Genomic DNA, 114,754 nt, shown 5'->3' on the forward strand with positions numbered 1-114,754 from the left:
ATAGATGTAGTCGAAAACCTTCACCTCATCGGGGCGGGCCGCACCGGTCGCGCGGCGGAAATCATCGCTGCCATCGGGTGCAGGGGAAGGGCCGGACAAGCCAGCCGCCTCCTGGATTTTCGCGTAGAGCGCCGGGTTGAAGTTGACACGAATGGTCTGGTCTAACGTGCCTTCTTCTGGATGAATGTAAAGGGGGAAATTCGTAGTTATATCAAAGCCGCTAAATGCTTTGTGCCCCGCAATTGTCGCGCTAGCCAAAGCGCCTAGACCGTCTTTTGTCTGCTTTGGCAACATCATGGATAGGTTCCGCAATCCAGCCAGATGCCGCATTACATCATTGCGCGGGTAGCAGTGAAAGCCACGGGACTTTCCCGTGTAAAAAGTCCAACGCGTGTCAAAAGGTCTGTAAGCGATGGGCGCAAGGCGTGTTGGTGTAAGATCGGCTATCAAATCCGCCTTGGCCCATGCAACTCTCCAATCGCGCGCATCTTCTCCCAGATTATACCGCGTCCGCAAAGTTTCGACATCAGTCTTGGTAAAGTCCTGGACGCGGTTCCAAAGCGCCTCCCGGTCCATGTCTATCGTCAATTCATCGCGTGCGGTGACAATGCCGACAGAATTGACCGGCATAAGCTCGGCAATGGAAAAGCCCTTCGAGTATACGTCTTCCACGCCATAATTGCGGGCGACAAACGGATATTGTGGCGCTTTGGGCGGCAAGGGCGTTGCGGCAAGCGCAGACATGTTGCTGTCCCATAGCTTGATGTTCTTGAAACCGCGGCTGCCCCACAAGTCACCGTGCCACACTTTTGCCAAAGGCTTGGCCGCCTTGTCTGTATGGCGCCGCTTTACCGCCACGATGATCGCCACGCCCTGCATGATGTCGAACACGTTCTTGTCGGGCGAACCGTCGGGGCAAACTTCCTTTTTCTTGGAATTGCCGTGCAGGTCCAGAACGTAAATCTGGTCAAAACTCTCCATCAGTTGCCAGCGCATCCCGCGAAAGGTGGGGTTGTCCAGATAACCGTGGTTGGTGATGAAGCCCAAAACGCCCTCGCCATTCTTGGCAATCATATGTTCGGCAAGGCGGATGAATTTCACATAGTCATCATTGATCCACTTGGGATTGCGCTCTTGCAGCTTCTGGATGCCGCCCGGCTCCTTTTTGTAAGCCTCCATCAAGCCTGAAATCCACGCGCCTTTGTTGGCGCTTTCACCCGAATAGGGCGGATTGCCGATGACGCACATGATCGGGGTCTGGCGCTTGAGGTTGTTGGCCAGCTTTGATTCTTCGGCGATGGCGCGTTGCAGGCCCATGAAGGGCAGCGATTGTTCCACCCTTTCGCCGTCATCCAGGCTGTTTGTCAGATAGACACCCAGACGCGGCGAACTGGCCGAAGGAATATAGCCAAGCTCGCCAAGGATCATGTCCAGCTTCATGTGACACATGGCATAACTGGCCATGAGCAATTCAAAGCCGTGCAAGCGCGGGATCAGGTCATTTTCAACATAGGCCGACCATTGGCCCGGTGCGACGTTCTTTACCCTGTTGGCCACCAGCTTTATCGCTTCGGCAAGGAATGTGCCGGTGCCGGTTGCAGGGTCAAGCACCTGCACACGGTGAACGTCTTTGCGGATGGTTGCCGGATTGCCGGTCTTCGGGTCGTTCTGCCCGGTATCCCAGTCGATCGTGACCTTGCTGGTATCGGCCAGCCCGTCGGCAAGGCCGAACTCTTTCACAAGCACTTCGTCCACGGCGCGCACAATGAAGTTCACAACCGGTTCCGGCGTGTACCAAACACCGCGCGCCTTGCGTTTGGCCGGGTTATATTCAGACAGGAAGGTTTCGTAGAAATGCAGAAACGGGTCATTGCGCCCGGTGAATTTGCCGAAGTCTTTCAGGATATCGTGCAAGTCCGTGGCGCGGAACACGTCGCACAACTCGTCAATCACCCAGCGCAGACGGTCGTCCAGTTCGATCCCGGCAATGTACCCGAACAGGCTGCGCAAAAACGGGTTCGATTTTGGCAGCAGGTCCAGCGCCTCCTGCCTGCTGAATGTTTCCACCGAGCTATCATGCAGACGCGCCGCAAACAGGCCATAGGCGATGGTTTCGGCATAGATATCGGCAAATTCGGCAACCGTTATGTCATGCAGCAGGCTTGCCTTGAACGCCTCATGCTGCCCTACCAGTTCACTGTTGATGCCCGCCTGTGTATCGGCAATCAGCGCACGTGCCATGATGTCTTTGATAATGGCCGCTTTGCCCGCCATCATCTCGGCCAGATGGCGCGCGCTGTTTATGCTGATGGGTGACTGGTTCACGAAATCGCGCAGCAGCGCTTCGAGCGCCGCAAACTCCTGCGGGCGGGCAGGCAGTGTGGGGATAAGGTCCGCTACGGTAACAAACGCGATACTCTCGCCTTTGCGGATGAACTCGAAATCGAAACCGTTGGTGTAAATCAGGTTCGGCAAGCCCTTGGTGTAGCGGACCTTTTGCTCTTTGCTGTAATCGTTGGCTGCAAATCTGCGCACATCTTTGCCAAGGTCCTTTGCTTCGCACCAACCCGCAGCCACATCCTTGCGCATGAAAACAAAGTCCGGTGCGCCTACATCGGTTTTGCGCTTCGGCTCGTTGATGACCGTGATGGCAGGGTTGATAGAACTGAACAGTTCAGCCAGCGCGGGTCTGAAGCTGTGCTCTGTCGTCTGCCCGCCTTGATATAACTTCCTGACTTTGTTGACGTAACCGGCAATATCCAAACCACGGAAACTGTCTGCCTCGGTATGCACGCTCATTGCGTAATCGCTCCGTGAAGCCGTTCGGCCCCGCCTTCGTTCGTGCGCCAGCGTTCGATGAATTGTTCGAAATTCAATGACGGCCCTTTGCGTAATTCCTTTCTATTCGGGCAGGACCGCCCGCGTGTCGGTGCGTAAAGTCACATCCGTACCCAAAGCCCATATTGCACCGGGACGGCACGCTCCCCACATGCGCGCAGGGGCTTTGGCAGGCACTTGCCAATCATGAACAAATATGGAACACCGCCGCGCATGTCACTCAATACAATTTCCGTCCGCGGCGCTCGTGAACACAATCTCAAGGGGATCGATATCGATCTTCCGCGTGATAGCCTGATCGTCATCACCGGCCTTTCCGGTTCCGGCAAATCCAGCCTCGCGTTCGATACGATCTATGCCGAAGGGCAGCGCCGCTACGTCGAATCGCTCTCGGCCTATGCGCGCCAGTTCCTCGAAATGATGCAGAAGCCCGATGTTGAACACATCGACGGGTTGTCGCCTGCCATTTCGATCGAACAGAAAACCACCAGCCGCAACCCGCGCTCAACCGTAGCCACGGTCACGGAAATCTACGATTACATGCGCCTGCTGTGGGCGCGCATCGGGGTGCCTTACAGCCCCGCCACCGGACTGCCGATTGCCGCGCAAACCGTCAGCCAGATGGTTGATCGTGTCATGGCCCTGCCAGAAGGCACCCGCGCCTATCTGCTCGCGCCCGCCGTGCGTGGCCGCAAGGGGGAATACCGCAAGGAACTGCTCGAATGGCAGAAAGCGGGCTACACCCGCGTCCGCATCGACGGTGAAATGATGGCCATCGAAGACGCGCCCGCGCTCGACAAAAAGCTGAAGCACGACATCGAAGTGGTGGTTGACCGTATCGCCGTGAAAGACGGCATCCAGACGCGGTTGGCCGACAGCTTTGAACAGGCACTGAAGCTGGCCGACGGGCTGGCGTTCATTGATCTGGCGGACACGACGGTTGAGGCCATCACCCAAACTCCGTTCGCTTCGAGCGAAGTCGAGAAGCCGGGCGCAGGTGTCTCGACTTCGCTCGACATGAACGGGGCAGGGGGCAAAACAAAGGGGGGCATGAAGAACACCGGCCTGCCCGCCAACCGCATCGTCTTTTCCGAAAAATTTGCCTGTCCCGTCAGTGGCTTCACCATCGACGCGCTGGAACCGCGCCTGTTCTCGTTCAACGCTCCGCAGGGTGCGTGCCCTGCATGCGACGGGCTTGGCGAAAAGCTGCTGTTTGATCCGCAACTGGTGGTGCCCAACGAAAACCTGTCGTTGAAACAGGGTGCGGTGGTGCCTTGGGCGAAAAGCAACCCGCCATCACCCTATTACATGCAGGTCCTTGCCAGCCTTGCGGGCCATTTCGGGTTCAAGCTGGAAACGCCGTGGTCAGACCTTCCGGGCGAGGTGCAACTCATCATCCTGTATGGCACCGGCGGCAAGGCCGTGCCCCTGACGTTCATCGACGGCAAGAAATCCTACACCGTGCAAAAGGCGTTCGAGGGCGTGATCGGCAACCTCAACCGCCGCCTTTTGCAAACGGAAAGCGCGTGGATGCGCGAGGAACTGTCCAAGTTCCAGACCGCGCAGCCGTGCGAAACCTGCCACGGCAAACGCCTCAAACCCGAAGCCTTGAGCGTCAAGGTCGCGGGCACGGACATCTCCACCGTCACCCACTTCTCGGTTGCCGCCGCCGTGGAATGGTACGGTAATCTTGATGCGCAGCTCACCAGCCAGCAAAGCCAGATCGCCAAGGCCATCCTCAAGGAAATCAACGAACGCCTGGGCTTCCTCAACAACGTCGGGCTTGATTACCTGAACCTTGATCGCACCAGCGGCACATTGTCGGGCGGCGAAAGCCAGCGCATCCGCCTGGCCTCGCAGATCGGCAGCGGCCTGTCGGGCGTGCTTTACGTGCTCGATGAGCCATCCATCGGCCTGCACCAGCGCGATAACGACCGCCTGCTGATTACGCTCAAGCGCCTGCGCGATTTGGGCAATACCGTGATCGTGGTGGAGCATGACGAAGACGCCATCCGTACTGCCGATCATGTGGTCGATCTTGGCCCCGGTGCGGGCGTCCACGGCGGGCAGATCGTCGCGCAGGGCAAATTGCAGGACATCCTCGACAATCCTGACAGCCTGACGGGCCAATACCTGACGGGCGCGCGCCGCATCGAAGTCCCGAAAAAGCGCCGCAAGGGGAATGGCTTGTTCATCAGCGTTGAGGGCGCGCGCGCCAACAATCTGCAAAACGTCAGCGCCAAGATTCCGTTGGGCACCTTCACTTGCGTCACCGGCGTCTCCGGCTCGGGCAAGTCCAGCTTCACCATCGACACGCTCCACGCAGGAGCCGCGCGCCAGTTGAACGGCGCGCGCGTGATTGCGGGCGCACACGATGCCATCAAAGGCCTCGAACACTGCGACAAGGTGATCGAGATTGACCAATCCCCCATCGGCCGCACCCCGCGTTCGAACCCCGCCACTTACACCGGCAGCTTCACCCTGATCCGCGATTGGTTTGCGGGCCTGCCTGAATCCGCGGCTCGCGGTTACAAACCGGGCCGCTTCAGCTTCAACGTGAAGGGCGGACGCTGCGAAAAGTGTCAGGGCGATGGCCTGATCAAGATCGAAATGCACTTCCTGCCAGACGTTTACGTGACGTGTGAGGAATGCGAAGGCCGCCGCTACAACCGCGAAACGCTCGAAGTGAAGTTCAAGGGCCACTCCATCGCCGACATCCTCGACATGACGATCGAGGACGCCGAGGAGTTTTTCAAAGCCGTGCCCCCGATCCGTGACCGCATGCACATGCTCAACGAAGTGGGCCTGGGTTACGTGAAGGTTGGCCAGCAGGCCACGACGCTGTCAGGGGGTGAGGCGCAGCGCGTCAAGCTCGCCAAGGAACTCGCGCGCCGCTCCACCGGCCAGACGCTTTACATTCTGGATGAACCGACGACGGGCCTGCATTTCGAGGATGTGCGCAAGTTGCTGGAGGTGCTGCACCGGCTGGTGGAGCAGGGCAACAGCGTCGTCGTGATCGAACACAACCTCGACGTGATCAAAACCGCCGACTGGATCATCGACCTCGGCCCCGAAGGCGGCGTGCGTGGCGGTGAAATCGTGGCCGAGGGTACGCCCGAAGTGGTGGCCAAGAACGCGCGCAGCTTCACCGGGCACTATCTGGCGCCGTTGTTGGTGCGATAATCGCACCAAACGCCCCTCCCGTTCAGCGACGGGAGGGGTTTTTAACGCGTTCAGCGCCCTTGCTGGGCCAGCAAACGCAGGCGTAGCGCGTTCAACTTGATAAAGCCGGCAGCGTCTTTCTGGTCATACGCGCCGGCATCATCCTCAAACGTCACGTGGCGTTCGGAATAAAGGCTGTCGGGCGATTGGCGGCCGACAACCGATGCATTGCCCTTGTACAGCTTCAGCCGGACGGTGCCGTTAACGCGTGCCTGACTGTGATCAATCGCCGCCTGCAGCATCTCGCGCTCAGGCGCGAACCAAAAACCGTTGTAAATCAACTCGGCATATTTGGGCATCAGTTCGTCTTTAAGGTGCGCTGCACCCCGGTCCAGCGTGATGCTTTCAATGCCGCGATGTGCACGGGCATAGATTTCGCCGCCCGGCGTTTCGTACATGCCCCGGCTCTTCATGCCGACGAAGCGGTTTTCGACAAGGTCCAACCGGCCAATGCCATGCTTGCGGCCCAGATCGTTCAGCGCGGCCAGCAAAGTGGCAGGGCTCATCGCCTCGCCATTCAGGCCAACGCCATCACCGCGCTGGAATTCAATAGTGATGTATTCGGGCACATCGGGCGCGTCTTCGGGATTGACGGTGCGCGAATAGACATAATCAGGCACTTCGGCCCACGGATCTTCCAGCACTTTGCCTTCGGACGATGTGTGCAAAAGGTTGGCGTCGGTGCTGAACGGGCTTTCGCCGCGCTTGTCCTTGGGCACAGGGATCTGGTGCTTTTCGGCCCATGCGATCAGCGCGGTGCGGCTGGTCAGGTCCCACTCGCGCCACGGTGCAATCACCTTGATGCCGGGCTCCAGCGCATAGGCGGACAGTTCAAAACGTACTTGATCGTTGCCCTTGCCGGTCGCGCCATGCGCCACGGCATCTGCGCCGGTTTCACGGGCGATTTCGATCAGACGCTTTGAAATCAATGGGCGGGCGATGGAAGTGCCTAGCAAATAGTCGCCTTCGTACCGGGCATTGGCGCGCATCATCGGGAACACGAAATCGCGCACGAATTCCTCGCGCAGGTCGTCGATATAGATATTGTGATCGGGCACGCCCATCAGCTTCGCCTTGGCGCGTGCCGGCTCCAGTTCCTCACCCTGACCAAGATCTGCGGTGAAGGTTACCACCTCGCAATTGTAGGTGACTTGCAGCCACTTTAGGATGACGGAGGTGTCGAGGCCGCCGGAATAAGCGAGAACGACCTTCTTGATATCGGACATGGGTCAAAGACTCCCGAGGAAACAGCGCGCCGCGCGCCTAACAGGCGGGGGTCAAGATCGCAACCTTTGGCTGGCAGCTATTGCGCGGCCTGTTGTTCAAGATGCCAGTTTGGCGCTTCGTCCAGTGCCGAAAGCCGCGCAGCTTCATGCTGGATATAATCGCGCGTCATCGGCAGCGCGCTGCGGCGCTTCACGCTTTGTATGTGGAAATTCACCATGCCGCCGTGGCGAAAGCTCTGTTCGGCTCCGGCAAGATAGAACTGCCACATGCGGAATAATCGCTCGTCATAAAGCGCCACGATTTCCTGCTGGTGCTGGCACGCGCGGCGGTACCATTCGGCAAGAGTATAGGCATAATGATAGCGCAAGACTTCGATATCGCCCACTTCCCAGCCCGTCTTCTCCAGCGCGGACACAAGTTCGCTCATTGCCGGGATATAGCCGCCGGGAAATATATACTTGCGCGTCCACTTGTCCGTTGTGCCAGGCGGCCCGCTGCGGCCGATGGTATGCGTCAGCATCACACCATCAGGATCAAGCAGGTCATTGGTCTTGGCAAAGTATTCGGCAAAGTGCGGTGCGCCGACATGTTCGATCATGCCCACGCTGGTGATGCGATCGAACTGGCCGGTGACATCGCGGTAATCGATCAACTGGAACTTGACCTTGTCAGCCACACCGGCAGCGGTTGCGCGTTCCTGCGCAAACTTCACCTGATCGGGTGCAAGGCTGACGCCAAGTACCTCGCAGCCGAAATGCCGGTTCAGATAAAGGCCGAGCCCGCCCCAGCCGCATCCGATGTCAAGAATGCGCATACCTTCGGCGCGGCCTGGTTCAAGCCGAAGTTTGGCGGCAATCAGCGCCTTCTTGTCAACCTGCGCTCGCTCCAGCGTGTTCGCTGGATCGCGGAAATAGGCCATCGTATATTGACGGTCCTCGTCCAAGAACAGTTCGTAGAACTGGCGTGTCAGGTCATAATGATGGACGACGTTCTTAGATGCTTTGGCGCGCTGGTTGAACTGGTCAGCGCGGGCGAGGACGTTGCCAATAAGTTTGCGCACTGGCCCCTTGCGGTCAATCCCGCCAGTGGATTTGGCATTGGCCATTACCAGCAGGATGAAATCACGGATGTCGTGTGGTGGCTCCACCACCAACCGTCCATCCATATAAGCCTCGCCCGCCCCGACGCGGGGGTCGCGGGCGATGTGCATGGCCGCGCCTTTGTCTGTCAGGCGGATGGTGACGGGCGCTGTGCCGGTGCCATAGGAATATTCGCGTCCATCGTGATCAATCACGACAAGCGGGCCAGTGCGGACAACCCGCTTCAACATTTGATTGAGGAGCCACATAGGCACAAGATATTCGCTACGGATCAAGTCGCAAGACTATTCGTCACCCATATGGAGCAGATCGGCCAATTGCCAAAAAGGGTGGGGCCTTGCGGTCCCACCCTTTGGATTACCGCCCTTAACCGATTAACGGCAGCGCGCGCCGCTCCGTTCGATTTCGCGCCCAAGCAGTGCACCGCCAACAGCGCCAAGGATGGTGCCAGTGGCACGTTCGCCGCGGGTATCGATGGCCCTGCCTGCCAATGCGCCGCCTGCTGCGCCGATGATCAGGCCGGTCGTGCCGTTGTTGCGCTTGCAATAGTAGCGCCCGTCATCGCCGCGCCAAACGCGATCGTTGCTGCTGACCCGGCGCGGTTCGACATAGCGGCCACGGCTGTCGTACAACGAATTGCGCTCTTTGGCGCGATGGCCGTGGGCCGGTGCCCAACGCGGCGGATCGGCAAAGGCCGGCGCGGCGGGGATGACAATTGCTGCCATCATGGCGGCCAGGATCGACTTTTTCATAATTTGCTCCCTCGAAGACGTGATCGCCACTCAAGGGCGACATTGCAGTTACAACGAAGCGTTTCGCGAAATGATCCACAACCCCAGATGAACGCGCATTTCTGTTTGTTGCTCAATCACTTCGCGCAAGCTGCACCGTTCGTCTGATGCGACGAACGGTGCAGGAGCGGGTCAGGCCGGGCCTAATCAATAGTTCCATTGCACTTGGGCGCGCAGCACTTCGCCCTTGGCGCGGCCAGTGCGGCGGTCATCGGCTTCGATGCGATTGATGTTCGCATAGGATACGACAACCTCGAATTCCTTCATCGGCTGCCATTCCACGCCGAATTCATACTCTTCGCCGTCGAGCCGCGGGGCGTTTGTTGCAGCCTTCCACCCGCCGCGATAACGCTGCCAGCGGGCAAAGGGGATGAACTGGCCGATGTCGGTTTTCGGGGCGCGGTACATCGTCATGATATAGCCGCCTGTGGAATCACCTTCCTCAATTGCGCCGGTCACCGGGTTCCACTGCGGGCCGGTGCCCCACTTCCATTCGGCTTGAATACCCAAAGGACGCGGATAGATCATCGCGTGGAGACCGACGTGATTGTCGGTAAAGTTGGTGGCCGAAACGCCGCCGCTGCGCACTTCGGGACGGAACTTGTTGAGAATGCCCGATGCGCCGATTTCTGCAACCTGGCCTTCAAAGATCCCACCAAGACCATCAAGGCGGATTGGGATCGTGGCAAGGCCGACCATCATGTATGTGCCGTTGCGTTCAGTGCGGTTGACGGTCTGGCCGTTGTAAACACCAAAGCCGAGCGCGCCATAATTGCCGAACAGTTTCTGCCCGTCCTTGGCCAGTTCATCCCATATCGCCTGAATTTTGGGCGGGGTGTAATAGGCCACGACCCCCAGATCGCGTTCACCTGGAACCGGTTGGTTGATAGCGTCGGTACGATCAAGCGGGACGCGGTTTTGCGAGCTTTGCAGGTTCTCCCAACCAAACGGCACTTTGGATTGGCCAAAGCGCACACGCAGGGTCTTTGCGTCATCAAGGAACACATCAGCATAAGCATCGCGCATCTGGAAGTAGTGCAGACGCGATTCGCCGCTGGATTGCGCTGCAACGGATGTGGCCAGATCGCCTTGCATATAAAGCGAGACGCGGTTCGATATTTCACCTTGAACCACAAGACGGGCGCGGCGGATTGAAAGGTTGCCGTTCTCGTTTATCCCCGAATCCTGCACCGAACGCAGGCGCGAAACACCGGTTGCCGCGGTTTTGGGACCCGACAGGATTTCGTTCATGCGCAACTGGGTATAGCCGCGGATTTGCAGCTTGTCGTACCAGCCCTTCTTCTTTTCGGGGGATGCCGAAGGGGCAGGGGCAGGGGCAGGGGCAGTGACAGGGGCCGCAGTGGCAAGCTGAATCGGCTGCACAGGTGTGGCTGGTGAAGCAACAGCAGCAGGCGCGGCGGTGATTTGCGCTGTCTGCATTGCCCGCACAATGGCCTTTAACTCATCCACCTGGCGCTGAAGATCAGCGATTTTCGCGTCGCTATCCTGCGGCGCAGCCTGAGCTTGTGCGACGCCAGCGGCGCTAAGGAACACGCTTGCCACCAGCGCTGCGCGGAATGCCTTGCCCGTCATGATCACTGAAATCTCCAAAACACGTCGTTGAGGGGCCGCTAGCCCCATTAAATGACGGATATGTGACAGTCTATTGACTTACCTGACGACTTGGTTGGCGCAATTTAGGGCATTAAACATATGTATTATATCGATAATACTGTCTGTTACAAATTGGATACCATCGTCAAAAATATGTCTTCCAAATGAAAAATATTACAAGCCGTGGCACTTGGCGCCCAGCCATTTGCCCATCGTGACTTAATCGCGCACACCTGCTAACGGCCCTCGGGTGCGCACCGCACCGCTTCCTTTCAAAGACCGACATGACCGACCTTTCGCTGATCCGTAACTTTTCCATCATCGCCCATATCGACCACGGCAAGTCGACGCTGGCTGACCGTCTTATCCAGTTCACAGGCGGCCTGTCCGCGCGTGAGATGAGCGAGCAAGTGCTCGACAACATGGATATCGAGCGCGAGCGCGGCATCACGATCAAGGCGCAAACCGTGCGGCTGGATTATACCGGCAAGGACGGGCGCACATATCAGCTCAACCTGATGGATACGCCGGGCCACGTTGACTTTGCTTATGAAGTCAGCCGCAGCCTTGCCGCCTGCGAAGGCGCGCTGCTGGTGGTTGATGCGGCACAAGGCGTTGAAGCGCAGACGCTGGCCAACGTGTATCAATCCATCGAACACGATCACGAAATCGTGCCGGTGATCAACAAGATCGATCTGCCCGCCGCCGAGCCTGAAAAGGTCAAGGCCGAGATCGAGGACGTGATCGGCATTGATGCCAGCAACGCGGTGATGACCAGCGCGAAATCGGGCATCGGCATTGAAGAAGTACTCGACGCCATCGTCGCGCGCATCCCGCCTCCGGGTGGTGATCGCGATGCGCCGCTTACCGCGATGCTGGTCGATTCGTGGTACGATCAATACCTCGGTGTGGTCATCCTCGTGCGCGTCATCAACGGCGTGATCCGCAAGGGGCTACAGGTCAAATTCATGGCCGGCGGCACTGAACATTTGATCGACCGCGTCGGTTGCATGCGGCCGAAGATCGAAACGCTCGATGAACTCGGCCCCGGCGAAATCGGCTTCATCACCGCGCAGATCAAGGAAGTGGCGCAGGCCCGCGTTGGTGACACGATCACCACGGTAAAGAACGGCGCAACCAAAGCACTGCCGGGTTTCAAGGAAGTGCAGCCGGTGGTGTTCTGCGGCATCTTCCCGGTTGATGCGGCCGAGTTTGAAAAGCTGCGCGAAAGCATCAGCCGCCTGCGACTTAACGATGCCAGCTTCAGCTTTGAAATGGAATCAAGTGCGGCGCTGGGCTTCGGGTTCCGCTGCGGTTTCTTGGGGCTGCTGCATCTTGAGATCATTCAGGAACGCCTCAGCCGCGAATATGATCTTGATCTGATCACCACCGCTCCGTCGGTGGTCTATCGCATCCAGCTCAACAAAAGCCGCACCGATGATGCGCGCGAAATCATGCTGCACAATCCGGCGGATTATCCCGATCCAAGCCGTATTGCGCAGATTGACGAGCCTTGGATCAAGGGCACGATCTATACGCCGGATGAATACCTCGGCTCCATCCTCAAGCTATGCCAGGACCGGCGCGGCGTGCAGACCGGGCTGACTTATGTCGGCGGCCGCGCACAAGTGACGTATGAATTGCCGCTCAACGAAGTCGTCTTCGATTTCTATGATCGCCTCAAATCGATCAGCCGTGGCTATGCAAGCTTTGACTATGAACAGATCGGCCTGCGTGAAGGCGATCTGGTGAAGATGAGCATTCTTGTGAACAACGAGCCGGTCGATGCGCTCTCGATGATCGTTCACCGCAGCGCCGCCGAAGCGCGCGGCCGCCACATGTGCGAGCGCCTCAAAGACCTGATCCCGCGCCACTTGTTCAAAATTCCGGTGCAGGCCGCCATCGGCGGCAAGGTCGTCGCCCGCGAAACCATCGCCGCCATGCGAAAGGACGTGACCGCCAAATGCTATGGCGGCGACATCAGCCGAAAGAAGAAGCTTCTGGAAAAGCAGAAGAAGGGCAAGGCCCGCATGCGCGAATACGGCAACGTCTCCATCCCGCAGGAAGCCTTCATCGCCGCGCTTCGGATGGGTGAGGAGTGACCTTTTAAGCCTCGCCGGGACTAAGCGCTTGTGCTGACCTGATGCATGCCCCACTTGAGGGAGATGCTTTCACCCCATGTTATCGCAGCCGTGCTTTGGGCGGTTATTCTCGGCTTTGCGGGCGGGATCCTTACCGAAATCGGTCCGTCGTATCGCGGCTTGAAAAAGCCTTCGTGGCAGCCGCCTGACTGGTTGTTCGGTCCGGCGTGGACGGTGATCCTCGGGCTGGCCGCTTGGGCCGCAGTGCTTGCGTGGAATGGCGCGGGTGATGAAGCCAGACGGATGACTGTCATTGCATTGTTTGCGGCCAACTTCGTGTTCCACTTCCTGTGGTCGCCGCTGTTCTTCACCCGCAAGCGACCGGATTGGGCGCTTGTCGAAGTGCCGTTCTTGTGGGCATCGGTGCTGGCGCTGGCCATTGGTTTGCGTGAATATTCCGTGCTCGCCAGTTGGCTGGTCGTCCCGTACCTTGCATGGGTCAGCTTTGCCGCTATCCTCAATCTGGTGATCGTAAAGCTTAACAGACCATTCGGGCAGTAAGGCGGACGGGGTTTTGCGCTGTCGTGCAAATAGACGATTGCGGCGTAGCGGGCCGGGGTTTGGCACTTTGTCTTGACTTTTGGACGTTCTGCCGCCAAGTGCGCGTTGCTATCGTCGCCTGCGACGGAATTTGTAGCCGCCGGGCTGTTGTTTCCTTTCACGCGCATCCAGCCCCGACGCGCATTTCTGCGGCGGGTTTTAACTGTTTTCGCGAAAGGAAAACATCCATGCCATTTGGCACAACCAACTTCCGGACAGCCTGACACATGGCGAAGGAAGACCTGCTTACCCTAGATGGGGAAATCGACGAGATTCTTCCCGATGGCCGCTTTGGCGTGATGCTGGAAAATGGCCATCGAATCATTGCCTACACGGCGGGCAAGATGCGCAAATTCCGCATCCGCTCGATTGTAGGTGACCGTGTGAAGGTTGAAATGACCCCATACGATCTGACCAAAGGCCGCATCGTCTTCCGTGAGAAGATTGCTGGCGGCGGGGGTCCTGGTGGCGTCAAACGGCGCCGCTAATACTTTAGAAAATACAGGAATTGAATGCTTACAAGTTACGTAAATTCGAACAACGCGCACAAATCGCCGCATTACGCGGCCCGGGTTCAAGCCGGACCCCAGCGCACTTCTTCCGTTCTTTCACAACAGGAATTGCGGGAAATCGTTCTCCAGATGGTCGGCTAAAAGCCCCGTCGGAACAAGACAGCGGCGGCAAGTCCAAATGGACCTGCCGCCATTTTCTTGATCAAAAAACGCAGGGCCGCGATGCGGTTCAGGCATTGCTATCCGTGATAGCCGTCCTAAAGACATTTTCATGACGCTGACGAATGCCCTTGAAAGCCGTCTCGGCTACCAGTTGCGCCGCGCTTCTGCGGTGATGATGGCCGATTTGTCGCGCGAGCTTGCCGATCTTGATCTGCGCCCTGCCGAAGTGACGACATTGCTCGTCATCGCCGAAAACCCTGAATGTTCACAAACCGAAGTGGGGCAAGCGTTGGCGATCAAGCGCGCCAACATGGTGCCAATCATTTCGCGTCTGATGGAGCGCGACCTCGTAGCGCGCCGCCGGATTGATGGCCGCAGCCACGCGCTGACGCTGACCGATTATGGGCGCGAAATCGCGACGGATGCGCAAGACCGGATTGATCGGCATGAAGCCCGCTTTGCGCAATTGCTGGGCGCGACAGACATGCAAACGCTGTTCCGCTGCCTGCCTGTTATCCGTACAGTTCGCGATGCCGAGGCCGAGGCGTAACCATCAGGCCCAGACCTTTTCGCGATACCATTTGGTCACCACATACTTCAGGCCCTTGCGCACTTTCATGGCGTGGTGGAGGGTGGCTGGATTGACGCTGCCATCAAGGCGCCGGTTGTTCCAGCACACCAGCTTGCCGCGTTCGGGCTGGATCAGCTTGTCGATAACCTTGAACCGCGTTGCACCACCTGCCTCAACCGCGTTCAGGTAGACCATGAAGGTCCACGTGCGCTGGCCAGCGACACTGCAAAACGTCTGATAATCTGAGCCTTGCGGGTCAAAGTAATCGGTGTGCGCCTTGAATTCCTGGCCAGGAGCATACCGTTGCCCCTGGATCGGTTCGCCAAAGCTGCAATCGATACCCGATAATGCGCACAGCTTTTCGTCCAGCGCGATCACATCAGGCTCCATCATCGGCAGGTCACACGTCTCGCTGGTGCGAAAGTAATGATCGCCGTTGGCATCGGCGATGGTAGAAGGGCGGCGGTCACGCTCGATCCGCGCAACCAGCTTGTCGCATTCATCGGTTGAAAGGAAGTCACGCAGCACAAACATTTCGATCCGCGGGCTGGGCACTTTCAGGATGCCCGGTACGGTTTGGAGACGTTCTGAACAGCGGGGAAGGGCAATATCGCTCATAGTGCTTGCCATAACGCAGCGTTATCGCTCTGGGCAACTTGAACCCTCTGGCGTGTTGGTCGTAAAACCGTCACGTTGCTGCCGCATGCGAGATTTCGTGATCAACCAGTTCGCCCGACGTCCCAAACGCAATGGCTTCTCGCTGGTCGAGATGATGGTCGTGCTTATGGTGATGGGCCTGCTTGCCGGCGTTGCGGTGCTGACGCTGCCGGGAGACGAGCGCAAGTTGCGCGGCGAGGCAGAGCGATTTGCCGCACGAACGCTGGCGGCGCGGGACGAGGCCATCATCGGTGCGCGACCGATCTCGGTGGTCGTCAGCGAGCAAGGATACTATTTCGAGCGGCGTAGCGACGGCCGGTGGCAGGCGCTTCCGGGACGTGGCTTCGATCTGATGCCGTGGGATAACGCAACCACGGTCAGCGCAGGGCGTCAGCGCATTGTGTTTGATTCTCTTGGTCTTGCCAGCAGCGATGCAGCGGTGCGGTTGGGGCGGGGCGATCAGGCACTGGTCGTACAGATCAGACGCGATGGCAAGGTTACGCTCGATGCGGGATAGCCTGCGGCCAAACGGCTTTACTTTGCTGGAATTGCTGGTGGCACTAGCAGTGTTTGCCATTGCCGCACTGGCGTTGTTGCAGATGGAAGGGGCCAGCATTGCGCGCACCGCCGACCTTGACCAACGCCTGCTGCGCGAGATCGTGGCGCAGAACATGGCGGCTGAAATCCTGACCGATCCTGCACCGCCTGCGGTCGGATCGGCCAGCGGTACAATCGAAAATGCGGGCCGCCGCTTTCAATGGACGCGCACGGTTGCACCGCTCGCCGATTATGGCGTGCTGGGGATCACCTTGAGCGTGCAGGAAACAAGTGTGGGGGCCGGAAGCCAGGCCTTCACGCTGGACTTTACCCGGCTGCCAGCATCATGAACGAAGCGCCCACCCGCAACGGTTTTACGCTGGTCGAGATGCTGATCGCGCTCATGTTGTTCGCGGTGATTGCTGTCGGTGCGATAGGGCTGCTGCGCTTTTCGGTGGATGCCGAACTTGCCAGCCGCAACAAGACCGATTCCATTGCGGCACAGCGGCGGTTTCTGTCGGTGTGGACGGCAGACCTTGCTCAGGCCGTGCCGCGTCCGGCGCGCGATCAGGCAGGCACAGCGCACCCGGCGTTTGAGGCCAATGTCGATGGCGTGGTGATCCGGTTGACGCGTAGCGGATGGGACAATGTTGATGGAGCCGCGCGGCCCAGCCTGCAAAAGGTGGAGTACAGAGTTACGCCCACGGCACTGGTCCGTGCGGGATATCCTTTTCCCGATGGATCTGCGGCGGAAGTGGCAGCAGAAATGCTGCCATTGACCGGTGCACCATCGCTCCGCTTCCGAAGCAAGGACGGCAATTGGCGCGAGCGTTGGGAGCCGCAATTGACCACGGAACTTCCCGTGGCGGTTGAACTGCTCTTGCCCCAAGTGGGGCGCCCGCCATTGCGCATCGTCTCGCTGGTGGGGGTCAATTACCAGTGACACCCGGCAACCCCAAGGAACGCGGCGCAGCACTCCTGTCTGTGCTGTTGTTGGTTGCCGTGATGGCAGTGATCGCTGCGATTATGCTTGACCGGTTGCACCTTGCCACACGGCTTGCCGGAAACGGGCAAGCGATGACGCAGGCCCGGCTCTACGCCACCAGCGCCGAAACGCTGGCGATGGCGCGGATCAAGGCGATGGTTGATACTTCGCAAGAGCGTACGGTGGACCGGGGTGGATTGTTGGGCCGTGAATTTCCGCTGCCACTAGCCCGCGGAACTGTGCTGGCGCGGGTGGATGATGCGGGTAATTGTTTCAATCTCAATTCGCTGGTCGAAGCGGATGCGCAAGGTGTCTTGAAACTGCGGGTAGCCGGTTTGAACCAGTTGCGCGCACTGATGGCGGGCCTTGGCATTTCGCCTGCGGAAAGTGCGATTGCCAGCGATGCCATTGCCGATTGGATCGATAGTGATAATGCGCCTTCGCCGAACGGTGCCGAGGACGAGACCTATCAGGGCGGCACCGTGCCCTATCGTACCGCAGGCCGCTTGATCGGTGATGTGAGCGAGATTCGCGCAGTGCGGGGCATGACGCCGCAATTTTATGAACGCATGCGGCCTTGGCTGTGTGCATTGCCCGCAGCTGAACTTTCACCGATAAATGTCAACACGTTGCGTCCGGATCAGGCCTTGCTGCTGTCGATGCTGGCACCAACCGTCATCCCGGTTGAGCGCGCACGGTCGCTGCTGGCGGCACGTCCGGCGCTGGGCTGGGCAAACGGGGCAGATGCTTTGCGCGGGATCGCAGGCGGTGAAGACGGCGGTGTGCCGCTTGGCCAATTGCAAGTGCGCAGCCGCTGGTTCTTGCTTACCCAGACCGTCACTGTCGATTCGGCGGTGATTGAAGAGCAAGCCCTGATCGACGTTGGCAACAATCCGCCCCGTGTGGCTTTCCGCAGTTGGGGCGATCGTTTTAGCCGTTGATTGGCTGGCCAAGTCGTCGCGAATTTGCGCCCTCTGCAAGATTTTGCTTCCCTTTCCTGCGCCTTTCTGCAAATGGGCCAGCCCGCGCAGTACAGATGTTGCGCCGGATGTGTGGCGACCGTAGCTCAGCTGGTTAGAGCGCCGGTTTGTGGTACCGGAGGTCGGGGGTTCGAACCCCCTCGGTCGCCCCATTCTCTCCTTCGAACGGGCAGCTTTGAGCATTGCCTTTTAGGGCGTCGGGCAAGCAATGCGCTTGCTCCGGCTGGCGCCAAGTGGCAGAGCAATCAAAACCGGCGGCGGGGGTCGCCGGGAGAAGGATTCGATAGCCCCGCACCGATGCATGCATTTGCAAATCCCGCACGTTTCTTGCGCCTTGCGCGTTGGCTGATGCCGCTTTTGCTGGTGTCTGGCCTTGTCCTGTCCATGGGCGCAGTGCTTTACGGACTGCTTGTGGTGCCGCCTGATCGCCTGATGGGCGAAACGGTACGCATCCTGTTCATTCACGTGCCAGCAGCCTGGTTAGGTATGGCCGGATGGTCAACCATCGCGATTGCCAGCCTGGTTGAACTTGTATGGCGTCATCCCCTTGCGGCCATTGCTGCGCGCGCAGCTGCTGTACCGGGCGCTGCGTTCACCGCTATCTGCCTTGCCACCGGCTCAATCTGGGCACGGCCCACATGGGGGACTTGGTGGGTGTGGGATGGGCGTTTGACCAGCTTCCTGATCCTGTTGTTCCTTTATTTCGGGTACATCGCTCTATCGGGAGCGGCGCAGCGCGATATGGCTTCTGGCGGCGGCGGTAATCGCATAACGGCGATCTTTGGTCTGGTGGGCGCGATCAATATTCCGATCATCAATCGTTCAGTTGTGTGGTGGAATAGCCTGCATCAGCCGCCTTCGATCACAGCGGGAAAATCATCGATTGATGGCACATTTTTGTGGCCGTTGTTGATTGCCGCGGTCGGGTTCAGTCTGATTTTTGGCGGCGTCGTGCTGGCGCGTATGCGCACGCTTCTTGCCGAAATACAGACCGAGGCGCGGTTGCGCCGCAAGGCGCTCGGGTAAGCGCCGGGACAAAAGGGACAGGATGCGCGAAGGTTTAAATCAGTGGGATTATGTAATGGCGGCGCTGGCAATTGGCGTGATTGGCACGCTGTTGCTGGTCGGGTTGTCGCTGGTTGCGATGGTCCGGTCTGAACGCCGGCGTGACAAGGTGCGGGCGAAGTGAGCGAAACCAGAACTGGCGGTATCAAGCCTAAGCATCAGCGGCTTGTTTTGCTGGTGATCGCGCTGGTCGCTTTGATCGGTGCCGGCCTGCTGGCGGCTTATGCCCTGTCCAATCAGGCGAGCTATTTTTACGTTCCGGCCGATTTGATGAAAGACCCGCCTGAACAAGGCCGCGCCATCCGCTTGGGCGGCATGGTTGAAAAGGGTTCGCTCAAGACGCGGACCGACGGCGTTACCATCGATTTTCTGGTGGGCGATGGCAAGGCGCGGGTGCCGGTGCGATTTACCGGGATCACGCCGGATTTATTCGTCGAAGGGTCGGGCGTTGTGGCCGAGGGCCGGATGGAGGGGCAGACATTTGTCGCCGACAACCTGCTGGCCAAACATGATGAAAATTACGTGCCCCGTCAGATGGGCGATATGACCGAGGCGCAAGCCAAAGCCGTGGTGGCAGAGACAAAATGATCGCTGAACTTGGCCTTGCCGTCCTTTGGATGGCCGCCGCGCTTGCCGTATTGCAGCTTTTTGCAGGCGTGGTTGCGCTGCGCCCCGGCGGCGCGGCGATGATCGGCCTTGTCCGTCCGCTGGCTATTATGCAGGGCGTTTTGGTTGCCATATCCTTCATGGCGCTGATTGATCTGTTTTTGGAAACTGATCTGACGGTGAAGTTGGTGGCGGAAAACAGCCATTCGATGAAGCCGTTTATCTTCAAGCTGGCAGGCACTTGGGGCAATCACGAAGGTTCGATGCTGCTGTGGGTGACGATCATGGCCATGTCGGGCGGGATCGTTGCGCTGGTTGAAAAGCGTCTGCGCGAAGATACTCTGATTGCGACATTGGCCGGACAAGCCTTTGTCAGCATTGGTTTCTATGCGTTCCTGCTGCTGTCATCGAACCCGTTTGAGCGACTGCCCAAGGCTGTGCCGGAAGGGGCAGGGCTGAACCCGCTGCTGCAAGACGTCGGTCTCGCGTTCCATCCGCCGACGCTTTACGTCGGCTATGTCGGTCTGTCAGTCGCCTTCAGCTTTGCTATTGGTGCGCTGGTAACGCGGGATGTAGGGCCAGCTTTTGCCCGTGCCATGCGGCCATGGGTTCTGGGCGCGTGGATTTTTCTGACGATCGGGATCACGGCAGGGTCTTACTGGGCCTATTATACGCTCGGCTGGGGCGGCTGGTGGTTCTGGGACCCGGTTGAGAATGCTTCGCTGATGCCGTGGCTGGCGGCGACCGCTTTGCTTCATTCCGCCTCGGTGCTGGCAAGCCGCAACGCTTTGCGTGCGTGGACGGTGATGCTGGGCGTGATCGCGTTTTCCATGTCAATGGTCGGCACATTCCTCGTGCGTTCGGGCATCCTGACATCGGTCCACGCCTTTGCTGTCGATCCGGAGCGCGGCTCATTCATACTCGCACTTTTGGCAATTTACATCGGCGGTGCATTGGCCTTGTTCGGCTTCCGCGCCTCGACCGTGACGGAGGGCGAACGGTTCAGCCTGTTCAGCCGCGAGGGCAGCCTTGTGTTCAATAATGTGATGTTGTGCGGCACGCTGGCCATTGTGCTGCTTGGCACGCTCTATCCATTGATGACCGAGGCATTCGACGCAAAGGTTTCGGTTGGGCCGCCATACTTCAACCCGGTATCGGCCATTTTCGTCATTCCGATGATGCTGATGATGAGCGTGGGCCCGCTACTGCGCTGGCGCAGGGATAAGCCGGGACGGATCACCGCGCTGGTTGCCATCCCTGCATTGATAACCGCGCTCGGCTTGCTGGCGGTCGTGGTATTTGCGCCAAGCATCCGCATCTTGCCAATCCTTGGCATTGCCGTTGGTGCAGGGCTGGCTGTGGGCAGCTGGTTGCCACTGAAAGGCCGCAATCTGCGCCGCACGCCGCTGTCGGTTTATGGCATGGTCGTGGCGCACTTTGGCATTGGCGTGGCGCTGCTTGGCGCTGCGAGTGAAAGCGCATTTTCGACCGAGCGTTTGGCTGCAATGGCTGTGGGCGATACGCAGCAAGTTGGCCCGATCACGGTGAAATTGCTCGCAATTGCGCCCGTCGCGGGTCCAAACTGGACCGCGCTCGACGCGACGGTGACAGCATCTTACAAAGACAGCGCGCCGGTGACGTTGCATCCCCAAGCGCGCACGTTCTCGTCTCCGCCGGGTGAACGCACAGAATCTGCGCTGCATACGCGTTGGAATGGCCAGCTTTATGCAGTGCTTGGCAATGAGGGCGACGACGGGCGCTGGCAGATGCGGTTCTGGTGGAAGCCGTTTGTGCCGCTGTTGTGGCTGGGCGGTTTGCTGGTTGCTTTGGGCGGCATTCTATCGCTGCTGGGCCGTGTGGCGCATGATGTGCGGCGCTTGCGGGCCGAAGACAAGATTGCCTATCGCAAAGCGCGGCTGGAGCAGGTCAAGTGAGCGAAGCCACCGCGAAACGCTCTTCCTTGGCGATCTGGCTTCCGCTGGCGCTGTTTGGCGCGTTCTTTGTTCTGGTCATCTGGGGGCTGGTCCGTCCGGCGGACCGCGAAGTGGCCAGCGCCTTTATCGGCAAACCGCTGCCACAGTTTGCGCTGGAAGCAGCTGCGCAAGACCGTCCGGGCCTTTCAACCGCAGACTTCAAGACCGGCAAACCCAAGTTGCTGAACGTGTTCGCCAGTTGGTGCGTGCCCTGCGCAATTGAAGCGCCGCAAATGGATGCCTTGGCCAAGCGCGGCGTTGAAATTCATGGCGTCGCGATTCGAGACCGCAGCGAGGATGTCGCGCGTTTTCTGGCCACCAATGGTAATCCGTTCACGCGTATCGGCAAAGATGACGTGTCTGAAGTGCAAGTTGGCATTGGTTCATCGGGCGTACCGGAAACCTTTGTGATCGATGGCAAGGGCGTGATCCGCTATCAACATATTGGTGAAATCCGGCCAGAGGACGTTGACCTGATCCTGCGCAAGCTGGCGGAGGCGGGGCAGTGACGCGTTTTGTGAAGCAGTTTGCCGGTGCATTGCTGCTGGTTTTGCTGGCTTTGGCACACCCCGCCACGGCGCAAGACCTGCTGCCGCCTGCTCCTTATGCCTACAAGCAACTGGAAGATCCGGCGCTTGAGGCCAAGGCGCAAGCGCTCATGGAAACGCTGCGTTGCCTGAAGTGCCAGAGTCAGGCGATTTCCGATTCCGATGCGCCTATGGCCGGCGATATGCGTCATCAGGTGCGTACTCGCATTGCCGCTGGCGAAGAGCCTGAGGCCATCCGCACCTGGCTGGTTGAGCGTTATGGGGATTACGTCAGCTACGCGCCGCAGAATAAGCCGATCATGTGGCCGCTGTTTGCTGCGCCGCTGTTCATTTTGGTGATGGCGGCATTGTTGCTGCGCGGGCGGTTTCGGCGTGACCCTAAGGATACCGGCAAATGACGTGGGTTGTGATCCTGTTGGTGGCGGCATCTGTGTTCGGCATGATGGCGTTCGTGCTGAAAATGCCACGAGCAGGCTGGGAGCTTGCCGGTGCAGCGCTGCTGGTGGGCATTGCAGGCTACGCCTTTCAAGGTCATCCAGCCATGCCGGGCGCCCCCAAAGCACCGGTTGAAAACAAGCGCGCGGCTGATGAGGCGATGATCAAGCAGCGCCAGCAGATGGGCGATGCTTTCGCCCAAGGGCAAAGCTGGTTGGTCCTTGCCGATGGCCTTGCCCGCCAAGGACAGTTTGGCGCGGCTGCTGAAGTGTTGCGCAAGGGATCGGAGCAGTTCCCCAAAGATGCCGACATATGGGTTTCGATGGGCAATGCGCTGGTTGGACACAGCGATGGCCTGATCACGCCATCTGCGCAGTTTGCTTTCCAGAAAGCAGCCACGATCGCTCCTGATCATCCCGGCCCACCGTTCTTCATGGGGCTGGCACTGGCGCAATCGGGGCGTCTGGCAGAAGCGCGGACGATTTGGGCTGCGTTGCTCGAGCGCTCGCCGGCCGATGCGCCTTATCGTGCCGATTTGTCCGAACGGGTGCAGCGCATCGATTCGATGTTGGCGATGGCGGCTGGAAGCACGACAGCTGGCGGCCCTGTGCCGACCGCTGGACCTGATGCAGCAGCATCGGCTGGAGTGGCCGAGTAGCCATAGAAACAGGCGTTTAGGAACGCCGGTTCGGGCAATTTGTGGCTGTACATATACAGCGCATTTCCGCCCATTGCGGGGGCACAAGGGCGGTGCTAAAGCGCCGCACCTGCTGTTCCGGCAGGCGCGTACTAGGCTTTAGGCCGGGGGCAGTGTTGCCATGAGTGATGCCGTGAATGAGGCTATTGCGCCGCCTGCGCATTCCGCAGGGCATGGCCATGCCGGACATACGCAAGGCTCGCTGGCCAAGCTGGCGGTGGGCGCGATTGGTGTGGTGTTTGGCGACATCGGCACCAGCCCGCTTTACGCCTTGCGCGATACATTTGCGGGCCATCACCCGCTACCGCTTGATATGATGCATGTGTTTGGCATCATCAGCCTGATGTTCTGGTCGATGATGATCATCGTGACGTTCAAATACGTTTCTGTAATCATGCGGGCCGATAACAAAGGTGAGGGCGGCAGTTTGGCGCTACTGGCGCTGATCAATCAGCACACCGATGGTAAGCGTTGGGGCAAGGGCATCATCCTGCTCGGCGTATTCGCCACGGCTCTGTTCTATGGCGATTCGATGATCACGCCTGCGGTGTCGGTCATGGGCGCGATTGAGGGTGTGGCGGTTTACCGGCCTAGCATGCAGGGATTGATTGTGCCCATCGTGGTGACAATCCTGATCGGCCTGTTCTTCATCCAAAGCCGTGGCACGGAAAAAGTTGCCGCGTTCTTCGGCCCGATCATGCTGCTGTATTTCGCGACGATCTCGGTACTCGGCGTGATAAGCATTCTGGAATATCCCGGCGTTGTTGCGGCGTTGAGCCCGCATTACGCGGTCAGCATGTTTGTGGCCGATCCGTTCCGGGGCTTTCTGGCGATGGGCGCTGCGGTTCTGGCGGTTACCGGAGCAGAGGCGCTTTATGCCGACATGGGGCACTTCGGCCGCAATCCGATCCGCATATCGTGGTTGGTGTTTGTGCTGCCTGCGCTGGTGCTGAACTATCTTGGGCAGGCTTCGCTGTTGATCCGTGTCGGTACGCCAGCGCTGGAAAGTCCGTTCTATTTCCTTGCTCCTGAATGGTTCCAGTGGCCGCTGCTGTTCATTGCGTCGGCGGCTGCGGTGATTGCTTCGCAGGCAGTTATCTCCGGCGCGTTCTCGGTGACGCAACAGGCTATTCAACTGGGCTTTATCCCGCGCATGACGATCAAGCATACGTCCACGGCGGCCGGGCAAATCTACATCCCGGTGATCAATTGGGCACTGATGATCGCGGTGATTGTGCTGGTGTTGGTGTTCCAGCGTTCATCAAACCTGACCGCAGCGTATGGCATTGCGGTAACCGGTGCGATGCTGATCGATAACTTCCTGCTGGCCGTCGTGCTGTTCAAGTTGTGGCAGTGGAAAGCGCCGGCGGCGATTGCGATGCTTTCGGTCTTCTTTGCCATCGATGCGGCCTATCTTGGCGCCAACCTGACCAAGATCCCCGATGGCGGTTATGTACCGCTGGTCATGGGCGTCGCCATCTTTACGCTGCTGACCACGTGGTCACGCGGGCGGGCGTTGATGCGCGAGAACATGGCCGAGGGTACGATCCCGCTTGAGGTGTTCACCAAGTCTGCTCATTCCAGCGCCGCGCGCGTTCCCGGCACGGCGATCTTTATGGCGTCGACCGCTGCGGGCGTCCCTTCCGCATTGCTTCATAATATCAAGCATAACAAAGTGCTGCACGAGCGGGTGGTCATCCTGACCGTTTCGATTGAGGACGTACCTTATGTCGATCCGGTGGAGCGGTATTCGGTCAAGGATTACAGCAATGGCTTTTACCGGCTGACGCTGCGGTTCGGCTTTCTCGAAGAAACAGACGTGCCGGCTGCGCTGACCGGCGTGAACATGTGCGGCGAACCGTTCAACATGATGAAGACAAGCTTCTTCCTTTCGCGTCAGACGCTTATCGCATCGGACAAACCGGGCATGGCGCTGTGGCGGGAAAAGCTGTTTGCGTGGATGCTGCGCAACGCTGCCAGCGCAATGGAGTTTTTCCGCTTGCCTACCAACCGCGTTGTCGAACTGGGCAGCCAGCTTAAAATTTGAACGAGGCAGGTTGCGATTTCAGGCGGCAGGACTTGGCATTCTGATCAAATGGGCTAGCTTTGGTTGCACAGATCAGGATTTTCTATGGTGTCGGATGTCGCGCTGCTTCGCGAAATACTTGATGCACAACTGGAAATGGTGTGCCGCTATCGCGCGGATGGCACGATCCTGTTCGTAAATCGCGCTTATGCAAAGTCGCTGAATCTCGAACCAGCCGATTTGACCGGGCAAAACCTGTGGCAATTTGTAACTGGTGCCGATCAAGATCGTGTCCGGGAAATGCTTCACGGGTTGTCGCCGGAACAGCCTGAATTGACCATCGAGAACCGGTTCGAAACCGCAGGCGGGACGCGGTGGATGCTCTGGCGCAATCATGGCCTTGAATTTGACAGTGAAGGCCGCTGGTCGGTTGCGCAATCCACCGCGATCGACATTACCGAGCGGCGGCAACTGGAAGAGCAACTGGAACTGTTGGTTGGCGAATTGAACCACCGTGTGAAGAACACGCTGATGGTGGTGCAGGCGATGGCATATCAAACGTTTCGCGGACTTGATGTGCCTGCCGTTCCGGTTGAAAAGTTCAATGGCCGACTGGCCGCACTTTCGGGCGCGCATGACACGCTAAGTCGCGAAAATTGGAGCGGTGCCTCGCTCGCAGAGATTGTCCGCCAAGGTTTGTTGATCTGCGGCGATGGTAGCGGGCGGGTGAAAGCCGGCGGCCCGGACGTGACGCTGCGCGCCAACGCTACGGTTTCACTGGTTATGGTCCTGCACGAATTGGCCACCAATGCCATGAAATATGGCGCGCTGTCGGGCGACGGTGGCACAGTTGACGTGCGTTGGGATCTGAACGAGGAGGACGGTTGGGCGATCATTCATTGGAAAGAGCATGGCGGTCCGCCTGTTACACCGCCCACCCGCAAAGGCTTCGGATCACGCCTGTTAACCGATGCAGTACCTCGGCAATTGAATGGCAAGGTGGAATTGGTATATAATGAAACCGGATTGCAATGCCGTATTGCGATTCCGCTGGCAGGGGGCGGGCAATGATCGCAGGCAAACGTATTCTGGTGGTCGAAGACGAATTCATCGTCGCGGCCATGCTATGCGATGTGCTTGAGGATGCAGGTGCCCAATCATTGGGCCCGGTTGGCCGGGTGGAAGACGCCTTGGAAATCATTGCCAACCAGGCGATTGATGCCGCGGTGCTTGATTGGAACCTGCATGGTCAATCCGGCATGCCATTGGCTGAGGCTTTACGGGTAAGGGACATCCCGTTTGTCATTGCAACTGGTTACGGCACGGTGGAGGATGCTTTTGCCAATCAGCCGATTTTGAGCAAGCCTTACGTGCCTGAACTTTTGATCGAACATCTCGCGCGCTTGCTCGCGCGGTAAATGACGGGGCGGCACTGCTGCCACCCCGTACTAATGATTAGTCTGCTTTGGCTTCGGACACTGATTCATTGTGAAGGCTGGCTTCTACTTCAGCGGTTTCCTGCTTTGCTGAAGCTGCTGCCTTTTTGGCTTCGGCTGCTGCCTTATCGCCCATTTCGTCTGTCTTGGCAGCGGCATCATCAACCGCGGCGGCAGCTTTCGCGCCCAGTTCGTCGGTGGCGGCTGCGGCCTTGTCCGCGGCGGTGGCAACATCGTTGCCAGCAGATTCAGCGGCCGTGCCAGCGGCGTCCTGGGTCTTTTCCGAACACGCCGAAAGCATGAGGGCGGTTGCCGCGGTGGCGGCGAAAATGGTGAACTTGCGCATGTGGTGGATCACTCCCCTTGGATGGTTCCAGCCATACGGAGACGTCCCCGCAATGGCTGGCTGAAGTGACAACGCATCAACCGCCTATAATATCCCGCGCAGCAAAAAGGGCGCGACATCCAATGATGCCGCACCCTTTTTTAACCCTTCGCTTCAGTGAGGCGAGGCTTATGCACCCAAGTTGGCGCTAACCATCGCATAGAGCATTGGCAGCGACAGCAGCAGGTTGGTGCGGCTGGCAGCCAGCGCGCGCGGTGCAGCAGCCGCCTTTTCCTCCGCCGATGCTTCGACGATGCCAAGGATCTTCTTCTGGGCAGGCCAGATGATGAACCACACGTTGAACGCCATGATCAGCGCCAACCACATGCCAAGGCCGATCAGATTGACCGCGCCTTCGCCGGAGAAGGTCATTGCTTGATGGGCGTAGCCCGAAACAACGGCGATCACGAGGCCGGTGACAACGGTCAGCAGCGCGGCCCAACGGAAGAAGAAGAACACTTTGGGTGCGATGTGGCCAGTGATTGCGCCCTTCTGTTCAGCAGGGATCTTCGGCATGGTAGGCACCTGCACGAAGTTCAGGTAATAAAGCAGCCCGATCCACAGGATGCCGAAGAACACGTGAAGCCAGCGGAACACGGCACCAATGGTAGCCGGTACGGATTCGCCGTAGCCGATCATCATGGCGATTGCGGCAACGAGGCCGATGACCAGAACTAGATGAAGATTGCCGAAAAATTTGGCCATCTGATTTTTCCCCCTATTGGAATGCTTGAAGCTGGCGGACGCGCGCAAACGCTCCCGCGCTTACTGTTTATACTAATGGCTGTGGTGAAAATGTCATACGAAAACCGGCTTTGCAGACCTGTTCAATCGTGTGGGGGGTTTTGTTCAACCTCGGGTTCGGCCCCGGCGGCAAGACCGTGGCGCATCAGCATCGGGATTTGCGCAAAGGTGAACAGGAAGGAGAGAGTGGTTACGCCCCACAACTTGGCTTGAAGCCAAACTTCGAAATTGCCATTGGCCACGTTGAAGAAGTAGCGCAGCACTTCATTCAGCGCGGCAAGAAACAGGAAAAAGAACGCCCAATTGCGCGAAAGCTTGATCCAGCCCGCATCGTCGAGGCCTTCGAATGCGGCTTCGAGCAGGGTGCGCAACATTGCTTTGCCGCGAGCAAGGCCAGCGAACAGGACGCCTGCAAACAGCAGATAAATCGCGGTTGGCTTAACCTGAATCCAGAACGGATCGCCCAGCAGAACGGTCAGCGTGCCAAAGCCAAGGATCAGCACCGTCGACAGCCAGAGCATGGGCGAGACTTTGCCCAAGCGCCACTTCGAGATGATCAAAGCGGCGATGGTTGCCACCATGAACGTGGCGGTGCCCTTGGTGACGGCGACAACTTCGGCAAGGCCAGCCTCGGTTCCTTCAGGCTTGAAATGGCGATAGGCGAGGAAGAACACCAGCAGCGGGCCGTAATCGACCAGCAGGTTGACCCATGAGGATTTGGGCTTGGTCTGAGGTGTGCTCAACGGACTACTCCTGCGATGACGCGGGCGACCAGATCGGGATCAAACGGGCGCAAATCGTCAATCTTTTCGCCAACGCCGATGGCATGGATGGGCAAGCCATATTGTTCAGCAGCCGCCACCAGCACCCCGCCGCGCGCGGTGCCATCCAACTTGGTCATGATCAGGCCGGTCACCCCCGCGACTTCCTTGAAGATTTCGATCTGTTGTAACGCATTCTGCCCGTTCGTCGCATCCAGAACCAGCACGACATCATGCGGGGCTTCGGGATTGAGGCGGCCCAAAACGCGGCGGACTTTGGCCAGTTCGTCCATCAGTTCGCGCTTGTTGTGCAGGCGTCCGGCCGTGTCGACGATCAGCGTATCGATGCCGGTGTCGGTTGCCGCCTTTACCGCATCAAACACGATCGAGGCCGGATCGCCGCCTTCGGGGCCGGTGATGACCGGAATGCTCAGCCGATCAGCCCATACTTTCAACTGGCCAATGGCGGCAGCACGGAAGGTATCGCCTGCTGCCAGCATCACGCCATAGTCCTGTTCCTGGAACAAGTGCGCCAGCTTGGCGATGGTCGTGGTTTTGCCAGAGCCATTGACGCCGATCACCAGGATAACTTGCGGGCGCGGGAAGGCGACGATTTCGAGCGGTTTGGCCACCGGGCGCAGAATGGCGGCGATTTCTTCGGCCATCGCTTCCTTGACAGCCTGTTCGTCAACGCCGTTTTCAAAGCGCGCAACCTTCAGCTTTTCGCGGATGCGGGCTGCGGCGCGTGGCCCAAGGTCCGAAAGGATCAGCGCATCTTCAAGATCGTCAAGCTGCGCATCGGTCAGCTTTGACGCGCCCACAATGCTGCCGAGGTTTTCGGCAAGGCGCTCCGAGGTCTTGCGAAAGCCGCCGAGCAGGCGGTCCGACCAGCTGTCGCCACTCATTCCAGTATTCCTTCGATAATCTTCGTCGGTGTGCAAGTCACCAGACTGCCGGGCACGGTGCCGGGGGCTGTGCGATAGCTGGCGAAGTGTCCCGCATGGCCGGTTCCGTCGCGTTCAGCAAGCACGGTAGCGGGCTGGCCTAGCAGCGTTTGCAGCCACTGGTCGCGTTGATCGGCCACAGCCGCCCGCAACTGGCTTGCGCGTTCCTTGATCAGTTGCGGCGCAACCTGCGGCATTTTGGCAGCAGGTGTGCCGGGGCGGGGCGAATAAGGGAAAATGTGTCCGTGCACCACATCACACTCGCGCACGATGGACAGGTTGTTGGCGTGCATGTCAGCCGTTTCGGTGGGGAAACCTGCGATCAGGTCTGCGCCGATGGCAACGTCCGGGCGGCGGGCCTTGATCTGTTGAACAAGCGCGATGGCTTGCGCGCGGGTATGACGGCGCTTCATCCGTTTCAGGATCATGTCATCGCCCGATTGCAGCGACAGGTGGATATGCGGCATCAACCGCGCTTCGCCGCATATCAAGTCAAGCAGCAGCGGATCGATCTCAACCCCGTCCAGCGAGGACAGACGCAGGCGTGGCAGGGACGGGAAGGTGGCAAGGATCGCGGCGACCAGATCACCTAGTTTCGGAGAGCTGGGAAGGTCTGCCCCCCATGAGGTCACGTCGACCCCGGTCAGCACCACTTCGGCCACACCAAGGTTCAAATGCGGTTCGATTGCGCGCAGCACGTCAACCACCGGAAGCGACATGCTGGGGCCGCGCCCTTGCGGGATGATGCAGAAAGTGCAGGCATGATCGCAGCCGTTCTGTACGGGCACGAAAGCACGGGTGTGGCGTTCCGAAATACCTGCGGGCTTGGCATTGCCCTGCGTCCAATGACGCGCGAGCAGTTTTTCCATATTCGGCACGACCGCATCAACTTCGGGCATCTGCGCAAAGCTGTCTTGTTCGATGGTTGCGGCGCAGCCGGTAACGACAAGGCGCGCTTCGGGGTGTTCGCGGCGCAACCGGCGGACGGCGCGGCGCGATTGGCGCACGGCTTCGGCCGTGACCGCGCACGAATTGACCACGACCGTTGTGGGCGCATCTTGGAGCATCGCCCGGATCGTTTCGCTTTCCGCGATGTTCAGGCGGCAGCCGAGAGAGACGACCTGCGTGGTCATACCGGGTATTCTGTGTCCTCGAACGTGCCTTCGAAACTGAACGATGCAGGGCCTGTCATTTCGATGTTGCCGCCTTCAGGCCAAGCGATGGTCAGCGGGCCGCCGGAAAGATCGACCCGGACGGTGCGGCCAGTCAACTTGCGACGGATTGCCGCAACTGCGGTGGCGCAAGCCCCGGTGCCGCATGCGCGGGTAAGGCCGACGCCGCGCTCCCACACGCGCAGGACAAGGTGATCAGGCCCGACGCGGCTGGCGATGTTCACGTTGATGCGTTCAGGAAACAGCGGATCATTCTCGATCATCGGGCCGAGCCGTTCAAGATCAACGGCATCGATATCGGCCACGAAGAAAATCACGTGGGGATTACCGACATTGACGCCAACCGGATTTTCCAGTTCTTCCCAGCCGACCGGCATTTCCAGCGTGTCCATCGCATAGGCCACGGGAATTTCGTCCCACCTCAAACGCGGCGCGCCCATGTCGACCGATACACCTTGCCGACTGGCGTCAGAGCGGATCAACCCGCCAAGTGTTTCAATGGTTTGTGTGCCGCCAAGCAGCAGACCAACCGCGCGGCTGGCGTTACCGCAAGCTTCCACTTCGCTGCCATCACTATTGAAAATCCGCATGCGCACATTGGCGCGCGAAGACGGTTCGATCACGATCAACTGGTCACAGCCGATGCCGGTGCGGCGGTCTGCCAGTGCGGCGGCGCGCCGCGCAGACATCGGCACAGGGGCCTCGCGGGCATCAATCACCACGAAGTCGTTGCCAAGACCATGCATTTTGCGAAAAGGAATGCGCATGCCGCGCGACATAAGCACTTAGCCCATGAAGGGCAATGCGCAGGCGGATAGTTTAGGCTGCCGCGGCTTGTGGGAACGGGTAAGCTGACGTGGCAGGGTCGATAGACGGTTCGCGCAGCAGGTCTTGATTGGCAAGCATGGCGTGAACGCTTTGGGCATCGCTGGGTTGGCCGTAAAGGTAGCCCTGGCCCTTGAAAGAACCGTACTTGCGCAGTTCAGCGAGCACTTCGGACGTTTCAATGCCCTCGGCTGTAATCGGCAGGCCGAGGCCTTTGCCAAGGGACGAGATCGCCTCGATGATCGTCGCGCTGTCTTTGTTGCTATCAAGGTTCGAGACGAAATAGCGGTCGATCTTGATCTGGTCGAACGGCAGTGTGCGCAATTGGGCAAAGCTGGAATAGCCGGTGCCGAAATCGTCAAGGCTGATGCGGATGCCCTGATTGCGCAGGCTGGTGATCAATGTGCGCACAACGCCAATGTTTTCGTGCAGGCAGCTTTCGGTGATTTCGATATCAAGCCGGTGCGGCGGAAAGTTTGCTTCGTGCAAAAGTTTCAGCAGCCGTTGCGCAAACCACGGGTCGCGCAACTGGATGGGCGAGATGTTGACCGACAGCGTAAGGCGTGGGTCCCATGCAGCCGCATCAATCAGCGCTTGGCGGATGAGCGATTCCGAAAGGTCTGAAATCAGGCCGATTTCTTCAGCGATAGGAATGAAAATGTCGGGCGAAATCAAGCCTCGACGCGGGTTTCTCCAGCGAGCGAGCATTTCGAAGCCGATCAATGCGCCGCTGTCCAGATCGATCTGCTTTTCATAAAATGGCACAAATTCGCCGGCAGGAATGCCTTTACGGATGCCGCATTCCAGTTCATGGCGGTAACGCAGTTCGGCCTCCAGGCTGGCATCAAACCAGCGGTAGCCATTGCGACCAGCTTTTTTCGCCTGATACATCGCAAGGTCTGCATGGTGCAGCAGCGTGGTGGCGAGGTTTACAGATGCGTTTTTGTCAAGACAGTTCGTGGTAGCAAGACCGACCGAAGCGGTTACCGCGATGGCAAGGGAATCGATGATGATCGGGCGCGCAACCTGCTCGTTGATGCGCAGAACAAGCCGGTCAATCGCCTCTACATGATCGGGATCATACATTGCTGCGCAGGCAAATTCATCGCCGCCCAGCCGTGCAATGATCGAACGATCAGGCAAAACGGAACGGATGCGACGGGTTGCCTCCAACAGGACCGCATCACCCGTCTGATGGCCATAGACGTCGTTTGATCGCTTGAAATGGTCAAGGTCGATCATCATCGCCACGACTTCGTGACCCGTGCTTTGCGCAGCGGTGATCATGCTTTGTAAGGCATTGTCAATCGTCCGGCGGTTGAGGCAGCCGGTGAGGGGGTCTGTCTGGGCAATTGTTCGGGCAGCTTCTTCAGCGTGTCGGCGCTGCGCGACTTCGTTGACGAGGTCCATGTACCGGCGCCAACCAAACAACAGCAACGCCACATTAAGCAGCAGCGCGGCGCTTAGCACTTTGTCTCGCGGATTATCGTCGCTGATGAGCGAGGAGACGAAATCTGCGATGACAGATGATCCGTTGGCAATGATCACAATGATCATGGCGACGACAATGCCGAGACCAATCAGGTCTTTGTCGGCCTTTGCCATCGTTCCACGATTGTCAGATGTGCCTCGTCCGTCATGCTGGTCTTGCGGCAAACTTGCCATAACCCTTGCTTTCGTATTGCCCGCAACCGTCTTGCCGACGAATTGCCCCTTCGGATTAACTAAGGCATAGCTGCTGAAATTTTGGTTAATAAAAGCTTTCACAGCGCTAAAAGACCGCGTTTTGACAGCATTGCTTGCCAACGGCCGCAATCGCGCATAAAGGCCGCGCAGCAGATGGGCTTTGCACGTCTGCGGATTCGACAACGGCCCCTGTTCAGGATGCCACACGCTGGTCGGCGAGGTTTCGCCCACCGGCGTTTTTCGCGTTATGCGAAAATGGCGGGCAGGCAAGGGCTTGATGATGGGAATTGTGCGTGTTCGATAGTCTGTCAGACCGGCTTGGAGGCGTCTTCGACCGCCTGCGTGGTCGCGGCGCGCTGAACGAAGAAGACGTGCGCGCAGCCATGCGCGAAGTGCGCATCGCGCTGCTTGAAGCAGACGTAGCGCTGCCTGTTGTCCGCCGCTTTGTCGATAACGTTACCGAACTTGCCGTTGGCCAATCGGTGCTGCGTTCGGTCACGCCGGGACAGCAGGTCGTCAAGATCGTCAATGATGCGCTGGTCGAAATGCTCGGCGGCGGCACGGCAGAGCTTGATCTGGTGGCAGCGCCGCCGGTCGTGATCATGATGGTCGGTTTGCAGGGTTCGGGTAAAACCACCAGCACCGCCAAAATCGCCAAGTTGCTGAAAGAAAAGCACGGCAAGAAAGTCCTGATGGCCTCGCTGGACGTCAATCGTCCGGCGGCGCAGGAACAGCTCAAGGTTCTGGGTGAGCAGGCGGGCGTTGCAACGCTGCCGATCATCGTGGGCCAGGCTCCGGTTGATATCGCCACCCGCGCGGTGAACGCGGCCAAGCTGCAGGCGGTTGACGTGCTTATGCTCGACACCGCGGGCCGCCTGCATGTCGATCAGGCCTTGATGGACGAGATGAAGGCAGTTTCAGCTGTCTCGGTCCCCAAGGAAACACTGCTGGTCGTTGATTCACTGACGGGCCAGGACGCGGTCAACGTCGCGCAATCGTTCGCGGGCGAAGTCAATCTGACCGGCATCGTGCTGACCCGTATGGACGGCGATGCCCGCGGTGGTGCGGCGCTTTCGATGCGTGCGGTCACCGGCAAGCCGATCAAATTTGCGGGTACCGGCGAAAAGCTTGAGGCGATTGAGCCGTTCCACCCTGAACGTGTTGCTGGCCGCATCCTTGGCATGGGTGACATCGTCTCCATCGTCGAAAAGGCAGCGGCGACGATTCAGGTCGAGGACGCCGAGAAGCTTGCCGCGCGCATGTCCAAGGGTCAGTTCGATATGAACGACCTGCGCACGCAATTGCGGCAGATGCAGAATATGGGCGGGCTGGGCGCGTTGGCGGGCATGATGCCCGGCATGAAGAAGGCCAAGGCGGCAATGGCGCAATCCGGGATGGATGACCGCGTGCTTCTGCGCATGGACGCGATCATCGGTTCGATGACGCCGAAAGAGCGTGAAAAGCCCGAACTGCTCAACGCCAAGCGCAAGATCCGCGTGGCAAAGGGGTCTGGTACGCAAGTGCAGGACGTCAACAAGCTTCTGAAAATGCATCAGGAAATGGCCAAGGCCATGAAGCAGATCAAGAAGATGGGTGGCCTCAAGGGGCTTGGTGCATTGTTCGGCAAGGGTGGCCTTGGTGCCGCTATGCCGGGTCTGGACCAGCAAATGGGTCCGGGTGGGCTTGGTGGCGGAATGGGCGGCGGCAGTTTGCCGGGGCTGGGGTCGGGTGGCCTGCCATCCAACCTGAACGACCTGCTCAAGAAGCGCTGAATTTTTGAAGTTTCGTAAAGTTTGAATTTCGCTGAAAGGTTGATCTAATGTCTGTTTCTCTTCGTCTTTCGCGTGGTGGCTCAAAGAAGCGCCCGTATTACAAAGTTGTCGTCTCCAACAGCCGCGCCCCGCGCGATGGCAAGTATCTGGAGCAGGTTGGCACCTACAACCCGCTGCTCGCCAAGGACGATGAAAACCGCGTCCGTCTGGTTGAAGACCGCGTGCGTTACTGGCTGGGCGTTGGCGCACAGCCAACCGACCGTGTTGCCCGTATGCTCGACAAGGCTGGCATCAAGGAACGCAAGGTTACGCTGAACCCGAACGCCGGCGAACCCGGCAAGAAGGCCAAGGACCGCGCTGAAGACAAGGCCAAGAAGGCTGCTGAAGCCGCTGAAGCAGCAGCGGCCGCCGCTGCTGCACCGGTTGCTGAAGAAGCACCGGTTGAAGTCGCTGCTGAAGAGCAGACGGAAGCCTGATCTTGTCGGACAAACCCGTCACGCTCGCTGCCATAACCGGCGCACACGGGGTGACGGGGGAAGTCCGCCTCAAGCTGTTCGGAGAAGGCGTGGCCGCGCTTAAGCGTTACCGCGCCTTCTGCGATTCAAAGCTGACGGTGACGTCGTTGCGCGATGACAGCAAAGGTGGCGCGATTGCCCGCTTTGCGGAAATCACGGATCGCACGGCTGCCGAAAAACTCCGCGGAACGGCGCTGACCGTGCCCCGCTCAACCCTGCCGCCACTGGCTGAGGGTGAATATTACCACGCCGACCTGCTCGGCCTGCCCGCCGTCTCAACCACGGGTGAAGCGCTGGGCGAATGCATCGCCATCGAAAACTTTGGCGCAGGCGACGTGATCGAAATCCGCAAACCTGATGGCAAACGCTTCATGGTGCCGATGAAAGTCGACGCCGTGCCTGAATGGGATGAGGCGCGGATTGTGATTGAAGCGGCTTACGTGGAGTAGTATATACATCACGTATATACGGAGGCCGCGATGGGCAAAGAATACACAGCCAAAAGCTTCAAGTCAGGAAACTCGGTTGCCATCCGCGTTCCTGCCGGATTGGGAATTGAGCCTGATCGTGAGTGGGGCGTCGAGTGGGTTGATGGCGATCTGGTATTTCGCGCAAAGCCTGCGGGCAAGCGCAAGATCGATGTCAGCAAGTTTTGGGGCAAGGCAAAGGGCTTGAAGGTTCCTGAGCGGCGTGATTTTGACGAGCGCCCCAGTACCATTGCGGCCCGCGAGGCGGACGTGAATAGATGATCGCATATCTGCTCGATACCGATTGCTCGATCTACGCCATGCTTGGAACCCGCCCGGCTCTCCGGGATCGCCTATGCGATTGTGAGCCTGGTGAGGTGGGCATTTCGGCCGTAAGCTTTGCCGAGATTGTGATGGGCGAAAACCTCGGGCATCCTCCTGACTGGGAGGTGATCGAAGATTTCGTATCGGTTGTTCCGATCCTGCCGTTCGACGAGGTCGCTGCGCGGGAATACGCCAAGCTGCCGTTCAAGCGGGCGCGGTTCGATCGGTTGCTGGCGGCCCATGCCCTGAGCATCGGGGCAACGGTTGTGACCAACAATGAGGCCGACTTTGCCGACGTGCCGGGGTTGGTGGTTGAGAACTGGACGGTTTGACCGCGATGGCTTTTGCAATGCTTTTGGTGCTCTTGGTCATTATCGGCGCCATTCAATGGGCAATCGTCCAGGTGTTGGCGCGCAAAAGGCCGGTTTGGAGCCGTATGAAGCTCATCATTGCAGGTATCCTTGTTGTGCCAGTTTTGGCTCCAGTGGTTCTGGGGTTAATGAGCTTGGCCTTTGACTTCAGCGACACTCATGGCGACGCATCGCAGCGTGGGCTGTTCATGTTGGCGATGGCTTGGTTGGTGCTTTCATTGGTAAGCATTCCAACAGGAGTGATCGCCGGTTTTGTTGCGGCCAAGCAGAAAAAATTACGCCGCAATGCGGCTTTGGACACCTTCAAATGACCTTTGCTGCCACCGTCCTCACGCTCTATCCCGAGATGTTCCCCGGCCCTTTGGGTGTCAGCCTTGCGGGGCGGGCGCTGGGTGAGGAGAAGTGGTCAATGGATGCGGTGCAGATCCGCGATTTTGCGGCGGACAAGCACCGGACAGTGGATGATACGCCTGCCGGTGGCGGGGCGGGGATGGTCTTGCGTGTGGATGTGCTGGCCAAGGCGGTGGATCATGCGCGGGACAGTGGTGTCTCGACTGCGCTCGACACGAATGGCGAAAAGGCGCGGCCAGTGATTGCGCTTACCCCTCGCGGCAAGCCGTTGACGCAGCAGCGGGTGCGTGAACTGGCGGCGGGCCCCGGCGTGATCCTGCTGTGCGGGCGGTTTGAGGGGTTTGACGAGCGGATATTCGAGGGGCGCAACGTCGAGGAAGTGTCGGTTGGCGATATCGTCCTGTCCGGCGGCGAATGTGCTGCGCTGATGCTGCTTGATGCTTGCATTCGGCTGCTTCCCGGCGTAATGGGCGCGGCCTTGAGTGGACATGAGGAGTCGTTTGAAAACGGTCTTCTTGAGTACCCTCATTACACCCGGCCCGCTGAGTGGGAAGGGCGAGTGATCCCTGAAGTGTTGCGATCAGGGGATCACGCGAAAATCGCAGAGTGGCGGCAACGCCGTTCGGAAGACGATACACGGCTACGCAGGCCGGACCTTTGGGAGCGTCACATCGGCGCTCGGGTCTAGTCTGCCTCTGGTGCGCAACGTGAAGTGCAGGATTTAAAAAAATGAACCTGATTCAGCAGCTTGAAGCTGAAGCTATCGCCGAATACAAGGCGAAGAAGGAAATTCCATCGTTCCGCGCGGGTGATACCGTGCGTATCGGCGTGCGCGTTGTTGAAGGCGAGCGCACCCGCGTCCAGAACTACGAAGGCGTGTGCATCGCACGTTCGAACCGTGGCCTTGGCTCGAACTTCACCGTTCGCAAGATCTCGTTCGGCGAAGGCGTGGAACGCGTATTCCCGCTGTATTCACCAAACATCGATTCGATTACCGTGGTCCGCCGTGGTGTCGTTCGTCGTGCGAAGCTTTACTATCTTCGCGGCCGGACCGGCAAATCGGCACGTATTGCCGAGCGCAAGGTCACCAAGGTCAGCGCAGACTGAGCAGGGCGGGCGAATAGCCCAACGCCACGACACGAAAGTGTTTGAAAAGGCGTCCTGGCTCACCGCCAGGGCGCCTTTTTATGCTTTCAAACGCAACCATTTCGGGCCACCAAGGCGCATCACAAACTTGCCCTGCGTTCAAGCGGGGTCAGAGGATACCGAACCCTATGCGTCATTTTCGTCTGCTTGCCGCTTGCGCGCTGTCTGCCATTGCATTCGCGCCGCTTGCCCATGCACAACAAGGTCAAACGATGACCACGTCCGCCCCCGCCGCCGCCCAGGATCTGACCTTTGAACGCGTGTTTGCCAGCCCTAGCCTTAACGGGCCGGCCCCGCGTGCAGTCAAGCTTTCGCCCGATGGCCGCTACTTGACGCTTCTGCGCAACCGCGCCGATGACCGCGAACGCTATGATTTGTGGGGCTTTGACCGCCAGACGTCTGAATGGACGATGCTGGTCGATTCGCTCAAGCTGTCGTCCGGCCGCACGCTGTCTGAAGCCGAAAAGATGCAGCGGGAGCGCCAGCGGATCGGCGATCTGAAGGGCATCGTGACGTACGAATGGGCCGCTGACGGTAAGTCGGTACTTGTTCCGGTGGACGGTGATCTGCTGCTGGCGGGTCTTGATGGCTCGGTGCGCAAGATCGAGGGCACGAAGGGCGGCGAACTGAACCCCAAGTTGGGACCAAAGGGCGAGCATATCGCCTTTGTGCGCGACCGCCGTTTGTGGACAAGCAAGGTCGCTGGCGGTGAGCCGGTCGCGATCACGCCCGAAGAAGCCAACGCAAACGTCCATTGGGGCGAGGCTGAGTTCGTTGCACAAGAAGAAATGGCGCGCTTCAACGGCTTCTGGTGGTCGCCTGATGAAAGCCGCATCGCGGTTGAGCGCTTTGACGAGAGCATGGTTGGCGTAGTTACCCGCGCGGCCATCGGCGCAGAAGGCACCAAGACTTACGATCAGCGCTATCCCGCTGCGGGCACGCCCAACGCTGAAGTCTCGCTATGGGTTATGTCGCCTGATGGTTCGGGCAAAGTGCAGGTCGATCTGGGTGCGGACAAGGACATCTATCTGGCGCGCGTCGATTGGGCGCCGGGTGGCAAGGAACTTTACGTGCAGCGGATGAACCGCGAGCAAACCGTCCTCGACATGCTCAAGGTTGATCCTGCGACCGGCAAGTCGACCGTGCTGTTCAGCGAGAAGGCAGCCGCGAGGCACTGGATCGACCTGTCCGACAGTTACCGCTTCCTCAAGGACGGTAGCCTTGTGTGGTGGTCGCAGCGCGATGGCTTTGGCCACCTGTATCACTACAAGGGCGGCAAGTGGTCGCAATTGACCAAAGGCGACTGGACCGTCACCGGTGTGGTCGGCGTGGATGAGGCGGGCGGCAAAATCTATTTCACCGGCACCAAGGACGATGTGCTGGCGCAGCAGGTCTATGCGATGGACCTCAAGGCTCCGGCAAAGCTGAAGCGACTGACCGAGCTTGGCTGGGTCAATGGTGCGTCGATGGACAAGAGCGGGCAGACGTTGATGATTTCGCGATCATCCGATGCGCAGCCCGCCCAATCGTTCATCGCCGATACCAGCGGCAAGCGTCTTGCATGGATTGAGGAGAACAAGGTGTCGGGCGCGCATCCTTATGCGCCCTATCTTGGCAGCCATCGTCCGGCGCAGTTCGGCACGATCCCGGCATCGGATGGCACGCCGCTGCATTACATGATGATCACGCCGCTACTGGAGGCCGGCAAGACCTATCCGGTGTTCACGTACCACTACGGCGGCCCATCAGCGCAAGTCGTCTCCAAGGGCTTTCAGGGCGCTCTGGCGCAGGCGATTGTCGACAAGGGCTATATCTACTTTGCCATAGACAATCGCGGGTCGGAAAATCGGGGCGTCAAATTCGCCTCGGCACTGCATCATGCAATGGGGTCGGTCGAAGTCGAGGACCAGTTGGCAGGCGCGAATTGGCTGAAGAAGCAGCCGTTTGTTAATGCGGACAAGATCAGCACATTCGGCTGGTCCTACGGCGGTTACATGACGATCAAGATGTTGCAGGCCAATCCCGGCGCTTATGCCGCTGGCATTGCCGTGGCGCCGGTGACCAAGTGGCAGATGTACGATACGACATATACCGAGCGCTATCTGGGTGATCCGGTGAAGTTGCCGCAAGTGTATGAAAAGTCAAACGCGCTGGCCGAGACTGGCAAGATCAGCGATCCCTTGCTGATCATTCACGGCATGGCCGATGATAACGTGGTGTTTGAAAACGCCAGCGCCATTATCGCCAAGATGCAGGGTGAATCCGTGCCGTTCGAAATGATGCTCTATCCCGGCTATACGCATCGCATCAGCGGGCCGAAGGTGAGCAAGCATTTGTACGAGACGATTTTCCGCTTTCTTGACCGTAATGGCGCGGGCAGCGGGAAGTAGAGACGAAGTTTCCTTACACCGTCACCCTGAACTTGTTTCAGGGTCCATTTCTCAACCGAGAGCATCGGTCTGACTTGCAAGATGGATCCTGAAACGAGTTCAGGATGACGGAAGTGGGTGAAAGTGACGAGGCGCATTCGGGCAAGTCTGGTTGCGCACCACAAAAGTGTTTTTAACTTGGCTGGTCGGCACCAGCCGCTAGGGAACGGACCGACTGCTTGATCGGCGGGCCGCTTGAAGGGAATGGACATGGGTTACCGGGTTGTAGTTGTTGGCGCGACGGGGAACGTGGGCCGCGAAATGCTCAACATCCTCGCCGAGCGCGAGTTTCCGTTGGACGAAATCGCCGCAGTGGCATCGCCGCGCTCGCAAGGCACCGAGATTGATTTTGGCGAGACCGGCCGCCGGTTGAAGGTGAAGAATATCGAAAACTTCGATTTCACCGGATGGGACATTGCGCTGTTTGCCGCAGGTTCCGGACCGACCGAAATCCATGCCCCGCGCGCTGCTGCTGCTGGTTGCGTGGTGATCGACAATTCGTCGCTCTATCGCATGGACCCCGATGTGCCGCTGATCGTGCCAGAGGTGAACCCTGACGCCATCGACGGCTATACCAAGAAGAACATCATCGCCAACCCCAACTGCTCGACCGCGCAGATGGTCGTGGCGCTGAAGCCTTTGCACGACGCCGCCAAGATCAAGCGCGTTGTTGTGGCGACGTACCAATCGGTTTCAGGTGCTGGCAAGGAAGGCATGGACGAACTGTTTGAACAGACGCGCGCCATTTATATGCCGCAAGGTGAACTGGGCGACCCCAAGAAGTTCACCAAGCAGATTGCGTTCAACGTGATCCCGCACATCGACCTGTTCCTGGACGATGGATCGACCAAGGAAGAGTGGAAGATGATCGCTGAAACCAAAAAGATCCTCGATCCCAAGATCAAGATCAGCGCCACCTGCGTGCGCGTGCCGGTTTTTGTAGGCCATTCCGAAGCGATCAACATTGAATTCGAAAACGAAATCAGCGCCGAAGAAGCCCAGAACATCCTGCGTGAAGCGCCGGGCGTCATGCTGATCGATAAGCGTGAAAACGGCGGCTACATCACGCCGATCGAATGCGTCGGCGATGATGCGACTTATGTCAGCCGCGTGCGCGAAGACCCGACCGTGGACAGCGGCTTGTCGCTGTGGTGCGTTTCGGACAACTTGCGCAAGGGCGCTGCTTTGAACGCAGTGCAGATCGCAGAACTGCTTGGCCGTCGCCACCTGAAGAAGGGCTGATCCGGCCATGACAGACGTTACCACCGAGTTCTTTTCCGGCTTTGGCGATGCGCGGCTTGCGTTGCATCGCATGGGTGCGGGGAGGCCGGTGGTACTTCTGCACGGGTTGTTTTCATCAGCGGAGGTCAACTGGATCAAGTTCGGCACTGCCGCGCAATTGGCGGCCTTGGGCTTTGAATGCCTGATGCCCGATTTGCGGGTACACGGGCAAAGCGAAGCTCCGCTTGATCCGCGCGCCTATCCGCAAGACGTGCTTGTGCGCGATGCCGAAGCGTTGGTGGCACATTTGCGGCTCACCGATTTTGACCTCGCCGGATTCTCGCTCGGCTCACGCACCGCGACGCGCGCCGTGCTGGGCGGGATGAAGCCTCGTCGTCTGGTGTTAAGCGGCATGGGGCTGGAAGGGCTTGCCGGATGGACGCGGCGGCAGGACTTCTTCCTCGACGTAATTGACCGCTTCGGCACGATCCCACGCGATGATCCGGCCTATTTCTCGCAGCAGTTCCTCAAGACCATGGGCGTAAACCGGGATGCCGCGCGCCTCTTGCTGGGCACGATGGCCGATAGTGACCCCGCCAGCCTCAGCGCTATTACCATGCCGACGCTGGTATTGTGCGGCGATCAGGATAACGACAATGGTTCAGCGGAAAAGCTGGCCGACACTTTGCCCGATGCGCAACTGGCGTTAATCCCCGGAACCCACATGAGTTGCGTGACTACGCCAGCGCTGGGGCGTGAAATCGGGACGTTTCTGTCTCAATAAAAGGTGGACGCACCCCCTTGCGGCGGGGGCAAGTTCATGTCAGCTTCCAGTCAACAAACGCAAAGGCCGATAAGAGCCTTGTGATGGGATCTGGATGACATGAAACTTCGCTGGCTCTTGGCTGCGCTCACCGCAACAGCATTGGCCCCCACAGTTGCTGGGGCCACCACGTCTGGCGCTGCAACGGTATCTGCCATAAAGCCGGATGGCGTTGCGGTTGCCTTGCAGAATCTTGGCTACAAGGCTGAATTGGCAAAGGATGCCAATGGCGATCCGCTGATCAACACCGATATTGGCGGCTGGCAAGCAGCGCTGCTGTTTTACGAATGCAACGAAAAGACGCACGATGGCTGCCAGTCATTGCAGTTTGTTGCCAATTTTACGCCCGAGAAAAAGTTTACCGCCGATGATGCCGTCCGGTTCAACCGCAATACGCGTTTTGCCTCGGTTTCGCTCGACAAAGACCAGTCAGTAATGATGACCTGGGATGTCGTGACCGGAAAAGGCATTGATCTTGAAGTGTTTTCCAACGCGGTCGACATGTTCCGTAGCGCGATGGACACACTGGGCACCGAAGTGTTCAAATAAACTTTCGAGCCAAGCCCGCGCAAGCGGGCGGGACGCAAACTGAGCAATCCCGAGCGGGGCTAGCCGCGACGGATTGCTTTTTTGTTTGTGGGCCTTTTGTCGGGCTACCTGAAAGGCGGCTCGTTAAAGGCGCGCAGCTTGCGGCTGTGGAGGCGGGTGCCTTCCTGGCGGAGCAACTCGCAGGCGGTGGTGCCGATGGCGAGGTGGGCGGCAATGGCCTCTTCGTAAAAGCGGTTGGCTTGGCCCGGAAGCTTGATTTCACCGTGCAAAGGCTTGTCCGAAACGCATAGCAAAGTGCCATAGGGCACGCGGAAGCGATAACCTTGAGCGGCAATCGTAGCGCTCTCCATGTCGATGCCGACAGCGCGCGATAGCGACAGGCGACGGGCCGAGTGCGTGTATCGCAACTCCCAGTTACGATCATCGGTGGTGACGATGGTGCCGGTCCGCATGCGCTTTTTAAGGTCGATCCCGCCAGCTCCGCTGACCATTTCAGCCGCAGTCTGCAATGCGACTTGCACTTCGGCGATGGCCGGAATGGGAATTTCGGGCGGCAACACCGGATCGAGCACATGGTCATCGCGCAGATAAGCGTGGGCAAGCACGTAATCGCCGATCTTTTGGGTGGGGCGCAAGCCGCCGCAATGGCCGATCATCAGCCACGCTTCGGGACGCAGCACGGCAAGGTGATCGCAAATGGTCTTGGCATTGGACGGGCCAACGCCAATATTGACCAGCGTGATGCCCGATTTATCCGGTGCGACAAGGTGATAAGCAGGCATCTGGTGCCGCCGCCAAGCCGTGTCAGACAGGCGTGCGCGTGCGTTTTCAACGGGTGCGTCAAGGCTCAGCCCGCCAGCACCGGTTAGCGCTACATACCGTTCGCCATCAATCTGCTGGGCGGCCCAATCGACGAATTCATCGACATAGCGGTGATAGTTTGTGAACAGGATATACCGCTGAAAATCTTCGGAGCGGGTGCCGGTGTAATGCGCAAGTCGGGCAAGGCTGAAATCGGTGCGCAGGCCATCGAACAAGGATAGCGGGAAGGGGCCATCGCCGACGTTGAATTCGCCATCGGCAATTTCGTCGCCGATGTGGGCAAGGTCGGTTGCGGGGAAATGCTTTGCGAGTTCCTGTGGGCTTACCAAAGCGATTTGTGCGCCGTAGGCCCCGTCAAGAACATAGGGAAAAGGGATTTCCTGCCGTGATCGGATAACTTCGATGTGCACGTTATAGGATGAGCGGATCAGTTCGATCTGCTCGGTCAGGTAATCTGCAAACAGCGCAGGCCGGGTGATTGTGCAGGCATAATTGCCGCGTTGCGTCAGTCGGCCAAATGCACGGCCAATCGATTCCGTGCGGGGATCATCATCAAGCCGGATTCGCAATTCGGGATAGCTGTAGGAGCCATCGCTGCGTCTGCTGAGTGGCGGGGGTGTGCCGGTATTTGCATAAATCGCGATATCGTCACGGAGCTTGGCAACGGCGTTATCGTAAAGGTCGATGAGTTCCGCGATAATAGTTTCAGTTGTAGCCATCATCATGCATGTAGCGCGCCTTCATGGCACTGCAAAGAAGCATGAAACGAAAAAGGGCGCCCCGAAGGACGCCCCTGATCTTGCTGCCGAAAGAGTAGGAAGCCTTAAGCTTCCGTTTCCTCTTCGCCTTCGTCAAGAAGGTCAGCCGGGATTTCACCGGGTTCAGCATTAGGGTTGTAAGCTTCGGTAAAGCCACCAACTTCGGTATCGAACATAGCATCGATAACGTTGATGCCTGCAGTTTGCAGAGCAGCTTCGTCAGCCGAACGTGCGACGTTGACCTTGACGTTAACCGATACTTCAGGGTGCAAAGCGACCTTGACGTTATAAACGCCGATGGTCTTGATCGGGCGTTCCAGCACGATCATGCCCTTGTTTACCTTGGCGCCCTGTTCAACCAGTGCGTCGGAAATGTCACGGACCGAAACCGAGCCGTAAAGCTGGCCAGCGTTCGAAGAAGCGCGGATAAGCACGACTTCCTTGCCTTCAACGTTGCTCGACTCAGTCGTAGCTTCGTCACGGCGGGCAGCGTTGTCGGCTTCGATGCGGGCGCGGTTTGATTCGAAAATCTTGCGGTTGGCATCGTTGGCGCGGAGCGCTTTTTTGTTAGGCAGCAGGAAGTTGCGGGCATAGCCGTCCTTGACGGTTACTTCGTCGCCGATGGCGCCCAGCTTCTCGATGCGCTCGAGCAGGATGATCTGCATGGTCTGCGCTCCTTACTTAACGATGTACGGCAGGAGGCCGATTTGCCGGGCGCGCTTGATCGCCTGGCTCAGCTCACGCTGCTTCTTTGCCGAAACGGCAGTGATGCGGCTAGGGACGATCTTGCCACGCTCGGACATGAAGCCCTGCAGCAGACGTACGTCCTTGTAGTCGATCTTTGGAGCGCCCTTGCCCGAAAACGGGCAGCTCTTGCGGCGGCGGAAAAACGGACGAGCCATCTCTTATTCCCCTTCGCGTTCGCGGCGACGTGTGCGCTCGCGGTCGTTCTTGCGCATCATCACTGACGGGCCGGCTTCATGTTCGTCAACGCGGACGGTCATGAAACGGATCACATCTTCGTTGATCGAGGTTTGACGCTCAAGCTCGGTGATGGCTGCGCCTGAAGATTCGATGTTCAGCAGCACGAAGTGCGCCTTGCGATTCTTCTGGATCTTGTATGCCAGTGAACGGAGGCCCCAGGTTTCGGTCTTCGTGACCTTGCCATTGTTGGCTTCGACGATTTCGGTGGCGGTGGCGGCAAGCACGTCAACCTGAGCTTGGCTCAAGTCTTGGCGCGCCAGAAACACATGCTCGTAGAGCGGCATGCTGTTGCGTCCTTATCTATTTTAACCGATCGCTGGCTTGTCCGCGGTATTGCGGGGCCCCTCCGGCTTTCTTGAATGATCGCCGGGTTACCGGTGAAGCGGTAGCCCTTAGCGTCTTTGCGAGGGATTGCAAGCGATAGCGTGGCCGAACGCAAGATCAGGGCGTTTTACCCTTGTGTCGCAAGGTCTGCTTTGCGGGAGTCCCGCAAAACAGGATGGACGTAATATTGGTCGCGCGAACGGCCACATAGCTGGCGCATGAGAGCATCAGGACAATCCCGGTGGCAAGCAGCCATTGCAGTTCAGGCAGAAGCGGTGTGGCGCGGATATGGGGCAGGATGACCATCGCCCAGACCAGATGAAACAGGTAAATTGCCAAGGCGCCATCGACAAAGAACCTGATCGTGCGGCTCGGCCCTTTTACCAGCAATGCCAAGATGCGGAACGAGCCCAAGGACATCAGATAAGCCAGCGGCAGTTCAATTGTCCGCATGATCCACAGGCCGGTTTCATCGGGATAGATTTCCATGCCCAAGGCTGGACGGATCAACGGGTCAAGCGGGATTAAAACCAGCAACAGCAATGCAATAGCGGGCCAGATCACCCAATGGCGCAGCGCAAACACTTGGTCCCCAATGCGTCCATGCCATGCCAGCACACCTACAATAAAACCCGCTGCATGGAACACGAACTGTTGCCACAGCAGCGTTTCGAACGGGGCATCAGGAATGGGCGGGACCCACAATTCGCTGATAATCCGTACGATACCCCAACCGCCAAGTGCCAGCATCAGGCCAAGTGCGCCCGGTCCGCACAGCAGCATTGCGCGCTGGATGCGCGGGCCCGCTGTGATGCGGTGGATCGGGATTGCGGCATAGCAGACGCAATAGCCAAGCAGCACAATCAGGAACCACAGATGATCCAGCGCCAATGGCATGCCAAGAAAGCGCGGGGATGGCTTGTGCAGCACCAAAGCCTGTAACTGGAACTGGATAACTCCGACGGTGGCCAGGCTTGCCACCAAAGGCAGGCCCAACCTGCGGGCACGTTCGTGCAACCAGACCCGCGCGCCCTTGCGCTCTCGCATCATGCCCGCAAAGTATCCTGCCAGCATGAAGAATGCGAACATGCGAAACACATGCGTTACGGAAAGATAGCCGCCAATGACCTGCGATATCTGAAAAGCGATGGCGGGAGGCTCGCTTTCGAATATGGCTTTGGTTGCGACATGAAATGGCAACCCTAGTAGCAACAGCAAAGCGCGTGCTGCATCAAGATGATACAAGCGTTGGACCGTTGTCGAAGCAGGCATGGTTGGAGGCGAGGGTGGAGGCTGGGCCATGATGGCCGCCCTAACCATTTCTGGTTGCCCAAGCGAGAGCTTCATTACAGAAACACCTGCGGCCCTGCACTGTTAGGGCGAAAGTAACCAATCTTGACTAGGTAAATCTTCGTAGCTTTATGGCTTCTTATCGGGCCTGATCTGAATGGTAGTAAGAGGAATATTCAAAGGTTTGGCGCGCGCGCCATCGCTTGGACGCAATGGTGAGAAAGCACAGCTTTCTGCCGCTGCACCAGCGCCTTTGGCTGATCCTTTCGCCAATTCTGACGCGGTTGCGCGGCAAGCGGTGCTGGACGAATTCGAACAGGCCGGTTTTTCTTGGCTGTGGTCAACCGATCGCGAGGGTCGGCTGTCCTATATTTCGCCCGGCGCCACGGTTGACGCGGCGACACTTGTTGGCAAATCGCTGACATCGGTGATCGAAACGGATCCCGAAAATCCTGATGAACGGTCGGGCCGTCCATTAAGGTTCCAGCTTTCTGCCCACAGCCGGATTTCCGACCTTATCATCCGCTTTACCGGCACTTCAGTCGAGGATGTGCGGTGGTGGGCGCTGTCGGGGCAGCCCCATTCCCTGCCGGATGGCACTTTCGCCGGTTATCGCGGCATCGCGCGGGATGTAACCAGCGAATACCGGCGCAAACGTGAAGATTCGCGCGCGGCCGAGTTTGATTCGCTCACCGGCTTGTTCAACCGTCATCGCATGACCCGCCGGATGGACGCTGTCCTGGCTGCGTTCCGGCCAACCGGCCAATGCTGCGGCTTGATGATGCTTGATCTTGATCGGTTCAAGCAGGTGAACGATACAATGGGCCACCCTGCGGGGGATGAACTACTTCGCCAGGTTGCGGATCGGTTGCGCACCGTGGTGGGAGATCGCGGAGAGATTGGCCGGCTGGGTGGCGATGAATTCCAGATCATCCTGCCCAACTTTGATGATCGCGGGCAAATGGGCGAACTTGCCGCCAAAATTATTCAGATGGTGTCACAGCCTTATGCGATTGAGGGCAAACGTGCGGTCATTGGTGCATCGCTAGGTATTGCAGTGGCACCGCACGACGGCGATACCCGCGAAGCCCTTGTCGCTTCTGCCGACCTTGCGCTTTATGCCGCTAAAAATGGTGGGCGCGGCCAGTTCCGGTTCTTTACATCAGAACTGCAGGATGAGGCATTCGAACGCACCGCGCTCAACCACGATCTGCGTGAGGCTTTGGCGCGCGAAGAGCTTGAACTGCATTACCAACCGGTTGTGCGGATCGATGACAACACAGTCGTCGGGTTTGAGGCGCTGATGCGCTGGAACCATCCCGAGCGCGGGGAAATTCCGCCAGCGGTTTTCATCCCGATTGCCGAGGAAAGCAATTTCATCGTGCAATTAGGCGATTGGGCTTTGCGCCAAGCGTGCAAAGACGCAGTGCAATGGCCCGAATCTGTGCGTTTGGGCGTTAACATTTCCACAGTGCAATTCGCAAATCCCGGTTTCATCGCCACGGTCAAAGAAGCGCTTGAGGCAAGCGGCCTTGAACCCCGGCGGCTTGAGCTGGAATTGACCGAAAATGTGTTCATGCGCGACAAGGAGATGGTCGATGAGGTCTTTGCGGCGCTGAAAGGACTGGGCGTACGGCTGGCTTTGGATGATTTCGGCAGGGGCTATTCGTCACTGCGCTACTTGCAGTCAGCTCCGTTCGATAAGCTCAAGGTTGACCGCAGTTTTGTTGCCACGTGTGCGTCGGACGACCAAAACAGCGCGAAGATCATTTCAGCCATCATAGGTCTTGCCGATGCCTTGGGCATGGAAACAACGGTTGAAGGCGTCGAGGCGTTCGATCAACTGGAAGTCGTGCGCCAACGCGGTGGAAAAATGGTGCAAGGGCACATTTTTGCAAACGCCATGCCGATTGATGAAGTCAACCATCGCATGGCATCGGGTGACCTGAAGATTGAACCGAACGGCCCGTCAAGGCACCGGATCGAACGACGTGCGGTGTTCAGGCGGGTTGGCGTAATCCACGATGATCACCGTTATGAGGCTGTCATGCGCGACTTGTCGCGGGTTGGCGCGCGGATTGACGGACTGTTGGGAGTGCCGGTTGGAACCAAACTTGTGGTCGATCTGGGTGGCGGGCAACTGGCCGTATCAGTCGTAACCCGTTCCAAAGGCCCGGTGATTGGCGTTGAATTTGAAACACCGCTGACCAGCGATGGATCAGGCGGACTGTGTACTCGGCACCGTTTGTCGCCATTAATGTTGGCGGCGGCAACTGCTGCTGCAGCCTCGGCACCAAAGGGTCGGCAGCAATTTATGGAAGTTGCCGTTCGCGGCTCACGCGATCACGGTTAGGCAAATTTTTGGACAGGCGGACCCTTGCGCTTGTTCGGGCGTTCCCGCACATCTGCTGCCATTGTCGCCGCCTCAAAGGATAAGCCTCTCCCATGCCAACCGGTCTAGTCGCCCTGCTCGACGACATTTCCGTTATCGCCCGCGCTGCTGCATCCTCGCTTGATGATGTCAGTGTGGCCGCTGCCAAGGCGGGATCGAAGGCTGCTGGCGTCGTGATTGATGACGCCGCCGTAACACCATCCTACGTCACCAATTTTACGCCCGACCGCGAATTGCCGGTGATCCTGCGGATTGCCCGGGGCAGCCTGTTTAACAAGCTGGTTATCCTTTTGCCGGCAGCCTTGGCTCTCAGTGCGCTTTTGCCCTCGGCCATTACGCCGCTGCTGATGCTGGGCGGGCTTTTCCTGTGCTTTGAAGGCGCTGAAAAGCTCATCGAGAAGTTTGGCGCTGAAAAGATCGGCGAAACTCTGGAGGACGAACCGACAGACGTCGTCGCCTTTGAAAATGAACGTGTTTCGGGCGCTATCAGGACGGACTTGATCCTGTCGGCTGAAATTATGGCCATCGCGCTGGCCGAAGTATCAACGGAAGGACTGGTGCAACAGGGCATCATCCTTGCCGTTGTCGGTATTGCCATCACTGTGGCCGTTTATGGCACAGTCGGGCTGATCGTAAAAATGGACGACATCGGCCTACACTTGTCGACCAAGGCCTCGTCCATCGCCAAAGCGACTGGCCGCCTTTTGCTGCGCGCCATGCCCATACTCCTGACAGTCCTAGCCACCGTGGGCACCGCTGCCATGCTGTGGGTCGGCGGCGGCATCATCTTGCACGGGCTTGAAGAACTTGGCTTTCCTACCCCAGCTGATATCGCCCACGTCGCCCAATATGCAGTTGAAACGTCCACAGGCCCGTTTGGCGGCGTGCTGGGTTGGCTGACATATGCGGTACTGTCAGCGCTGGTCGGGCTGGTCCTTGGCACAATTGTAGCCGCCGGTGTGCATGTAGTGGCCAAGGCGCGCGGCAAGCACTAAGGCAGGTGCTAATTCAGGCAGCGCGTCGCATGGCCGCGATCTTTGGCACATGGCCTTCACGGTAGTGCCTGATAGCAAAGTCGCTGACGAGGCTCTCGAACACGGCGTCATGCAAGGGGTGTTCAAACTCAAGCCCGCTTGACCGGTCGCGTGACCAGATGACGAATGCGGTCTTTGGACGAAGGCCGGGCAACATCAGCTGGATCGCTTCGTCGATGCGCAACTTTTCAAGCCCTTCGATCCGCGCGCCGTACTGGTTAAGATCCTTAAGGATAACCGTTGACCGTTCCGTGCCATGCTTGCAGCGCACGGGAAGTTCAATTCCAACACGCGGGGCGCGGCGATCGGCGTGCATATTGTCAAAATCGGTTTCACGCCACATCGCCAATTCTCCGCCCTACGTTAACTACATCAATTAGGACGGTTGGAGAGCGTGGCTTTTCAGGGTAAGGGACACTTTTAAGTCAGGCTGCGTAGCGAAGTGCGATACGATCATCCTGTCCGGTTGTGCGGAATCCATCGACCAGCGAAGACAGCGCCGTAGCCTCGGTCGCCAAAGCCCGCGCTGCCGCTGTGCTTTCCTCGACCATGGCAGCGTTCTGCTGGGTCATCACGTCCATTTCGCGGACAGCTGCGGTAATCTGTTCCAGGCTGGCGGCCTGATCGATGGCCGCGCGCGTGACTTCATCCAGCATATCATTGGCAGACTGCACGCTGCCCGAGATTTGTTCGAGCAAAACACCGGTTTGCCCGACGCGTTCCACGCCTGACCCCACTTGTATTCCGCTCGTCCGGATCAAATCCTTGATGCTGGACGCTGATTCCGATGATCGCTGCGCCAGTGCGCGCACTTCTGTGGCAACCACGGCAAAGCCTCGGCCAGCTTCGCCTGCACGCGCAGCTTCAATCCCTGCGTTCAATGCAAGCAAGTTGGTCTGGAATGCTATGCCTTCAATCATATCGATAATTGCGGTAATTTGCCCAGACGAATGCTGGATTCCGTCCATCGCTTCAATCGCCGTGTCGATCACCGCGCGGCCGTCATTGGCTTCGTTATGTGCCGCAGCAATCGCCGCGCGCGCTTCATCGGTACGCTGAGACGTGCCTTTGACCAATGCGGTCACGTGATTCATCGACGCTGAAGATTCTTCAAGGCTGGCCGCCTGGCGCGCATTGCGTTGGGCAAGATTGTCCGATGCGCTGCGAATTTCGCTTGCGCCTGTGCTCACTTGAACGCTTGCCAGCTTCACTTGGCCAATCGTGCGGTCAAGCTGCTCAAGCGTTTGGTTGAACGCCGTTTGCAACGCCGCATAGTCCTGCGGCAGTGCATTATTCATGCGGTATGCAAGATCGCCTGCCGCCAGTTTGCCCAATGCCTGCGCCATGATGGACACGACTTCGGCCTGCTGCGCTGCGCTAACCTGGCGGGCACGCGCCCCTTCACGGAACACTTCGATCGCGCGGGTAATCTCGCCGATTTCATCGTGCCGGTGTTCGTGACATTCATTCACATCAAGATCGCCTGTCGCCATTCCGTTCATGGTGGTGGCAACAGCTTGCAGCGGATCAAAAGCCGTGCGGAACAAGGCGCGAATAGCCATGATCATCAGGCCAATCGCCATGAGGCCGAGCAGCGCGATCAGTCCCATCGCCCAAGTCACCACTTGGCCTGCATCTTGCGCAACGGTTGCAACCCGCGCGGTCGCATTCATTGTCAGGCCTTCAATCGATTTGCGATGCGCATCAAACTGTTCACGCGCGTTCAAATAGCTAGCCTCGGCCCGTGCAGTGTCGCCTTGCTCAAGCGCCGGGATCAGCGATTGATTGACCTCGGTCCAGAATGCTTCAGCTTTCAGCCCGGCATCACCCTCTCTCGCAGCTTTAAGGTCTTCATCAAGCTTGCCTCCATCCCAATATGCCGCGCGCGTCCGATAAACCTTTTCAAGCCGTGCCAGCGCCAGCTTGCTTTGCGCAAGAGAACCGGGATTGCGCATAAGTTCCGACACTTCCAGCATCGGTTCTATGACAAAAGCGGGCGGAGGCATGATATCTGCCACAAATTCGTTCATCAGCGCCTCACGCTGATGGATCGACCCGCCGATGCGGATATGGTTCATCGCCAATCCGGCGCTGAGAATGACAGCAGCGACAACGCCAGTCAGCACAAAACCGCTGCGCGTTGTCTTCTCACGGATGGTCAGCATTGAACGTCCTCTTTTGCGTAGGGGACTGCCCTTAGCAAAAAGACGATGTAAAACGATTGCAGCGCATCCTGATACAAATGCAGATGCAGCATTACCGCCAAATTTACGATATCAGAAGGCGATTGAATATGTCGTGCGCAAAGGCCGACAATGTATCGTCCCGCGCGCCCATAATAACTATGCGATCATCTGTTTGAGCAAGCGCGATAATTCGTTCAGCGCAATCGGCGCGGTCTGGAATATGCTCAGCTTTTCCGCCATGTATTCCGATCAATCTAGCAATGCGCTCTGACCCGACGGAGCGATCAACCGTGCCACCGAAATAAACCGGATCGCACAAAATCGTTAAGTCGTTTGTTCCAAGACCCTCAGCCATGACCTCGGCCAATTCGGCGCCCATTTGGCGCAACGGGCCATATCCGTGCGGCTGGAAGAACGCGATGATTCGTCCCGGATGCGCGCGCAATGTGGCCAGCGTCGCGGCGATCTTTTCGGGGTTGTGGCCGAAATCATCGATAACGGTAATCCCGCCAGCTGTGGTGCCGACTATATCAAAGCGCCGGGCAAGCCCCGCGAAGCTGGCGATGTGGTCCACGGCTTCGGCCACGCCAAGGCCCGCAGCGTTGGCAGCAGAAATGGCTGCCAATGCGTTGGAAAGGTTGTGGCGTCCAGGCACTTGCAGTCGCAGCGCGTGTGTCGTGCCATCGCGGCGGTCGATCAATTCAGCGGTGATATTGGTTGCCCCATCGCTGATCGACCCGTCGGTAACGCTGATCATTGCATCTTCAGACAAGCCAAACGTTACAACGCTCTCTGCACGGTCCACCAGCGCCATGCTTTCCTCGTCATCAGCGTTGATCACCGCGGTGCCTGCGCATTCCAGGAAATTTCCAAACAATTCGCGCAGTTCCTCCAGACTCTTATGATCAAGACTGACGTTGTTGAGCACAGCGATGGTGGGACGATACAGCGCTATAGACCCATCACTCTCATCCACTTCGGAAACGAACATGCCGCCCGTTCCCACGCGGGCAGAGGCGAATGGTGCTTCAGGTGCGACAAAGTTCTTCATTACCGCGCCGTTCATGATCGTCGGATCGCGGCCTGCTTCGGTCAAAATCCAACCGATCATACCTGTCACCGTCGATTTGCCGCTGGTCCCGCCAACTGCAATTGAATGAGGCGCGGCGTTAAACAGTGCAGACAGCAATTCGGCGCGGCTCATCCTTGCGCAGCCAAGGGCCGTGGCGCGGACCACTTCGGGCACGGTGTCCTCAACTGCGGCTGAAGCGACAAGCACTTGTCCCGCCGACGTTATGCCCGATCCATCTTGCGGGAACAGTGTAAAGCCCAGCGTTTCAAGCCAGGCAAACTTTTCCGGGGTGCGTCCCTGATCGCGGCTACGGTCAGACCCTGCCACCCGCGCGCCCATGCCGCGCAAAATCAACGCGAGCGGCAACATGCCCGATCCACCAATCCCGCAGAAGAACCATTCACGGGCAGAGAGACTTTCGGGCGACAGGTCGGCAAGGTTTGTCATAACCTATCGGGTATTCGTCTGCGCGTTCGGTGACAACCACCAGATTTCCAGTTTCACCAGACGCGTGAACCTGTCTAGGATGGCGCGGTGACCAAACGTATCGCCATATGCGCTCCTTCGACTCCGTTCAGCCGCAGCGATGCAGCGCGCGTCACGGCTTTGGCGGCGGCGGAATTTCCGTCATTAGAGCTTATTTTTCACGACCAATGCTTTGCCAGCGAAGGCCATTTTGCCGGGCCAGATGCGCAGCGTTTGTCCGCTTTTGTTGAATGCGCCAATGATCCTGCGTTCGATGCGGTATGGTTCGTGCGCGGCGGCTATGGCGCAAACCGTATCGCGATGGACGCACTGGCGCTGCTCGGTCCGGCCGCGAGTGACAAGCACTTCCTTGGTTACTCTGATGCGGGCACTCTGCTTGGACTGCTCTACCGCGCACGGATCGGGCGGCAGGTTCACGCGCCCATGCCCAATGATATCCGCCGAGCCGGCGGCGATGCAGCGGTGCGGCGCACGTTAGCATGGCTTGGCGGTTCGACAAGCGGGCTGGAGCCATCGCTCGATGGACAGACACCGGCGGTCGCGTTCAACCTGATGACACTGGCGATGCTGTGCGGAACCCCGCTTTTGCCCGATTTGGCCGGTCATGTGGTGATGATCGAAGAAGTTGCTGAATATGACTATGCCGTTGACCGACTTTTGTTCAGCGTTACCAACCATTTGGCGTCCATGGGTATCGCGGGCCTGCGTCTGGGCCGGGTAAGCGACGTCCCCGAAAATGACCGCCCTTTTGGCTGCGCGGTTGAAGATATGGTGCGCTTCTGGTGCGCGCGAACCGGCATTTCCTATCTTGGCGATGCCGACATTGGCCATGACGTTGATAACAAGATCGTGCCGTTCGGTCTTGCTTGACCAGCGGACGCGGCATAGGGCCACAGGCCGAATATGTGGAGGGTCTGATGCGAGCGTTCGTTTTTCCGGGGCAGGGCAGCCAAAAGATCGGCATGGGTGTCGAACTCGCGCAAGCCAGCGCAATTGCGCGCGAGGTGTTCGAGGAAGTTGATGAGGCGCTTGGCCAAAAGCTCTTTCAGATTATGAAAGACGGGCCGGAGGACGCTCTCACCCTTACAGAAAATGCCCAGCCCGCGATCATGGCCAATGCCATCGCGGTCTTGCGCGTGTTGGAAAAGGAAGGCGGCATCAGCCTTGCTGACAAGGCCGATTTCGTCGCAGGCCACAGCCTTGGTGAATATACTGCCCTGTGCGCAGCGGGTGCATTCAGCCTTGCTGACACGGCGCGCCTGCTAAAGCTGCGCGGGCAATCGATGCAGGCTGCTGTGCCTGTCGGTATCGGCGCGATGTGTGCTTTGCTGGGCGCCGATATCGAAAAGGCGACTGCTCTGGCTGAAGCGGCGGCTGAAGGAGAAGTTTGCACAGTCGCCAATGACAATGACCCGACGCAAGTCGTGCTGTCTGGCCACAAGGCCGCGATTGAGCGTGCCGTGGCGATGGTCAAGGACCACGGCATCAAGCGCGGCGTTTTACTGCCAGTATCAGCGCCTTTCCATTGCCCGCTGATGCAACCTGCCGCCGATGCCATGGCTGAAGCCTTTGAAAAAACCCCGCCCGGACCATTGCGTGTGGCTCTGTTCGCGAACGTTACCGCATCAATCGTCACCGATCCTGCCGAAGTAAAGCGCTTGCTGGTCGAACAGGTCACCGGCCGCGTGCGCTGGCGCGAAAGCGCAATCGCGATGAAGGCCGCAGGCGTTGAACAATTCATCGAACTCGGCGGCAAAGTCCTCGGCCCCATGATCACCCGTTCAGCCGGCGACGTTTCCGTAACAAGCGTCATCGGCATGGCGGATATTGAAAACATTCTGAAGGAGCTTTGAAACCCATGGAAAACCGTCTTTTTGACCTGACCGGGATGACTGCTCTGGTCACGGGTGCCGCTGGGGGTATTGGTTCGGCGATCTGCCATGCGCTTGCCAGCCAGGGTGCGCGGTTGGCGCTTTCGGGGACAAACCCCGCAAAACTTCGCGCCTTTCGCGAGGAGTTGAACGAAACCTACAATCAGGATCACGTCGAGATTACCTGTGACTTGTCGAATACCGAGCAGGTCGAGCATCTCGTGCCTGCTGCACTCGATACTTTGGGCAAGCTGGATATTCTGGTGAACAACGCCGGAATTACGCGCGACAACCTGACCATGCGGATGAAGGATGAAGAGTGGGATGCGGTGATCCGCGTCAACCTTGAAGCAGCCTTCCGCTTGATGCGCGCGGCGACCAAGCCGATGATGAAGGCGCGGTTTGGCCGCATCGTCACGATCACTAGCGTTGTGGGTGCCACCGGCAATCCCGGACAGATCAACTATGCCGCCGCCAAGGCGGGGCTTGTCGGCATGTCGAAATCCTTGGGGCAGGAATTGGCCACCCGCAATGTGACGGTCAATTGCGTCGCGCCCGGCTTTATCCGCACTGCCATGACCGACATCCTGCCCGATGCGCAGAAGGACGCGCTTAACGCGCGCATCCCGATGGGCCGGATGGGCGAGGGATCAGACATCGGCGCAGCCGTCGCCTACCTTGCCTCGCGTGAAGCAGGTTATGTCACCGGGCAGACGCTGCACGTGAATGGCGGCATGGCTATGATGTCCTGATCCGGGGCAGTGAGGCGTATTGGCCCCCGATATCCCCGGAATGGGTGCGTTTTATCCCCAGCTTAGGCGGTATGGGCGGGACTGGCGCTTGCCGCGTCTCGCCCTCGCGTTAAGACAGATGGTCCGAACCGTACGCTGGGGACGTGATTCCCCAGCCCTGTCAATGCACGGGGAAGGGCTTTGCCCGTACCCGGGGGGATCGAGACGAAATGAAGGCGACGATTGAACGCGCGACGTTGCTGCGCTGCTTGTCCCACGTCCAGTCGGTGGTTGAACGCCGCAATACCATTCCGATTCTGTCGAATGTGCTGATCGAAGCATTGCCCGGCAATCGGGTGCGATTGATGGCAACCGACCTTGATTTGCAGATCATTGAATCAATGGCTGCTGTTTCGGTGGAAATGCCCGGCGCAATCACCGTATCGGCGCATTTGCTGTTCGATATCGCCCGCAAGTTGCCAGATGGCAGCCAAGTAAGCCTTGAAACAGCTGACAACCGTATGGTGGTCAAGGCAGGCCGCAGCCGCTTCCAGCTGCCCACCTTGCCGCGTGATGATTTTCCTGTGATCGTTGAAGGTGATCTGCCGCACAGCTTTGAAGTGCCAGCCCGCACTTTGGCCGAACTGATTGATCGCACACGTTTTGCGATCTCAACCGAAGAAACGCGCTATTACCTCAACGGTATCTTCCTCCACGTTTCGGACGATCAACAGCCCGTGCTGAAAGCTGCGGCGACTGACGGCCACCGTCTGGCCCGCTTCACCATTGCCCGCCCCGAAGGCGCTGAAGGCATGCCCGATGTGATCGTGCCGCGCAAATGCGTTGGCGAATTGCGCAAGCTGCTCGAAGAAGTGCTTGATACCGCAGTGCTGCTTGATCTTTCGGCCAGCAAAGTGCGCTTTACGCTTGGCGGGGAAAACGGCGTTGTCCTCACCAGCAAGCTGATTGACGGCACGTTCCCTGACTATAGCCGCGTGATTCCCACCGGTAACGACAAGCTGCTCCGGCTTGATCCGCGCGCCTTCTTTGAAGGCGTTGATCGTGTGGCTACCATCGCTACGGAAAAGACCCGCGCTGTGAAAATGGCGCTGGATAAAGACCGTGTCACGCTGTCGGTCACCAGCCCGGACAACGGCACCGCAGCCGAAGAAATCGCTGCCGACTATTCGGCTGACGGTTTTGAAATCGGCTTTAACGCCAATTACCTCAAAGACATTCTCAGCCAGATTGATGGTGATACGGTGGAATTGCATCTTGCCGATGCAGGGGCACCCACGCTGATCCGCAAAGACGATAAGTCGGCTGCACTATACGTACTAATGCCTATGCGGGTTTAGTGTCTCTTGACCCTGAACTTTCGCGCATGTTGACCCGGTGCAGGCTGAACAGATTGGGCTCCAACCTGCACATAGCCTTGCCAATCCGTTAACATTGCAGTTGTATTTCGGTGGGTTATTACGGGACCTATTGTTACCCTGTGATTCAAATTACCATGGCACATTAGGCTGATGCGGAGGGATCACTCTCTTCGGATCAGGAGTAATGGGTATGACGCCAGTGGTTGAGAATCGGGATATCGCGAAGAAGCTTGAGTTCTACAACATCAGCTCCGCTGATTTTGAGAGGTTCTCAGGATTGGCGCGCGCGCTCGACAAGTACGCCCCGGCCGCACTCGACAAGCTTTACGAACAGATTGCGTCAACGCCTGAAACTGCTGCTTTCTTTGGCTCGCGCAAAATGATGACTCATGCGCGGGACGAGCAAGTTCAGCATTGGGCCAGCATGTTTGCCGGCCGTGCCGACAACGCTTACTTCGATAGCGCAGAAGTGGTCGGCAATGTCCATGCGCGGATCGGCCTGGAGCCGGGCTGGTACATCGGCGCTTACGCGATGATGCTTGATCAGGTCATCAACGGTATGTTCGCAGGCCCCGCGGGCATGATGGGCGCCAAGAAAAAAGCACGTTCCGTCGGCTCGCTGGTCAAGATGGCGCTGCTTGATATGGAAATCGCCATTTCGGCTTACTTTAAAGTTGAAGAACGCGCCCGAATCGCCGTGATTGACGAAGTCAGCGCTTCCTTGAGCGCGATGGCTGAGGGCGATTTTGCTACCAAAGCTCCTGAATTGCCGGCCGCATTTGCCGAACTTCAAGCGCGTCTGGACGGTATGCGCCATCAAGTATCGCAGGCCCTTGGTGACGTCGCGGATACGTCGACGGCTGTGGGCATCGGCGCGAAGGAAATTCGTCAAGCCTCTGATGATTTGGCGCGCCGTACCGAACAGCAGGCGGCGAGCCTGGAAGAAGCATCGGCTGCGATGACCACACTGGCATCCAACGTGCGCGATTCTGCAAAAGACGCAGCCCACATGCATGATTCAGTGCAACAGGCCCATGGCGAAGCGATGAAGGGCGGGGCAGTAGTCGGCGAAGCGGTAGCCGCAATGAAAGACATCCACAGCTCGGCGCAAGAGATCGGCAAGATCATCTCGGTCATCGATGGCATCGCCTTCCAGACCAACCTGCTGGCCCTCAATGCCGGGGTTGAGGCTGCCCGTGCCGGTGAAGCCGGGCGCGGGTTCGCCGTCGTCGCCACCGAAGTACGGGCCTTGGCCCAGCGTACCGCCGATGCGGCAAGCGACATCAAGACCTTGATCAGCGCCAGTTCCAGCCAGGTTGAACGCGGCGTAAACCTGGTCGGCCAATCTGGCGAAACATTCGCTGTTATCGTTGAACAAGTGGGCCATGTGGCGGAACTTGCCAGCAACATCGCCCGCATGGCCAGCGAACAAGCCACCAACATTGGCCAAGTGCGCGAAACCGTGCGCGAAATGGACACGATGACCCAGCAAAACGCAGCGATGGTTGAAGAAGCTACGGCTGCTGCGCGCAGTCTCGCCAATGAATCCAGTCGGTTGTCGACGCTCGTGTCAAACTTCCGGCTTGAAACACAAGCGGTGGCGGCAGGCTACCGGCACGCAGCCTAACCCCGCGCGTGGATCATCTCGGCAATGTCGACGAATTTCTCGCGCGGGGCGCCATCGCGGGCGCGTGAGGATTCAGCCTCCTCGATCTTTTTCCAATCCTGAAATGTGACGACGTTCAATTTGCGTGTCGCGGCCAAGGCATCAAAGCCGCGACCGCCCGGTTTGCCCTCGCCAGACGTGAGATCCTGCGCGATCATTTCGATAACCCCGAAGCCATCCGGGCGGTTGGTTCCGATGGTCCCTGACGGCCCGCGCCGCGCCCAACCGACGCAATACAGCCCGCGCAGAATGCGGCCTTCGTCATTGGCAAAGCGGCCAGCGCGTTCATCAAATGGTACACCGGCAATGGGTGTGGTCTGATATCCAATGCAGGATACCACAAGGTCTGCAGGGATACGGTAGAATTCACCTGTACCAATGGCGCGGCCCGTTTCAATTCTGGTGCGCTCAACCTCAAGCGCTTCAACTTTGCCGGTGCCCAGCAAGGCACGCGGAGAGGCGAAGAAATCGAACTCGATTTCCAGCGGCATGGCGGCGTGGTGGCTGCGCGTGATTGTGGCAAATGATCGCAGTTGTGTCACCGATTTGCGCATGCCGGGTTCCAGCAGCGCGTCCTCGGCAAGATCGGGCAGATCCTTGGGGTCAACCCACGGAGTTGCGCGCGAGAGGTGGCCCAATTCGCCAAGTTCCTTGGGTGTCATCATAATTTGATGCGGCCCGCGCCGGCCAAGAATAATGATGCGGCGTATTTTCGATGTCATCAACCGTTCAAGTGCATGGCCAACGATGTCGCTTCCAGCAAATTCCTCACGTGTCTTTGAAAGGATGCGTGCCACGTCCAACGCGACATTGCCCATGCCGATGACCACAGCGGTTTGGCCTGAAAGATCAGGGTCGAGCGCTGCAAATTCGGGGTGACCATTGTACCACCCCACAAACGCTGCGCTGCCATGGACATTGCCCAAATGATCACCGGGAATGCCCAACTGCCGGTCCCGTGGCGCACCGGTTGCCAGGATGACGGCATCATAGAGCCCCTGCAATTCCTCGACCGATACGTCATGCCCGACTTTGACATTGCCAACAAAGCGGACGTTCTGGGACAGGGCGGTTTGTTCATAGCGGCGCGCCACGCCCTTGATGGATTGGTGATCGGGAGCAACGCCAAAGCGGATCAGTCCATAAGGTACTGGTAACATGTCGAAAATATCGACGCAGACGTCATCGCCCCACTGCTTCTGTGCAGCTTCGGCAGTGTAGTAACCCGCCGGTCCCGAACCGATGATCGCGATATGCCGCATAGTTTCTCCATGCTTCCCGTCCCACAAAGGATGCTATCGCAAGCTGATCAAAAGGAAAGCGCAGAAACCGTTGGAGCCATCAAAGAGTTACCCTACGAACAGGCCCTGACCCTAGTCTGCGGTGTTCGACAGGCTCAATCTTCGTCGAGAAACGCGCGCATCTTGCTGATAAACAGGTCCCGCTGTGAAAGCATGAACAGATGTCCCCCACCGTCAAACATCTCAAGCCTGCTGCCGGGAATGGCGTTGTGCAGGAAATGCGCGTTGGCAGGTGGCACCAATTGGTCCTGCTCATCGGCCATGATCATCACCGGCACTGACAGCAGCGATAGAAACGGGAGGCTCGTCCAGGTTGATATGGCGGCAAGTTGGTAGGAAAAACCGAACGGTGACGGGGCTTTCACGGCGTTCAGCGAGATGCGCTCATTCCCGCCACCGTTGTAAATTGATGCCAGATTGCGGCGCAGTGTGCGTTCAACCGTATACTCACGCGGATCGGCCATGTGCGCCAAGATCGACATGTTTCCGGGTACCATCGTCGCCCCGGCCGTTGTGGCGGCCAACACGACTTTCCCCGTACGCGCCCGATGCTGGAACGCAAATTGCTGTGCCAACGCGCCGCCCCAACTGATTCCCAGCAAGTCGGCCCGCTCGATATCCAACCGGTCCAGCAGCGCCGCCGTGGTCAATGCGATACACGACATCGTGTACGGAATGATGGGATCGGGCGAATTGCCAATACCGGGCATATCAAAGCAAATAACCTCACGCTCGGGCAAGGCGCGCGCCAACGGGCCAAGCAATTCAAGGTTTAGACCAATACCGTTAAGCATTAGCAGCGGCGGATGATCAGTGGCACCGACATGCCACCGGGCAACGCGCAGACGGCGTCCGGCAACCCCTATCATTGATACTTGTGCTGTTTTGGCCACTTTACCCTCGCATGTCTTGGCGCGGTGCCTATCACCTTCGCAATCGCAGCAAAAGCATTCGATTGTGGTCTGGCTTAACCCTTTTTCAAAGGGCTGTGATGCAAAGCTGCGCACATGTCCGCAGAACCTCAGCCAGATTCATCCATCACCGATTTCAAGCCTATGAATTCTGGCGGAGATTTCGCGCGTACGCGTCGGCGGGACCGGGCGCCGGCAACTGTTGCGCGTGATTCGGGCGGAGGTTACCTGTTCGGCAACGATCCAGCCAAGCAACTCATTTCATCAGAATGGCCAAGGATGGCTGTGGTGATGGTTATGACTTTGGCTCTTTTGACATCGCTGAATCTGGTCATTCCGCCACTGTTGCCGACGGCGGTTGCACTGTCTGCAGCTGGTTTGGCGGCAATAGCTGTCATAGGCCTGAGGATTGAAGGTCAGCGTACGCTTACATCCGGCCAGCGCATGGCCATTGTGGGCGTTGTCATCGCTTTGCCGATGTTCCTTTTTGGCGCGGCCATGGGGCTTTTTGTAGAAGCTGGCGTGTTCGAATGGTTTGAATGCATTGCCGCCATTGCTACAGTCGCGTTGGTTGCCACAATTATCCAGTCCGGACGCTTGGTCGGGGTACTGGCTGCACAAGTTGCAGCTTGGTCGGGCTTAACGTGCGCTGCCAGCACGTTGGGCGGTTTTATTGCGCTGGTCTTGGGTTTTGCAATCGCCATAGTCGCTTATAAGCGCCAACATGCCATTGACCTGATTGTTCGCGAAAAGGCCGAAAAGGATCAACGCGCGCAGACCCGGGCACAAGAAATTCTCGCCGACTATGAAGAGACGGGCCAAGGCTGGTTTTGGGAAACAGACCGCCGCGGCCATATGACGTATCTCTCCGGCCCCGTCGCCGAAACGCTGGGCCGCAAGGTCACTGAAATGATCGGTCGGCCCTTCACGGAACTGTTCAACCTGAAAGAGCTATCGGGCGAGGGCGAACGCACACTGACGTTCCACTTGTCCGCGCGTTCAAGCTTCAGCGACCTTGCTGTGCGCGCCGCTGTGAACGATGAGGAACGCTGGTGGTCGATTAACGGACGCCCCACATACGATACTTTCAATAACTTTGCCGGATTTCGGGGCTCGGGCACGGACCTCACGGAAAAGCGCCGCTCGCAAGAACATGCCTCACGGCTTGCGCACTTTGATTCGCTCACCGGGCTGTCAAACCGCTTCCGCATGTCGCAGACGCTTGAGAAAATCCTGCTTGCGCCGCAAGTCAACCAGCGCGCATGTGCGGTGTTCCTGCTCGATCTTGACCGGTTCAAGCAGGTTAACGATACGCTCGGCCATCCGGCTGGGGATGCGTTGCTGAAGCACGTATCCCAGCGGCTGGAACGTGTTGTGGGCAAGATGGGCCGCGTCGGACGGCTTGGCGGCGATGAATTCCAGGTCATCCTCCCCGGCAAGATCGAACGCGATTTGCTGGCGCAATTGGCCGTGCGGGTGATCGAAAGCCTGTCACAGCCCTATTCGATTGAGGGCAGCCGCGTGATGATCGGGGCATCGGTCGGCATTGCTATTGCGCCGGACGACGGCGTAACCAGCGAAGCCTTGATCCGCAATGCCGACTTGGCGCTTTATGCCGCCAAAGATGGCGGGCGGGGGCGCCATCACTTTTACGCAGCCGACCTTCACAGCGATGCAGAAGAGCGCCGCCAGTTGGAAGAAGACTTGCGCGATGCGGTTACAACCGGCGGGCTGGAGCTTTATTATCAGCCTGTCGTTCAGGTTTCGACCGAGAAGATTACCGGTTTCGAAGCCCTGCTACGCTGGAATCATCCGAAGCAGGGTTGGATCAGCCCCGCCCGGTTCATTCCCGTGGCCGAAGATACCGGCCTCATCGCTCCGATCGGCGAATGGGCACTGCGCAAAGCGTGTCAGGATCTGGCGACATGGCCGGAAAGTGTCCGGGTTGCGGTCAATGTTTCGCCGCTACAGTTCGCAAATCCGTCATTGCCGCTGGTCGTTACCAACGCACTGGCCAATGCGCAGGTTTCGGCTGACCGGCTGGAGTTGGAAATCACCGAAAGTGTCTTCCTCAACGATGACGCGGGCACGGATCAGATGTTCAAGTCGCTAAAGGCCATTGGCGTACGCCTTGCTTTGGATGACTTTGGCACGGGCTATTCGTCGCTTGGATACCTGAAGACGGCCCCGTTCGATAAGATCAAGATCGATCAGTCGTTCGTGCGCGGAGCTACGCAACCCGGCAGCCGCAATGGTGCGATCATATCGTCCATCGGCAGCCTTGCCGAAGCGCTTGGCATGGAAACGACCGCAGAAGGCGTTGAAACGCTGGACGAACTGGACCTTGTCCGGATGCTTGGCTGCAGCCACGTGCAGGGCTATATCTATGAACGTCCGCTCTCGGCCATGAACGCTATGGCACGGCTAAATACGGGACTTATGGCCATTGCCCAAGGTCCGCGCTCTGCCCGTGCAGCGCGCCAGACTATGTTGCGCAAAGTTCTGCTCGAACATGCCGAACACAGTTATGATGCGATGATCCGCAACATCAGCCAGACGGGCGCGTTGATCGAAGGCTTGTGGAATGTGCCTGCCGGTACGATGTTCCGCATCCATTTGGCCGAAAATCACATTGTTACCGGCACTTGCCGTTGGGCCAGCGATGACCGCATGGGCGTGGAATTCTCAACGCCATTGTCGCTCGACGATAACGGACGGGTTGCCGTACTGGCAGGACGCCCGGTCTCGTCAGACAATGACATGATTGTTCAGCGCAAGGTGGGTTAACCCAGAGCTGCTTGCTTTTCTTCGGCCAGACGGTCCAATTCTGCGCGGCTTTTCTTTTCGGCAGATGTCTTGAGCTGCCCGCAAGCTGCATCAATATCGCGGCCGCGTGGCGTGCGCACCGGCGCTGAAATGCCTGCTGCAAACACGATCTCGGCAAAGCGCTTGATGCGTTCCGGGGTCGAGCATTCATAAGCCGCCCCGTCCCACGGATTGAACGGGATGAGGTTCACCTTGGCGGGCAGGTTGTACTGCTTGATCAGGCGGATCAATTCGCGCGCGTCGGCGTCACTGTCGTTCTTGTCTCTCAGCATGACATATTCGAACGTGATGCGCCGTGCGTTTGAAGCTCCGGGGTAATCGGCGCAGGCTTGTAGCAGTTCTTCGATCCCGTACTTGCGGTTGATCGGCACAATCTCGTCGCGCACTTCCTTGGTTACAGCATGCAGCGACACGGCAAGGTTCACGCCGATTTCCGCGCCGGCACGCGCCATCATCGGCACCACGCCGCTGGTTGAAAGCGTGATCCGCCGCTTGGACAGGGCAAGTCCATCGCCATCCATCACCAGTTTCAATGCATCGCGCACATTGTCAAAGTTATACAGCGGCTCACCCATGCCCATCATCACGATGTTGGTTAGCAGGCGGCCATCGGCGGTGTAGATGCCATCATCATCGGCCTCACCATCGTCATCATCAAAATCAAGGCCGGCCATGGTCCCGCCTGCCTTGGGCCATTCACCCAGAGAATCGCGCGCCAGCATGACCTGGCCCACAATCTCGCCCGGTGTCAGGTTGCGCACCAGCCGCATCGTTCCCGTATGGCAGAACCGGCAATTCAACGTGCAGCCCACTTGGCTTGAAACGCACAGCGTTCCGCGATCGGCGTCGGGGATGAACACCATCTCGAAATCGTGCTTGTCTGCTGTGCGCAACAGCCACTTGCGCGTGCCATCGTTGGAAACCTGCGCCTCGACAATTTCGGGACGACCGATCACGAACCGTTCCGCCAGCCATGGACGCATGGTCTTGGCAATGTCGGTCATCGCCTCAAATTCGGTCACACCGCGATGGTACAGCCAGTGATAGACCTGCTTGGCGCGAAGCTTGGCGGCCTTCACGTCCAACCCTGCCTCGGCAAAGATATCCGCGATCTGTTTGCGCGGCAGGCCGATCAGATCAATCCGGCCATCCTCGCGCGGGGTAACCTCACGCGGTACGGGAACCGGATCGATATGGCCGGGAATGGGCATGTGCGCGGCGGGTTGGTGCGCGTGTTCATTGGTGGTCTGCATGGCGCGCATATAGGCACTTGCGCGCATTGGCGCAAACACCACGACAAATGCCTCGCGCGAATGCCGCATTGCAATATCCGTTCCCGATATTCGACCACCCTTTCACTCATTTCACCGTATTAAATGTGGCTTATATACAACACGTTATTGTTGTCTGAGGTTCAGGAAACTGGATCGTCATTCGTCCATTTGGTGATGACTGTCGTGCCGCAACGCACAATTGGCAGACAGGAATTGGTTGAATGGAGTTTACCATGAAGAAGACTTTCGCAATTTTCGCTGCAACCACTGCCATCGCAGTTGCAGCCCCGGCTTTCGCCCAGGATGCTACCCCGGCAGAGGCCTTCAGCGGCCTGCGCGTCGAAGGTCTTGTCGGCTATGACAAGATCCGCACTGGCAGCACCGAAGACATCGACACCACGCGCGACATCAAGCAGTCGATCAGTGGAGTCGAATATGGCGCAGGCATTGGCTATGACGTTCCGCTTGGCGCCAGCATGACCATCGGCGCCGAAGCTGAAATCACCGAAAGCAGCGCCAGCCGCGATTTCAACAACAGCCAGCCCACCGTGTTCAACCTCGGCAATGTCGATGCCGGTCGCCAATACTACTTCGGCGGTCGTCTCGGCTTCGCGGTCGCTCCAACAACGCTGCTTTATGTGAAGGGTGGCTACAGCAATGCGCGTTTTAACCTTCAGGGCAGCGATGGCACGACGAACCTTCGTCAGCGTCTCGACACTGATGGCTGGCGTGCAGGCGCCGGTATCGAGCAGAAGGTTGGCAGCAATGCCTTCGTAAAGCTTGAATACCGCTACACCAACTACGGCAAGGGCGAATTCGATTTCAACGGCGCAACGCCAGATTCGAGCCGCTTTGAACTCGACACCGATCGTCACAACGTGATGGCAGGCGTCGGCGTCCGTTTCTGATCTTTCAGAACTGAAGCCAAAAGAAAGGGCGGGCCACAAGGCTCGCCCTTTTTTCGTGGGCCGCCCACGCCAACCCTGCGCACACACTCAAACAAAGGCGTACTGGCAAGGGTACAGCAACCTTATCGCTCACCATTCTCGACAAAGTGAGAAGCACCACTTTCGCTTTGCCGGGCAAGCGCCTACATGGACGGAACTATGGCACGTCCTGTAAATCCCGAGTTTGAAAAAACCAAAGTCGTCGCCGAAAACCGGCGCGCGCGCTTCGAATATTTCATCGAAGACCGGTACGAAGCTGGCATTTGCCTGACCGGAACCGAGGTGAAGTCCCTGCGCTTTGGCGAAGGCTCCATCGCCGAAAGCTATGCCGAGGTGAAAAACGGCGAAGTGTGGCTGGTCAATTCCAACGTGCCCGAATTCAGCCACGGCAACCGCAACAATCACGTGCCCAAACGTCCGCGCAAACTGCTGCTGAAAGAGCGGCAGATCGCCAAATTCCACGGCGCGGTTGAACGCAAGGGCATGACCTTGGTCCCGCTGTCGATCTATTTCAACAGCCGTGGCCGCGCTAAAGTGGAACTTGCGCTGGCCAAAGGCAAGAACGCGGCTGACAAACGCGGCGTGATGAAAGAGCGGGATTGGAAGCGCGACAAGGCCCGGATCATGAAAGATCACGGCTAAGCGTACTAAGCCTCGCGCGCTTCACCGTGTGGTAAGATGGTTTGGTCTAATTGCGGTCTATCGCCCCGTGGTGGAGCGATCGGAATACGGGTAAGAGCAGAAGCGCAATGTTCGACAGAATCGTCACTTGGGCGCGGGCCAACATGCCAAAGCGTGAACAGCTTGAAGGCAATCGCTTTTCTCGCCCGCTTGCTGCGCGTCATGAATTGTGGCGTTTTACCCGCCGTTCGGTGCCACGCGGCGTCGCGGCGGGCTTGTTCGTCGGCATCTTTGCGCTCATCCCCGGCGTCCAGATTGTTGGTGCAGCGTTGATGTGCGTACCGGTGCGCGGCAACATTCCGCTCGCAGTGCTGATGACGTTCGTTTCCATTCCGCCAACCACGTTGTTTGTATTCCTGCCTGGCGCGGTGTGGGTGGGCAACAGCTTCGGTTTCCACGCTGATTTTTCAACGATCAGCGAAATGGTGACGCGCGGGGCCAGCGTAGGCGACTGGTTCGCGTGGCTGGGCACAGATGCGGCGCCGTCGCTCATCATCGGCCTGTTCCTGATCGCGGTCGTTTCGGCGGTTGTGGGCTACTTTCTATCGGCCATCGGTTGGCGTTGGTGGACCGCGCGCAAACATCGGGCACGCAAGTCTCGCGCCGCCGCGCGGGATTTTCCTGACTGATGGCCAGCGTTGCCAATGAAATTTCCGGACGCGCGCCCTTGCGCGATTGGCTGGTGCTTGGTGGCGCGGTGGCTGCCAGTACAGGCTTGTTGTGGAGCGTTTCCGGTCAGGCCTTGATCGCTGGTGGCTTTGCTGCCGGTGTATTGGTGATCGGTGCAGGCTTGCGGATGATCGCGCGGCCGGTCGCGCCAGAGCTTTCGGCTGACTTTGCTATTCCGGATTGGTCCGTCACCAATGCCGCGATTCAACGGAGTGATGCAGGGCTTGCCATCACGGATCGTGCAGGCCGTCTGGTCTGCTCGAATACTCTGATGGGCGAGTGGTTCGGCGTTTCTGCTGCACCACCACGCCTGCCACTGGATAAGCCGTCGGTCGAAGCGTTAGAGGCCGCCTCACGCGCGGCTTGGCGCGATGGTTCGGCCAAGCTTGATGCGGTGGTTTCCGGCGCCGGCATGTGGCGCGTTGACATCAGTCGGGCAGGGCGCGGTGAAGACTTCCTCGTTTGGCGGTTGTTCCCCGTTGCGACGCACGATCTGGTTCGCGAAATGGCCGGGCACATCGCCGGAAAATTGGGCCGTGCCTTGGCGCGTGAGGGCATTCAAGCCACCGTGGTAACGCCTGAAGGTACAATTCTTGCGGCAAATCCCATGTTTGCGCAGCGTGCGACAGGTGATCCCGCGACTGACCTGACAGGTGCCGATTTCGTCTCGTTCCTTGCCAGCGATGAAGCCGAACGCATTTTCTACACTCGTGAAGCGCGCAAGGGCACACCCGTCCGCCTTGTGCATCTGCCCGTTGCCGATCCGGATGGCATTGCCAATATTGATCCCGCACGCACCGCATCGCTGTTCCTGCTGATCGATAATCAGGGCGGTGTGGGCGAAGTGCGCGCGGGCCTGCCGCAAATCGAAGCTCTGCTATCACGCCTGCCGCTCGGCCTTGCGATGACTGACCGGGATGGCCGCATCCTGTTCGCCAACGCCGCATTCCTGCGCGCAGCTGGCCATGAAGACACCATTCCGCCGCCCTATCCGTCCGATCTCGTGATCAAGGAAGACAAGGGCGCGCTGGCAGACGCAGTGCGCCGATATGCGCAAGGCACACCGATGGCGGGCGATGTGGCCGTGCGGCTGCGTTCATCGCCGGAAGAGCCGGTATCGCTCAGCCTTGCCGGGGTGCGCGGACTGGGTGAGGGGGCTGTCCTGCTCAGCCTCAAGGATTCGTCAGAAGAAACCCGGCTTAAGCGGGAAATTGCGCAAGCCACCAAAATGCAGGCCGTGGGCCAGTTGGCAGGCGGCGTTGCGCATGATTTCAACAATGTGCTCACCGCGATCATCGGTTATTGCGATCTGATGCTAATGCGTCACACGCCGGGTGACAGTGATTACGATGATATTCAGCAGGTTAAGGCGAATTCCAACCGTGCAGCATCGCTAACCCGCCAACTGCTCGCCTTCTCGCGGCAGCAAACCCTGCGTCCCCAAGTGCTGCAATTGCCCGATGTCGTCGCCGAAGTTTACGCGCTGCTCAAACGCTTGATCGGCGAAAAGATCGTGCTCGAAGTCACGCATGATCGTGATCTGGGCTTCGTGCGCGCCGATCCCACGCAGTTGGAACAAGTGTTGCTGAACCTTGCGGTAAATGCCCGCGATGCAATCAATGACAAGCTTGCGGGCAAGTCTGACAAGGGCAGCAGCAAAAGCGGCAGCGGTGGCGTGCTCAAATTGATGACCCGGCGCATCACCGCATCCGATGTGCGCGCGATGAAAAGCGATATCCTGCCTATCGGTGATTACACCGCGCTGGTGGTCGAAGATAACGGACACGGGATCAAGCCCGCCCAAATCGGCAAGATTTTTGAACCGTTCTTTACCACGAAGGAAAAGGGCAAGGGCACCGGGCTTGGCCTTTCCACCGTCTATGGCATCGTCAAACAATCGGGCGGCTTTATTTTTGCAGAAAGCGAAGTGGGGAAATACACCCGCTTTACCATGTACTTGCCGGTCCATGTTCCCGATGCATCTGAAACCGCAGAAGCTGTCAAAGCCGCGCTGCCCAAGCCTGAACCAAAACGCGAATGGAGCGGTGGCGGGCGTATCTTGCTGGTTGAGGACGAGGACACTGTCCGCGCCGTGGCCGAACGCGCGCTTGCACGGCAAGGCTATGAAGTGACCACTGCAGCCGATGGTGAAGAGGGTCTGGAGGCCATCACCAACGGCGGGCAGTTCGATATGGTCGTGTCCGACGTGGTGATGCCATCAATGGACGGTCCCGCCATGGCCCGCGAAATCCGCGCACTAAAGCCCGATCTGCCGTTTCTGTTCATGTCGGGCTATGCCGAAGAAAACTTGCGGCGGGATATCGACATCCCCAACATGCACTTCCTCGCCAAACCATTCTCGGTCCAACAAATCGCAGAAGCTGTCGAACGCGTGCTGCGCGGCGGGTAATTTTTAAAAGACCGCTGTCCTTCCCCGCTTACGGCAAGGGCTGTGGGTGGGCAGAGTGCGCCACGCTCATTTTGCTTGTCGCACCGGCACTTTCAAATTGCATATGTCCAAACCGCCCGCTGGCTGGATATAAAACGGATCGCGCCGATTGGCGCTGGCCTCGGCATAGCGGTGGAACGCGGCGCTTTCGGTCGACAAGAATTCATACCGCGGCATATCAGGCACCGTTTGTCCCATACGGACTGAAACAATCAGCGTGCGTTGCTCCGGCTTTTCATACACACCGTTTGCCGCCTGCGCGCGTGGCAGCGATGACAGGAATTGCATGCCCTCGATCACCCGCCCAACCACGGCAATGTTGCGGTCAAGCTGGCGCGGCGCGTGGCCAATCACGGCATAAAGCTCTGCTCCTGTGCCTGTATCGGGCGACGAATTGCGCGCTACGCCAACCGCTCCATAACAATGCAGCGGCCAAGCCGTCGGGCCAGCGCGCGATGCGCCCAGCGGCCATCCTCGATAGAAAAACGTCTCATCCGCATAAGGATCGGCGTCCTTGATCGCAAGCTTGGTGTGGGTCAGCGCATGCCAGGCCGCATGGGTGCCCTGAATGGTAGCCAACTAGGCATCCAGTTCTTCGTGGCTCGCGCTCTGCTCAGGCCCTTCCGCGCGTAAGACATACGCCTTCTCGGGCACGCTCAGCAGTCCTTGCGGCAGCGGCTTGGCCTTGGCGGCCACTTCGCCATCGGCATCGCCCCACTGCGCCACCCAATTGTCTTGCACCCGGTAAACCGATGTTCCGTCCCACCATCGCGCCGTGGCCAAAGTGCGGACATTGCCAACCCACCCTTGGGAAAAGGGATCGGGCATCAACTGGATCACAACCCGCCGCGCTTTGCCCGCTCCATCAGGCGCAAGGTCCATCACCACCAGATCATCGGGCGAAATCGCCGCCCAATCTGTCGGAGGGGAGGCCGCCACAATCTCGGTGGGTGTGGGCAGGGTTGCAGCAGCCGCTGCGGTGATCAGGGCAAAGAATGACATTTGTCCATCATTGCAGGAACCGACGCCTTGCGAAAGCTCTCACGTGCCGCTAGGGGCTTGCCTTCCAGAGCAATGCGGAGCGGTGGCCGAGTGGTCGAAGGCGCTCGCCTGGAAAGTGAGTATACGCCAAAAGCGTATCGAGGGTTCGAATCCCTCCCGCTCCGCCATACCGCCTTGATTTGATTGATATTTTTTCAAATCAATGCCTTGGTTCCCATAACCGCTCCCCGATAACGCGCTTGCTATAGCCGGACGCCACGGGACAATTCCGCTCGAAAGGCGCTGACCGCACCTCCCTGCCGGAGTGGATGCCATGATGGTCATTCAAGAGGGGATCGCATTCAGGCGGCGACGCCAAAAGCTGGGAACATGGGCACACACCCTACGCGACAAATCGCGGCTGGAAATGGCGAAGTGCTGCAGGTTTTGAGAGGTGGCAGCTTCTCAATCAAAAATGACTTACGACTTGGTTTTGATTGAAAGGGCCGTTTTCTGCTGGTGTGCAGCAAATCATTTTCAATTTTCGTCTCACACATGTGACTCAAAGCAACCATCGCCATAAGAAGGTCGCGTTTGGGAGGGATTCGGATGAAGTTGCTACGGGTAAGCCTTTCTAGCTTCGCGCTACTGTTGTCGGCACCAGCCTTCGCAGGTTTCATGGACGGTGCCGGTGCTGTGGCGAAGCTAATGGCGCAGTATAAAGGGCGGCCCGCCCAAGAGTTGGTCGATGCACTTGGGGATGCGACGGACCAGAAGCAGGTGCTCGATAATATCGTCATTTCCGGCGGCTTCGACTCAGATGATGGCCCTAGCTGCACTTGGAAAATCGTGGCGGACAAGGATCGGATCATCAAAGACATCAGTGTGTTTGGGAATCCTTGGGGATGCGGCCCGGTCGCCAAAAACCTGAAGAAATTTATGAAAGAACATCCGCTACCACTACCTTCGGCAAGCTAGCCGCAGTTCTGCACCAGCCGCGCAATCTCCCGCACATATCGAGCCGCCGCCATCGCCTCGGCAGATCGTGCGCCATGCTTCCGGGCGTTCCTATTCCCCCGAGGTGCGCCCGGATTCGTGCCCCCGTGCATTCGGCACCGCTTCCGCCCTTTCACGGCTGGGGATTGGCATGCAATTCCCGAACGGGTTCGCGCCAAGCAACGCGGGGCCGACGCCAGCCGCTCCGGTTGCATGGGATTGATCGGCGGTTTTTCCATTTTCTGGCCCCCCGGCGTGGTGGTGGAACTGATCGGCAATGACGGCCCGGCCGCCTTCATTCACGTGTACATGCCGCACGGTTTGCTCGCGCGGTTGGTGCAGCTTCGCCAGTTCGGCCAGTGTTGCGCGGCTCCCTGCCTGCGCTTTGAGCGCCAGCCGCATGAATATCTCCATGGCTTGAGGATACTCGCGCATGTTGTAGGAAGCGCGCCGGGCCATTTCGGTGAAAATGCCGTCAAGGGAAATGGCCTGAGCGACAAGCAGGCGACTGGCAATCGATAGGTCGCCCCCTTCCGCCTTCTTCGACTCGCGCAACAGTTCAACATAGAAGTTGCCGAGATCGGGAGACTTGCCGTTATCCGCTCCATTGAGAAGCGCCTCCGTGAAGCGCGATGCAAGATGACCGTGCCGCAATCCCGGCTCTAGCAAATCCTTGGCCAACTGATCGCGCTGCCCGTCATCATGCGTCGGGGCTTTCAATCCGGTCCCGTCGATCCGCTGCGCCCGTTTGGCCCTGATATTTTTCGCCGCCATATCCGCACCTTTGAAATTCGATTTTCACACCCTCACCGGCCTTCACCCCCACCACACCACCACCGCACTCTCCTATAGAGAGGTGCGGGTGGTGCGGACGGGGATCAGCACGGGTCATCGTCCACACTTTCCGCACTTTCCGCACCACACGTTTGAAGGTGCGGACGGGTGCCAATCTCGCTGGGGTCAACTGGCTTTCCGGCGATCACAAAGGGAACGTCACGGCCATTCACCGTCCGGTGTTCAACAGCCAGTGCACCATTCTTGCGCCACGTCCGCAGGATTGCCTTGATGCGGCCCTTGTCGGTTTCGGCGGACAGGCCCGCCACCTTTGCGACCAGATGGCCAACCCAATCGTTGGCCTGCACGCTCTCGCGCCAGTCACCAGCCGCAAGCCTCTGCTGGACCATGTAGAGGTGCCAGGTTGTCAGGCCATGGAACACGTCGGGCTTTTCCCAGAGCGTGGCGACGCCCACAAAATCGGACGGCTCAAGCCCGCTGCCATTATCGAGGCTCTGGCTTTCCAGCTTGATCCATGTGGCAGCACCAGCAGGCGCACGGCTGACCTTGCCTTCGTCGATACGCACCAGCGTGCGGCGCAAGGCGGGATCGGTAATGCCAAGTTCCTCGGCATCCTTCTCCCCCATGGGATTGAGCGGAAGCACTACGCGGGCAGCATCGCGCAATGCGACCGCTCCCCGACCATCCTCTGCCGTCACCTCGCGCCCGCCCAGTTTCTTGGTATGATGCACCAGCACGACCGCGCAGCCGGTTTCTTGCGCCAGCCGCTTCCACCGTTTGGTGATGGCGTCGATTGCTCCGTTGCTGTTTTCCTGCACGGCATGGCTGGAAACGAAAGGGTCAACGACCACCGTGGCGATTTGCCGGTCCCTGATCGTCGCTGCGAGCTGGGCAAATACTTCCTCTGCCAGCGCGAAGCCGTCCCGATCTTCGATGGCCGTGCATAGCGGCTGGACTAGCCCGCTATCGAGGTGCAGCCGGTCCCCGCAATCCTCGGGGCCAATGCCATGGAACGCGCAGGCAGCAGCCATTTGCCGCTCCAGTTCGTCGGCACCATCTTCAAGGTTGAAGATCCACACCGCTTGCGGACCTCGGGGCAGAGGCTTGCCCAAAAGGGGCCTGCCGCTGGCGAGGCAAAGCGCCATCGTGCCGCTGATTGTGCTTTTGCCAGTGCCGCCCGGTGCGATGATCGCCGTAACCTCTCCCCTCAGCAGCCAGTGGCCAAGCAGCCATTGCCGCGTGGGCAGCGATGCCGGATCGGGCCAGCGATAGGGCGTGGCGCGCAATGCGCCGTGGGCATGGATACGCGCCGCCGCTTCGCCGGGGTGAAGTGCGGCCATATCCATCGTCGCGGACTGATCTTGTTCCCCGAGTTCATCCCAACAATCAGCCATGAGAAACCGCCTTGCCCAGCCGGGCCAGTTCGATGCGCGCTGCAACCTGATCGCGGGGAATGTCCGCAAAATCGGCCCCTGAGTCCCCTGAGCGCGTTTCCGGCCTTGGGGCGGCTACATGCGCACCAATCGCTTGAGCGGCCTTCGTGGCGGCCTTCAGGCCAAGATTTTCGGGCAAGTGGCTGTCATCGTCCGCCGCGATGATAATTTCGCGGGCCGGGAACAGTTTGCGCATAGTGCGGGCGACGGTTTCAAGGTTGCGCGCCGACATGGCAGCGGCGACGCCATGGCCGGTTGCCATGTGAACAGCCGCCACGGTTGCAAAGCCCTCCCCGATTACCAGCGGGCCGTCGGACGGCCTGCCGTCGAACATGTGCACACCATGGGGCCAGAACAGGCCAGCGGTGCGGCCATCCCTGAGGAACAGCTTGAAGCCATCGGGCCGGATGCGCTGGACATTCCACAGACGAAAGCCAGCATCCACCATCGGCACCAGCAAAGCATTGCCCGACTGGCGAATGCCGAACGGCTCAAGCGCCTTGCGAACCAGATAGGGGTGCGCCGCGTCCGCCCGGTTGGCATTGCTCCACAAGTCCGCCGCGCTGGATGCCGCCATTTCCTCGCACGCCAGCCGCTCGCGTTGCCGGGCCAGCTCAGCTTGCCGGATCGAGCGGCGCTCTGCCGCAGTCAGTTCTCGGGTTTTGCGCTCGCCATCGGATGCAATGAAGCCATCCCGGCGAAGCATTTCCTTCACCGCCAACGCATCGGCAGTCGTGCCGTTGTAGCAGGCGACAAGCAGGCCATCGGGAGCGAGCGCGCTTGCCTTGATCGCCGTTCCCCTGTCGCGGCTGGAATGACCGGGCGTCGGAATCAGCGCATTGCCCTTGCAGACCTTGCCGCCGTAGTGGCGCGCGATTGCTTGCACGTCGATCATAGCGCCGCCCTCCCTTGATCGGTGAGGCGCAGCACCGCCGCATACTTGCCGGACGGGTTGCGCCGCCGCGCGCCGGTTGGTTCGACAAGGCCCATGGTTCGCAACTCGCTGAATCGTGGCTGGAGCGCTTCACGCGCAACGCCAGCAACAGCCACGACCTCAAGCGGGGTTGCCTCTCCCAGCCGGGCGAGCGCCAGCATGGCGACACGGCGAAGGCGGCGAACGCTAGGCGCGATGGCGTCGGCAGCGTCCTGGCTGGTGCCGTCCGGGCCTTTAGCGCCGGGATCGTCGGGGTAGCGATCAGCCATGGCCGTGCCCTCCGAATGCCAGCGCGGCGACCATCGCGGCTAGTTCGGGCCGGACTTGGTGCGCTGCGATCAGGAATTGCGCCTGAATGGTGAGGGGGCTAAGGGAGTCTCGGAAGCAGCCGCCACAGCTATTCCGCGACGCCCCGCCATTGTGCGGGGTTTCGCATTTATGGGGCATGGCTCAAGCCTCCCCCGCGATAAGCGCGTGCAGCGCCTCGGCTGGAATGATCGTCCTGCCACCGACGCGAACGGCGCGAAGGCGACCAGCCGAAATGTGATTGTAGAGCGTCGTCCGGCCAAGGCTGGACGCATGGCAGGCTTCCCGAATGCTATAACCGATTTTCGGGGGATCATGTTTCACGGATTGCATGGCATTGGTCCCACATTGCGGAGGCGGGATGCCTTCGCTTGGTGGCGGACCAATTAGAACGGGGCCGAGCAGCTTTGAATCGAGGAGAATTGAGATTAATCGGGCGGTGGGATTATTCCCCATTTCTCCCCGCGCGATATGCCCGTGCAAGCCGATCTACTTTTGCTTCAAAACTCGCACCTTTTGCTTGGTCGGCAAGCAGCTTTGCAGCGGAGGTGGCATTCAAAGACGGATCGCCTTCGATTGCTTTTCGCATTTCAACTAGCAGCAAGGCGTCGGCATGTTGGAAGCCGGTGCCCTTGGTTCTGCCCCGGCGTGTGGGCGGAGCTACGGCGATGGCATCTAGTGTCGATTCGCCTGCGTCGGAAGCTGGCGACCAAAGTCCTACGACTTTTGCCCGCTCGACAATTATCCGATCAAACGGATGATAAAATTCAATCCACGTTATGGGCGCGCCAAAGTGTGCAGACCACCGCGCTTTCGGCAGGGGCTGCGGTACTTCGTATCCGGTTTGCCCCCATGCCTCCAAGCGCCCATTCGCCAATGCACTGCGGACCTTTTCGGCCCCTTCGAGATAAACAAGACGATCTTGTTCCTCCAAATCGCCATGGTCTACCCAAACCCCATCGCCAAGATCGACAGAGCCATAGCGCGGTTCGGGCCGATCAAGCCAAGCAGCCCACCGCACAGCTTGAGCGAGCGTCATCCATGGGTCATTGGCTTTTTGTTTGGCGCTGCGGCCGTCGTCCTTCGGAACTTTCACTATGCCCCGCCTCCCTAGCGGTTCCCAAAAGGTGACGGGGAAGCACGTGGGAAGCGCGCTTATCGGCTGGCCTGCCTATCCCCACTGCAATGTTAGGTTATACACTTCCTTGCGCCAATCGGGTCGCCGTCCAATCCACTGCTTATCAGGGGGTAAAGTGTTCGATCTTGTCCAAGACTTGCGAAAGCAATGGCTCCGAAAACGTGGGATGAGCTATGCACAGAATGTATATCGAGAGTGGATCGAAGGCCCCCAATCCGATGAGCAAATGCGGCAGCGCATTGCGAATGGCCCGCTGTCAAAGTGGGTTATGTTCGATGATCCTTTTACAACCGGATACTCGGTTCAATGGCAGGAATTTGGGGCCAGCGACGCTATCGCTGGCAGGATTCGGGCCAAGAAATTCCAGTCCCATTCCTACAACATGGGCTGGTGGAATTTGATGGTCGAGCGTCACAATCTCGGCTGGCATCATCGTTCTCTGGATGAGGCATTCGCCAAGATGCAACGGCTCTATTGGGATAGGATCAAAGTCGGTCGCTCAGATGACTATTACTCCCCCTGAGCCATCCTAATTGGCGTCACGTTGGCACCAGCTGCCGGGATCGTGGCGCAATATGTGGCCCAATCGTCCATGAGCCGCCGCCGCTTGTCGAACAGGTCGCCGCGCCGATAGGCCCGCTCCACCTTGTTCTCGATGGTATGCGCCAAGGCCATTTCGGCAACTTCATGGGCATAGCCGGTGCATTCGGCGGACCAGTCGCGGAAGCCCGAACGGAAGCCGTGCACGGTCACGTCAACTTTCATCCGGCGAAGCAGCATCGACATGGCCATGCCCGACATGCTCCCGCCTTTGTTCGCCGGAAACAGCCATTCCTTGCGCAGCCCTTGCGTTGACTTCAAAATCTCCACGGCACGCGGCGACAAGGGAACGCGATGTTCCTTGCCCGCCTTCATGCGGCTGGCCGGGATGGTCCAGATTGCCTTGTCCAAATCGACCTCATCCCACTTCGCGCCGATCACTTCCCCGGTGCGGGCAGCGGTCAGGATGGTAAATTCCAGCGCCAGCGCCGCCACGGCCTCCCGCTTGTGCAGCGCACCGACAAATGCGGGGATCGCATCATAGGGCAGGGCCTTGTGATGGCCGCGCGTTAGGCGGGACCGGACAGGCAGGATTTGCGCGATATGGCCGCGCCACCGGGCCGGGTTTTCGCCTTCCCGGTATCCGCGCGCCTTGGCGGCATCGAGGATCGTTTCCATCCGGCCTCGCACACGGCTGGCAGTCTCAGCCTTAGCCTTCCAGATCGGCTCAAGAATTTGCAAAACATGGGCAGTGCCGACCTCGGCAACGGGCAATTCTCCGATCACCGGATAGACATAGGTGGCCAGCGTGTTCTTCCATTGCTGCCGGTGCTTGTCATTGCGCCAGCTTCCCTCATTCGCGCCGATGTAGGTTTCCGCCACGGCCTTGAATGTTATTCCGGCGACTTGTGTCGCCTGAGCCGCTGCATGGGCCTCAGCGGCCTCCCGCTGGCGCTCCTCAAGTGGATCAATCCCCGCCTTCACCTTGAGGCGCAGCGCGTCGCGGGCGTCGCGGGCATCGGCAAGGGAAATGCCATCCGGTCCAGCCGTGCCAAGGCCAATGTCCCGCGACTTGCCGCTGAGCATGAAGCGATAGACCCATGACCGGGCACCACTTTCCTTCACCAGCAAATGCAGCCCGCCACCATCGGCATGGCGACCGGGCTTTGCATTCCTCACCGCCAAGGGGGTGAGCGCGTTGCTGAGCTTTTTGGGCATTATGGCTCCCTGTCCGGGAACCGAACCTGCCTAAGTGGAGCCACCATGGCACCAAGAGCAGAGCGTTCCCATAACCGCTCCCCTATAATAGCGCGGTTTTATGGGAACGCAACGGGACGCATTCGGACGGAAAAGGGCCGGAACTTCGCTAAATACTCGTATTTTAGACGTTATGTTGGCGGTATACGGATGCGGCTGGACGCTGGTTAGGCGGACTCCCGCTCCGCCAGATACTGCTTTTCAGCGGTCTTTCCTGAACTATGATAAATGCCAAAATGTTTCGGGATTACTTGGCTTTTCGCCGATTTTCCATTCACCGAGGTTCGCTCGAAATCGTCTTGAGCCAGCCTCGAAGTTATGGGTTAAATTATGCCTATCCGTGAATCGATTTGACTGCTTGACGTGCTCCGCTGATTGTTACCAGTCAGAGGAAGAGTCTGGTTCCTCCATGATGTTGTTTGATGGGATGCCAAGCGGCCAGCATGAACCGGGCATGGGCCAGCGAGGTGAACAGGGTCTTGTTGAGGCATTCGTTCCCGCAGGCGGCCGTTGAAGCTTTCCACGAAGCCGTTCTGCATCGGATTGCCCGGTGCGATGTAGCCCTTCCTCCTGATAGATGCGCAGCAGCTTCTTGTGGTTCGGCCTCATGCCCTCTTAGCAGGTGGCAGCGCATATCCCGTGACGGCGGCAACCTTTGGGAACGTACTATCGCGCTATTGCCACCTTCATGCAGCTAAAACATTAGACGGCTTTCCGGCTTGTTCTGAAAACAGAAGTCAGGGCTGCGGGGTCAGCATGGGATACTTGATACCAAGTTGGTCAAGGTAGGTGGGATACTTCGTTGCATCATAATTGAATTTTTTCAACTCGGGCCTGATACGCTCCATCAGTTCCTTGTTGAGATGGATCGCAGGTTGATCTTCTGGCGTTAGTACCGGATCATATTTCTCATCTTTAAGCTGCACGGTCTTGAAATAGGTCTTGGCATCGCTGACCAGCTTCGGCGTGGTCATGACATCCAGCACTGTCATCGCCACGGCCTTGGCTCCGGCAACGGCTCCCTTGTGCGCCACTGGTGTTGCCATGGCGATAGCCGAGGTGACGTTGTGGCCGATCATGCTGGGAATGTTGGACGGGAAGCGTATGGTGATCGTCGGCACCGTCCACATGATGTCGCCGATGTCGTCAGACCCGCCACCCATCGAAGGCGTGCGCGTTTCCGGTGTAGAGAGCGCGTCGACCGTGGTCTTGAGCGGCGCAATCTTGAACTTCAGCGATTCCTGTACCGCTTTGGTGAAGGCCTGATCATCTACCGACCATTTAGGCATGCCGACCAGCTTGATGTTTTCATAAGCGGCTTCAGCCAGCGGCTTATTACCAAAGTTTGGCGCTGCATAGCCAAGCACCCGCCGTTTTACCGTGGTGCCCGTCGCTTTGGCGGCAGCATCGGCGATTTCAGTGCCCGTTTCGTAAAGCTTGCGGATCGAATCGAACGTTTGTTCGCGGAAGTAATACCAGACTGTCGCCTCGCCCGGCACGATGTTGGGCTGGCCGCCGCCATTGGTGATCACATAATGCGAACGCTGCGTCAGCGGCAGATGTTCGCGCCGCATATTCCACGCAATGTTCATCAGCTCCACGCCATCTAGCGCGCTGCGGCCCGACCATGGCGAGCCTGCGGCGTGGCTGGTGATGCCTTTGAAAGTGTATTCAACCGAGACCATGCCGTTGTTGCCGCTATCGCCGTAGCTTGTGCCAAAGCTTGAGGCGACGTGGGTGAAGATCGATACATCGACATCCTTGAACATACCGGCGCGCACGTAATAGGCCTTGGTCGCCAGCAATTCTTCGGCGACGCCCGGCCACAGCATCAGCTTGCCTTTGAGGCCGTGCTTGATCATCACTTCTTTGGAGGCAAGTGCGGCTGCAACGATGAGCGGCATGCCCGAATTGTGGCCTTCGCCGTGGCCCGGAGCGCCCGGAATCATCGGCTTGATCTGGGGCACACCGGGCATTTGTGACAGGCCAAGCAAGCCATCAACGTCAGATCCCAAAGCGACAACTGGGCCTTCGCCGTTGCTCCATGTTGCCGTCCATGCGCTTGGAATGCCCGCAACGCCTTTGGTGATGGTGAAGCCGTTCTTTTCAAGAATGCCGGTCAGATATTCGGCAGTCTGGAACTCCTGGAAGCCGGGTTCCTGAAAGCTGAAAACGGAATCGACCATTTCCTGAACCAGCTTGGCATTGCCATCTATCAGTGCACTGGCTTCGGTCTTCAAGGCAGTTGGCGCCTTTGCATGGGCCGCCAAGGGTGTGGTGGCCAAAAGCAGGGCGGCGAAGGATTTTAGCGGTTTGTTTTGCACATTCAGGCTCCGTCGATCAGTCTTATGATCCCGAGTGGCTGATCATGGGCGTGCCACTCCGGTCTCGGCTTTGGCTAGATTTTGAGGCGCACGCCCAAGCGGAACACACGGCCCAAGACGTCGTACAAACTGCGGTTTGTTTGCGGGTAAGCAGGCGTGTTGTCGCCCGTCGGGCCGTTACCGACGAGCACCGGGTCGGTGTTGAACAGATTGCGGACGTACAAGAACACTTCCGCATCGCTTCCGGCAACAGCAAAGCGTTTGGTCAACGATGCATCAAGATACCACTGGCCAGCAATCTTGTTGGTGTTGATCGTGCGGAAGTCTGCGGTAGATGCAGGGCAGGCGGTTTGGCATTCGATGAAATTGTTGTTGTAAACACCGCCCGAAAAGCCACGACCGACAAGATTCAAGGCCCAGCTACCGGCATCATAATTGGCCGATAGGCGATAGTTCCACGATGGCGTTGCATCACCGCCGCCCGCGTTCTGTCCGGCCAGATCGACAGGGGCGTTGATGCCATTGTCTGTGGTGTTGGTGATATAGTGCGAAACCACCCCGCGCAGGGTGAGGTTTCCGGATGCAAATGGTGTGCGGTAGCTGGCTTCAAAATCGATCCCACGGGTTTTGACCGAGGCGAAGTTGAACGGCACCAGCGTGATCTGGCTGATGTCATTGGGTGAAGCAAAGGCAATCTGTGCGCATTGCGATTGCACATTCTGTTCAAAGCACAAATTGGCCGTGGTTTGTGCTGTTATGTTGGCGATGGCATCGGCGAGCTTGATGTCGAAATAATCAACCGATGCGGCAAAGCCGGGCAGGAAGGTGGGGGTGAACACAGCACCCAGTCCCAAGGTTTGCGCAACTTCCGGCTTCAGGCTGATGTTGCCGGTGGTCTGTTCAAGGAACGTGTCCGACCGCTGCCCGCCGCCAGGAAGCGGGACATTGACGGTGTTGGTGCGGGCTGTGCCAGGTGCAAACAGATCGTTCAGGTTGGGCGCACGGATATCGCGTGAACGCGTGATGCGGAACTTGAGATCATCGATCACCTGCCATGTGCCGCCAACCTTCCACGTGGCAACAGTGCCCGATGTCGAATAATCGGTTACGCGCAAGGCACCGTTGAAATCCAGTCCTTCGTAAAGCGGGAAGACGGTTTCAATGAAGCCTTCCTTGACGTTGAAATCGCCCGTGGTGACCCGGTAATTGCCATAGAGGAATCCGAGATTGTTCGGCGCATCGGGGCTGATCGTGCCAGCGACAGACTCCTTGCGGTATTCAGCACCGAAGGCAAGGCTGACAGGGCCAGCCCAGTTGGTCCACAAATCGTTGGTCTGGAAACTGAACGCCGCAACATCCTGCTGGATGCGTTGCTGCCGTGATGGCTGCAAGCCATCGTTGAAGATGTAATTAAGCGCGGCATCGCTGACCGGGCCAATGCCGATCCGGTTTAGCGGGACACAGCCATTGGTCGGGTTGGTGATGGTCGAGCGGCAAACGATGCTGCCATTGGAAACCACAGCATCGGTTGCAAGCGCCAAACGCGCTGTGTTCCACGTATTGGTCAGCAACTCGTTGGTTTTGGCAATGCCCAACTGGTAATAGGCATCGTATTTCCAGGAGATGCCGCCGGTTGCGACATCGCCTTTAGCGCCAACGACATAACGCGAGACCGTGCGGGTGTTATCGCTGCCTTGTGCCGGAATACCGGCGTTGCCGGTGCCGATCGAAACGCTGCTCAGATTGTTTGCGACCATGAGGTTGCGGAACGCCGTGGGCAAAAAGGCATTGTCACGTTGAATGGTGACCGAGGGCGAGGGCGTTTTTTGATAGAAGCTCTGCCCTTCGTAACGCGAGTATGATCCTTGAGCATAAATCTCGATTGCTGGTGAAATCTCGAAGCTGGCACGGGCAAAGAGATTGAGGCGTTTTTCATCAGGAGCAAGCGAGTTTGAACTGAAATGGCCCTCGCGGCTGACCAGATAATCGCCACCCTGCATCCACTGGCCTTTCGTGGGGCCATAAGTGAACTGGTTAAGGCTGGCCTGTCCGGTGGAGGGGTTAATCGCGCCGAAATAGGTGCCGCGCAAGGGGCCGGAGTTGACAATGCCACCGGGCGTAAATTGGTACGTGCCGATGCCACTGGCCACCAGACGCTCGGGCAAGCCATTGGTTGGCGTATAGGCGGGGTTATCGATTTGGAAGAACCCGCTATTCTGCCATTTGCGATCATATGTATCGACACCCTTCTGGGTGAAATAATCGCCTGCCAACAACAGTTTGCCGCGGCCTTCGGAAAACGGCACGCCTGCGGTCAGCCGGACCAGATGGTTGGGCACATCGCCATAAGTGGTGACGCCGTGTTCGTATTCGGCTTCAAGTCCGGTAAAGTCTTGGTCGAGGATGAAGTTGACAACGCCTGCAACGGCGTCTGAGCCATAGGCTGAAGATGCGCCACCGGTGACCACTTCAACGCCCTTGATCAGGCCTTGGGGCACAGTTTGCACATCGACCAGGCCGACTGTGGATGAAGCCACAGAGCGTTGCCCGTCAATCAGGATCAGCGTGCGGTTCGCGCCAAGATTGCGCAAGTTGACTGTGGCAATCCCTGCCTGTCCGTTTGAAAGCGAACCCGAGTTGGTTGACGAAGACTGGCTTCCGCGCACGGCGGGAAGTGTGCTGACATAGTCGCCAATGCTGGCTTGGGGTTCTGACTTCAGTTCAGCTTCGGTAACTACGTTGACAGGCGTCGGGGCATCATATCCATCGCGGACAATCCGCGATCCTGTAACGGTGATTTGTGCTGCAACGTCGCTGTCAGCAGGTTGTTCTTCCACAACGGCAGCAGGTTCCGGCGCGATTTGAGCGAATGCGGCTGATCCAAATGCAACACAAGTCAATGAAGCAGTGCACAGCAGAATCTTCTTAATTCTACAAATATTCTTTGCGTATTCCGAATTAATAGATTTCATGGATGCCCCCATTTTTTGGTTGTATTCGACCCAACGCCATCCCCGGTGCGATTTTTTATTTTCTACTATTTGAAAGCTGTTGAAGTTACTCCGCGCTTATGATCCTATGTCAGCATCAAAGCGATGGCAAAACCCTTTTTGAAATTTGCAATATCTGGTGTTGACTCGGTCAGCAACGCACCACCGCAACGCTATTTTTGGCCCAGTTTTCCGGGCGATTCCGGCAGCAAAGGAACCCGCCATGACGTTAATCAGTCGCAGCCAAGCTCTGCATTTGTCCCGGCGTAGCGTTGGCAGCATGTTGGCATTTGGCCTCGCGCTTTCGGCAAGCGCTTCTCTGGCTGCGCCAGACACTGTAACATCTGCAAGCACGGCAGTGCCCATGCGGATGGAGGGCTTTGTCCCACTGGTATGGGATCAGGCTCGTGGCCGCATCCTGATGGAAGTGCCCGCGTTTGACAGTGACATACTCTATTATGTGTCCGCTGCCAGCGGCGCGGGATCGGTGGAATTGCCGCTGGATCGCGGGATCATGGACAGTTCGGTCATTCGTTTTCAACGCGTCGGGCAGCGTGTGCTCGTGGTGGAAGTGAACACAAGTGACCGGGCAACGGAAGGGTCGGTGCCCACCGCCATGGGAGTTGCCGATTCATTCCCGACATCGGTAATCGCCAGCCTTCCGGTGGAATCCGAAGCGAGAGGAAAAGTCATCGTCGATGGCACGGCGCTGTTCATGCGCGATGCCGCAGGGATTGAAGCGATGCTCAAGCGCGCCAATCAGGGAACCTTCAAGTTTGAAGCTGCGCGTAGTGCGTTTCACATGGCTCGTACAAAGGCCTTCCCGGAAAACACCGAAGTTGAAACGATTGCCACGTTCGCAGGAGACGGCCCCGGCCCCCTGGTCCGCAATGTGACGCCCGATCCGCGCACGATGACGCTGCGCATTCATCACAGCTTTTTGAAAGCACCACAGGGCTATGTCCCGCGCCTTGGCGATTCGCGCATCGGGGTGAGCGAGCTTCGCTTCCGCGATTATTCCAAAGATTTCACCGAGCCGACCGAGACTGCGTGGGTTACGCGCTGGAGACTGGAAAAGAAGAACCCTTCTGCCAAGATGAGCGAACCGGTTAAGCCGATAACGTTCTATTTCGATCCGGCGATCCCCGATCCTATCCGTACCGCAATGAAGCAGGGCACACTGTGGTGGAACAAGGCGTTCGAGCAGGCGGGCTTTGTCAACGCCGTCCGCGCAGAAGACGCCCCCGCCGATATGGACCCGATGGACATCCGTTATGCCTATGTCCTTTGGATCAACCGCGATGAGCGCGGCTTTTCCAGCGGCGGGACCTATCGTGATCCGCGTACCGGCGAGATCCTTGGATCGAAAACGCGGATGGATACGCATCGCATCCGCACTATTGCCAATTATTGGGATGCTTATAGTGGCGGGCTACCTGCCGATGGCAGTGGGTTAACCGTAGCTGACCCTGCCTTGCTGACGCCTGGAGCGCTGGGCAATATGCATGCCGGACAGCGTGATATGGTGCTGCTGCGGCAGGCACTGCTGACCGCGCATGAACTGGGCCATGCCATTGGGTTTCAGCACAACTTCTCGTCCAGCCTTGATGACCGGCAATCAGTGATGGAATACCCGACCCCGCGTGTGAAGGTGACGAACGGGAAGATCGACCTTTCGGAATCGTTTCAGAAGCAAATCGGCGCTTATGATGCTGCGATGACGCGCTATGCGTACTCGGTGTTCGCGCCCGCGCAAGAGAAGGCCGGGTTGGAAAAGGTAATCGCAGATATGCGTGCTGCGGGGCTACACTACGTTCCCGAAACCGATCCGCGCTGGACATGGTACGATGATCGCGCAACGCCGACCGAGTACTTGAAAGAGTCTTACGCGGCCCGAGCTATCCTGCTGCAAACTTTCGGAGAACGCGCACTTACCCCGGGTGAACCGATAGGTAGCCTGCGCGATGCCCGGCTATGGATGGTCTATCTGCACCACAGATATGCCATTGAAAGCGGGATGAAATATATCGGCGGGATGTACCAGAACTATGTGGTGAAGGGAGATAACCTTCCCCCAACCGAGTTTGTGCCTGCTGCACTTCAGCGCGAAGTTCTGGATCTGCTGCTTGATACTGTGCAACCATCTGCACTGGCCATGCCGGAATCGCTTTTGGAACAACTTGTCCCATCGCCGGATAGCAATCTGGAAGACTTGTCAGACGATCCGGTTTTTGACCAAATAGGGGCAGCTCGGATTGCAGCGGCGCTGGTGCTTGAACCGTTGTTGGAAGGTAGCCGTGCCAACCGAATGCTGGCGCTGGCCGCCCGCAAAGGCGATACTCTGACCTTTGCGCAGATGATCGATACGGTCATGGCCCGCACATGGGGTGCGCCGCGTGGAAGGAACAGCACTGAATTGGCGTTACGTATAGCGGTGCAGAGCGTAACGCTTGATGCCATGATGATAATGGGCGACAACGACAAAGCGGCAGCGGAAGCCCGCGCCTATGTTTTGCAAACGCTGCGCACACTTGCGATAGAAAATGCTCGCAGCGGCGATGCCGACAAGGTAACTCAAGCTTTCCGCCGACAAGCTGCAGCCGATATTGCAGTCTATCTAACAGATCCCAAAGCCCATGCGCCAAAGGCGATTGCGCCTGCTTGGGGCAAATCGCCACGGTCGCGCTTCCCACTGCCACCAGGCCCTCCGCTGGGCTGAAGGCACTGGATCTTAGCGTTTTTCAAAGCAGCCAGCACTTTGGCCTATCGCATTGATGGCCGGGAAAGTCGCTTGCTGCCGCCCTGATCGCTGTGAAATTTACAAAGAGTCCAGCCAAAAACTGGAGGTTCGTGCTTCAGATTGGCATCATCGTTTCCTGCCCTTGGTTTATGCACCGGTACTCTTCGGCCCAATCAGCCAACTGGTGGAACAGCCATCACCACCACTTCAGCTTTTTTCCGCGTGATCCCGAAAATGGTTCGCTCTGCGCTACGGTCCCATGCCCAGGCCTGACCCTCAAGCGGAGCAGGTATCGTGGCAATGTGCTCCATCACCGGACCTTGTGCCGGAATGCGAACCACATAGAATTCAGGTGCGTCATGTCCGGTTAGATACAGCAGACCGTCGGGGCCAAAACTGCCGCCCGATATGCTGGTGGGAGGAAGCCGTTCCAGCACGGAATCCGGCAGGGCATAACCACCGACTTCGGCCCAATCATCGTTGAAAATGACGATTTTCGTATCGCGGTGCGTGCGCCCCAGATAACCGCGGGGGGCATCGTAATTTGCAAACCCTGCCCACCAGCGACCATTATGACGTTCAACCCAGGTCAAAGAGCCATCGCGCACACCCAGTGATATGGACCGCACGTGGCGCATCGTCGCCGTGTCAAAAATCTCGACTGAACTGGCCATTGGCGTTTGCGGAAAATTGCTGTTGGCGCAGACCAGTTCAGCCTTGTCGACGATGCAACTGTTAAGATGCCGGATGGCCACGCGATCTCCCACCCATTCGCCAACTTTCCCCCCGTCAGCTTTGCGATATTTGCCAATCCGGCTGTTCACTACCGCATAGAAATGCTGCGCATCCACCGCGACACCTTGCCTCGCTTCGGGGGCAGGCCAACGCTTCAACGCTGTCGCCGCAGCAAGAGTTGGGGGCTGTGGCGATTGTGGCGGCGCAGTTTGTGCAGAGATCTGCGAAGGTATCAGAGCCAGCAAGGCTAGTATAATACGCTGCATCACATCACCACCGACGCGCCAACGCTGAAGGCCCTGCCAAACCGCGCTGATTCCTGAAGGAGGTCCCGGTTTGGTCCCGTCAACTCGATACGGCCACTGTTGGTCAGATTCTCGCCCTCGACGAACACTTCGATCTTGGGAGTTACGCGATAGCGGATCTGCGCATCCATTGTGCCGCGCCAGCGCCAGAACTGGTCAGCGCCCGGAATGGTCTGGTTGATGGTTTCCAGAAAGTCGCCTGTGTAGTTATAGGCAAGGCGTGCTTCGAACGGGCCATTTTCGTAGAAAACTGTAGCATTGGCAGCCCACTCTGGTTGGAGGAAAAAGCCTAGACGGCGCGGCCCGTTGGTGGTCAGGACGTCAAGCTTGCTCTTGACGTAAGTGGCGTTCAGGTTGACGCCGAAACCGTCAAGCGGCTTTGGCAGAAAATTGAGAGACTGCTGCACGGCCGCTTCGATACCGAACAGGGTAGCGGATTGTGCATTGTCAGGCCGTGTTACCTGAACGTCTTCAATCCCGCGGCCCAGCCCAAGATCGATCCTTTCGATCGATGTCACGCTGAAAATCTCGTCCTTGATGTCCTTGTAAAAGATACCGAGCGAGACAAGGCCGCCATTGTCGCTGTAATATTCGGCAGAAGCATCAAGCCCCATTGAACGACGCGGTTTAAGATCGGGATTTCCGCGGGACAGCGTCGGTAACGCTCCGGTCACTATGTTAAGCGTTTCCCGTGCGGTCACGTCACCGAAATTGGCGCGACCGATCGTGTTCGTCCATGCAGCGCGAAGGACAAGATCAGGAGCGGCATTCCAGCGCAAATGGACGCTCGGCAGAAAGTTGCCAAATCCACCTGCTGTAACAGATGGCGTGGTTATGCCGCCTGCCACTCTGACCGAGCCCGACGCAACATCAGTCCGTTCATAACGGACACCGCCCAGCACTTCGACATCGCCTGCTTTAACAAGGCCTTGGACGAAACCGCCATAGACTTTTTCCGTCACTGTGAAATCACCGTTGACGTTGTTGGTGGCGGCGGAAAATGCGGCGCGGTTGGTGTTGAAGAAGGCCAAAGCCTTATCGCGGTCGATCGCCAGATCGAACACCTTGTTGCCCACCACTTGCGATGGCTTGCGGACAAACGCATCGGCCAGTGTGTATGTAATGCCAGACCCTGAAGTCAGGGTGTATGTGGTCTGGTTTTGATCGTTGCTGTGATCGATCTGGCGATAGATACCGCCAGCTTTGACCGTGAAGTCCAACCCGCCACTTTGGCCCTCGAACGTCAGGTTGATGCGTCCTTCGTAAATGTCCTGGCGCGTGATGTTGAGAGACTCGGTCCGGCTAAGGAAAGGGTGAAGCGCCGGATTACCCAGATTTACTGATGTGAGTGGATTGAAATCGAAGAAAAACTTCGAGGTATCGTAATTGAAGCCAAAGCCGGCATTGGCGGCTGAACGAAACGTCTCGCCACGGCCGATCTCGCGGCCTTCCGCGCCGGAATAGATCGCGTCCACATCCAGCCGCAGGGCATCGCTGGCATCCCAGCGCGCGTTGTACTGCGTGTTCCATATTTTCTGGCTGCTGATCGGCAGATTGAGATTGATCAGATTGCGGCCTGTTGCAAACGTGCCGCTTGTTGGCGTTTGGCCGGATACGTTGCCCGTCGGCTCCAGCCGGTTTTCGTCACGTGTTTCGGCGTCTTTAAAGCGGTTGTACGTGCCGAACAACCGCATGTAGAGTTGCGGGCTGGCCTGCCATTCCAGCGTCAAAGCACCCCCGGTGCGTTCGCGGACGTTATTGTACAGGAACAGACGCTCCTGAACTGGCACCGGAATGCCATTACCAGAACCCAAGTTCACCGGCGCGCCTGCCGCAGTGTATTCACGAAAGCTGGGATTGGCGTTTTCAAACTGGGTAATATCGTAATTGCGCACCGAGTAATTTGCCTGCGCAACAATTCCGAACTGCTGATCAGGCCCGAACCGCAAGCCCCCTTGGCCACTGATCCGCCAGCTTGCGCGTTTGCTCGCCACGTCGTCAGATTGTTCCAGATGGGTGTAGGCAGCAGTGGCGTTAAGAAACGAGTCTTCCTGGCTGAACGCACTGCGCGTCACGATATTGATCGCGCCGCCCACGGCATTGGGGTCCATTTCGGGTGTGATGGTCTTGTATACTTCAAGGCGCTGGGCAAATGTCGAAGGTACTGTATCGAGGGGTACCGTGCGTGATCCGCCATTATCACCGGTAGCAACGATAGCGCCGTTCACTTGGGTGCGATTGTAGGTTGGCGGCAATCCGCGGATCGATGGGAAGCGCGGTTCGTTCTGATCGTTCTGTACCGAAATACCGGGAATGCGGCGCAGCGCTGCTGCCGTGTTCTGATCGGGCAAGCGGCCGATGTCATCCGAAACGATCAGATCGGAAACAACGAAGTTGTCTTTCTTGGCAGCTACCGATTCAAGTTCGCCTTTGCGGAAACCGGTGACGATGATTTCCGAACCGGCACTTGGCGCCTCTGCACTTGCCTGATCTTCTGCCGCAATGGCCGTAAGTGGCATCAAAGCCAGCAATGATGCGCCAACCAGCCATGTCGATCTGAACATTTGCATTCTCCGTCATCCGCAAGATGTAACTGCGATTCAGGGGCCACTAACGCCAGTGCATGACACCGGCTTTGCATTAAAGAGACAGCGTGATGACGCTTGTTTGCCTTCGCTCGCTCCAGGTCATTGCGCCGCGTATAAATGATGCCTGCTATTGGGCGAGCCGCGGTCAAGGTAATTTGACCAAAATCAGAGCGTAAAGCTGACAATGGGTTTTGTTGGCAAGTTCCAGCAGAACCCGTCGTTCGCACTGACGCCGCTCGATGGATTAAGCTGGGCCGGGAGCTGCCTTTCCGGTCTCGATCGCTGGATTAGACAAATTTGCCGTTCAGCCGGACCGATGCGTCCGAATGTCTCAGGCGCAAAAACAGTTGTTGAGAGCTGGTGTGGCGAGCCGCGAGGCGGATAGTCGTTCAGGCACCTGCCAATCCGCAACCGGCACGTGGTTTGTGGGCGTAGACGTGCTAGGCATGACAGCATGACAAACATCCATAAACTTTCCGGTATCGTCGGCGTCGGCGGGTTTCAATATGAGTGGGAACTGCGGAGCGAGCCACAGTGGAGCGAGTCTGAAGGCTGGAAAGGCATGACAGTCGCTTTGCTGCGCAAGCACACCCAGCGCGGAGCTTTGTTGGAATTCCCTCCGCCGAAACGCTTGCTGAAGGGTTTGCAACGAGGTCGTCTCCAGGTCAGCGACGCGATTGTAATCAGGGGCATTCAGGCAGCGTTAGACGCCGGCTGGGAGCCTGCGTCTCGGGGGAAGCCGGTGGTTTTTGTGGTCGATGCTGATGGCAACTAGGCTCAGGCCGCATTCATGCAGCGCCCCAGTTCCAGCTTTGGAAAAAGGGGCGATAAGGGTTTATTTCAGTAGCCCAACCAATCGGCTGCGATCTCGCCTCTATGCCCCTCAGGTGCCAGTGCCGCACGCAGAGCTTCCAGTAGAGGCGGCAGCGCCTGCGTGAAGGCGTAGGGCGGGTTGACGATATAAAGGCCCGCGCCGTTGTAGATTGCGGGCTGATCGGCATCGTAAAGCCAATGCTCCACCCACAGAAATTTCGGGATGCCAAGCCTACGTAACTGCTCTTTCCACCGAACATGCGTGGCGCGGTCTTTCAGCGGATACCAGATCATCGTCACGCCATGTGCCCATTTTCGGCAAGCTGCCGCGAGGGTGGCGGTGATACGGGCACGTTCGTCCGTCTGCTCGTACGGCGGGTCGACCACCACCACGCCCCGCGGGCTGCGGGGCGGCAACATCGCCAGCCAAAGCTCGTACGCGTCGCGCTCATGCACCGCAGCGGAGGTGCCGCGCATCACGCCGCGCAGGGCATAGGCGTCCTCGGGATGCTTTTCGTTCAGGATCAGGGAATCCTGCGGGCGCAAAAGCTGCGCCAGAATGCGCGGCGAGCCGGGATAGACGCGCGGCTCGGTCCCGACATTCACCGCCTGTACTGCGGCGCGGTAGTCGTTCAGCAAAGGGTTCGTGTCGGCGAAGGCCCGCACCACACCCTGCGCGGACTCACCGGTGCGCCCGGCCTCCTCGCCGTGAAGGTCGTAAAGCCCGCAGCCGGCATGGGTGTCGATCAGGGTCAGCGCGCTTTGTTTCTGCTGCAAGGCCTGCACGAGGGTGATTAGCAGGCTGTGCTTCACGACATCGGCGCTGTTACCAGCATGATAGGAATGGCGATAATTCATTGTGCTTCAAAATCCTGACGATCTGCCTTTATGGGACTGCTGGGCAAGGATGCTGAGCGCGAGTCGACTAAGGTGACCAATCCGGGGCCCGTATAGAGTTGGGCGGAAACCTTCAAAGCACTTCTGCGCAAGGCCTCAAGCTCGCGTTAACGAGTGCTACCGAAGGCCTAGACGGAAGTCTTCGGATGCATGGGAATGTTCATGTCGGCGTCTGCTTTTCCCAGAGATTGTTGCATCCTACCCTGAAAATAGCCGCCGACTGCCCGGTTGGTCAGCAGGCCGCCACAATGGCTGATAGGCAACGATGCAGCACTGTCGGTTGGTAGGCACAGCAGTTACCCTTGAAGCGCATGGTGATGGGAAATGGGAGGCTACTATGCGCGAAGTCCGTTCCTTTTGTCGTTTTTGCATGGTGTTTTGCGGCACTCAGGTCACCTTGGATGAAAACGATCACGTAACCGGCGTGCGCGGGGACCGCGAAGACCCGATGAACCAAGGGTATAGCTGCATCAAAGGGCTGGAGGCTGCAGGAGCCTATTATGCACCCGACCGCTTGCTCCATCCACTCAAGCGCCAGCCCGACGGAAGTTACGTGCAAATTCCGATCGAACAGGCGCTTGATGAAATTGCCGCAAAAATGGCGGAAATCGCCGCGCGCGATGGACCAGAAGCCATCGCTGCATTTCGTGGAGCGGGCGCGATGCTGAACGCATCGGCCATGGCGATGGCTCCGGCATTCCTGACCGCGCTGGGATCGCACAAGAATTTCACCACGCTTACCATCGACCAGTCTGCCCACATGATCGCAGCGGGACGTATCGGGATGTGGGCGGCACCGCGCCAACCGCTGCACGACAGCGATGTGCGAATGATGTTCGGCACGAACCCGCTTGTTGCACTAACCTGTACCGATTTCGATATGTCGAACCCGACCAAGGCGATGAAAAGGGCGCGTGCGCGCGGCCTGAAACTGATCGTGATCGATCCACGCCGTACCGAAACTGCAAAGTACGCCGACGTTTTCCTGCAACCCTATCCGGGTGAAGATGTGACCATCGCAGCAGGCATGCTTCACATCATTTTGGCAGAAGGCTGGCAAGACGCAGAGTTCTGCTCCACTCATGTGGCCGATCTCGATGCGCTTCAAGCAGCGGTCGCACCATTCACGCCCCGATATGTTGCACGTCGCGCCGGGATCGATGCAGCCGACCTGCACCGCGCCACCGCGCTTTTCGCTCGGGATTCCAAGCGTGGCGGGGCGCTGGCTGGCACCGGTGTGTGCATGGCACCGCATTCAAACCTTGCCGATCACCTGATCGAAGCGATCAACGTCGTGTGCGGCCGGTTTCAGCGCGCTGGCGAGCGGGTGGTCAACCCCGGCGTGCTGCGCTCACGCCAACCAAAGCGGGCGCAAGCCGTGCAAATCGGTCGCTCATGGGAGCAGGGTTTCAAAAGCCGGATTGGCAATTACGGAACGCTGTGGGGCGAGATGATGAGCGGCATTCTTGCCGACGAAATACTCGCGCCTGGCGTGGGCCAGGTTCGCGCGCTGATTTGCCACGGGTCCAACCTTGCCAACATCATGCCTGATCAGCGCAAGACTATCCGCGCGCTTGAATCGCTCGAACTGTTGGTAAACATTGACCCGTTTATGACCGAGACGTCCAAATTAGCGCATTACATCTTGCCGACGCTCATGGGGTACGAACGCGCCGACCTGACGATGTACATGTATGAAAGCCTCTATACGCGGCCATATGCCCGCTATACCCCAGCTATCGCCGCGCCACCGACCGGAGCCGACCTTCCCGAGGACTGGCATATCTATTGGGGCCTTGCGCAACGGCTGGGGCTTAAGCTCGAATTCGACGGTGTTCCGCTCGACATGGACGCCGCGCTGGATACAGACAGCCTTCTCGCCATTGTCGCGCGCCATGCGCCGGTACCGTTCGAGACGATGAAATCCTACGAACTGGGGCATATCTTTGACGATGATCCGCAATACGTGGAAGAGCCGGACCCTGCCTCAATGGATCGGTTCACGATAGCCACCGCTGACGTGGTCCTTGAACTGGCGCAGGTTCATGCCGAATGCCCGCAGCCCGGCGCCTGGGCCAGCAACGGCGAAAGCTTTACGCACAAGATGACCTCGCGGCGGTTGCGCGAAGTGCAGAACAGTTCGCATCGCAACGTGCCCGCCGTGCGCAAGCGCATGCCCTATAACCACGCCTATCTGCACCCCGACGAAATTGCCGCGCTGGGCATTTCGGCAGGCGACAAGATCATGATCACATCAGACGCGGGCAGCATTCCTGCTGTTGTCGCTGCAGAGCCGGACCTCCGGCGCGGGGTCGTTTCGATGAGTCATGGCTGGGGCACATTGCCGCAAAATACAGTCTATGAACGAGACGGATCCAATACCGGTCTGCTCATCAGCACAGACCGTGATCTTGATCCGATCAATGCCATGCCACGAATGACGGCGATCCCGGTAAGGCTTGAACCGTTCATTTGAGATGACCATCCATGGCGCGCGGCTGACGGGCGTTAGCCGTCGTGGCTTTCGTGCGGCTGGCGGCGCCATGACGGCGCTCTTTGCGATCAAGGCAGGCCCGGCATCGGCAATTGCTCCGGCGCCCTCAGCTACCGTTGCTCAAGGATGGATCGAGATTTGCGCTGACAACACGGTGCTGCTGCGCACCGGCAATTGCGACTTCGGCCAGAGCACGATTTACACCGCCTATCGCCAGATCGTGGCCGGAGAGCTACGCGCCGATGATATGCAATGGTCGACGTAATCCTCTGCAATGGTTGCAGACATTCGCATCGCGCTTGATGCTAAAGGCCGAAGTGCGGCTTAGAATGCGACCCAAAGCGGCCCCGGCATGCAGGACGACCGACTGATCCGGCTATCCCATTCTGACCATGGCCGAGATGCCAGAACTCAAGGTTGTGATTACCAACAATCCTGATGTGGGGAATTACGGGCAGGGGTCAGAAAGTGCAATTGCGCTTGCCTCACCAGCGATTTCCGCAGCGGTGATCGACGCAACAGGCAAGCCCGTCCGGCGCTTGCCACTACGGCCTGAAGATGTCGGCAAAGCAATGGTGTAGTGCGCCCGAAGTGTTTATCTGAAGTTTCTGGCCGCAATCATGCTGCGTTGTATGACGGTTAGCAGGCACAGCACAACATAGCCGAGCGCGATTACTGCAAAGTTCTGTGGCCAAAGGCACATGGCGATGAAGACGGCGATGGTTTCCGTGCCTTCGGCAAGGCCGGTGGAATAGAAGAAGCTTTTGGCCCCGTGCGCCTGCGTTTCCTCCCCGCGCTTGCCCGCGATTGTAGCAAAGGCCAAGAAGCTTATGCCGGTAAGGGTAAAACTGGCGACGAGCAGCATCGCGGGCACTGCATTCGCCGAGTTGGCCAGTCCGAAGCCTACGGGTACGGCCACGTAGAATGCGAAATCGGCAAGGATATCAAGATAGCCGCCAAGGTCCGTCATTCCCTGCGCCCGTGCGACCGCACCGTCGAGGCCATCAGCCAGACGGTTTACCGCGATTGCCACAAGGCCCACACCATAAGCCTCATGCGCAATGGCAATCGCGGCCACAAGGGCGGGCACCAATCCGGCCAGCGTGATCACATTCGCGCTGATACCACGTTCCGCAAGCCAGCGCCCGGCGGCATTAAGCGGCGGATCGATCAACGGGCGCAGGCGGGCATCGAACATTACAATGCAGCGCTGACAGCGATGGGTGTGACAAGGCCGATGACAGCAGCACCCATGGCCGACGCCAGATTGCCTGCGATCCAGCTTTTCATGCCAAGCGAGACAGCATCGCGTCGCCGGTCCGGCGCAAGCGTCGAGATCGTCGAGACAAGCAAGCCGACGCTGGCAAGGTTGGCGACATTGCACAGCGCATAAGTCACGATCAGCTTGCTTCGCGCCGAAAGCGCCTCTGCGGGCAGGCCTGCAAATTCGAGGTAAGCGACATATTCGTTAAGGATTGCCTTGGTGCCCATCAAAGACCCTGCCGTTCCCGCTTCTGCCCAAGGGACCCCCAATGTCCACATGAATGGCGAAAACAACCACCCGAAGCTGCGTTTCACCGTGATCGGCTCAATGCCGATCAAGGGCAGGGCGGCGGCAAGGATCTGATCAACAAGGTTCACCAGTGCGAAGATCACGATGATGATGCCGATCACTGCAAGCACCAATTGCACCCCGTCCATCGTGCCTTTGATGATCGCATCCATCGTGCTCTCGTATGCCACTTCGGCAGCGGGCTCTTCAGGCTCTGCGCTGCCGACACCGGGCACCATGATCCGCGCGACCAGGATTGCAGCCGGCAATGACAGGAACGATGCGACGATCATGTGCCCCACTGCATCGGGCAATTGGGGGGCAAGGGTTGTGGCATAAAGCACCAGCAGCGCGCCAGAAATGTTGGCCATCGACAGGACCATGACCGCGAACATATCGGCCCGTGACATCCGCGCGAACCATGATCGCACGATCAGCGGTGCTTCTACCACGCCAAGAAAGATGTTTGCCCCGGCATTCAACCCGACCACGCCTGTAACCCCGAGCGTCTTGCGCAAAGCCCACGAAAGTCCGTTGACCACCACCCGCAGCACACCCCAGTGCCACAGCAGCGCGGTGAGCGCCGAGAAAACAATGATCAAAGGCAAGATCTGGAAAGCGATAACCATCGGCTGCGCTGCCCCCGGCTTAAGCACAAACGGGATGGGCGCCCCACCAAGATAGCCGAACATGTAGCTTGATCCTGCAAGCGTCGCCGTCTCAATGGCTGCAACAGCCCGGTTTATGCCATCAACAAGGCCCCACACCGCCGGAACGCGCACGATTACCAGCGCCAGCACAAGTTGCATCGCAATCGCGCCTGCCGCCCAGCGCCAACCCGGCAGGACCTTGCGATCTTCCGAAAAAGCCCACGCCAGGCCCAGGATCACCGCGATCCCGATAAGGCCCTGGGCTTGTTGCAGGATCGCCATGAGTGCCAAATCCCCTTAAAACTTCACCGCTGCGCCAAACTGGAACTGGCGCGGCGGCCCAGCATTGCGCTGCACGAACGGCGCACCGCCACCGAACTGCACCTGATTAGAGGTCGTGGCGGCATTGGCAAAGCCGGACTGGTTGTTGGCATTGAACAGGTTGAAAATGTCAGCGCTCAATTCCAGTCCGCCAAGTCCGGGCAAGGCGTAGCGGATGCCAAGATCAACGCTGGCCGACCATGGCAGGCGCGCCGCATTGCGCGAAGCGCCGGGATAACGGTCTGAATTGCCGACGAAGTTCTCTCCAAACGAAGCGCCATCACCGTTAAGGTCTTGTGTCCCGAAAATGCGCGCATCGGGGACAAGGTTGACCGGTTGCCCTGATTGGAAAAGCCCCGCGAGGCTGAGCGTCATCCCGTCAAGCGGATAGAGGTAACCCACTGCCGATATGACGTGGCGCCGGTCGTTGGCAGAAGGCCCCCATTCGGTGCTGAAGTCATTGGCGTTGGCGGCGCGGAAATTGATGTCGTCTGTGTCGTTCTTCAGGCTGGACAGCGTGTAGGACAAACGGAAGGCATAAGCATCTGCACCGCGCGCCTTATTCGCCTGCAAGATCAGCGCCTTGTATTCCGACTTTCCCGCCGATTCTGAAACCGTGATCTGGCGTGCGCCGCCCGCCACCAGGGCAACCGGGCGCGTCGCATCAGCATCCGCCTGCGTGCGCACCAGTCCAAGCGTGCGGGCCAGCACCAGTCGTGCAGCATTGTCTGGCTGTGCGCGCAACAGGGCGATGTTCGCTTGCGTTAGATTGGCCAAATCGGGCGTGAATGTGGCAGGCGCGTTCAGATCGCGCAGGCGCATCAGGTTGTGCGAACGACTGAAAATGGCATCGGCCGAAAGCGTGATCGTGGCGCTGGCCTGGAATTGGTACCCTCCGCTCAATTGCAGGCTCCACGGGCTTTTGTAGCCATTCGGGTTGAGTATCCGCGCCTCTCCCAACGTTGCGGTATCACGCAAGGCTTGCACTTGCGCCACAGAAGGGCAGGCAGAAACCGTGGCGCATGAAGGCGAGACGCCCAGATTGCCGTCGAATGTCACGCTGGAAAGGTCGATGCCTTGCGCGATCAATCCCTGTGATTGCAACAGGCCCAATTGCGTGCGCAGCCCCGCTGATGTCGTGTTGCGCTGCAGCGCGTCTGAAATCACAGAATAGGACAGTTTGCCGGTAAACAGCCCTGCGCCAAAACGCAGCGTTGATCGTGCATCGGGGCGATAGTTTAGCGAAAAGCGCGGCGCAAAGTTGTCATAGTCCCCCCCCTTGCTGCCACCCCGCCGCGCGACAATCCCCGTCAGGCTGTCATAATCCCAGCGCAGGCCCAGTGTGGCAGTCAGCTTCGGGGTAAGCTGCCATTCGTCCTCTGCGTAGAAGGCGATCTGGGTCTGACTGGTGCCAAAGGCTTGTGGCCGTAGCTCTACAGTGTAATTCGCCACCGCCGGGTTGAGCGAAAGCACGTCCTGCGCACTCAAAGAAACGCCGCGCGCAGCCAGTGTCGACAATTGATTGGCGGTCAGGTCCACGGTGAAGTTGCCATCGGGATTGCCACCACCCAGCAAGGCGAAATCGGAACGGATCAGGTCAGTACCAAGAGTGAACTTGTGATTGCCCAATCTGCGCTGAAGGCGGTGGGTTGTTTGCCACGTCTCTTCAAGATCGTTGAACACATATCCGGGATGGCCGACCACACCGACGATCAGACCGCTGGGGTCGCGGATCGTGACTTGCGGGCCAGCGGCACCCTTGGGCTGGCCATAATCCCAGCGGAACCGGCTGAATTGCAGCGCGCCATCATAGCTCCATTCATCGCCCGAATAGCTGGCAGTTGCTGCGATCAGCGTTGAAAAGCGGTCCTGCTCCGATCCTGCCGAAGGGAACGTCACGTTGCCACCACCAAGACCGCCGCCTGGCCGGTCAATCGTCACGCGTCCGGCACTCGCGCGCAGGGCTACGGTCCAATCTTCAGTCAGCCGATGATCGATCCGCACAGAGCCGAGCACAAACGTGTTGTTGCCGGTAACGGTATCGACAGCGCCGAGGGCCGGTGCATCCACTACCTGCACGTTGCGGTCGCGGGTATATTCCAGATTGGCATAGAAGAACGTCTTGTCGCGCGCCAAAGGGCCGCCAATGCTGCCGCCTGCCTGATACCGTTCAAAACTCTCGCCAACGGCGTTGCCCGATAAGTCGCGGCGCGGGAACGGTGATGTTGCATCCAGCGGGCGACCGGGCCGGACCAAAGTATAAACTTCGCCGTGGAGGCCATTGCTGCCCGATGGCGAGGTGTAATTGACCACGCCATTTGCCGTGCGGCCATAAGCCACCGAATAGGAATTGGCGAGGACGGTGACGTCGCGGGTGAAACCGAGTGGTACCGGAAACTTGATTCCCCCCAGAAAATTTTCGTTGTTATCCAGTCCATCAAGCAGATAGTTAGTATCAAGTCCGTTCGATCCGTTGATCGAAATTGAAGGGGCTTCGGGGAAGAATCCGGTTGATGCCACCACATTGGGCAATCGTACCAGTGATCCGATCACGTCGCGGCCTTCGATCGGCAATGCCGCCAGTTCCTCGCGGCCAAGCGACGCTGAAACTTCGGCGTTGACTGTGTTGAGGCGGGTGATGCTGCGAATGCCAGCCACCGTAATGGCTGCGCCGCTGGCGGGGAGCAGGCGCAAAGTCACGCTGCTGGTAAAGTTTGCGCGTAGCGTGACGGACGCTTCGCCATCGCTGTTATAGCGCCCGCCGGGGAGGAGGGTGATCTGGTAAGTTCCGGCTGTGGTCAGTCCTTCGATGCGGACAAAGCCTTGCGCATCAGATCGCAAGACGCGGGCAAATCCGATGTCGGCGTTATCAATCCTGATTTCGGCATTGGCCACAGGCGCGCCGCCTTCTGCATCGACAAGGGCAATTTGAATACCGGCTTGTTGGGCCCAGGCTGGAACTGCGGTGGTAAGGGCCGCCATCAGGCTGGCAGAAAAAAGCAGGCGTGTAGGGCGCAAGGAAATTCTCCGGTCCAGCGGAATGGTGGTTTGTCTGGCTCTAGCCGCGTCGCCAAGTGTGGTAGCGCTCGACCAGCTTTAGCAAAGTTTGCGGCGCGTGCTTCTTCTTCCATTCGCCCGCCGCATATTTGTTGGCTTCGGCCATCGTCGGGTAGGTATGGATCGTGCCAAGGATCTTGCCCAAGCCAAGCCCGTATTTCATCGCCAGCACATATTCGACCAGCAATTCCCCGGCATGTTCGCCCACAATCGTCACGCCAAGAATGCGATCTTTGCCCGGTGGGGTCAGCACTTTGACAAAGCCCTGCGTCGCGCTTTCAGCAATAGCCCTGTCGAGTTCGTGCATGGGATAGAAAGTTACTTCGTGGGCAATGCCCTGTTCGCGCGCTTCCCGTTCATTGATGCCCACACGCGCCACTTCGGGATCGATGAACGTGGCCTGCGGAATTACGCGGTAATCGGCCTTGAACTTGCGAAATTGCCCGAACAGCGCGTTGACGCTGGCGTACCAAGCCTGATGCGCGGCCACGTGGGTGAGTTGGTACGGCCCGGCAATGTCACCGGCCGCAAAGATATTAGGGTAGATCGTGGCCAGATATTCGTCAGTCACGACCGTCCGGTCCGTCTCTATGCCAAGGTCTTCCAACCCATAGCCCGTCAGGCGCGGCTTGCGGCCCACAGCCACAATCAATGCGTCGAAACCCATTTCAATTTCGCCGCCATCGCTTCGCAAAACAATGACGCGCTCATCGTCCCGGCGTTCGATGCGCAAGGCTTCGTGGCCGGTCAGGACTGTAACGCCCGAAGCGGTCAGGGCCGCGCGCGCCAGTTCTGAAACGTCGTCATCCTCGCGCCCGAGAACACGTGCGCCTTGTTCCACCTGGGACACTTGCGCACCAAGCCGGGCGAAGGCTTGAGAAAGCTCGCAACCGATCGGTCCGCCGCCCAGCACGACGATCCGGCGCGGCATTTGATCCAACTCGGCAAAACGCTCCCACAGCGTATCGCTCGTCAGATATCCGCTGTCTTCAAGTCCGGGCAGTGCCGGGACCACCGGTTCTGCGCCCGCTGCAATCACGATGGATCGTGTGGTCAAACGCTCAACCTTGCCATCATCACGGGCAATCTCGACCGTCCAGGGATCGATGATCGTGGCATAACCTTTGGCCACATCGACGCCCAGCCCGGTATATCGCTCCACACTGTCATGGGGTTCGATTGCGGCGATAATGGCATGGACGCGCGCCATCACTTTGCGAAAGCTGAAGTGCGGCGTGGTGGCCTCCAGCCCATAGTCATCGGCATGGCGCATGGCGTGCGCAATCTTGGCGCTCTTGATCAGCGCTTTCGATGGAACGCAGCCATAATTCAGGCAATCGCCGCCCATCTTGTTGGCTTCGACCAGCGTCACCCGCGCTTTGACCGTGGCCGCGATGTAGGATGAAACGAGGCCCGCAGCGCCTGCACCGATCACCACCATATTGCGGTCAAAACGGCGAGGGCGCGTCCACCGGGCATAGATGCGGCGGGCGCGGACCAGTCCCATAATCCAGCGCGCAATCCACGGCAGCGCCGCCAAAGCCACGAACGAGCCGATCAGGCCGGCAGAGGCAATGTCGCCAAGGCTTTTGATCTGCGCAAGTTGCGTCCCGGCATTGACGTAAACCACCGTGCCCAGCAGCATGCCGACTTGGCTGACCCAATAGAACGTCCATGTGCGGATCGGGGTCAGACCCATGAGCAAGTTTACCGCAAAAAACGGAAACACCGGCACCAAGCGTAACGAGAAAAGATAGAACGCTCCGTCCCGCGCGATCCCCTCGTTGACAGGCTTTAACCGGCCCCCGAACCGTGCCTGCACCCCGTCACGCAGCACATAGCGAGAGGCCAGGAATGCCAACGTGGCGCCAATGCTTGACGCAAACGATACAAGCACTGTGCCGGTGAAAACACCGAACAATGCGCCCGCAGCCAGTGTCATTATGGCGGCCCCTGGCACTGAAAACGCCGTGAGCGTGACATAGCCAACGAAGAAAGCAGCAATCACCACCAGCGGCTTTGCCTGATAGAATGCGTCCAACTGCTGTTGTTGCGCCTTGAGGCTATCCAGCGTCAGGTATTGCCCGAGATCGAACAGGAACCATGCGGCAATGGCCAAAACAAACAAAATGCCGATAACGATGCGCTTCACTTGCGGTCTCTTTCGTTGGGCACGCCCGATTTCACGGTTCGATTGTTTGCTCGGCAATCATGGAGATATTCAAGCCTGTCAGGCATCTTCGGCCGTATACCGCCGCACGAAGCCCCGGTCGATCCGGTCTTTAAGCCGCCATACCCATTTGCCAGCGGTCACGAACGGCCCCCATGACAGGATGGCTTGCCGTTTGCCATGGGCAAGCAGGTAAAGCGTCCAGCGTCGCGGTGTATATGTGTCATCGCCCTTGCCCTCGACGCTCGCCCGGATGTTTGCAGCAAGGACAGGCCCCGCCTTGACGGCATGAACGCCGGAGTGCTCAACTTTGCGGTCAGTCCGTTCAATCACATCGCCTGCTGCAAGGATGTAGGGGTGGGAAATGCTGCGTAAGTCTGCGCCAACTTGAACGAAGCCGTTCGCGGTGCAGGCAAGACCCGACTGGGCAAGCCAAGTCTGCGCACGGCTGCCAGTTGCCGCTACGACGCAATCGGCGCGCAAAAATGCCCCGTTTGACAGGCTAAGTCCCTCTGCGGTTCCCGTACCTTGTGCAAAATGCACGTTGATGTTTCGCTGGCTGATGGCGGTTGTGACCAGAGCGCGCACTTTGTCAGCGTGTCCTGCAAGAAAACTTTCCTGCGGACTGACCAACGATACTATGGCCCGAACCGCGCAACGGCGCAGGGCAGCGTCTATGCCAAAAGCCAATTCCACGCCTGCAGCCCCGCCACCAACCACCACAACGTCCGCCGTGCCGCGCTGCTGCGCTTGCGTGGCAAAGGCTGACCATTTCGCCACAAACTCGTCCACCGGCTTTACCGGCAACAGCTTGTCACCAAGCGCCAAAAGCTGTGTCAAATTGGTCTCGCCACCAGTCGCGAGCGAAGCCAAGTCAAAGGTCATGCATTCGCCCGATGACAAATGCATTGTGCGCGCATCTGCGTCGATGCCGACAATATCTGCGATGACCAGCTTGGTGCTTGCCTTCCTGGCCAGCGGTTCAAGATCGATCATCAGGTCAGATGCTTGATAATTGCCAGCCAACCAGCCCGGCAGCATTCCGGAATAGGCGGTGTAGCGAGAAGAGGTCACCAGCCAGCGCTTTGTCTGCGGAAGCGGGCGCCTTGCCCAATCTGCAAGGACAGAAAGGTGCGCATGGCCTCCGCCAGCTAGGATAATCCGCTCTGTCATCTGACACTGCAAATGGCACTAAACGCCCGGCTGTGCGAGTCTGGCTCTAAAGACATGCCAAGCCGGTTGACGTCGTTACCAATCGTGTCCGATGTATTGTGCCAAGATAATCACAGGGGTTGAGGATTCGGCCATGACAGCAATACCAGAAAAACCCCCTGCAATTCGCGGCGCGCGTGTTTCACGCTGGGCTGTCGGACTAATCATCGCCGCGATCATATTGGGTGCGCTCGGTTTGACGCTCGCCCGCTATGACATGATTGGTAAAATGCTCGGCTTCTCGGCGTTTATGCTGGGGGGATTGTTGGCGTTGGTCGGCTTGCTGGTCAGCCTCGTTGCTTTGTGGCGCGGCAGGCAGGTTCCGCTTTCGGCCAGGAAGGGTTTGATTGGGGCCATGGCTGTGGCTGCGCTCTATGCTGGTTTTCTGGCAACCCGGCCAATGGCTGCAGGCGACGCGCCGCCGTTGCATGATTTGACCACCGACCTTGCCAATCCGCCGCAATTTGAAACGCTTACGCTGCGGGAAGACAATCTTGTCGGCGTGGACACCGTTGAGAACTGGCGCACGATCCACGCGCAGGCCTATGGCAAACTGCAACCGGTCATCATCGGACAGCCTGTTGCTGATGTTACGGCAAAGGCAGAACAGCTTGCCCGCGAAGCTGGCTGGACGATTGTGAAAAGCGATCCGGCGCGGGGCCATCTGGAGGCGACAGCAAGCGTTTCCTTCATCCGCTTTCAGGATGACGTTGTGCTGCGTATCACGCCTGAAGCAGGCGGCCTTAAATCAAAAGTCGACATGCGTTCGGTCAGCCGCGTCGGCGTGGGCGATCTGGGCGTCAACGCCCGCCGCATTCAGGACTTTTTGCAGGCTTTGGCCAAGGCCTGATCCAGCACGTCACACAACTTTGGCAAACGCCGCTACGCCGACGAGCGATTTTTCCACGGGAGTAGATGGCGACATCGTCGGCAGTGCCAGCTTGTGCTGGCCCCCGCAAAAAATGGCCTCCATCGTGTGAACGCACAAGTCCACACTATCACTGGCTAGACTATACCACACCTGCTTGGCCTCTTTGCGGGTGCTGACAAGATCGGCCCGGCGCAATTCGGCAAGCTGCTGGCTAAGCGCAGGTTGCGTGATTTCGGTAATCTCGCCGATTTCTGCCACCGTCCGTTCGCCGCGCAGCAGGCAACTCAAGATCATCAAGCGCTGCGGCTGGGCATAAACGCGCAGCTTTTCGGCAACTTCGGCTGCCAGTTCACGGCTTTCGAAGATCGCGCTCATGGCAGGGTGCGGCAGAACCAGTCTGCTCCTTCTGCCACATCTTCGCTACCGCCGGGCGGCGGCGCGAGCAGCGGTGCTCCGGGTTGCCAACCTTCTGGCGCAAAACCTTTGCCATCGTCCACGGCCTGAAGTGCCATGATAAGCCGCAGCATTTCATCTGCCGAACGCCCGACGTTGGGCGGATAGCACGTGACCGCGCGAACGATGCCCAACGGATCAATGAAGTAGGCTGATCGCATCGCCATCGCATCCGTGCTGGCTGTATCAATCATGCCATAAGCATGGCCTATGACCATGCTGGGATCTTCGATGATCGGGAAATCAATCGACACGCCAAACTGCTGCTCGATCGCGCGGACCCAAGCCAGATGCGCATAGAGGCTATCAACCGAAAGGCCGAGCAAAGCGCAGTCCGCTGCGGCAAATTCAGCCTTAAGTCTGGCAAGGCCAATGAATTCCGTCGTGCAGACCGGTGTAAAATCAGCCGGATGGGCAAAGAAAATCAGCCACCGTCCGCGATAGGATGAAAGCTTGAATTCGCCCTTGGTCGTGCGGGCGATGAAATCTGGCGCGAGATCGCCGATCCGGATCATCCGCGATGTGATGGCATTGGGGGCTTCGGTCATAGTTCCTTCCGTGTCGGCGCCACTCGCCATGCTTAAAAGAGGTGTTTGACACAACTCTATTATTTGATTACACAGTTTATGTAAATATGATTTCGATGGAGATTTTTATGACCGACTCACCATCCGACATCGCTCTTGCCAGAGCCAATGCGCAGGTTGCGGCCGCGCATATGGGCGTGCCGGTTATCAAGGCATTCTTTGATCAGGCGACTTTCACGGTCACTTACGTTGTCCACGATTCCGAAAGCAGACGCGCCGCTATTATCGACAGCGTCCTGGACTTTGATCCAGCTTCGGGTCGCACCTCCTTCTCTTCGGCAGATGCCGTTATTGCCTATGTCGAAGAGAAGGAGCTTGCCGTTGACTGGCTGCTTGAAACCCACGCCCATGCCGATCACTTGTCAGCGGCGCCCTATTTGCAGCGAAAGCTGGGCGGCAAAATTGCCATCGGGGAACACATCGTCACGGTCCAGAATGTCTTTGGCAAACTGTTCAATGCGGGCACCGATTTCCAGCGCGATGGTTCGGATTTTGACCAGTTGTGGAAAGACGGCGATCAGTTCGCCATTGGTGGCCTGAGCGTTACGGTCTTGCACGTTCCCGGCCACACGCCTGCCTGCATCGCTTATGTCATTGGTGACGCGGTGTTCGTCGGTGATACCATGTTTATGCCTGATTACGGCACGGCGCGCGCAGACTTTCCCGGCGGCAATGCCCGGGTCCTGTATCAATCGGCACGGCGCATCTTGTCGCTGCCGCCCGAAACGCGGCTGTTCATGTGCCACGATTACCTGCCTGCAGGGCGCACGGAATATGTTTGGGAAACCACTGTAGAAGCTGAACGGAAAGCCAACATCCACATTCATGATGGCCAGACCGAAGACGCCTTTGTCGCCATGCGCGAAGCGCGCGATGCAAAGCTTGATATGCCGCGCCTGATCCTGCCTTCGGTGCAGGTCAACATGCGCGCAGGCCATCTGCCTCCTGCCGAGGAGAACGGCGTCACGTACCTCAAGATTCCGGTGAACGCCGTATGATCGCAGCCTATCCAAACGCCATGCCGTTGCAGGGCCTTGCAGGCGGTCTCCTGATTGGGCTGGCGGCGGCGGTTATGCTGCTCGGCCTCGGGCGGATCGCCGGGGTCAGCGGCCTTGCTGCGCGCGCTACCGGTATCACAGGGGCAGGGGCCCCGCGCGGAGTTGCCATAGCATTCGTGCTGGGGCTTCCACTGGGCGCGCTCATCATCGCGCTTATGACCGGCGGCATAGAAGCCCGGTTTCCGCCTTCAATCTGGCCGCTTGTCATCGGCGGATTGCTCGTCGGCTTCGGGACGCGGCTCGGTTCGGGCTGCACAAGTGGCCACGGCGTTTGCGGTTTATCGCGGCTGTCGCCCCGATCCATGCTGGCAACGGCTCTTTTCATGGCAAGCGGTTTTGCCACCGTCGGATTGCTACGGGCAGGGGGGCTTTTGTAATGCAGATTTTGGTCGCTCTTGTATCCGGCCTGTTGTTCGGCGCTGGTCTTGGATGGTCGGGCATGGCTGATCCCGTGCGCGTGCAAGCTTTCCTGGATGTGTTCGGCAATTGGGACCCGACGCTGGCTTTTGTCATGGGTGGCGCCATCATCCCGATGGCGATCGCATGGATCATCAAGCGCAAGCTTTCCACACCCCTTGCTGCCCCCAGCTTCGAACTGCCCGGCACGACAAACCTTGACCGCCCGTTGGCGATTGGCGCGGTCCTTTTCGGCATGGGTTGGGGCATTGCTGGCCTTTGCCCCGGTCCTGCGCTGGCCGATCTGGCCATTGCACCGCTGGCGGTTCTGCCATTCGTGCTTGCGATGTTTGCAGGCATGCTGGTGCAGCGCGCCTTTCCTTTGAATTAATCCTGAGAGGACATCTGGTTATGACCAAGAACATGGGTTCAATCGACCGCATACTCCGCTTGCTGGTCGTCCTCGCAATTGCCGCAGCTTATCTGCTCGGCCATTTATCAGGCACGGTTGCTGTTGCGCTCGGCGTGGTAGCCGCAGTGTTTTTCCTGACCAGCCTGATGGGGACATGCCCCGCTTATCTGCCCTTCGGGATTTCCACGCGCAACAAGCCTTAAATCGCAGAAAACCGGCCTCGACAGGACACCCAAGATGACATTCAAATCGATCGCGCCGGGTTTCTTCGTCTCGGGCCAGCTCACTTCAAATGATCTGCAACAGGCTGCAGCGCAGGGCTTCAAGTCCATCATCTGCAATCGTCCCGATGATGAGGATGCCGATCAACCGCCAGCCAGCGTTATGCGCCAACAAGTGGAGGCACTCGGGCTCGAATTCGCGCACATCCCGATTACTCCGGGCGTTGTGACCGAAGCAGATGTGGCGGCAATGACAAAAGCCCTTGCGCAATTGCCGTCACCCATCCTTGCGTTCTGTCGCACAGGTGCGCGTTCCGCCAAGCTTTGGGAAATGGCGCAGGCCTCTGCATCCACTTCTGCAACAAAAGTCTTTGATATCGTCATCGTCGGGGGCGGAAGTGCAGGGATAGCCACGGCTGCAAGCCTGCTCAAGCGCAGGTCTGATCTGGCAATTGCAGTAATTGAACCGAGCGAGGTGCATTACTATCAGCCAGGCTGGACTATGGTTGGTGCGGGCATTTTTTCGCCTGAATTCACCCGCCGGACTGAAAAGTCGGTCATGCCGCGCGGGGTGGAATGGATCAAAAAATCAGCGTCGGGCTTTGCGCCGGATGAAAACCGGGTGCTGCTCGCAGATGGCAGTTCCGTCAGCTACCGCGTGTTGATTGCTTGCCCCGGAATCAAGCTTGATTGGGATGCCATTCCGGGCCTCAGCGAAACGCTTGGCCAGAACGGCGTTACGTCCAATTATCGCTATGATCTTGCCCCTTACACCAACCGCTTGGTAAAGGATCTGAAGAGTGGCCGCGCGCTGTTTACCCAGCCGCCGATGCCGATAAAATGTGCAGGCGCGCCGCAGAAATCGATGTATCTGTCGTGCAGCAAGTGGGAAAAATCGGGCGTCCTCAATGCAATCGACGTTCAGTTCCACACTGCCGGGGCCGTGCTTTTCGGTGTGGCGGCCTATGTGCCTGCACTGATGGAATATATTGAACGGTACGATGCGCACCTGAATTTTGAATCAAAGCTGGTCGCGATTGACGGGCCTGCACGCATTGCAACGTTCGAACAAAAGCGCGGCGATACCGTCACCCGCGTCGAAGAGCGGTTCGACATGATCCATGTTGTGCCGCCGCAGGTTGCACCCGATTTTGTTCGCAACAGCCCGCTTGCAGCTGCCAGTGGTTTTATCGAAGTCAGCGAAGCGACGCTCCAGCATGTGCGCTATGCCAACGTGTTTGCACTGGGTGATGCTTGCTCGGCTTCAAACGCCAAGACGATGGCGGCTGCCCGCAAGCAGGCACCGGTTGTGGCCGTCAATGCACTTGCCGCGCTGGAAGGCAAGCCACCCGTTGCCGATTACGATGGCTATGGCAGTTGCCCGCTGACAGTGGAAAGCGGCAAGATTGTCTTGGCCGAATTCGGTTACGGCGGGAAGCTGCTGCCCAGTTTCCCCAATTGGCTGATCGATGGCACCCGCCCATCGCGCTTGTCATGGCTGCTCAAAGACACGATCCTGCCCCCCGTTTACTGGCACGGAATGCTCAAAGGGCGCGAATGGATGGTCCAGCCGCACAAGATTGGTGCCTGAGATGAAAGCCCTTTCGCGTTATTTGCCGATCTTCGAATGGGGTCGCACGTATAACACCACGGTCCTGACCAATGATCTGGTCGCTGCCATGATCGTCACGATCATGCTCATCCCGCAAAGCCTGGCCTATGCCATGCTGGCCGGATTGCCACCAGAGATCGGGCTTTACGCCTCGATCCTGCCGATCATGGCCTATGCCCTGTTCGGCACGAGCCGCACACTGGCGGTTGGCCCGGTTGCGGTTATTTCGCTGATGACGCTGACTGCTGCCAGCAGCATTGCCCCGCCGGGAAGCCCGCAATTCATTGCCGCCGCGTTGATTCTGGCGCTGCTGTCCGGCCTGATGCTGATCGCCATGGGCGTATTGCGGCTCGGCTTTTTGGCCAACCTGCTATCCCATCCTGTCGTATCGGGCTTCATCACTGCCAGCGGCATCATCATCGCCACCAGCCAGCTTAAATCCTTGCTGGGTGTTCCGGCAAAGGGTGAGGCGCTGCCCGAATTGGTCAGCACGCTGATTGCCAACATCGGCGCCACCAACATCCCAACGCTTATTATCGGCGTGACCGCCACGGCTTTCCTGTTTTGGGTGCGCAAGGGTTTAAAGCCGTTGCTCGTGCGTCTTGGCTTGAAAGCGCGACTGGCTGATCTTGTTGCAAAAGCGGGGCCAATCGCTGCTGTCGCTGCGTCAACCATTGCCGTCATCGCGTTCGATCTTGAGGCGCAAGGCGTAAAGGTGGTCGGCAAGATTCCGCAAAGCTTGCCGCCCTTTACCGTGCCGCTGTTCGATGCAGAATTGTGGCAGCGTCTGGCAGTGCCCGCCTTGCTGCTTTCAATCATCGGCTTTGTTGAAAGCGTCTCCGTCGCGCAGACTTTGGCCGCCAAAAAACGCCAGCGCGTGGTTCCCAATCAGGAACTGATCGGCCTTGGCGCGGCTAATGTGGCGGCCAGCTTTACTGGCGGTTATCCCGTAACCGGCGGCTTTGCCCGTTCTGTCGTCAATTTTGATGCCGGCGCAGAAACCCCAGCAGCCGGAGCCTTTACCGCCGTTGGTATTCTGATCGCGGCGCTCTTCCTCACACCGTTGCTGGCTTCCTTGCCTATCGCGACATTGGCCGCCACCATCATCGTGGCCGTGCTCAGTCTGGTTGATTTCCAAACGCCGCAGGAAGTCTGGCGCTATTCCAAGGCTGATTTTGCAGCGATGCTGGCAACTATTGCCGTCACCTTGCTGATCGGCGTTGAACCCGGCGTCATTGCAGGTGTTGCACTCAGCCTTGCCCTGTTCTTGTGGCGCTCCTCCCGGCCCCATGCCGCGATTGTCGGGCGCGTTCCGGAAACCGAACACTTCCGCAACGTAAAACGGCACAAGGTCTTTACCGACCCGCGCATCCTGACCATCCGGATCGATGAAAGCCTGACCTACCTCAACGCCCGCTGGCTTGAGGAATTCGTGCTGGAGGAAGTGGCAGCGCAGCCCAGCCTCAAGCATCTCATCCTCATGTGTTCAGCGGTCAACGCCATTGATGCATCTGCGCTGGAAAGCATCGAGGCTATCAATCACCGCCTGTCGGACGGGGGCATCATGCTCCATCTGTCCGAAGTCAAAGGCCCGGTGATGGACGCTCTCGAACGCTCACACCTGCTCCATGATTTGACGGGCCGTGTCTACCTTTCCCAGAACGCTGCATTCGATGCAGTAATTGCAATTGCTGATCGCGATGAAGAGGCGCAGGCCCCCGCTGACTTGTGGCTGGCCCGAGGGCTGATCTGACGCTGATATTCACTACGACGACGTTCAAAATTCAAGAGCAGCAGCGGTTTCACGCTGCCAGATGAGGCTGAACATGATTGAACAAGAATGGGCTATCGTGCTGGCTCGGGCGCAATTTGCCTTCACCGTCAGTTTCCATTTCCTGTTTCCCGCTTTTACCATCGGGCTGGCCAGCTTTCTGGCTGTACTCGAAGGGCTCTGGCTGAAAACCGATGAAGGCGTTTATGCCAATCTTTACCGCTACTGGCTGAAAATTTTTGCGGTCGTGTTCGCCATGGGTGTCGTCTCGGGCATCGTCATGTCCTATCAGTTCGGCACCAATTGGTCCGTATTTTCCGACAAGGCCGGCCCCATCATCGGGCCGTTGATGGCCTACGAAGTGCTGACCGCGTTCTTTCTTGAAGCGGGTTTTCTGGGCGTGATGCTGTTCGGCATGAACAAGGTCGGGCGAAAGCTGCATTTCGTGGCAACGCTTGCCGTTGCGGTCGGCACGTTCATTTCGGCGTTCTGGATCCTGTCGGTCAACAGCTGGATGCAAACCCCGGTCGGCTATGAAATCGCCGCCAATGGCCAGTTTGTGCCGGGCGAAAGCTGGATGACCATCATCTTCAACCCCAGCTTTCCCTACCGTCTGGTTCACACCCTGCTGGCTGCCTATCTGACAACTGCCTTCATCGTCGGTGCTGTCGGCGGCTGGCACTTGCTGCGTGACCGCACCAATCCGGGCGCGCGCAAGATGTTTTCGATGGCGATGTGGATGGCGACTATCGTGGCACCGCTGCAAATCCTTGCTGGCGATTTCCACGGGCTCAACACGCTTGAACACCAGCCTGCAAAAGTCATGGCAATGGAAGGCCATTACCAAAGCCATCCCGAAGGCGCGCCGCTCATCCTGTTCGGCATTCCCAACAGCGCGCAGGGCCGCGTTGATTATGCCATCGAAATTCCCAAGGCATCATCGCTGATCCTCAAGCATGATCTGAATGCGCCGATGACGGGGTTGGATACGATCTCCAAGGCCGATCAACCCCCGGTCGGTATCGTGTTCTGGGCGTTCCGGATCATGGTCGGCATCGGCTTTGCCATGTTGGGGATTGGCCTTTGGAGTTTGCTTGCCCGCGCGCGCAAGCGGCTGTTTGATTGGTCGTGGCTGCACAGGTTTGCGGTAGTCATGGGACCATCGGGACTGATCGCGGTGCTGGCCGGTTGGGCCGTGACCGAAGTGGGCCGCCAACCTTTCACGGTCTACGGCGTTCTGCGCACGGTCGACAGTGCCTCACCCCTGGATGCGCCTGCGGTTGCGGCGTCCTTCCTGGCGTTCATCGTGGTCTATTTCAGCGTCTTCGGCATGGGCATCTGGTATCTGCTGCGTCTGATGAAAAAACCGCCCGAAGCGCATGAACCGCCACTCAGCGATGCGCCTATCCGCACCGCCGGATTGACGCCTGCGCCAGCCGTTCTTGAAGGAGACCCGGCATGATCGATCTCACCGTGATATGGGCCGCCATCATCGGCTTTGCCATTGTCGCCTATGTGGTGATGGACGGGTTTGATCTGGGCATCGGCATCCTGTTTCCCTTGTTCAAAGTGGGCAAGGACCGCGATACCGCCATGAACAGCATTGCCCCTGTTTGGGATGGCAACGAGACGTGGCTGGTCATGGGCGTGGGTGGATTGCTGGCAGCATTCCCGCTTGCCTATGCAATCATCCTGCCCGCGCTGTATGCGCCGATGATTGCCATGTTGCTGGGACTGGTCTTTCGGGGCGTGGCATTTGAATTCCGCTGGCGTGATCCTGTGCATCGCGCCTTCTGGGACAAGGCATTCACTGCCGGATCGGTTATCGCCACTTTTGCTCAGGGCATCGCTTTGGGCGCATTGTTGCAGGGCATCACCGTCAAAGGCCGCAGTTATGCCGGGGGCTGGTGGGAATGGCTATCGCCGTTCAGCATCCTGACCGGGTTCGGCTTGCTGGTGGGCTATGCGCTGCTTGGCGCATGCTGGCTCAACTGGAAAACCGAAGACGGATTGCAGCGTCAGGCCGTGACATATGCAGGCCGCCTCGGCATTGCCCTGTTGCTTATGATTGGCGCCATCAGCCTTGCCACGCTGACGCTTGAGGCGCAATTTGCACAGCGCTGGCTGACGTTCCCCGGCGTTCTGGCCACCGCGCAAGTGCCACTGGCCACCATGCTCGTCACGTTCCTGTTTTACCGCAGCCTGCGCCTCAAGAAGGATGCGCAGCCGTTCTTCTGGGCGCTGGCCCTGTTCGGGCTGTGCCTTATCGGGCTTGGCGTTTCGATCTGGCCGGACGTCATCCCGGCGCGGGTCACAATTTGGGAGGCCGCCGCCCCCCATCGTAGTCAGGTCTTCATGCTGGTTGGTGCATCCATCATGGTGCCCATCATCCTTGCCTACACCGCCTGGTCCTACTGGGTGTTTCGCGGCAAGGTTGGCCACGACGGGTATCACTGATGGCTGGATCGGCAAAAAAGCTGGCGTGGTTCGTGGCCATATGGGCGATGAGTGTGGTCACGATTGTGATCGTCGGGTACGCTATCCGCCTGGTTATCGCGCCATGACACCTTATGAATCCTTGGGCGGTGAAGCGTTCGTTCGTTCGCTTTGTGCGCGGGTCTACGTGTTGATGGATACGCTGCCTGAAGCTGCGGCATGCCGTGCGGTGCATCCGCCATCGCTGGTGCGGGCCGAAGAAAAGTTGTTCGAATACCTTACAGGATGGCTCGGCGGCCCACCGCTCTATACCGACAAATATGGACATCCCCGGTTGCGCCAGCGCCATTTCGTGGCTCCAATTGGCAAGGCCGAAGTGGAGGGCTGGCTTGCGTGTTTCCATCAGGCATGGTCCGAGCTGGCCCCGGCATTGCCCTTGGCCGAGGATATCCTTGCCAAGATCGATGGACTTGGCTGGCACATGCCGAACCGCGCTCCAGCGTAACCC

General features: G+C 58.5%; 107 protein-coding genes, 2 tRNA genes and 1 pseudogene (1 of these 110 running past the window's edge). 63 read left to right on the plus strand and 47 right to left on the minus strand.

Going from position 1 to position 114,754, the window contains the following annotated elements:
- Positions 1–2,799, minus strand: partial view of a type ISP restriction/modification enzyme gene (locus B7Y89_RS03155; protein ID WP_292935663.1) — the 5' portion only. The gene continues 453 nt to the left of window position 1, outside the view; 2,799 of the gene's 3,252 nt are visible here — the first part of the coding sequence; the start codon lies at positions 2,797–2,799; the stop codon falls past the left edge of the window.
- A 252-nt stretch (positions 2,800–3,051) separates the two neighbouring features.
- Here B7Y89_RS03155 and uvrA point away from each other — a divergent pair, with 252 nt between their 5' ends.
- The gene (uvrA, locus tag B7Y89_RS03160) at positions 3,052–6,021 is read left to right on the plus strand and encodes an excinuclease ABC subunit UvrA (RefSeq protein WP_292935665.1); all 2,970 of its coding nucleotides are present in this window, start codon (positions 3,052–3,054) and stop codon (positions 6,019–6,021) included.
- 50 nt (positions 6,022–6,071) lie between these two features.
- On the opposite strand, the gene B7Y89_RS03165 is transcribed toward uvrA, so the two are convergent.
- The 4 genes from B7Y89_RS03165 to B7Y89_RS03180 all read right to left on the minus strand — a co-directional run bounded on the left by B7Y89_RS03165 (position 6,072) and on the right by B7Y89_RS03180 (position 10,771).
- Positions 6,072–7,286: an argininosuccinate synthase gene (locus B7Y89_RS03165; protein ID WP_292935667.1), complete on the minus strand. Its 1,215-nt coding sequence runs from the start codon at positions 7,284–7,286 to the stop codon at positions 6,072–6,074.
- A gap of 77 nt (positions 7,287–7,363) precedes the next feature.
- On the minus strand, positions 7,364–8,635 hold the full coding sequence (locus B7Y89_RS03170) for a cyclopropane-fatty-acyl-phospholipid synthase family protein (RefSeq protein WP_292935669.1): 1,272 nt from the start codon (positions 8,633–8,635) through the stop codon (positions 7,364–7,366).
- 126 nt (positions 8,636–8,761) lie between these two features.
- Positions 8,762–9,139, minus strand: coding sequence for a glycine zipper 2TM domain-containing protein (locus B7Y89_RS03175; protein WP_292935671.1), 378 nt, complete (start codon positions 9,137–9,139; stop codon positions 8,762–8,764).
- Positions 9,140–9,325: 186 nt separating this feature from the next.
- On the minus strand, positions 9,326–10,771 hold the full coding sequence (locus B7Y89_RS03180; protein ID WP_292935957.1) for a porin: 1,446 nt from the start codon (positions 10,769–10,771) through the stop codon (positions 9,326–9,328).
- Positions 10,772–11,076: 305 nt separating this feature from the next.
- On the opposite strand from B7Y89_RS03180, the gene lepA reads away from it, so the two are divergent.
- The 5 genes from lepA (at position 11,077) to B7Y89_RS03205 (ending at position 14,697) form a co-directional block, all read left to right on the plus strand.
- The gene (gene lepA / locus B7Y89_RS03185; RefSeq protein ID WP_292935673.1) at positions 11,077–12,894 is read left to right on the plus strand and encodes a translation elongation factor 4; all 1,818 of its coding nucleotides are present in this window, start codon (positions 11,077–11,079) and stop codon (positions 12,892–12,894) included.
- A 63-nt stretch (positions 12,895–12,957) separates the two neighbouring features.
- Positions 12,958–13,434, plus strand: coding sequence for a TspO/MBR family protein (locus B7Y89_RS03190; protein ID WP_292935675.1), 477 nt, complete (start codon positions 12,958–12,960; stop codon positions 13,432–13,434).
- 266 nt (positions 13,435–13,700) lie between these two features.
- Entirely contained in the window at positions 13,701–13,961 is a 261-nt protein-coding gene (infA, locus tag B7Y89_RS03195) for a translation initiation factor IF-1 (protein WP_292935677.1), read from the plus strand.
- 20 nt (positions 13,962–13,981) lie between these two features.
- The gene (locus B7Y89_RS03200) at positions 13,982–14,260 is read left to right on the plus strand and encodes a hypothetical protein (protein ID WP_292935679.1); all 279 of its coding nucleotides are present in this window, start codon (positions 13,982–13,984) and stop codon (positions 14,258–14,260) included.
- Positions 14,257–14,697, plus strand: a complete 441-nt coding sequence (locus B7Y89_RS03205; protein WP_292935681.1) for a MarR family transcriptional regulator — start codon at positions 14,257–14,259, stop codon at positions 14,695–14,697. Before B7Y89_RS03200 ends, B7Y89_RS03205 begins: the two co-directional genes overlap by 4 nt.
- Before the next feature lie 3 nt (positions 14,698–14,700).
- Here the strand turns inward: B7Y89_RS03205 and B7Y89_RS03210 are convergent, their stop codons facing one another.
- Positions 14,701–15,336: a 2OG-Fe(II) oxygenase gene (locus B7Y89_RS03210; RefSeq protein WP_292935683.1), complete on the minus strand. Its 636-nt coding sequence runs from the start codon at positions 15,334–15,336 to the stop codon at positions 14,701–14,703.
- Positions 15,337–15,421: 85 nt separating this feature from the next.
- Here B7Y89_RS03210 and B7Y89_RS03215 point away from each other — a divergent pair, with 85 nt between their 5' ends.
- From B7Y89_RS03215 to B7Y89_RS03280, 14 genes are all read left to right on the plus strand, one after another.
- Positions 15,422–15,892, plus strand: a complete 471-nt coding sequence (locus B7Y89_RS03215) for a GspH/FimT family pseudopilin (RefSeq protein WP_292935685.1) — start codon at positions 15,422–15,424, stop codon at positions 15,890–15,892.
- Complete coding sequence (gene gspI, locus B7Y89_RS03220) at positions 15,882–16,262, plus strand: type II secretion system minor pseudopilin GspI (protein WP_292935687.1); 381 nt, start codon at positions 15,882–15,884, stop codon at positions 16,260–16,262. The genes B7Y89_RS03215 and gspI overlap by 11 nt, the downstream gene beginning before the upstream one ends.
- Entirely contained in the window at positions 16,259–16,855 is a 597-nt protein-coding gene (gene gspJ / locus B7Y89_RS03225; RefSeq protein ID WP_292935689.1) for a type II secretion system minor pseudopilin GspJ, read from the plus strand. Before gspI ends, gspJ begins: the two co-directional genes overlap by 4 nt.
- Positions 16,852–17,838: a type II secretion system minor pseudopilin GspK gene (gene gspK / locus B7Y89_RS03230; RefSeq protein ID WP_292935691.1), complete on the plus strand. Its 987-nt coding sequence runs from the start codon at positions 16,852–16,854 to the stop codon at positions 17,836–17,838. Before gspJ ends, gspK begins: the two co-directional genes overlap by 4 nt.
- A 114-nt stretch (positions 17,839–17,952) precedes the next feature.
- Positions 17,953–18,029, plus strand: a tRNA-His gene (locus B7Y89_RS03235).
- Positions 18,030–18,174: 145 nt separating this feature from the next.
- Positions 18,175–18,903, plus strand: coding sequence for a heme ABC transporter permease CcmC (ccmC, locus tag B7Y89_RS03240; RefSeq protein ID WP_366415561.1), 729 nt, complete (start codon positions 18,175–18,177; stop codon positions 18,901–18,903).
- Positions 18,904–19,062: 159 nt separating this feature from the next.
- A complete protein-coding gene (gene ccmE, locus B7Y89_RS03245) occupies positions 19,063–19,530 on the plus strand; it encodes a cytochrome c maturation protein CcmE (protein ID WP_292935695.1) in 468 nt (155 codons plus the stop codon).
- The gene (locus B7Y89_RS03250) at positions 19,527–21,482 is read left to right on the plus strand and encodes a heme lyase CcmF/NrfE family subunit (protein ID WP_292935697.1); all 1,956 of its coding nucleotides are present in this window, start codon (positions 19,527–19,529) and stop codon (positions 21,480–21,482) included. The genes ccmE and B7Y89_RS03250 overlap by 4 nt, the downstream gene beginning before the upstream one ends.
- Positions 21,479–22,030, plus strand: coding sequence for a DsbE family thiol:disulfide interchange protein (locus B7Y89_RS03255; RefSeq protein ID WP_292935699.1), 552 nt, complete (start codon positions 21,479–21,481; stop codon positions 22,028–22,030). Before B7Y89_RS03250 ends, B7Y89_RS03255 begins: the two co-directional genes overlap by 4 nt.
- Positions 22,027–22,467, plus strand: a complete 441-nt coding sequence (locus B7Y89_RS03260) for a cytochrome c-type biogenesis protein (protein WP_292935701.1) — start codon at positions 22,027–22,029, stop codon at positions 22,465–22,467. The genes B7Y89_RS03255 and B7Y89_RS03260 overlap by 4 nt, the downstream gene beginning before the upstream one ends.
- The gene (locus tag B7Y89_RS03265; RefSeq protein ID WP_292935703.1) at positions 22,464–23,162 is read left to right on the plus strand and encodes a tetratricopeptide repeat protein; all 699 of its coding nucleotides are present in this window, start codon (positions 22,464–22,466) and stop codon (positions 23,160–23,162) included. The genes B7Y89_RS03260 and B7Y89_RS03265 overlap by 4 nt, the downstream gene beginning before the upstream one ends.
- Positions 23,163–23,322: 160 nt before the next feature.
- Positions 23,323–25,248: a potassium transporter Kup gene (locus B7Y89_RS03270; RefSeq protein WP_292935705.1), complete on the plus strand. Its 1,926-nt coding sequence runs from the start codon at positions 23,323–23,325 to the stop codon at positions 25,246–25,248.
- Between the two features lie 84 nt (positions 25,249–25,332).
- Positions 25,333–26,298, plus strand: coding sequence for an HWE histidine kinase domain-containing protein (locus B7Y89_RS03275; RefSeq protein WP_292935707.1), 966 nt, complete (start codon positions 25,333–25,335; stop codon positions 26,296–26,298).
- The gene (locus B7Y89_RS03280) at positions 26,295–26,645 is read left to right on the plus strand and encodes a response regulator (RefSeq protein WP_292935708.1); all 351 of its coding nucleotides are present in this window, start codon (positions 26,295–26,297) and stop codon (positions 26,643–26,645) included. The genes B7Y89_RS03275 and B7Y89_RS03280 overlap by 4 nt, the downstream gene beginning before the upstream one ends.
- A 37-nt stretch (positions 26,646–26,682) precedes the next feature.
- On the opposite strand, the gene B7Y89_RS03285 is transcribed toward B7Y89_RS03280, so the two are convergent.
- From B7Y89_RS03285 to B7Y89_RS03315, 7 genes are all read right to left on the minus strand, one after another.
- Positions 26,683–27,009, minus strand: a complete 327-nt coding sequence (locus B7Y89_RS03285) for a hypothetical protein (protein ID WP_292935710.1) — start codon at positions 27,007–27,009, stop codon at positions 26,683–26,685.
- Positions 27,010–27,177: 168 nt separating this feature from the next.
- Positions 27,178–27,753, minus strand: a complete 576-nt coding sequence (locus B7Y89_RS03290) for a urate hydroxylase PuuD (RefSeq protein ID WP_292935712.1) — start codon at positions 27,751–27,753, stop codon at positions 27,178–27,180.
- 122 nt (positions 27,754–27,875) lie between these two features.
- Positions 27,876–28,535 carry an inner membrane-spanning protein YciB gene (locus B7Y89_RS03295; protein WP_292935714.1) on the minus strand — a complete coding sequence of 220 codons (660 nt, stop codon included), beginning with the start codon at positions 28,533–28,535 and terminating at the stop codon, positions 27,876–27,878.
- On the minus strand, positions 28,532–29,458 hold the full coding sequence (ftsY, locus tag B7Y89_RS03300; RefSeq protein ID WP_292935716.1) for a signal recognition particle-docking protein FtsY: 927 nt from the start codon (positions 29,456–29,458) through the stop codon (positions 28,532–28,534). Before ftsY ends, B7Y89_RS03295 begins: the two co-directional genes overlap by 4 nt.
- On the minus strand, positions 29,455–30,630 hold the full coding sequence (locus B7Y89_RS03305) for a MiaB/RimO family radical SAM methylthiotransferase (protein WP_292935718.1): 1,176 nt from the start codon (positions 30,628–30,630) through the stop codon (positions 29,455–29,457). The genes ftsY and B7Y89_RS03305 overlap by 4 nt, the downstream gene beginning before the upstream one ends.
- On the minus strand, positions 30,627–31,436 hold the full coding sequence (gene dapF, locus B7Y89_RS03310) for a diaminopimelate epimerase (protein ID WP_292935720.1): 810 nt from the start codon (positions 31,434–31,436) through the stop codon (positions 30,627–30,629). The genes B7Y89_RS03305 and dapF overlap by 4 nt, the downstream gene beginning before the upstream one ends.
- Before the next feature lie 52 nt (positions 31,437–31,488).
- Complete coding sequence (locus B7Y89_RS03315) at positions 31,489–33,159, minus strand: EAL domain-containing protein (protein WP_292935722.1); 1,671 nt, start codon at positions 33,157–33,159, stop codon at positions 31,489–31,491.
- A 314-nt stretch (positions 33,160–33,473) separates the two neighbouring features.
- Between B7Y89_RS03315 and ffh the strand changes: the two genes are divergently transcribed.
- The 12 genes from ffh to B7Y89_RS03375 all read left to right on the plus strand — a co-directional run bounded on the left by ffh (position 33,474) and on the right by B7Y89_RS03375 (position 43,148).
- Positions 33,474–34,952, plus strand: coding sequence for a signal recognition particle protein (ffh, locus tag B7Y89_RS03320; protein WP_292935724.1), 1,479 nt, complete (start codon positions 33,474–33,476; stop codon positions 34,950–34,952).
- Between the two features lie 47 nt (positions 34,953–34,999).
- Entirely contained in the window at positions 35,000–35,428 is a 429-nt protein-coding gene (gene rpsP, locus B7Y89_RS03325; RefSeq protein WP_292935726.1) for a 30S ribosomal protein S16, read from the plus strand.
- Positions 35,428–35,916 carry a ribosome maturation factor RimM gene (gene rimM, locus B7Y89_RS03330; RefSeq protein WP_292935959.1) on the plus strand — a complete coding sequence of 163 codons (489 nt, stop codon included), beginning with the start codon at positions 35,428–35,430 and terminating at the stop codon, positions 35,914–35,916. The genes rpsP and rimM overlap by 1 nt, the downstream gene beginning before the upstream one ends.
- Before the next feature lie 30 nt (positions 35,917–35,946).
- On the plus strand, positions 35,947–36,216 hold the full coding sequence (locus B7Y89_RS03335; protein ID WP_292935727.1) for a hypothetical protein: 270 nt from the start codon (positions 35,947–35,949) through the stop codon (positions 36,214–36,216).
- The gene (locus B7Y89_RS03340) at positions 36,213–36,590 is read left to right on the plus strand and encodes a type II toxin-antitoxin system VapC family toxin (protein ID WP_292935728.1); all 378 of its coding nucleotides are present in this window, start codon (positions 36,213–36,215) and stop codon (positions 36,588–36,590) included. Before B7Y89_RS03335 ends, B7Y89_RS03340 begins: the two co-directional genes overlap by 4 nt.
- Positions 36,587–36,940, plus strand: a complete 354-nt coding sequence (locus B7Y89_RS03345) for a hypothetical protein (protein WP_292935730.1) — start codon at positions 36,587–36,589, stop codon at positions 36,938–36,940. Before B7Y89_RS03340 ends, B7Y89_RS03345 begins: the two co-directional genes overlap by 4 nt.
- Positions 36,937–37,668 (plus strand): tRNA (guanosine(37)-N1)-methyltransferase TrmD, encoded by a 732-nt coding sequence (gene trmD, locus B7Y89_RS03350; RefSeq protein WP_292935732.1) that lies wholly within the window; start codon positions 36,937–36,939, stop codon positions 37,666–37,668. The genes B7Y89_RS03345 and trmD overlap by 4 nt, the downstream gene beginning before the upstream one ends.
- Positions 37,669–37,709: 41 nt before the next feature.
- Positions 37,710–38,087 (plus strand): 50S ribosomal protein L19, encoded by a 378-nt coding sequence (gene rplS / locus B7Y89_RS03355; RefSeq protein WP_231469780.1) that lies wholly within the window; start codon positions 37,710–37,712, stop codon positions 38,085–38,087.
- Positions 38,088–38,254: 167 nt separating this feature from the next.
- On the plus strand, positions 38,255–40,516 hold the full coding sequence (locus B7Y89_RS03360; RefSeq protein ID WP_292935734.1) for a S9 family peptidase: 2,262 nt from the start codon (positions 38,255–38,257) through the stop codon (positions 40,514–40,516).
- 249 nt (positions 40,517–40,765) lie between these two features.
- Entirely contained in the window at positions 40,766–41,797 is a 1,032-nt protein-coding gene (locus B7Y89_RS03365; protein ID WP_292935736.1) for an aspartate-semialdehyde dehydrogenase, read from the plus strand.
- Between the two features lie 7 nt (positions 41,798–41,804).
- On the plus strand, positions 41,805–42,560 hold the full coding sequence (locus B7Y89_RS03370) for an alpha/beta fold hydrolase (RefSeq protein WP_292935738.1): 756 nt from the start codon (positions 41,805–41,807) through the stop codon (positions 42,558–42,560).
- A gap of 99 nt (positions 42,561–42,659) precedes the next feature.
- The gene (locus B7Y89_RS03375) at positions 42,660–43,148 is read left to right on the plus strand and encodes a YbjN domain-containing protein (protein WP_292935740.1); all 489 of its coding nucleotides are present in this window, start codon (positions 42,660–42,662) and stop codon (positions 43,146–43,148) included.
- A 104-nt stretch (positions 43,149–43,252) separates the two neighbouring features.
- Here B7Y89_RS03375 and B7Y89_RS03380 read toward each other — a convergent pair whose 3' ends face one another.
- From B7Y89_RS03380 to B7Y89_RS03400, 5 genes are all read right to left on the minus strand, one after another.
- Positions 43,253–44,689: an AMP nucleosidase gene (locus B7Y89_RS03380; protein ID WP_292935742.1), complete on the minus strand. Its 1,437-nt coding sequence runs from the start codon at positions 44,687–44,689 to the stop codon at positions 43,253–43,255.
- Positions 44,690–44,793: 104 nt separating this feature from the next.
- Positions 44,794–45,393 carry a 50S ribosomal protein L9 gene (gene rplI / locus B7Y89_RS03385; protein ID WP_292935744.1) on the minus strand — a complete coding sequence of 200 codons (600 nt, stop codon included), beginning with the start codon at positions 45,391–45,393 and terminating at the stop codon, positions 44,794–44,796.
- 12 nt (positions 45,394–45,405) lie between these two features.
- Positions 45,406–45,630: a 30S ribosomal protein S18 gene (gene rpsR / locus B7Y89_RS03390; RefSeq protein ID WP_292935746.1), complete on the minus strand. Its 225-nt coding sequence runs from the start codon at positions 45,628–45,630 to the stop codon at positions 45,406–45,408.
- Between the two features lie 3 nt (positions 45,631–45,633).
- A complete protein-coding gene (rpsF, locus tag B7Y89_RS03395) occupies positions 45,634–45,996 on the minus strand; it encodes a 30S ribosomal protein S6 (protein ID WP_292935748.1) in 363 nt (120 codons plus the stop codon).
- A gap of 157 nt (positions 45,997–46,153) precedes the next feature.
- Positions 46,154–47,383, minus strand: a complete 1,230-nt coding sequence (locus B7Y89_RS03400; RefSeq protein WP_292935750.1) for an acyltransferase family protein — start codon at positions 47,381–47,383, stop codon at positions 46,154–46,156.
- Positions 47,384–47,510: 127 nt separating this feature from the next.
- Here B7Y89_RS03400 and B7Y89_RS03405 point away from each other — a divergent pair, with 127 nt between their 5' ends.
- Complete coding sequence (locus B7Y89_RS03405) at positions 47,511–49,679, plus strand: EAL domain-containing protein (protein ID WP_292935752.1); 2,169 nt, start codon at positions 47,511–47,513, stop codon at positions 49,677–49,679.
- Positions 49,680–49,771: 92 nt separating this feature from the next.
- A complete protein-coding gene (locus B7Y89_RS03410; protein WP_292935754.1) occupies positions 49,772–50,713 on the plus strand; it encodes a DUF808 domain-containing protein in 942 nt (313 codons plus the stop codon).
- A 13-nt stretch (positions 50,714–50,726) separates the two neighbouring features.
- Here the strand turns inward: B7Y89_RS03410 and B7Y89_RS03415 are convergent, their stop codons facing one another.
- The 3 genes from B7Y89_RS03415 to B7Y89_RS03425 all read right to left on the minus strand — a co-directional run bounded on the left by B7Y89_RS03415 (position 50,727) and on the right by B7Y89_RS03425 (position 54,457).
- Entirely contained in the window at positions 50,727–51,095 is a 369-nt protein-coding gene (locus tag B7Y89_RS03415; protein WP_292935756.1) for a PilZ domain-containing protein, read from the minus strand.
- 82 nt (positions 51,096–51,177) lie between these two features.
- Positions 51,178–52,917, minus strand: a complete 1,740-nt coding sequence (locus tag B7Y89_RS03420) for a HAMP domain-containing methyl-accepting chemotaxis protein (RefSeq protein WP_292935758.1) — start codon at positions 52,915–52,917, stop codon at positions 51,178–51,180.
- Between the two features lie 103 nt (positions 52,918–53,020).
- A complete protein-coding gene (locus B7Y89_RS03425; protein WP_292935760.1) occupies positions 53,021–54,457 on the minus strand; it encodes a Mur ligase family protein in 1,437 nt (478 codons plus the stop codon).
- A gap of 87 nt (positions 54,458–54,544) precedes the next feature.
- On the opposite strand from B7Y89_RS03425, the gene B7Y89_RS03430 reads away from it, so the two are divergent.
- The 5 genes from B7Y89_RS03430 to B7Y89_RS03450 all read left to right on the plus strand — a co-directional run bounded on the left by B7Y89_RS03430 (position 54,545) and on the right by B7Y89_RS03450 (position 60,104).
- Positions 54,545–55,366: an LD-carboxypeptidase gene (locus tag B7Y89_RS03430; RefSeq protein WP_292935762.1), complete on the plus strand. Its 822-nt coding sequence runs from the start codon at positions 54,545–54,547 to the stop codon at positions 55,364–55,366.
- Between the two features lie 47 nt (positions 55,367–55,413).
- Positions 55,414–56,349, plus strand: coding sequence for an ACP S-malonyltransferase (fabD, locus tag B7Y89_RS03435; protein WP_292935764.1), 936 nt, complete (start codon positions 55,414–55,416; stop codon positions 56,347–56,349).
- A gap of 5 nt (positions 56,350–56,354) precedes the next feature.
- A complete protein-coding gene (gene fabG, locus B7Y89_RS03440) occupies positions 56,355–57,119 on the plus strand; it encodes a 3-oxoacyl-[acyl-carrier-protein] reductase (protein ID WP_292935766.1) in 765 nt (254 codons plus the stop codon).
- Between the two features lie 209 nt (positions 57,120–57,328).
- Positions 57,329–58,456, plus strand: a complete 1,128-nt coding sequence (gene dnaN, locus B7Y89_RS03445; RefSeq protein WP_292935768.1) for a DNA polymerase III subunit beta — start codon at positions 57,329–57,331, stop codon at positions 58,454–58,456.
- Positions 58,457–58,667: 211 nt separating this feature from the next.
- Positions 58,668–60,104: a globin-coupled sensor protein gene (locus B7Y89_RS03450; protein WP_292935770.1), complete on the plus strand. Its 1,437-nt coding sequence runs from the start codon at positions 58,668–58,670 to the stop codon at positions 60,102–60,104.
- Here the strand turns inward: B7Y89_RS03450 and B7Y89_RS03455 are convergent.
- Both B7Y89_RS03455 and B7Y89_RS03460 read right to left on the minus strand, forming a co-directional pair.
- Positions 60,101–61,405, minus strand: a complete 1,305-nt coding sequence (locus tag B7Y89_RS03455) for an FAD-dependent oxidoreductase (RefSeq protein WP_292935771.1) — start codon at positions 61,403–61,405, stop codon at positions 60,101–60,103. The genes B7Y89_RS03450 and B7Y89_RS03455 overlap by 4 nt on opposite strands.
- A gap of 134 nt (positions 61,406–61,539) precedes the next feature.
- The gene (locus B7Y89_RS03460) at positions 61,540–62,313 is read right to left on the minus strand and encodes an alpha/beta hydrolase (protein WP_292935773.1); all 774 of its coding nucleotides are present in this window, start codon (positions 62,311–62,313) and stop codon (positions 61,540–61,542) included.
- Positions 62,314–62,451: 138 nt separating this feature from the next.
- Here B7Y89_RS03460 and B7Y89_RS03465 point away from each other — a divergent pair, with 138 nt between their 5' ends.
- Positions 62,452–65,142: an EAL domain-containing protein gene (locus B7Y89_RS03465; RefSeq protein ID WP_292935775.1), complete on the plus strand. Its 2,691-nt coding sequence runs from the start codon at positions 62,452–62,454 to the stop codon at positions 65,140–65,142.
- Here B7Y89_RS03465 and rlmN read toward each other — a convergent pair.
- Positions 65,139–66,443, minus strand: coding sequence for a 23S rRNA (adenine(2503)-C(2))-methyltransferase RlmN (rlmN, locus tag B7Y89_RS03470; RefSeq protein WP_292935961.1), 1,305 nt, complete (start codon positions 66,441–66,443; stop codon positions 65,139–65,141). The two genes, B7Y89_RS03465 and rlmN, sit on opposite strands and share 4 nt — an antisense overlap.
- Before the next feature lie 245 nt (positions 66,444–66,688).
- Here rlmN and B7Y89_RS03475 point away from each other — a divergent pair, with 245 nt between their 5' ends.
- The 4 genes from B7Y89_RS03475 to B7Y89_RS03490 all read left to right on the plus strand — a co-directional run bounded on the left by B7Y89_RS03475 (position 66,689) and on the right by B7Y89_RS03490 (position 71,162).
- Positions 66,689–67,363, plus strand: coding sequence for a porin family protein (locus B7Y89_RS03475; RefSeq protein WP_292935777.1), 675 nt, complete (start codon positions 66,689–66,691; stop codon positions 67,361–67,363).
- Between the two features lie 198 nt (positions 67,364–67,561).
- Positions 67,562–68,044 carry an SsrA-binding protein SmpB gene (smpB, locus tag B7Y89_RS03480; protein WP_054107393.1) on the plus strand — a complete coding sequence of 161 codons (483 nt, stop codon included), beginning with the start codon at positions 67,562–67,564 and terminating at the stop codon, positions 68,042–68,044.
- Positions 68,045–68,151: 107 nt separating this feature from the next.
- On the plus strand, positions 68,152–68,712 hold the full coding sequence (locus B7Y89_RS03485) for a DUF2062 domain-containing protein (protein WP_292935781.1): 561 nt from the start codon (positions 68,152–68,154) through the stop codon (positions 68,710–68,712).
- Positions 68,712–71,162, plus strand: a complete 2,451-nt coding sequence (locus B7Y89_RS03490; RefSeq protein ID WP_292935783.1) for a response regulator — start codon at positions 68,712–68,714, stop codon at positions 71,160–71,162. The genes B7Y89_RS03485 and B7Y89_RS03490 overlap by 1 nt, the downstream gene beginning before the upstream one ends.
- A 66-nt stretch (positions 71,163–71,228) precedes the next feature.
- Here B7Y89_RS03490 and B7Y89_RS18265 read toward each other — a convergent pair whose 3' ends face one another.
- Both B7Y89_RS18265 and B7Y89_RS18270 read right to left on the minus strand, forming a co-directional pair.
- Entirely contained in the window at positions 71,229–71,780 is a 552-nt protein-coding gene (locus tag B7Y89_RS18265) for a peptidylprolyl isomerase (protein ID WP_366415580.1), read from the minus strand.
- Positions 71,781–72,203, minus strand: a complete 423-nt coding sequence (locus B7Y89_RS18270) for a hypothetical protein (RefSeq protein WP_366415582.1) — start codon at positions 72,201–72,203, stop codon at positions 71,781–71,783. It abuts the gene before it with no gap.
- Positions 72,204–72,279: 76 nt separating this feature from the next.
- Here B7Y89_RS18270 and B7Y89_RS03500 point away from each other — a divergent pair.
- Positions 72,280–72,370 (plus strand) — tRNA-Ser (locus B7Y89_RS03500).
- 421 nt (positions 72,371–72,791) lie between these two features.
- A complete protein-coding gene (locus tag B7Y89_RS03505) occupies positions 72,792–73,160 on the plus strand; it encodes a hypothetical protein (RefSeq protein WP_292935785.1) in 369 nt (122 codons plus the stop codon).
- Here the strand turns inward: B7Y89_RS03505 and B7Y89_RS18275 are convergent.
- From B7Y89_RS18275 to B7Y89_RS03535, 7 genes are all read right to left on the minus strand, one after another.
- Positions 73,157–73,315, minus strand: coding sequence for a hypothetical protein (locus B7Y89_RS18275; protein ID WP_366415584.1), 159 nt, complete (start codon positions 73,313–73,315; stop codon positions 73,157–73,159). The genes B7Y89_RS03505 and B7Y89_RS18275 overlap by 4 nt on opposite strands.
- Complete coding sequence (locus B7Y89_RS03510; protein ID WP_292935787.1) at positions 73,251–73,952, minus strand: hypothetical protein; 702 nt, start codon at positions 73,950–73,952, stop codon at positions 73,251–73,253. The genes B7Y89_RS18275 and B7Y89_RS03510 overlap by 65 nt, the downstream gene beginning before the upstream one ends.
- 104 nt (positions 73,953–74,056) lie before the next feature.
- Positions 74,057–75,367 carry an AAA family ATPase gene (locus B7Y89_RS03515; RefSeq protein WP_292935789.1) on the minus strand — a complete coding sequence of 437 codons (1,311 nt, stop codon included), beginning with the start codon at positions 75,365–75,367 and terminating at the stop codon, positions 74,057–74,059.
- Positions 75,360–76,301: a toprim domain-containing protein gene (locus tag B7Y89_RS03520; protein WP_292935791.1), complete on the minus strand. Its 942-nt coding sequence runs from the start codon at positions 76,299–76,301 to the stop codon at positions 75,360–75,362. The genes B7Y89_RS03515 and B7Y89_RS03520 overlap by 8 nt, the downstream gene beginning before the upstream one ends.
- On the minus strand, positions 76,298–76,609 hold the full coding sequence (locus tag B7Y89_RS03525; protein ID WP_292935793.1) for a hypothetical protein: 312 nt from the start codon (positions 76,607–76,609) through the stop codon (positions 76,298–76,300). Before B7Y89_RS03525 ends, B7Y89_RS03520 begins: the two co-directional genes overlap by 4 nt.
- A gap of 181 nt (positions 76,610–76,790) precedes the next feature.
- Positions 76,791–76,979 carry a helix-turn-helix domain-containing protein gene (locus B7Y89_RS03530; protein WP_103000628.1) on the minus strand — a complete coding sequence of 63 codons (189 nt, stop codon included), beginning with the start codon at positions 76,977–76,979 and terminating at the stop codon, positions 76,791–76,793.
- A 112-nt stretch (positions 76,980–77,091) separates the two neighbouring features.
- The gene (locus B7Y89_RS03535) at positions 77,092–77,580 is read right to left on the minus strand and encodes a hypothetical protein (protein WP_292935797.1); all 489 of its coding nucleotides are present in this window, start codon (positions 77,578–77,580) and stop codon (positions 77,092–77,094) included.
- Between the two features lie 370 nt (positions 77,581–77,950).
- Here B7Y89_RS03535 and B7Y89_RS03540 point away from each other — a divergent pair, with 370 nt between their 5' ends.
- Positions 77,951–78,307, plus strand: a complete 357-nt coding sequence (locus tag B7Y89_RS03540) for a hypothetical protein (RefSeq protein ID WP_292935798.1) — start codon at positions 77,951–77,953, stop codon at positions 78,305–78,307.
- Here B7Y89_RS03540 and B7Y89_RS03545 read toward each other — a convergent pair.
- The 4 genes and pseudogenes from B7Y89_RS03545 to B7Y89_RS03560 form a co-directional block, all read right to left on the minus strand.
- Positions 78,295–79,542, minus strand: a complete 1,248-nt coding sequence (locus B7Y89_RS03545) for a site-specific integrase (RefSeq protein WP_292935800.1) — start codon at positions 79,540–79,542, stop codon at positions 78,295–78,297. The two genes, B7Y89_RS03540 and B7Y89_RS03545, sit on opposite strands and share 13 nt — an antisense overlap.
- Positions 79,543–80,011: 469 nt before the next feature.
- Positions 80,012–80,141 (minus strand): annotated as a pseudogene (locus tag B7Y89_RS03550) (transposase); the annotation flags it as partial.
- 177 nt (positions 80,142–80,318) lie between these two features.
- Entirely contained in the window at positions 80,319–81,905 is a 1,587-nt protein-coding gene (locus B7Y89_RS03555; RefSeq protein WP_292935801.1) for an amidohydrolase, read from the minus strand.
- Between the two features lie 74 nt (positions 81,906–81,979).
- On the minus strand, positions 81,980–84,742 hold the full coding sequence (locus B7Y89_RS03560) for a TonB-dependent receptor (protein ID WP_366415589.1): 2,763 nt from the start codon (positions 84,740–84,742) through the stop codon (positions 81,980–81,982).
- A gap of 376 nt (positions 84,743–85,118) precedes the next feature.
- On the opposite strand from B7Y89_RS03560, the gene B7Y89_RS03565 reads away from it, so the two are divergent.
- Positions 85,119–87,614 carry a zinc-dependent metalloprotease gene (locus B7Y89_RS03565; protein ID WP_292935805.1) on the plus strand — a complete coding sequence of 832 codons (2,496 nt, stop codon included), beginning with the start codon at positions 85,119–85,121 and terminating at the stop codon, positions 87,612–87,614.
- Between the two features lie 194 nt (positions 87,615–87,808).
- Here the strand turns inward: B7Y89_RS03565 and B7Y89_RS03570 are convergent, their stop codons facing one another.
- Both B7Y89_RS03570 and B7Y89_RS03575 read right to left on the minus strand, forming a co-directional pair.
- Positions 87,809–88,528, minus strand: coding sequence for a hypothetical protein (locus tag B7Y89_RS03570; protein ID WP_292935807.1), 720 nt, complete (start codon positions 88,526–88,528; stop codon positions 87,809–87,811).
- Between the two features lie 107 nt (positions 88,529–88,635).
- Positions 88,636–91,239 (minus strand): TonB-dependent receptor, encoded by a 2,604-nt coding sequence (locus tag B7Y89_RS03575; protein WP_292935808.1) that lies wholly within the window; start codon positions 91,237–91,239, stop codon positions 88,636–88,638.
- 478 nt (positions 91,240–91,717) lie between these two features.
- Here B7Y89_RS03575 and B7Y89_RS03580 point away from each other — a divergent pair, with 478 nt between their 5' ends.
- On the plus strand, positions 91,718–92,038 hold the full coding sequence (locus B7Y89_RS03580) for a hypothetical protein (protein WP_292935810.1): 321 nt from the start codon (positions 91,718–91,720) through the stop codon (positions 92,036–92,038).
- Between the two features lie 65 nt (positions 92,039–92,103).
- On the opposite strand, the gene rlmJ is transcribed toward B7Y89_RS03580, so the two are convergent.
- Positions 92,104–92,934 carry a 23S rRNA (adenine(2030)-N(6))-methyltransferase RlmJ gene (rlmJ, locus tag B7Y89_RS03585; protein WP_292935812.1) on the minus strand — a complete coding sequence of 277 codons (831 nt, stop codon included), beginning with the start codon at positions 92,932–92,934 and terminating at the stop codon, positions 92,104–92,106.
- Positions 92,935–93,310: 376 nt separating this feature from the next.
- Here rlmJ and B7Y89_RS03590 point away from each other — a divergent pair, with 376 nt between their 5' ends.
- The 3 genes from B7Y89_RS03590 (at position 93,311) to B7Y89_RS03600 (ending at position 96,048) form a co-directional block, all read left to right on the plus strand.
- On the plus strand, positions 93,311–95,449 hold the full coding sequence (locus tag B7Y89_RS03590) for a molybdopterin-dependent oxidoreductase (RefSeq protein WP_292935813.1): 2,139 nt from the start codon (positions 93,311–93,313) through the stop codon (positions 95,447–95,449).
- 1 nt (position 95,450) lies between these two features.
- Positions 95,451–95,732 carry a hypothetical protein gene (locus B7Y89_RS03595; protein WP_292935814.1) on the plus strand — a complete coding sequence of 94 codons (282 nt, stop codon included), beginning with the start codon at positions 95,451–95,453 and terminating at the stop codon, positions 95,730–95,732.
- Between the two features lie 127 nt (positions 95,733–95,859).
- A complete protein-coding gene (locus B7Y89_RS03600) occupies positions 95,860–96,048 on the plus strand; it encodes a hypothetical protein (protein ID WP_292935816.1) in 189 nt (62 codons plus the stop codon).
- 14 nt (positions 96,049–96,062) lie between these two features.
- Here the strand turns inward: B7Y89_RS03600 and B7Y89_RS03605 are convergent, their stop codons facing one another.
- From B7Y89_RS03605 to B7Y89_RS03625, 5 genes are all read right to left on the minus strand, one after another.
- Positions 96,063–96,665, minus strand: a complete 603-nt coding sequence (locus B7Y89_RS03605) for a CDP-alcohol phosphatidyltransferase family protein (RefSeq protein WP_292935818.1) — start codon at positions 96,663–96,665, stop codon at positions 96,063–96,065.
- A complete protein-coding gene (locus tag B7Y89_RS03610) occupies positions 96,665–97,951 on the minus strand; it encodes a nucleoside transporter C-terminal domain-containing protein (protein ID WP_292935820.1) in 1,287 nt (428 codons plus the stop codon). The genes B7Y89_RS03605 and B7Y89_RS03610 overlap by 1 nt, the downstream gene beginning before the upstream one ends.
- A 15-nt stretch (positions 97,952–97,966) precedes the next feature.
- A complete protein-coding gene (locus B7Y89_RS03615) occupies positions 97,967–100,972 on the minus strand; it encodes a TonB-dependent receptor (RefSeq protein WP_292935822.1) in 3,006 nt (1,001 codons plus the stop codon).
- Positions 100,973–101,048: 76 nt separating this feature from the next.
- Entirely contained in the window at positions 101,049–103,199 is a 2,151-nt protein-coding gene (locus B7Y89_RS03620) for a bifunctional TVP38/TMEM64 family protein/FAD-dependent oxidoreductase (RefSeq protein WP_292935824.1), read from the minus strand.
- A 78-nt stretch (positions 103,200–103,277) separates the two neighbouring features.
- Entirely contained in the window at positions 103,278–104,390 is a 1,113-nt protein-coding gene (locus B7Y89_RS03625; protein ID WP_292935826.1) for an FAD-dependent oxidoreductase, read from the minus strand.
- A 133-nt stretch (positions 104,391–104,523) separates the two neighbouring features.
- Here B7Y89_RS03625 and B7Y89_RS03630 point away from each other — a divergent pair, with 133 nt between their 5' ends.
- Positions 104,524–105,279: a DUF1499 domain-containing protein gene (locus B7Y89_RS03630; RefSeq protein WP_292935828.1), complete on the plus strand. Its 756-nt coding sequence runs from the start codon at positions 104,524–104,526 to the stop codon at positions 105,277–105,279.
- A gap of 9 nt (positions 105,280–105,288) precedes the next feature.
- Here B7Y89_RS03630 and B7Y89_RS03635 read toward each other — a convergent pair whose 3' ends face one another.
- Both B7Y89_RS03635 and B7Y89_RS03640 read right to left on the minus strand, forming a co-directional pair.
- Entirely contained in the window at positions 105,289–105,675 is a 387-nt protein-coding gene (locus tag B7Y89_RS03635) for a metalloregulator ArsR/SmtB family transcription factor (protein ID WP_292935830.1), read from the minus strand.
- On the minus strand, positions 105,672–106,301 hold the full coding sequence (locus B7Y89_RS03640; RefSeq protein WP_292935832.1) for a peroxiredoxin: 630 nt from the start codon (positions 106,299–106,301) through the stop codon (positions 105,672–105,674). Before B7Y89_RS03640 ends, B7Y89_RS03635 begins: the two co-directional genes overlap by 4 nt.
- A gap of 107 nt (positions 106,302–106,408) precedes the next feature.
- Here B7Y89_RS03640 and B7Y89_RS03645 point away from each other — a divergent pair, with 107 nt between their 5' ends.
- The 10 genes from B7Y89_RS03645 to B7Y89_RS03690 all read left to right on the plus strand — a co-directional run bounded on the left by B7Y89_RS03645 (position 106,409) and on the right by B7Y89_RS03690 (position 114,751).
- Entirely contained in the window at positions 106,409–107,338 is a 930-nt protein-coding gene (locus tag B7Y89_RS03645) for an MBL fold metallo-hydrolase (RefSeq protein WP_292935834.1), read from the plus strand.
- Positions 107,335–107,775 carry a YeeE/YedE thiosulfate transporter family protein gene (locus B7Y89_RS03650; protein ID WP_292935836.1) on the plus strand — a complete coding sequence of 147 codons (441 nt, stop codon included), beginning with the start codon at positions 107,335–107,337 and terminating at the stop codon, positions 107,773–107,775. Before B7Y89_RS03645 ends, B7Y89_RS03650 begins: the two co-directional genes overlap by 4 nt.
- Complete coding sequence (locus B7Y89_RS03655; protein WP_292935838.1) at positions 107,775–108,185, plus strand: DUF6691 family protein; 411 nt, start codon at positions 107,775–107,777, stop codon at positions 108,183–108,185. Before B7Y89_RS03650 ends, B7Y89_RS03655 begins: the two co-directional genes overlap by 1 nt.
- 20 nt (positions 108,186–108,205) lie before the next feature.
- Complete coding sequence (locus B7Y89_RS03660; protein ID WP_292935840.1) at positions 108,206–108,409, plus strand: DUF2892 domain-containing protein; 204 nt, start codon at positions 108,206–108,208, stop codon at positions 108,407–108,409.
- A gap of 34 nt (positions 108,410–108,443) precedes the next feature.
- A complete protein-coding gene (locus tag B7Y89_RS03665; protein WP_292935842.1) occupies positions 108,444–110,018 on the plus strand; it encodes a bifunctional protein tyrosine phosphatase family protein/NAD(P)/FAD-dependent oxidoreductase in 1,575 nt (524 codons plus the stop codon).
- A 1-nt stretch (position 110,019) separates the two neighbouring features.
- Positions 110,020–111,792, plus strand: a complete 1,773-nt coding sequence (gene sulP, locus B7Y89_RS03670) for a sulfate permease (protein WP_292935844.1) — start codon at positions 110,020–110,022, stop codon at positions 111,790–111,792.
- 73 nt (positions 111,793–111,865) lie between these two features.
- On the plus strand, positions 111,866–113,272 hold the full coding sequence (locus B7Y89_RS03675; protein WP_292935846.1) for a cytochrome ubiquinol oxidase subunit I: 1,407 nt from the start codon (positions 111,866–111,868) through the stop codon (positions 113,270–113,272).
- Complete coding sequence (gene cydB, locus B7Y89_RS03680; protein ID WP_292935847.1) at positions 113,269–114,267, plus strand: cytochrome d ubiquinol oxidase subunit II; 999 nt, start codon at positions 113,269–113,271, stop codon at positions 114,265–114,267. The genes B7Y89_RS03675 and cydB overlap by 4 nt, the downstream gene beginning before the upstream one ends.
- Positions 114,267–114,374: a DUF2474 family protein gene (locus B7Y89_RS03685; protein WP_292935849.1), complete on the plus strand. Its 108-nt coding sequence runs from the start codon at positions 114,267–114,269 to the stop codon at positions 114,372–114,374. Before cydB ends, B7Y89_RS03685 begins: the two co-directional genes overlap by 1 nt.
- Positions 114,371–114,751 carry a group II truncated hemoglobin gene (locus B7Y89_RS03690; RefSeq protein ID WP_292935850.1) on the plus strand — a complete coding sequence of 127 codons (381 nt, stop codon included), beginning with the start codon at positions 114,371–114,373 and terminating at the stop codon, positions 114,749–114,751. Before B7Y89_RS03685 ends, B7Y89_RS03690 begins: the two co-directional genes overlap by 4 nt.
- The last annotated feature ends 3 nt before the right edge of the window (positions 114,752–114,754 follow it).

Source organism: Novosphingobium sp. 32-60-15, from assembly GCF_002280675.1.
GTDB lineage: Bacteria > Pseudomonadota > Alphaproteobacteria > Sphingomonadales > Sphingomonadaceae > Novosphingobium.

Bases quoted from the DNA above. Each gene is read 5' to 3' on its own strand.
- B7Y89_RS03645 (WP_292935834.1), top strand. From the start codon at position 106,409: ATGACCGACTCACCATCCGACATCGCTCTTGCCAGAGCCAATGCGCAG.
- B7Y89_RS03380 (WP_292935742.1), bottom strand. From the start codon at position 44,689: ATGGCTACAACTGAAACTATTATCGCGGAACTCATCGACCTTTACGAT.
- B7Y89_RS03565 (WP_292935805.1), top strand. From the start codon at position 85,119: ATGACGTTAATCAGTCGCAGCCAAGCTCTGCATTTGTCCCGGCGTAGC.
- B7Y89_RS03285 (WP_292935710.1), bottom strand. From the start codon at position 27,009: ATGCGCAAGTTCACCATTTTCGCCGCCACCGCGGCAACCGCCCTCATG.
- B7Y89_RS03460 (WP_292935773.1), bottom strand. From the start codon at position 62,313: ATGATAGGGGTTGCCGGACGCCGTCTGCGCGTTGCCCGGTGGCATGTC.
- B7Y89_RS03400 (WP_292935750.1), bottom strand. From the start codon at position 47,383: ATGAAGCTCTCGCTTGGGCAACCAGAAATGGTTAGGGCGGCCATCATG.
- B7Y89_RS03170 (WP_292935669.1), bottom strand. From the start codon at position 8,635: ATGTGGCTCCTCAATCAAATGTTGAAGCGGGTTGTCCGCACTGGCCCG.
- B7Y89_RS03655 (WP_292935838.1), top strand. From the start codon at position 107,775: ATGCAGATTTTGGTCGCTCTTGTATCCGGCCTGTTGTTCGGCGCTGGT.
- B7Y89_RS03180 (WP_292935957.1), bottom strand. From the start codon at position 10,771: ATGACGGGCAAGGCATTCCGCGCAGCGCTGGTGGCAAGCGTGTTCCTT.
- rlmJ (WP_292935812.1), bottom strand. From the start codon at position 92,934: ATGAATTATCGCCATTCCTATCATGCTGGTAACAGCGCCGATGTCGTG.
- B7Y89_RS03210 (WP_292935683.1), bottom strand. From the start codon at position 15,336: ATGAGCGATATTGCCCTTCCCCGCTGTTCAGAACGTCTCCAAACCGTA.
- B7Y89_RS03525 (WP_292935793.1), bottom strand. From the start codon at position 76,609: ATGGCTGATCGCTACCCCGACGATCCCGGCGCTAAAGGCCCGGACGGC.
- gspJ (WP_292935689.1), top strand. From the start codon at position 16,259: ATGAACGAAGCGCCCACCCGCAACGGTTTTACGCTGGTCGAGATGCTG.
- rpsF (WP_292935748.1), bottom strand. From the start codon at position 45,996: ATGCCGCTCTACGAGCATGTGTTTCTGGCGCGCCAAGACTTGAGCCAA.
- B7Y89_RS03425 (WP_292935760.1), bottom strand. From the start codon at position 54,457: ATGACAAACCTTGCCGACCTGTCGCCCGAAAGTCTCTCTGCCCGTGAA.
- B7Y89_RS03490 (WP_292935783.1), top strand. From the start codon at position 68,712: ATGGCCAGCGTTGCCAATGAAATTTCCGGACGCGCGCCCTTGCGCGAT.
- uvrA (WP_292935665.1), top strand. From the start codon at position 3,052: ATGTCACTCAATACAATTTCCGTCCGCGGCGCTCGTGAACACAATCTC.
- B7Y89_RS03595 (WP_292935814.1), top strand. From the start codon at position 95,451: ATGACCATCCATGGCGCGCGGCTGACGGGCGTTAGCCGTCGTGGCTTT.
- B7Y89_RS03625 (WP_292935826.1), bottom strand. From the start codon at position 104,390: ATGACAGAGCGGATTATCCTAGCTGGCGGAGGCCATGCGCACCTTTCT.
- B7Y89_RS03675 (WP_292935846.1), top strand. From the start codon at position 111,866: ATGATTGAACAAGAATGGGCTATCGTGCTGGCTCGGGCGCAATTTGCC.
- B7Y89_RS03475 (WP_292935777.1), top strand. From the start codon at position 66,689: ATGAAGAAGACTTTCGCAATTTTCGCTGCAACCACTGCCATCGCAGTT.
- B7Y89_RS03340 (WP_292935728.1), top strand. From the start codon at position 36,213: ATGATCGCATATCTGCTCGATACCGATTGCTCGATCTACGCCATGCTT.
- B7Y89_RS03450 (WP_292935770.1), top strand. From the start codon at position 58,668: ATGACGCCAGTGGTTGAGAATCGGGATATCGCGAAGAAGCTTGAGTTC.
- smpB (WP_054107393.1), top strand. From the start codon at position 67,562: ATGGCACGTCCTGTAAATCCCGAGTTTGAAAAAACCAAAGTCGTCGCC.
- B7Y89_RS03250 (WP_292935697.1), top strand. From the start codon at position 19,527: ATGATCGCTGAACTTGGCCTTGCCGTCCTTTGGATGGCCGCCGCGCTT.
- B7Y89_RS03270 (WP_292935705.1), top strand. From the start codon at position 23,323: ATGAGTGATGCCGTGAATGAGGCTATTGCGCCGCCTGCGCATTCCGCA.
- ccmC (WP_366415561.1), top strand. From the start codon at position 18,175: ATGCATGCATTTGCAAATCCCGCACGTTTCTTGCGCCTTGCGCGTTGG.
- B7Y89_RS03290 (WP_292935712.1), bottom strand. From the start codon at position 27,753: ATGGCCAAATTTTTCGGCAATCTTCATCTAGTTCTGGTCATCGGCCTC.
- rpsR (WP_292935746.1), bottom strand. From the start codon at position 45,630: ATGGCTCGTCCGTTTTTCCGCCGCCGCAAGAGCTGCCCGTTTTCGGGC.
- B7Y89_RS03510 (WP_292935787.1), bottom strand. From the start codon at position 73,952: ATGGCGGCGAAAAATATCAGGGCCAAACGGGCGCAGCGGATCGACGGG.
- ftsY (WP_292935716.1), bottom strand. From the start codon at position 29,458: ATGAGTGGCGACAGCTGGTCGGACCGCCTGCTCGGCGGCTTTCGCAAG.
- lepA (WP_292935673.1), top strand. From the start codon at position 11,077: ATGACCGACCTTTCGCTGATCCGTAACTTTTCCATCATCGCCCATATC.
- dapF (WP_292935720.1), bottom strand. From the start codon at position 31,436: ATGCGCATTCCTTTTCGCAAAATGCATGGTCTTGGCAACGACTTCGTG.
- B7Y89_RS03660 (WP_292935840.1), top strand. From the start codon at position 108,206: ATGACCAAGAACATGGGTTCAATCGACCGCATACTCCGCTTGCTGGTC.
- B7Y89_RS03365 (WP_292935736.1), top strand. From the start codon at position 40,766: ATGGGTTACCGGGTTGTAGTTGTTGGCGCGACGGGGAACGTGGGCCGC.
- B7Y89_RS03275 (WP_292935707.1), top strand. From the start codon at position 25,333: ATGGTGTCGGATGTCGCGCTGCTTCGCGAAATACTTGATGCACAACTG.
- B7Y89_RS03545 (WP_292935800.1), bottom strand. From the start codon at position 79,542: ATGCCCAAAAAGCTCAGCAACGCGCTCACCCCCTTGGCGGTGAGGAAT.
- rplS (WP_231469780.1), top strand. From the start codon at position 37,710: ATGAACCTGATTCAGCAGCTTGAAGCTGAAGCTATCGCCGAATACAAG.
- B7Y89_RS03420 (WP_292935758.1), bottom strand. From the start codon at position 52,917: ATGCTGACCATCCGTGAGAAGACAACGCGCAGCGGTTTTGTGCTGACT.
- B7Y89_RS03635 (WP_292935830.1), bottom strand. From the start codon at position 105,675: ATGAGCGCGATCTTCGAAAGCCGTGAACTGGCAGCCGAAGTTGCCGAA.
- rplI (WP_292935744.1), bottom strand. From the start codon at position 45,393: ATGCAGATCATCCTGCTCGAGCGCATCGAGAAGCTGGGCGCCATCGGC.
- B7Y89_RS03165 (WP_292935667.1), bottom strand. From the start codon at position 7,286: ATGTCCGATATCAAGAAGGTCGTTCTCGCTTATTCCGGCGGCCTCGAC.
- B7Y89_RS03520 (WP_292935791.1), bottom strand. From the start codon at position 76,301: ATGATCGACGTGCAAGCAATCGCGCGCCACTACGGCGGCAAGGTCTGC.
- B7Y89_RS03540 (WP_292935798.1), top strand. From the start codon at position 77,951: ATGAGCTATGCACAGAATGTATATCGAGAGTGGATCGAAGGCCCCCAA.
- B7Y89_RS03375 (WP_292935740.1), top strand. From the start codon at position 42,660: ATGAAACTTCGCTGGCTCTTGGCTGCGCTCACCGCAACAGCATTGGCC.
- fabD (WP_292935764.1), top strand. From the start codon at position 55,414: ATGCGAGCGTTCGTTTTTCCGGGGCAGGGCAGCCAAAAGATCGGCATG.
- B7Y89_RS03505 (WP_292935785.1), top strand. From the start codon at position 72,792: ATGAAGTTGCTACGGGTAAGCCTTTCTAGCTTCGCGCTACTGTTGTCG.
- B7Y89_RS03305 (WP_292935718.1), bottom strand. From the start codon at position 30,630: ATGACCACGCAGGTCGTCTCTCTCGGCTGCCGCCTGAACATCGCGGAA.
- dnaN (WP_292935768.1), top strand. From the start codon at position 57,329: ATGAAGGCGACGATTGAACGCGCGACGTTGCTGCGCTGCTTGTCCCAC.
- B7Y89_RS03685 (WP_292935849.1), top strand. From the start codon at position 114,267: ATGGCTGGATCGGCAAAAAAGCTGGCGTGGTTCGTGGCCATATGGGCG.
- B7Y89_RS03190 (WP_292935675.1), top strand. From the start codon at position 12,958: ATGCTTTCACCCCATGTTATCGCAGCCGTGCTTTGGGCGGTTATTCTC.
- B7Y89_RS03455 (WP_292935771.1), bottom strand. From the start codon at position 61,405: ATGCGGCATATCGCGATCATCGGTTCGGGACCGGCGGGTTACTACACT.
- fabG (WP_292935766.1), top strand. From the start codon at position 56,355: ATGGAAAACCGTCTTTTTGACCTGACCGGGATGACTGCTCTGGTCACG.
- B7Y89_RS03335 (WP_292935727.1), top strand. From the start codon at position 35,947: ATGGGCAAAGAATACACAGCCAAAAGCTTCAAGTCAGGAAACTCGGTT.
- B7Y89_RS03630 (WP_292935828.1), top strand. From the start codon at position 104,524: ATGACAGCAATACCAGAAAAACCCCCTGCAATTCGCGGCGCGCGTGTT.
- B7Y89_RS03690 (WP_292935850.1), top strand. From the start codon at position 114,371: ATGACACCTTATGAATCCTTGGGCGGTGAAGCGTTCGTTCGTTCGCTT.
- B7Y89_RS03515 (WP_292935789.1), bottom strand. From the start codon at position 75,367: ATGGCTGATTGTTGGGATGAACTCGGGGAACAAGATCAGTCCGCGACG.
- B7Y89_RS03175 (WP_292935671.1), bottom strand. From the start codon at position 9,139: ATGAAAAAGTCGATCCTGGCCGCCATGATGGCAGCAATTGTCATCCCC.
- rlmN (WP_292935961.1), bottom strand. From the start codon at position 66,443: ATGCGCGCCATGCAGACCACCAATGAACACGCGCACCAACCCGCCGCG.
- rpsP (WP_292935726.1), top strand. From the start codon at position 35,000: ATGTCTGTTTCTCTTCGTCTTTCGCGTGGTGGCTCAAAGAAGCGCCCG.
- B7Y89_RS03590 (WP_292935813.1), top strand. From the start codon at position 93,311: ATGCGCGAAGTCCGTTCCTTTTGTCGTTTTTGCATGGTGTTTTGCGGC.
- B7Y89_RS03360 (WP_292935734.1), top strand. From the start codon at position 38,255: ATGCGTCATTTTCGTCTGCTTGCCGCTTGCGCGCTGTCTGCCATTGCA.
- B7Y89_RS03205 (WP_292935681.1), top strand. From the start codon at position 14,257: ATGACGCTGACGAATGCCCTTGAAAGCCGTCTCGGCTACCAGTTGCGC.
- gspI (WP_292935687.1), top strand. From the start codon at position 15,882: ATGCGGGATAGCCTGCGGCCAAACGGCTTTACTTTGCTGGAATTGCTG.
- B7Y89_RS03370 (WP_292935738.1), top strand. From the start codon at position 41,805: ATGACAGACGTTACCACCGAGTTCTTTTCCGGCTTTGGCGATGCGCGG.
- B7Y89_RS03580 (WP_292935810.1), top strand. From the start codon at position 91,718: ATGACAAACATCCATAAACTTTCCGGTATCGTCGGCGTCGGCGGGTTT.
- B7Y89_RS03265 (WP_292935703.1), top strand. From the start codon at position 22,464: ATGACGTGGGTTGTGATCCTGTTGGTGGCGGCATCTGTGTTCGGCATG.
- B7Y89_RS03215 (WP_292935685.1), top strand. From the start codon at position 15,422: ATGCGAGATTTCGTGATCAACCAGTTCGCCCGACGTCCCAAACGCAAT.
- trmD (WP_292935732.1), top strand. From the start codon at position 36,937: ATGACCTTTGCTGCCACCGTCCTCACGCTCTATCCCGAGATGTTCCCC.
- B7Y89_RS03485 (WP_292935781.1), top strand. From the start codon at position 68,152: ATGTTCGACAGAATCGTCACTTGGGCGCGGGCCAACATGCCAAAGCGT.
- B7Y89_RS03600 (WP_292935816.1), top strand. From the start codon at position 95,860: ATGGCCGAGATGCCAGAACTCAAGGTTGTGATTACCAACAATCCTGAT.
- B7Y89_RS03615 (WP_292935822.1), bottom strand. From the start codon at position 100,972: ATGGCGGCCCTTACCACCGCAGTTCCAGCCTGGGCCCAACAAGCCGGT.
- B7Y89_RS03530 (WP_103000628.1), bottom strand. From the start codon at position 76,979: ATGCAATCCGTGAAACATGATCCCCCGAAAATCGGTTATAGCATTCGG.
- B7Y89_RS03575 (WP_292935808.1), bottom strand. From the start codon at position 91,239: ATGTTCAGATCGACATGGCTGGTTGGCGCATCATTGCTGGCTTTGATG.
- B7Y89_RS03415 (WP_292935756.1), bottom strand. From the start codon at position 51,095: ATGTGGCGTGAAACCGATTTTGACAATATGCACGCCGATCGCCGCGCC.
- B7Y89_RS03280 (WP_292935708.1), top strand. From the start codon at position 26,295: ATGATCGCAGGCAAACGTATTCTGGTGGTCGAAGACGAATTCATCGTC.
- B7Y89_RS03315 (WP_292935722.1), bottom strand. From the start codon at position 33,159: ATGGCAAGTTTGCCGCAAGACCAGCATGACGGACGAGGCACATCTGAC.
- B7Y89_RS03640 (WP_292935832.1), bottom strand. From the start codon at position 106,301: ATGACCGAAGCCCCCAATGCCATCACATCGCGGATGATCCGGATCGGC.
- B7Y89_RS03605 (WP_292935818.1), bottom strand. From the start codon at position 96,665: ATGTTCGATGCCCGCCTGCGCCCGTTGATCGATCCGCCGCTTAATGCC.
- B7Y89_RS03650 (WP_292935836.1), top strand. From the start codon at position 107,335: ATGATCGCAGCCTATCCAAACGCCATGCCGTTGCAGGGCCTTGCAGGC.
- B7Y89_RS03665 (WP_292935842.1), top strand. From the start codon at position 108,444: ATGACATTCAAATCGATCGCGCCGGGTTTCTTCGTCTCGGGCCAGCTC.
- B7Y89_RS03610 (WP_292935820.1), bottom strand. From the start codon at position 97,951: ATGGCGATCCTGCAACAAGCCCAGGGCCTTATCGGGATCGCGGTGATC.
- cydB (WP_292935847.1), top strand. From the start codon at position 113,269: ATGATCGATCTCACCGTGATATGGGCCGCCATCATCGGCTTTGCCATT.
- sulP (WP_292935844.1), top strand. From the start codon at position 110,020: ATGAAAGCCCTTTCGCGTTATTTGCCGATCTTCGAATGGGGTCGCACG.
- B7Y89_RS03410 (WP_292935754.1), top strand. From the start codon at position 49,772: ATGCCAACCGGTCTAGTCGCCCTGCTCGACGACATTTCCGTTATCGCC.
- infA (WP_292935677.1), top strand. From the start codon at position 13,701: ATGGCGAAGGAAGACCTGCTTACCCTAGATGGGGAAATCGACGAGATT.
- B7Y89_RS18270 (WP_366415582.1), bottom strand. From the start codon at position 72,203: ATGTCATTCTTTGCCCTGATCACCGCAGCGGCTGCTGCAACCCTGCCC.
- B7Y89_RS03465 (WP_292935775.1), top strand. From the start codon at position 62,452: ATGTCCGCAGAACCTCAGCCAGATTCATCCATCACCGATTTCAAGCCT.